Genomic DNA, 112372 nt, shown 5'->3' with positions numbered 1-112372 from the left:
GGCCCGTCGACCGGGCGGCCGCACTCGCGAGCAGCCGGTCCACGAGCGGAGCGATCAATGCGGGAACCCGCCCCGCGTACCGCGAGAAATGCGACAGCCCCCACTAAGCTCGCGGGACGTGAAGGAAGATCCGAATCGGCCGCTGACCGCCGTTCGTCAATTCGCCGCCGGGGCCGGGCTGCTCGGCCGCGGGCTCGGGCTTGTCCTGCGTAGTCCCCGGCTGCTGGGCCTGGGGCTGCTCCCGGCGTTGATCGCCGGGGTGCTCTACACGATCGGGCTGGTCGTCCTGATCCGGTTCCTGCCGGCGCTCTCCGGGAAGGTCACCTGGTTCGCCGACGACTGGTCCGGCTTCTGGCGTGACTTCGTCGAGGTGCTGGCCGGCGCCGGACTGGTCGGTCTGGCGCTCCTGCTCGGCATTCTGACCTTCACCGCGGTGACGCTGCTGATCGGCGACCCGTTCTACGAGCGGATCTCCGAGCTGGTCGAGGACCGGTTCGGCGGCGTGCCGGACGCGGTCGAGGTCGGCTTCTGGCGTTCGCTGCGCCGCAGCCTGGCCGATTCGGTGCGGCTGATCGGCCTGTCCGTGCTGGTCGGGATCCCGCTCTTCCTGCTGGGTTTCCTGCCGGTGGTCGGTCAGACGGTGATCCCGGTGCTGGCTGGCGGGGTCGGCGGCTGGCTGCTGGCGCTGGAGCTGACCGGCGTGCCGTTCCAGCGGCGCGGTCAGCGGCTGCGCCACCGCCGCGTCGCGCTCGCCACGAACGTGCCGCTCACGCTCGGCTTCGGCGTCGCCGTCTTCTGCGCGTTCCTGATCCCGCTCGGCGCGATCTTCCTGATGCCGGCCGCAATCGCCGGCGCGACCCTGCTCTCCCGCCGCGTACTCGGCAAACCGATCGAAATCACCACGGTCGCCTCGCTCTAAATCAAGATCAAAATACCGGGATTCATTGCCTGCGTTCGCTGTGGTCCCGATCGTCGCTCCCGCGGGGACCCTTCCGGGCCGAGCAGGGCGCGGGGCGCCCAGAACGCTCAGCCCGGAAGGGCGACGTCCGTGGGTGGTCCGGCTCAGAGCAACGAACCCGTCCACGTGCCACCCCGGCCGGACGGTCCCGTGCGCCGGAGCCCGCAAGCTGGGCCCGGTGTGGTTGCGGCCCTGGGTGCGTGACGGACAGCGCGAGTCGCGGCTGGGGCCGTGTTCGCGGGGTGGGCACGGTCAGCGCAAAGTCAGGAGCTTGTCGTGGATGTTGAACTGGTCGAGGGGGACATCACGGCCCAGCGGGTGGACGTGATCGTCAACGCGGCGAACTCCTCCCTGCTCGGCGGTGGTGGGGTCGACGGGGCGATCCACCGCAAGGGCGGCCCGGAGATCCTGGCCGAGACCCGGATGCTGCGCGCCTCGAAGTACGGTCGCGGCCTGCCCACCGGCCAGGCCGTGGCGACGACGGCGGGCCGGCTGCCGGCGCGCTGGGTGGTGCACACGGTCGGCCCGGTGCACAGTGCGACCGAGGACCGCTCCCCGTTGCTGCGGGCCTGCTACGAGAACGCGCTGCAGGTCGCCGACGGGCTGGGCGCGCAGACGATCGCGTTCCCGCTGATCTCGGCCGGGATCTACCGCTGGCCGGTGGACGACGCGGTCCGGCAGGCGCTGAGCGTGTTGCGCTCGGCGGAGACGGCCCACCGGCGGACGGCGTATCTGGTGCTGTTCGGCTCGGCGACCGCGGCCACCGCCCGTACCGTCGCAGGCCTTTGAATGATCAGGCGGACTCGCGGACGATGAGCTCGGTGGGGAGGACCACCGACTCCGGGATCTCGGACTCGCCGCTGATCAGCAGCAACATCTGGCGGGCCAGGGTCTGGCCGATCTCGGCTATCGGCTGCCGGACCGTGGTGAGCGGCGGGTCACTGTAGCGGCTGATGTCGAAGTCGTCGAAGCCGATCACCGCGACGTCGGACGGCACCGAACGGCCGGCTTCCCGCAGCGCCAGCAGTGCGCCGTGCGCCATCAGGTCGGAGGCGACGAAGACCGCGTCCAGCTGTGGGTCGAGGTCGAGCAGGGACCGCATCGCGGTGATCCCCGACTCGCGGGTGAAGTCGCCGGTCGCGACCGTCTCGGGCAGGCCGGCCGCGCGCAGCGTGTCCCGGTAGCCGGTGAGGCGCTCGACGCCGGCGACCATGTCCTGCGGGCCGGCGATCGTGGCGATCCGGCGCCGGCCGCCGTCGATCAGGTGGCGGACGGCGGCGGCGACCCCACCGGCGTGGTCGACGTCGACGAACGGGACCGGCGGCTCGGCCGTCATCGGCCGGCCGCTGCAGATCACCGGGATGCCGCGCCGGGCGAGCGCGCCGGGCAGCGGGTCGGCGCCGTGGATCGAGGCGAACATGACGCCGTCGACGTGACCGGCGACCGCGTAACGCTCGACGCGGTGATGACCGGCCTCGGAGCCGGTCATCATCAGCACGAGCTGCTTGTCCGCGGCTTCGAGTTCCATGCCGACGCCACGGATGATCGCCGGGAAGAACAGGTCGTCGGAGAAGACCCGGTTGGCCGTTTCCGGCAGGATCAGCGCGATCGAGTCGGTCCGCTGGGTGACCAGGCTGCGAGCGGCCTGGTTCGGCACATAGCCCAGCTCGTCGACGGCCTGGTTGACCGCCTCCCGGATGGCGACGGCGACCGTGGTGGAGCCGTTGACGACGCGGGAGACGGTCGCGCGGGACACCCCGGCACGCCGGGCCACCGCTTCCAGGGTGGGCCGCTCCCGCGTCGTCACAAATCGCTCCTTACGAAAGCCCGTTGCGCTTGATCACCTCGCGGTACCACTTCGCGCTGTCCTTGAGCACCCGCTGCTGCGTCGTGTAGTCGACGTGCACGATACCGAAGCGCTTACGGTAGCCCTCGGCCCATTCGAAGTTGTCCATCAACGACCACAGGAAGTATCCCCGCAGGTCCACACCGGCGGCCAGCGCGTCGTAGCAGGCGCGCAGGTGGCCGTCGACGTAGTCGATGCGGCGCTGGTCGGGAACGGTGCCGTCGGCGTCCGGGCCCTCCGGGAACGCGGCGCCGTTCTCGGTGATCATCAGCGCGGTGCCCGGGTAGTCCTTGTGGATGCGGGTCAGCAGCCGGGTCAGGGCGCCCGGCTCGATCGGCCAGTTCATGTCGGTGACCGGGCCGACCGGCGGGCGGAACGCGATGCCCTCGCTGCCCGGGTACGACTTGTCGCCGGGCGCACCGGGCTTGGCCGACACGTACGCCGGGTTGTAGAAGTTGATCCCCAGCACGTCGATCGGCTGGTTGATGATCGCCAGGTCTCCGTCCTTGAGCCAGGACAGGTCGGTCAGCCGGGCGATGTGCTGCAGCACGTCGGCCGGGTATTCGCCGCGCAGCAGCGGGTCGAAGAAGATCCGGTTGGCCAGACCGTCGATCAGCCAGGCGGCGTCCCGGTCGGCCGCGTTGTCCGGGTCCACCGGGTAGACCTCGCACGGGTTCAGCGTGATGCTGATCCGCTGGGCGCCGGCCGCCCGCAGCGCCTGCGCGGCCAGGCCGTGGCCGAGGTTCAGGTGGTGGACGGCGGCCAGCGCCTTCGCCGGGTCCTGCACGCCGGGGGCGTGGATGCCGGAGCCGTAACCCAGGTAGGCCGAGCACCACGGCTCGTTCAGCGTGGTCCAGGTGCCGACCCGGTCGCCGAGCTTGCGGTAGATGATCTGCGCGTACTCCCCGAAGGCCTCGGCGGTCTCGCGGTTGGCCCAGCCGCCGCGGTCCTCCAGGGTCTGCGGAAGGTCCCAGTGATAGAGCGTGACGACCGGGTCGATGCCCTTGCCGAGCAGCTCGTCGGTGAGCCGGTCGTAGAAGTCGAGGCCCTTGGGGTTGATCGGGCCGGTGCCGTCCGGCTGGATGCGCGGCCAGGCGACCGAGAACCGGTACGACGCCAGGCCGAGGTCGGCCATCAGCGCCACGTCGTCGACGTACCGGTGGTAGTGATCGCACGCGATGTCGCCGGTGTGACCCCGGTAGACCTTTCCCGGCGTACGGCTGAAGGTGTCCCAGATGGACGGGCCGCGACCGTCCTCCCGCGCCGCGCCCTCGATCTGGTAAGAGGCCGTGGCCGCGCCCCAGACGAAGCCGTCGGGGAAGGTGATCCCCGCACGCGCCGGCTGCGCCGACGTGGACGTGACGGTTGCCGTCATGTCTTCACCGCTTCCTTGTTCCGCATGATCAGTCCGCTCAACTTAACCGGTTCATCTTACGAGATGAAGCCGTCACGGCGGCGTGATCTGCCGGAAGCACGCTCACTCGCCCCCTCCTCACCGGTTCCCAGGCGATTCGCCGCGGAGCGAAGCGGAGCAAACAGGCTCAGTCACCCGGTTCGCAGGGCCTGGAAGAGGCGGGGGTCGCCGCTGATGACCAATTGATCGGGACGCTTACGGCCCATCAGGGCGAGCTGCAGGTCGCTCGTCGTGCCCATCGCCTTGGCCCGGGCGTGGTGATCGTCGGTGTCCAGGATCGTCCCGGTGTCCAGCAGCGCGATCCCCGCCCCGCGCAGCCGGACGAACCATTCCTGCTCGGCGTCCGTCCCGACGAGGTGCACCACGCCGTGCAGGTCGGTCGGACCCTGCCGCCGCCCGGCCGGCAGCCAGGTGTCGAGGATCTCGGCGACCCCGTCGGTGGCGAGTTTCGTCTCGATCGGGGTGGGGCGCCCGGCCGCGGCCTCGGCGTCCCACCGGTGCACGGAGATCTCGTGGGCGATCCGCCGGTCCCAGAAGACGGCGCGTTTCGGCTGCGGTGCCCAGTTCCACGCCGGGTAGTCCGGGTCGAGCGCCTCCAGGGTCTCGATCATCCCGGTCAGCTCGCGGCGCAGCTGGTCGAGCGCCTCCGCCCACTCCGGGCGGGTGGCCGGCTCCGGGTCGGGGCCGGGTCGCTCGGTCACCCCGCGGGCGACCGTGGCGCGGACCCGGCGCAGCGTGTCGAGCAGGTGGAAGGTGAGGTCGGCGGTGGTCCAGCCGGGGACCTGCGGGACCGGCGCGTCCGGCCCGGTCTCGGACACGGCCTCCCACAGGGCCGGGCCGTCGGCACGTAGCGCCGCCAGCCAGAAGTCCTTCGTCGCGTGCAACCTGTTCATCGCAGTCTCCCGCTCGGCCGGACCGCCGGTTTCATCACTTCCGCCTAGTGAGCTTAGGGTGAACGGCGTGCCCGACGCATTCGCCGACCAGCAGACCGACACTTCCCGCACCTTGGCGGCTTACACGACGCTACGCCTCGGTGGGCCGGCCGGCACGGTGACCACCGCTGTCGACACGGGCGAGGCCATTGCCGCGGTGCTCGACGCCACGGCCGAGGGACGTCCGCTGCTCGTCCTGGCCGGCGGCAGCAACGTCGTGATCGGCGACCCCGGCTTCGACGGCGAGGTGCTGGTGCTGCGCAACCGCGGGATCGAGGTCGTCCGCGAGAGCGACCACGACGTCGTGGTCCGGGTCGCGGCCGGTGAGGTCTGGGACGACTTCGTGGCGTACACGGTGGAACGCTCTTTCTCCGGCGTCGAGTGCCTGTCCGGCATTCCGGGCTCGGCCGGCGCCACCCCGATCCAGAACGTGGGGGCCTACGGTTCCGAGGTCGCGCAGACGATCGTGGCCGTGCACGCTTACGACCGGATCGACGACGCGCAGTTGGAGATGACGCCGGAGCAGTGCCGTTTCGCGTACCGGTCCAGCGTGTTCAAGCACAACGACCGTTACCTGGTCACTGCGGTCGACTTCCGGCTCACCAAGGAAAATCTCTCGGTCCCGATCCGGTACGCCGAACTGGCGCGCCACCTCGGTGTCGAGCCGGGCGACCGGGTGACTCTCGAGTCGGCGCGCGAGACCGTGCTCAAACTGCGCGCCGGCAAGGGCATGGTGCTCGACCCGGAGGACCGGGACACCTGGTCGGTGGGCTCGTTCTTCACCAACCCGGTCGTTCCGGCCGAGTTCTTCGCCGAGTTGACCGCGACCCGGGGCGAGATCCCGAACTGGCCGGCCGCCGACGGCACGGTGAAGATCCCGGCGGCATGGCTGATCGAGCAGGCCGGCTTCCCGAAGGGGTTCGCGGGGGAGGGCGTCGCCATCTCGACCAAGCACACGCTGGCGCTGACCAACCGTGGCGGCGGGAGCACCGAGGCGTTGCTGGCGCTGGCGCGGACCATCCGGGACGGGGTGCGTGACCGCTTCGGTGTCGAACTGCACCCCGAGCCCGTACTGGTCAATTGCGCTCTTTGATCGTCTAACGCCAGCCGAAGGTCTGCGTGTAGTACGGAGTGCCGTCGGCGGCGTAGACGATGGCCGCGCCCATCTTGCGCGCGCCGCAGTTCAGGATGTTGGCCCGATGCCCGGGGCTGGCCATCCAGGCTTTCATCACCTCGGCCGCGGTCGGGTAGCCCCAGGCGATGTTCTCGCCGGCCGGTGCGCGGTAACCGGCCCGCTCGGCGCGCATCGCGAAGGTCGAGCCGTCGCGCCAGACGTGACTGAACAGCCGGGTCCGAGCCATGTAGTAGCTCTGTGCGGCGGAGGCCACGATCAGCTCCCGGTCGACGCCGAGCTTCGGGCAGCCGTTCGCCACGCGTTCCCGGTTGGTCAGGCGGATGACCTGGCGCATCAGTTTGCGGGCGCGGGCCTTCTGCGGGTCCGGGGTGGCCGCGCCGGCCGGGGCCGCGGCGACGTCCGGGGTGATCGGCGTCGTGGGGCCGGCTGTCTCCCTCGCGGGAGTGGGTGACGACGCCGGGGTGGGCTGACCCGGCGGGCGGGGTGGAACCACCGGGCCCTGGGCGCTGACCGCGTGCGGCAGTGCGAACAGCGCGACGGGCAGGGCGAGCAGAACGGGCGCGGCCGCGATTACCGTCGCGCGGCGTACCACCTTGTCGAACACGGGTTCCTCCCGGATCCGTCTGGACGCGAATCGTCCACCAGGGATATCCGACCCCGTACTTCGTCCCTTGTCACATCTTTCGCGGAATGGCGGAAATGTCGTACTGGAAATGAAATCCTGAGGGGATGGGCGATCCGGCGACGGTTCGCTGAGCGTGTGCGCTCTTCGAAGACCGGGCCGTGTGCAGGACCTTTGCCCGCTAAACTGTCACTGTCCGTAAATAGGCGGTGACATCACGCTATGGTGTCTTTGCGCCTTTGAATATCCCCGTCCGCAGTCGTGCGGGCGGTGCCAGGCAAGACACCGAATTCCGGCGTTCCAGCGCCCGGGGTTCGGCCGTGCCCGAAAACGGGCGCGAGCGCGGGTTGGGGGCAGGGTGAACACACGATGAGTCGCCTACTCGTGGTCGAGGACGACCCGGACATCGCACTCGCCCTGCGGCTGTTGTTCAGCCGCGCCGGGTACGAGGTGGCCCATGCCGCGGACGGCCGTTCCGGCCTGAAGGAGGCCTACGCCGAGCATCCCGATCTGGTGGTGCTGGACGTCGGCCTTCCCGAGATGGACGGGTGGCAGGTGCTGGAGCGCCTGCGCGACGTCTCCGACGTGCCGGTGCTGGTGCTGACCGCGCACGGCCAGGAGGCGGAGAAGGTGCGTGGCCTGCGCGGCGGCGCCGACGACTACCTGACCAAGCCGTTCGCCAACAACGAACTGCTGGCGCGGGTCGAAGCGTTGCTGCGGCGCTCGTCGAGCGGGCAGAACAGCTGGGCCAGCCAGATCTACGACGACGGCCTGGTGCATCTGGACCCGACCAAGCGCCGGGTCTATGTCAAGGGCGAGGAGAAGCGGCTCACGCCGACCGAATTCCGCCTGCTCAACGCGTTGGTGCGACATGCCGGCGCGGTGCTCTCGCCGAACCAGCTGCTGACCCAGGCGTGGGACGACCCGACCGGCATCGGTCAGGAACGGGTGAAGTTCGCGGTGCTGCGGCTGCGGCGCAAGCTCGGCTGGTCCGACCCGGACGAATCGCCCATCGAGTCGGTTCGCGGGTTCGGTTACCGGTACCGCCGTCCGGGCGGAGAAGCCTGATCTTTTCTCCGGGACACCCGACAGACAAGGCGTATCGGGCGAGTGTTCTCAGTTGGCGCGTGCAGGGGTCGATGAGGGCTGTGAAGCCGAGCAGGAGGAGTTGACGTGGAAGACCTTGGCGAGATCGTCGGCGAATTCCTGATGGAGTCCCACGAGAACCTGGACCAGATCGACCGGGATCTCGTGAGCCTTGAGCAGGAACCGGACTCGCGTGATTTGATCTCCCGCATCTTCCGGGCGATCCACACGATCAAGGGCACGAGCGGGTTCCTGGCGTTCTCCCGGCTGGAGAAGCTGGCGCACGCGGGTGAGTCGCTGTTGTCCCGGCTCCGGGACGGCGTTCAGCCGGTGACCCCGGAGACCATCACCGTGCTGCTGCTCTGCATCGACGGCGTCCGGTCGCTGCTCTCCTCCATCGAGGAGAAGGGCACCGAGGACGAGGTCGACGTCGACAGCATGATCGTCCGGATCAAGGCGCAGATGGACGCGCCCGCCGACGCCGCCGCGGCCCCGGCGGCCCCGGCGGCCGCGCCGGCCGCGGCTGAGGGCGAGACGCCGGTGACGGTCGAGGAGGCGCCCGCCGCCACCCGCCCGGCGCCCGAGCCGATCGCCGAGCAGCGGCAGCCGATCGGCCAGATCCTGGTCGACTCCGGCGCCGCCCAGCCCGCCGACGTCAGCTCGGCGCTGCAGCAGCAGATCGAGGGCGACGAGCGCAAGCTCGGCACGATCCTGCTGGACGAGGGGAAGACCCAGCCGGCCGCGGTCAACGAGGCCCTGCAGTCCCAGGCCCCGAAGCGCAGCATCGCCGACAGCGCGATCCGCGTCGACGTCGACCTGCTGGACACGCTGATGAACATGGTCGGCGAGCTGGTGCTGGCCCGTAACCAGCTGGTCCGCGGCGTGATGGAGATCGGCGACTCCGGGCTGGTACGCAGCGCGCAGCGGCTCGGCATGATCACCAGTGAGCTGCAAGAGGGCATCATGAAGACCCGGATGCAGCCCATCGAGCACATCTGGTCCAAGCTGCCCCGAGTCGTCCGGGACCTGAGCAACTCGCTCGGCAAACAGGTCCAGCTGGTGATGGAGGGCAAGGAGACCGAGCTCGACCGGAGCCTGCTGGAGGCGGTCAAGGACCCGCTGACCCACCTGGTCCGCAATGCGGTCGACCACGGCATCGAGGACCCGGAGCGGCGCACTGCCGCCGGCAAGGGCCCCGAGGGCACGCTGACCTTGCGCGCGTACCACGAGGGCGGGCACGTCGCGGTCGAGGTCGCCGATGACGGCGCCGGCCTGAACGTGGAGCGGATCGCGCAGAAGGCCGTGGAGAACGGGCTGCTCCGACCGGAGCAGGTCCCCAACATGGACAAGCGCGACATCATGGCGATGGTCTTCCAGCCCGGCTTCTCCACCGCGGCCAAGGTCACCAACGTCTCCGGCCGCGGCGTCGGCATGGACGTGGTGAAGACCAACATCGAGAACATCGGCGGCGCGGTCAGCGTCGACTCCACCCCGGGCGAGGGCACGGTCTGGCGGCTCACCATCCCGCTGACGCTGGCCATCATCCAGGCGCTCACCGTCGACTGCGGCGACCAGCGGTACGTGGTCCCCCAGGTCGCGGTGCTGGAACTGGTCTTCGTCGACGGCAAGTCGACCAAGGTGGAGTACGCCTCCGGGGCGCCCGTCTACCGCCTGCGCGGCAAGCTGCTCCCGCTGGTGCGGCTGGACCGGGCGCTCGGCTTCGAGGTCGGTGGCGACCAGGGCGTCTACATCATGGTGCTGCAGGCCGACGGCCGGCGGTTCGGCCTGGTCGTGGACCGGGTGCTGAACACCGAGGAGGTCGTCGTCAAGGCGCTCAACTCACGGCTCAAGGACATCGGCATGTACGCCGGAGCCACCATCCTCGGCGACGGCAAGGTCGGCCTGATCCTGGACGTGTCGTCGCTGGCCCGCCGGTCGCACCTGGCCGTGGACTCCGAGCGGGAGAACGTCGTCGAGAAGCGTACGCAGGGCGGCGGTGGCACCGAGCGTCTGCTGGTCACCGCGGTCGGCGAGCGTCGCGTGGCGATCCCGCTGGACACCGTCACCCGGCTCGAGGAGTTCCCGCGGGACCGGCTCGAACACGCCGGATCGCGCGAGGTGGTCCAGTACCGCGGGCAGATCCTGCCGCTGGTGCGGCTGTCGCACCTGCTCGGGGCGTACGGCGAGGAGCCGGAAGGGGAGACCGTTTCGGTGGTCGTCTACAGCGAGGGCGGTCGCAGCGTGGCACTGGTGGTGGACCGGATCGTGGACATCGCGGAGAACTCGACGACGGCCCGGCGGGACGCCGACGAGGACGGCCTGGTCGGCACCGCGGTGATCCAGCAGCGGGTGACCGAGCTGCTCGACGTACGCCGGGCGATCCTCGCCGCCGACCCGAACTTCTACACCGAGGCCGGCGACGAGATGCTGGTGGAGGTCTGACATGGCGAGTCGCCAGTTCGCCACCTTCGAGGTGGACGGCCAGCTCTTCGGCGTCGAGGTGCACACGGTGCAGGAGGTGCTCTCGTACAACGAGTACACCCCGGTGCCGCTGGCCCCGTCGGCCGTCGGTGGCCTGTTCAACCTGCGCGGTCAGGTGATCGCGGCGGTCGACCTGCGGGTCCAGCTGGGGCTGAACCGCAAGTCCCTGCAGGGCCCGGTGATGAACGTGATCCTGCGGGGCGACGGAGAACCGGTGAGCTTGCTGGTGGACAAGATCGGTGAAGTGGTGGACCTGGACGAGGAGACCTTCGAACCGCCGCCGGACACCCTCAGCGGCCCCACCCGGGAGCTGGTGGTGGGCACGTTCAAGCTGGACGGACGGCTGATGCTCGCCCTCGACGTCAATCAGGCGGTCGACACGTACCGCGCCACGATCTGATGTACAGCCTGGTCAGCGCCCCCGTTCTGGGCTTCGACCTGACCCGCCTCACGGGTGGGTCGGCGGCGGCCGAGGTGCTGCTGCGCGCCCTGCGCCTGCAGCGCGACGACCTGCCCGTGCTCGCCGAGCGGCTCCCGGACGAGGGCATCCGGGGCCCGCTCTGGGTCGAGGTGGAGAGCGCCGCGCGCCGGATGCCCAACCTCAAGGGCATGTCGAAGGACGACCCGGCGGGCAACCTGGCCCTGGTCGAGCGTGCGCCGATCGGCTCGGTCGACTCGCTGCTCACCTGCCTGCGGTACGACGTCATGTCGTGGACCTGGGAGGGCACCGGCCGGGACGCCCGGCAGACCGAGGAAGCGGCCGCCGCGACCGCGCTGCTCTGCGACGCGGCGGTGGCCAGCTACCTGCGGGAGGTGCTCGACGACGACACCCGGCGCCGGCTCGGGGCCGGCTGGGTGGCGGCCGTGAAGAAGCTGCCGACGGGCGCGCCGATCGACCTCGGCCCGCACCACTACACCGTCTCCGCCCTGCTCGATCGGTTGCGCACGCTGCGACCGGAGGATCGGGAACGTGTCGCGACGGCGGCCGACGACGCCCGGCGCAACACCGCCGGATGGTCGCCCGCCGTGCACTCGGCGTCCTGGGCGGCGTACCTCTCGGATCGGGTCCGGACCGCGGCCGCGGCGCAGATGCTGCTGGTGCAAGCGGTGGACACGGCCGGAATCTCGCTGGCCGATCGGGCCGGCGGGGTCTGGAACATGCTCAGCGGCGCCGTTCAGGCGCTGGTCGTCCGCGATCTGCTGGACACCGCAACGGCGCACCGGCTGCTCGCACCGGTCGTCGCGGCGCTCGGTCCGGCCTGGCTCGGTTGAAGGGAGTGGTCGAATGATCTCGGTTCTCGTCGTCGACGATTCCGTGGTGGTCCGTCGTCTGATCGTCGACGCTCTCGGGGAAGCGCCGGGCATCCAGGTGGTCGGCACCGCGGCGAACGGTCTGCTCGCGCAGGCCAAGATCGACCAGCTCAAGCCCGACGTGATCACCATGGACATCGAGATGCCCGAGATGGATGGCATCGAAGCCGTTCGTGAGCTGCGGAAACGTCATACGCAGCTACCGGTGATCATGTTCAGCACGCTGTCCGCGGCCGGTGCCACCGCCACCCTGGAGGCACTCTCCGCGGGGGCGACCGACTACGTCACCAAACCCAGCAACGTGGGCTCGGTGAAGGAGTCCATCGCGGCGGTGCGCGAGCAGCTCGTGCCGAAGATCCAGGCGCTCGGCGGCCGCCGCCGCCCGCCGCCCGCCGCCCCACCTCGTGGTCCCGCTCCGGCGGCCGGCGCCCGTCCCGGCGCCGCGCCCGCCCGCCCCGGCCTGCCCCCGGCCAGTGCCGCCCGCCCGGGTGCCGGTGGTCCGCCGCCCGCGGGTGGCCGCCCGGCTGCTCCCCGTCGCGCGCCGGGCGGCCGGATCGACATCCTGGCGATCGGCTCCTCCACCGGTGGCCCGGACGCACTGACCAAGGTGCTGCTCGGCCTGCCGGCTGACCTGCCGGTGCCGGTGGTGATCACCCAGCACATGCCGCCGGTCTTCACCAAGATGTTCGCCGAGCGGCTGGACCGCGCCACTCCGCTGAAGGTGGTCGAGGCCGGCGACGGCATGGAGCTCACGGCCGGCACCGTCTACATCGCCCCGGGCGACCGGCACCTGGTCTTCAACCGCAAGGGCACGGCGACGCTGACCCAGCTCAGCAACGCCCCGCAAGAGAACTCGTGCCGGCCCGCCGTGGATGTGATGTTCCGGTCGGTGGCGGCGCTGTACGGCGGAACCGCCTTCGCCGCAATTCTTACTGGAATGGGACAAGACGGACGGGGTGGTGCGAAAGTGCTACGCGACGCGGGCTGCGAGATTCTGGCCCAGGACGAGGCGAGTTCGGTGGTCTGGGGCATGCCCGGCGCCGTGGTCGGCGCGGGACTGGCGGACGAGGTGCTGCCCCTGGACCGGATCTCGGCCGCCCTGCTGAACCGGGTCCGGGTGGGCCGCTCCGCGGCGGTGGCGCGATGACCCTTTCCCAGGCCGAGTTCACGTTCGTCGCGAACCTGGTGCGGCGCGAGGCGTCGATCGTGCTGGCCCCCGGCAAGGAGTACCTGGTCGAGGCCCGGCTGATCCCGGTCGCCCGGGCGGTCGGGTCGCCCAACGTCAACGAGTTCATCGGGGACCTGCAGAAGCGCCCGAACCCGCAGCACCAGCGCAAGATCATCGACGCGCTGACCACGAACGAGACGTCCTTCTTCCGCGACCGGGAGCCGTTCGCCGCGCTCACCGACGTGGTGCTGCCCGAGCTGATCAAGTCGCGGGCCAGCGTGCGGAAACTGCGGTTCTGGTCGGCGGCCAGCTCCAGCGGCCAGGAGGCGTACAGCCTGGCCATCACGTTGCAGGAGTCGCTGCCGGCCGGCTGGTCCTTCGAGATCCAGGGCACCGACATCTCCACCGCGATGGTCGAGCGGGCCGAGAAGGCCGAGTACAGCCAGGTCGAGGTCAACCGGGGACTGCCCGCCACCCAGTTGGTCCAGTACTTCGAGCGGGCGGGCGCGCACTGGCGAATCATCCCGGCGCTGCGCCGGAACGTCTCGTTCAAGCACATGAGCCTGACCGCGCCGTTCCCGCCGATGCAGCCGTTCGACGTGATCTTCCTGCGCAACGTGCTGATCTATTTCGACGTCGCGACCAAGCGGCAGGTGCTGCAGAACGCCGCCAAGATCCTGCGCCCCGACGGCTGGCTGTTCCTGGGAGCGGCCGAGACGACGATCGGGATCGACGACAACTACGAGCGGGTGGCCGCCGGCCGCACCTCCGCGTACCGAATCCGTAGCGCGGTGCCCGCGGGCGCCGGGAGAAGGGGATGACGCCGATGCGCGCCATGGTGATCGACGACTCGCGCGCGATGCGCATGATCCTCAAGCGCATCGTCACGAAGCTCAGCTTCGAGGCGGTGGAGGCCGGCGACGGCAAGGAAGCGCTCGACCTGCTCGCTGACATGACCGAGGTGCCGGAACTGGCCCTCATCGACTGGAACATGCCCAACATGAACGGGCTCGAGTTCGTCGTGAAGGTACGAGCCGATCCACGGCTGCGGGAGATGACCCTGGTGATGGTCACCACCGAGAGCGAACAGAGCCAGATCGTCCGGGCGCTCGCCGCGGGCGCCCACGAATATGTGATCAAGCCCTTCACCGAGGGCGCCATGATCGAGAAGCTGGCCCTGCTGGGCCTCGTGCCGACCGGAGCGAACTCATGAGTGTCGAAGTCGAGGTGGACGAGAACGACCTCGCTGAGATGGTGGAACAGGTCTGGGAGTCGTACCTGGACCCGGAGGGCGTGAGCCCCCTGATGCAGACGTACGACGAGAACCAGCCGTCCGAGGTGCACTCCTCCGTCTCCATCACCGGATCCTGGACCGGACATGTCGTGTACGCGTCCTCCCGGGCCGCCGCCCAGCGCGCCGCGGCCGCCTTCCTGGCCATGGAGCTGGACGAGGTGAGTGAGGAGGACATCTCCGACACGCTCGGTGAGCTGGCGAACATCGTCGGCGGCAACGTGAAGGCGATGCTTCCGCCGGGGGCGCAGTTGTCGCTCCCGCAGGTAGTGCTCGCGCCGGAGAGTTCGGCGCGTTATCCGAACACCGAACGCATCAGCGGCGTCTATGGACTCTGGGAAGGCGAGCCGGTGTCCATCTCGATGTGGCAGAGCAACAGCGACACGAAGGAGGAGGGTGCATGAAGATCCTCATCGCCGATGACAGCCGGGTGATGCGGCAGATCGTCGTCCGTACCCTGCGGCAGGCCGGGTTCGGCGACCATGACCTGGTCGAGGCAGCCGATGGTCAGGAGGCGTTCGACAAGACCACGGCGGAACGCCCGGATCTGGTCATCTCCGACTGGAACATGCCCGGGATGACCGGGATCGAGGTGTTGCGGCAGCTCCGGGCCGCCGGCAACAACGTCAAGTTCGGTTTCGTCACCTCCGAGTGCACGCCCGAGATGAAGACGGCCGCCGAAGCCTCAGGTTCGGCCTTCTTCATCGTCAAACCGTTCACCGCTGAGCGATTCGACGAAGTCTTCGCTCCTATTTTGGGATGATTGCGACATGTCAGACGTCTCGGTTCTTCCCGGCTCTCTAGCCGTACGCAACCTGTTCGAGGACCTTCTGGGTCGTGAGGTCACCGTCAGCCCCGGCGACCCGCTCAGCGCGGACGAGATTCGGACCGCCACGGTCGCGATCTTCACCGACGCCGGCCAGAAGATCTACGCGGCCATGGGTCTGCAGTTGAGCCTGGCGGCCAACGCCGGCGCCGCGCTCGGTCTGCTGCCGGCCGGTGCCGCCGAGGACAGCATCGACGAGAAGCAGCTCTTCCCGAACCTGGCGGAGAACGTCTTCGAGTTGTGCAACATCTTCACCAGCCTCCTCAACAAGGAGGGCGCGCCGCACGTCAAGCTCTACCAGGTGATCTACCCGGGGATGGAGCTGCCGGGCGACGCCCGCGCCGTGCTGCTCGCGCTGGGCCGCCGGCTGGACCTGATGTGTGAGGTCAGCCGGTACGGCAAGGGCAAGCTCAGCCTCTCGCTGGCGCCCTGAGGCCGCGCCGGGTGCGCGGAACCTTTGAAAATCTCCTGTAGCGGGCCCACCTTGCCGGTGGGCCCGCACTTTTTTGCCCCTAAGCAAAACCTCAACCGCGCCGAAGATGGTGTTGAGCTTGCCAAGGGACAGGAGAAGTCAATGACCTCGCCGACCTCGGGAATCGGTCCGACCGGTTCCGACGCCGTAAAGGCAGCCGCCGCCGCTGCAGCCGACGCCGCCCAGAAGGCCAAGGACAAGAACCTGGGCGACAAGGACACCTTCATGAAGCTGTTGGTGGCCCAGCTCAAGTACCAGGACCCGTCGAAGCCGGCCGACTCGACCCAGTTCCTCGCCCAGACCGCGCAGTTCACGCAGGTCGAGAAGCTGGAAGACATGATCGGCATGATGAAGGGCCAGCGCATGACGAGCGCGGCCCAGCTGGTCGGCAAGACGGTGTCGTACCAGGACTCGCTCGGTCAGATCCAGACCGGCGTGGTGTCCGCGGCAAAGCTCAACGGGGACAGCGAACCGATGCTCAAGGTCGGTAACACGGATGTAGAGCTGTCCAAGGTCACGGAGATTCAGCAGACCGCCTGATAAGACCGCCCCTTTCGTCAATCCGCTCCTCGATTCCTAAGGACGATCTTTAATGCTGCGCTCTCTTTACTCCGGCATCAGTGGCCTGCACGCGCACCAGCAGATGATCGACGTCACCGGTAACAACATCGCGAACGTCAACACGGTGGGTTACAAGACGCAGTCGGTCGAGTTCCAGGACACCCTGAGCCAGATGGTCGGTGCGGCCGGTTCGCCGCAGGGCGGCATGGGCGGTACGAACCCGTCCCAGGTCGGCCTCGGTGTCCGGGTATCCGGCATCAACTCCAACTTCAGCCAGGGTTCGGCGCAGACCACCGGCAAGTCCGGCGACATGATGGTCCAGGGCGACGGCTTCTTCATCACCCGCCAGGGCAACGAGCAGATGTACACCCGGGCCGGCTCGTTCAGCTTCGACGCGAACGGCACGCTGGTCACCTCGACCGGTCAGCCGGTGCAGGGCTGGACCGCGGTGGACGGCAAGGTCAACGCGGGTGGCCAGCCCGGTGACATCAAGATGCCGCTGGGCGCGACGATCCCGCCGGCGGCGACCACCACCATCACCCTCAAGGGCAACCTGACCAGCGATTACCCGGAGAACAAGCTGGCCACCGAGGACGTCGTGTCGCTCCCCGTCAAGGTGTTCGACAAGGACGGCGCCACGCACACGGTGACCGCCAAGTTCACCCGGACCATCGACCCGAACCGGGCCACCGGCGACACCCCGGACACCACCTGGGACATCGCCCTCTACGACCAGGACGGGAACGCCATCTCCGGCGCCATCGGCGAGATCGACCTGACCAGCGGCAAGGCGATCGTCAGCGCCACCGACACGCCGGCGACCGGCGAGCTGGACAAGGACGGCAACATGAAGATCGGCGACTACCAGGTCAACATGGCCGACCTGACCATGTACTCGGGGCAGTCCGACGCCCGGGTCTTCAACACCGACGGCCAGACGGCCGGCGCGCTGACCTCGCTGGCGTACACCGTCTCGGACACCGGTGAGATCACCGGCGTCTACAGCAACGGCCTGAAGCAGACGCTCGGCCAGGTCGCGATGGCCACCTTCAAGAACCCCGAGGGCCTGGAGAAGGTCGGCAACTCGACGTACCGCAGCACCGTGAACTCCGGTTACGCCCAGGTGGGCCAGCCGGCCAGCGCCGGCATGGGCCAGGTCATCAGCGGCGCGCTGGAGATGTCGAACGTCGACCTCGCCCAGGAGTTCACCAACCTGGTCGTGGCCCAGCGGGGCTTCCAGGCGAACTCCAAGATCATCACCACCTCGGACGAGATCCTCCAGGAGCTCGTCAGCATGAAGCGGTAGGCGTAGCAGCAGTCTCTCGGCCGGCGGCCGGGGCAGGTACACACGTGCCTGTCCCGGCCGCCGTCGCTTTGTCGGTATATGTGCCGGGAGCGCCGAAAAAACTGGCGCAGCTCGCACCCGAACAGCGACCGGCTCGATCTCATCGGCAACCGAGAACGAGCCGAAGTACATGGCGTAGGGCCACGGAGGGCCAGACACCAGCCAGACAAACCAAGGACGGAAACAGTCTTGATCCTCGTAACTCGAATCAACGGTGCTGTGTTCGCGCTGAACCCGGACCTGGTCGAGCGTGTGGACTGCACGCCGGACACGGTCGTCACCCTGGTGGACGGCACCAAGTACGTCATCTCTGAATCAGTGCCCGAATTCATCGACTCGGTACGTCACTACCGCGCCTCGCTGATCGCCCAGGCGAGTCGCATGGAGCCTGCGCCCGCGGCTGCCGCCCTCTCTTCATCAGACGACGACGACCTCGACGCCAAGGTGCTCCCGCTGCACCGGAAGGACCGCTGACATGGACATCTCAACGATCGTTGGAGTTCTCGCCGGACTGGTGATCGTCTTCACCGTCCAGATCCTGGAAGGCGGTTCGCCGTCCTCCATCCTCCTGATCCCGTCGATGTTGCTGGTCTTCGGTGGCGCCTTCGCCGCCGCCATGGCCGGCGGTGTCCTGAAGGACGCGACCGGCTTCGTCGGTGTGCTGAAGAAGGCCTTCACCGCCAAGGTGACGCCGCCGACCCAGCTGCTCGACAACGTCGTGAAGCTGGCCGAGCGCGCCCGCCGCGAGGGTCTGCTGGCCCTCGAGGACGCGGTCAAGACGGTCGAGCACCCGTTCCTCAAGCGCGGTCTGCAGCTGGCGATCGACGGCACCGACCCGGACGAGCTGCACGACATCCTGCACGCCGAGGTCGCCGCGAAGAAGAAGGCCGACAACGCGGCCAAGAAGTTCTTCGAGAACATGGGCGGCTACGCCCCGACGATCGGCATCATCGGCACGGTCATGGGTCTGGTGCACGTGCTGGAGAACCTCGACAAGCCCGAGACCCTGGGCCACTCGATCTCCGCCGCGTTCGTCGCCACCCTGTGGGGCGTGCTCAGCGCGAACATCATCTGGCTCCCGATGGCGGCTCGTCTGACCCGGCTCTCCGCGGTCGAGGCCGAGGAGATGGAACTCGTGATCGACGGTGTCCTGGCGATCCAGGCCGGCTCCAACCCGCGTCTGGTCGCCCAGAAGCTGCGGAGCCTGCTCCCGCCGGACGAGATGAAGAAGGCTGAGGCTGCGGCCTCCTCGAAGAAGGCGGCCTGATCTACATGAGCTCTGGTGGCGGGGGCGCCAAGCGCAAGAAGAAGGGCCATGAGGAGCACGAGGAGCACGTCAATCACGAGCGCTGGCTCGTGTCGTACGCCGACATGCTCACGCTGCTGTTCGTCCTCTTCGTTGTTCTCTTCTCGATGAGTGACATCAACCAGAAGAAGTTCGCACAGCTCGCTCAGGGCCTGTCCGCGAGCTTCGGTTCCAAGAGCGCCGCGTTCACGGGCAACTACGCCCCGCTGGACGGCGCCTCGAACAACGCGCAGATCGTGCAGATCGACCCGGGCGCCAACCCGGGTGACGGGTCCTCGGGCACCGAGGGTCTGAACGCGAAGCAGAAGGCGGCGGTCGACCGGGCCGTTCAGGCCGAAGACCGTAAGAAGGTGTCGGCGAATGCCGACAAGGCAGCGAAGGAGGCGGAGAACATGAAGGCGATCGAGAACAAGGTCTCGGACGCTCTCGCCGCCGCCAAGCTGCTCAACAACGTGAAGTTCACGATCGACCAGCGCGGTCTGGTCATCACCGTGGTGACCAACGACGTGGTCTTCGCCGGCGACCGGGCGGACCTGTTGCCGACCGGCGAGAAGATCCTCGGGGCGATCGCTCCGACGCTGGCTGGGCTGCCGAACAACGTCGAGGTGGACGGCAACACCAACCAGCTCAACGCGAGGACCAAGTACTACCCGAGTGGCTGGGAGCTCTCCGCGGCGCGAGCCTCCGCCTCGGTCCGGTACTTCACCGGTCACGGCATCCCGAAGAAGCGGCTCAGCGCGGTCGGCTTCTCCGACACCAAGCCGCTGATCGACCCGAAGGACCCGCGCTCGATCACGATGAACCGCCGTGTGGACGTGGTCGTGCTGACCATGCTCACCGCCGACCAGGCGGCGCTGCTGCCCGACGCGGCCGGTTCCGACAGCAAGCTGCACTCCGGCCAGACCTCCGCGGCGGCCAAGGCCGCCGCGGAGGCCGCGGCCAAGAAGGTGGAGGCGGACAACGCCTCCGGGGGAACGAGCACCACCAGCACGGACACGACCGACCACAGCACGCTGATCACCGCTGACACCAAGAACTGACTGGGGGGATTCTGATGGCAGACGAGAAGGACACGACCGCGGAAGCGGCGCCGAAGAAGTCGAACAAGATGATGATGATCGTCATCGCTGTGGTCCTGGTGGTTCTGGGTGGCGGCGGTGCCGGGGCGTTCTTCATGCTCAAGGGCGACTCGGCCGAGGCCAAGACGCCGGAGAAGGGGATCGTCACCGCGGCCGAGAACACCATCACGGTGAACCTGGCCGACGGGCACTACCTGAAGCTCGGCTTCGCCCTGCTGCAGACCAAGGACTCCGGTGCCGAGGCGGTCGACCTGAACGAGGCGTACGAGATCCTGATCGACGAGTACACCGGCAAGACGGTCGCTGAGCTCGCCACCGACGAGGGCCGTGCGCAGATCAAGGCGGACGTCGTCGCCAAGCTGGTCAAGGCCTACACGGTCGACAAGACGCAGGAAGTCATGGACGTCTACTACACCTCGTTCGTGACGCAGTAACAGCCGGCACGGTCAGGGCGGGTCTCCTCACGGAGATCCGCCCATCCGTGTATTAAGGGCAGGAAGCGGGCTCAGGACTCAGCGGTTCGCGAAGTCCGCCGATCAGGACGACGTGACCACCACCGCACGCACCCCGGGCAAGATTTCGCGCCGTGGCAGTGGCGGAGGGCCGACGGCCTACGACTTCCGCCGCCCGATCAAGCTCTCCCGTGAGCACATCCGCACCCTGCAGATCGCTTTCGAGACGTACGCCCGCAGCTGCGGGACCCTGCTGACCACCCGCCTGCGCGCGGTCAGCAACGTCTCGCTGATCTCGATCGAGCAGCTCAACTACGACGAGTACGTGGCCTCGCTGGCCAACCCCACGATCATCGGGGTGGTCACGCTCGACCCGCTGCCCGGCACGGTGCTGATCGAGATCGCCCAGTCCGCGGTGATGACCGCGATCGACCACATGCTCGGCGGCCCCGGCGGCTCCCAGCCGGAGCGGCCGCTGACCGAGGTGGAGATGCCGCTGCTGCGCGGCTTGATCGAGCGGATGCTCGGCGAGCTGCGGTACGGCTTCGAGAGCCTGGTCGACATCACGCCGCACCTCAAGGAGATCGAGTACAACGCGCAGTTCCTGCGCGCGCACGCGCCCGGCGACGCGGTCGTGGTGGCCTCCTTCGAGACCAAGATCGGCGCCGAGGAGTGCATCGCCACGATCTGCCTGCCGTTCAACACCATCCTCCCGGTGCTGTCCCGGACCGAGGCGGTCGTGCTCAGCGCGGCCGAGCAGCAGGCCAAGGACCGCGCTCTGCGCAACCTCACGGCCGGACTTTCCGCTGCTCCGATCGACGTGGCTGTGCGATTCCAGCCCATTCGGATGCGTACCGATGACATCGTGGATCTACGTCCGGGTGACGTCGTGCCGCTGGGGCATCTGACCAGCCGGCCGCTTGAGGTGACCGTGAACGAGATCGTCTTCGCGCATGCCGTTCCGGGCAACCAGGGCGCCCGGCTCGCCTGTCTCGTCGTGCCACCGCCCAACGAGAACTCGTCCAAGGAGTCTGGCCGCTCATGACCGCCCCCACCATCACGCCGCCCCAGCTTTCCCTCGCCCGGCAGGCCGCCGACGCGGCGCTGGCGGTGCTGCCGACCAGCCAGGCCCTGATCGCCGGCGACCCGACGGTCCCGGACGCGAGCACCATGATCGACGGCCAGGCGGTCACCGCGCGGTTCAGCGGCGCGGCCACCGGCGAGGTGGTCGTGGTGGTGGGCCAGGATCTCGCCGACGCGCTGAAGGAGAGCCCGCTCGGCGAGCTGGACCTGACCGCGGCGGTCCGGCCGGCCCTGGAGGCCGCGTCCCGGGTCTTCGGTCCGGTGGTCCTCGACCCGGGCCAGGTCATGGAGCCGCAGGTGGCGCTGAGCGCGCTCGCGGCGAAAGAGGGCGCTGTCGCCGTTCCTCTCCGAGACGATGCGGAGGTACGGGCGGTGCTCGCCCTGTCGCTGAGCCCCTGGCCCAGCGACGACCCGGTGCTGGCCGCCGCGACCGGTGGCGGGGTGGCCCAGCGTTCCGAGGCTCCGGCGGTCGGCCGGCGCGGCGGCCTGGACATGCTGCACGACGTGGAGATGGAGGTCTCGGCCGAGCTGGGCCGGACCAGGATGAGTGTGCGGGAGCTGCTCTCGCTGACCCCGGGCGCGATCGTCGAGCTCGACCGGGCCGCCGGCAGTCCCGCGGATCTGCTGGTCAACGGCCGGTTGATCGCCCGCGGCGAGGTGGTCGTGGTCGACGAGAACTTCGGCATCCGGATCACCGAGATCGTCTCGCCCGGCGCCGAGTAGGAGTCACCACCTTGTTCCGGCTCCTTCTCCAGGTCGGCTTCTCCCTGTTCGTCGTGCTGCTCATGATGTGGGGACTGGCCCGGGCGATGCGACGCCCGTTCGGCAAGAGCCATCACGGCCATCTGGCGGTGCTCAACCGTCAGCAGCTGAGCCGGGGCGCGGCGGTGGCCGTGGTCCGGGTGGCCGACCGGGCGATGGTTCTCGGCGTCACCGATCAGCAGATCAACTACCTGGGCGAGGCCGAGCTGGGGATCTTCGCGCCGGAACCGCACGAGCACCGGGACCACCTGGTGATCGAGCCGACCGAGGTGCTCCGGGAGGGCGAGACCGTCCTGCCGGGACGGCACCCGGCGGCACCGGGCCCCGAGGGTCACGGCTCGATCCTCTCGCCGAAGACCTGGACCTCGACTCTCGAGTTCCTGCGCGAGCGGACCACGAGGCGATAGAGCCATGACCGACTGCACCGAGCGGCACCACGTCGCACCGACGAGCGACCTCGCAGGCGAGGGCCGGAAGGGCACGGCAAGGCGGGCTCAGTTGCGACGCGTCGTATCGCTGCTGTTCGTGATGGTGGGGCTGGCCCTGGCCCTGCCCGCCGCGGCTCCGGCTGCGCCACCGGGTGCGGGGGCGGCGGCCATGGCCGTACCCCAGCAAGCGCCGGAGGCGCCGGCGAACCCGGCGGCGAAACAGCTGCCGCGAGCACCGCGACCGGTGCCGAAGGCGCCGGCGACGTCGCCGCCGAGCATCAACCTCAACATCAACGGCACCAACCCGGACGGCAGCCGACCGGCGTCCAGCCTGGTGATCGTTCTCGGTCTGACGCTGCTGTCGGTGGCGCCCGCGCTGCTGCTGCTCTGCACGTGTTTCACCAAGGTCTTCATGGTCCTCGGGATGACCCGCAACGCGCTGGGCCTGACCACGCTGCCGCCCAACCAGGTGGTCGCCGGGCTGGCGCTGTTCGTGAGCCTGTTCATCATGGGCCCGACCGTCTCGCAGATGAACGAGGCCGGGGTGCAGCCCTACCTGAAGGGCGACAAGACGCAGTCGCAGGCGTTCGACGACGGCATCAAGCCGCTGCGCGCGTTCATGTGGAAGACCACCCGTGAGGACGAGCTGGCCCTGCTGATCAAGGTGTCCGGCGAGAAGCAGCCGGCCAACCGGGACGAGGTGCCGCTGACCACGCTGGTGCCCGCGTTCGTGCTGTCCGAGCTGCGGGCCGCGTTCATCATCGGGTTCGTCATCTTCATCCCGTTCCTGATCATCGACCTGGTCGTCTCGGCCTCCCTGATGTCGCTGGGCATGATGATGCTGCCCCCGGTGACCGTCGCGCTGCCGTTCAAGCTGCTGCTGTTCGTCCTGGTCAACGGTTGGGGGCTGATCATCACGGCGCTGGTCGGCTCGTACAAGACATGAATGCCGACATCCCGATCGCCGAGCTGCTGGCCATCCTGCTGGGGGCCTGCCGGGCCGGCGCGTGGATGGCGATCTGCCCGCCGTTCAACTCGCGGCTCATTCCTGCCCCGGTGAAGGCGCTGCTCTCGGTGGCGCTGGCACTGCCGATGGCGCCGTACCTGCGGGACACCCTGCCGTCGCTGGAGACCTCGGCGCTGGTCTTCAGCGTCGCCATGCAGATCTTCGTCGGGGTCGGGCTGGGCTTCATCACCGCGCTGCTGTTCGCCGCGCTGCAGGCCGCCGGTGACCTGCTCGACCTGTTCGGCGGGTTCCAGCTCGCGACCGCCTACGACCCGATGGGTTACAGCCAGAGCTCGATCTTCGGGCGGTTCTACAACCTGGTCGCGATCACCCTGCTCTTCGCCGGCGACGGGCATCAGCTGATCCTGCGTGGCTTCCTGCAGACCTTCCGCACCATGCCGCTGAACAGCACTTTCTCCTTCGAGACGTTCAGCCGTCTGCTGCTCAGCGGGATCGGCGAGATGTTCCTGTCCGCGCTGCAGATCGCCGGGCCGCTGATCTGCGTGCTGTTCCTCGCCGACGTGGCGCTCGGCCTGCTCAACCGGGTGGCGCCGGCGCTGAACGCGTTCCAGCTCGGTTTCCCGATCAAGATCTTCCTCGTGGTCACCCTCGCCGGCCTGGCCATCGCGATGCTCCCGGGCATCGTGCACACGCTGGTCGAGCGGGCGGTCACCGCCGTGGTGCGCCTCGGTGGTGGCTAGGTGTCCGGCGAGAAGACCGAGCAACCGACACAACAAAGGCTCAAGAAAGCTAAACAAGAGGGGCAGATCGGGCGTACGCCCGATCTGGGCGCCTGGTTCGGCATGCTCGCCGCCAGCGTGCTGTTGCCGCGCACCCTCAAGCAGGCGATGGAGCACGCCGAGGAGCTGATCGGCAAGATCCCCGACGTCATCCAGAACCCGGATCCGGCGAAGACCCTGGTCCTGTTCAAGGAGGGACTCCTCGGCGCCGCGTGGGCCGTGGCACCACTGGCGTTCACGCTGATGGCGGTCGGTGTCGCGGCGGCCGGCGCGCAGGGCGGCATCCGGGTCGCCACCAAGCTGTTCGTCCCGAAGTTCAACCGGCTCAACCCGTTCGCCGGCCTGAAGAAGATCGTCGGCCCGCACGCGCTCTGGGAGCTGACCAAGTCGCTCTTCAAGACCACGGTGCTGGGCGCGGTCCTCTACATGACGCTGAAGAGCATCGTGCCGCAGCTGATGCAGGCCGGTCGCCTGCCGCTCACCGCGCTGCTCGGTATCGTCACCGACTCCGTGCTGGCGCTGATCCGGGCCGCCGCGGTGGCCGGCATCGCGATGGCCGGGGCGGACTACCTGGTGGTGCGCCGGCGCACCCAGAAGCAGCTGCGGATGACCAAGGAGGAGGTCAAGCAGGAGAACAAGAACAGCGAGGGCGACCCGCTGATCAAGGCGCAGATCCGGGCCCGGCAGATGGCCATGGCCCGCAACCGGCAGATGGCCGACGTGCCGACCGCGGACGTGGTGGTGGTCAACCCGACCCACGTCGCGGTGGCGCTGCGGTACGAGCCGACGAAGGGCGCGCCGCGGGTGGTCGCCAAGGGCAAGGGGCCGCTGGCGGCCAAGATCCGTGAGCTGGCGACCGACAACCGGGTACCGATGGTGCAGGACGTCGCACTGGCCCGGGCGCTGAACTCGGGCTGCGAGATCGGTCAGGAGATCCCGGCCGAGTTCTTCGGCGCGGTGGCCCGCGTGCTGGCGTTCGTGATGAGCCTGAAGGCTCGAGGTTCGGCGGCCGGCCTGCACCGCAGCCCCAATCCCACGCCGGTCTGAGTCCCACCCGTCACAGCCGTCCCAGTTCCGCTATGACGTAACCGAAAATTCGGGAGATTTACTCACATCGCGGGCGGCGAGCAGGGAAGATCGGGGCGTGGCGGTGCCACAGGGGTCCCAGTGACGGCGACGGAACGCCGAGCGGAGGTGTCGTGAAAAACCGGAACCTCGGCAGACTTGCCGTACCCATCGGGGTCATCGGCATCATCATCATGATGGTCGTCCCCCTGCCGACCTTCCTGCTCGACCTGTTCATCGCGCTCAACATCACCGTCGCCCTGCTGGTGCTGTTGATCAGCATGTTCGTCGAGAAGCCGCTCGACTTCGCGGTCTTCCCGGCGCTGCTGCTGGTGATGACGCTGTTCCGGCTGGCGCTCAACATCAGCGCGACCCGGCTGGTGCTGCGCGACGGCGACGCCGGCAAGGTGATCCACGCGTTCGGCAGCTTCGTCGTCGGTGGCAACCTCGTCATCGGTCTGGTGATCTTCTCGATCCTCGTCATCGTCCAGCTGATCGTGGTCACCAAGGGCGCCGAGCGGGTCGCCGAGGTCGGCGCCCGGTTCACCCTCGACGCCATGCCCGGTAAGCAGATGGCGATCGACGCCGACCTGAACGCGGGCCTGATCGACGAGGCCGGGGCGAAGAAGCGCCGCGCCGAGGTGGCGGCCGAGGCCGAGTTCTACGGCGCGATGGACGGTGGCTCCAAGTTCGTCAAGGGCGATGCCATCGCGGCCATCATCATCACGCTGATCAACCTGATCGGTGGCTTCGCGGTCGGCATCCTGCAGCACGGCATGGCGCCGGCCGACGCGATGAACCAGTACAGCATGCTGAGCATCGGCGACGGCCTGGTCTCCCAGGTGCCGGCGCTGCTGCTCTCGGTCGCCACCGGTCTGATCGTGACCCGCTCGGCCACCTCCGGCGACATGGGTCAGACCGTCACCGCCCAGCTCAGCCAGAACAAGCTGGCGCTGCGCATCGGCGGTGCCGCGGCCCTCGCCCTCTGCGTCATCCCGGGCCTGCCCAAGGTGCCGTTCCTGGTGGTCGGCGCGTCCGTGCTGGCCATCGCCCAGCGGATCAAGGACAAGGTCCCGGAGGAGGCCGCGCCGGTCGCCGAGGCGGTCGAGATGCCGTCGCCGGACTCGCCCGAGTCGCTGCTCGGCGAGATGCGCATCGACCCGCTGGAGCTGGCCCTCGCCCCGGACCTGGTCGACCTCGTCGACGCCAGCAGCGGGGACCTGCTCGACCGGGTCCGCGCGCTGCGCCGCAAGATGGCCATGGAACTGGGCGTCATCATGCCGCCGGTGCGCACCCGCGACGACCTGGACCTGCCGCTGTCGTCGTACGCGATCCGGATCTCCGGCACCGACGCCGGGAGCGGCCAGGCCCCGCCGGGCACCGTCCTGGCGATCGGCGACGGCCTGCAGGCGCTGCCCGGGCGGGCCGGCGTCGAACCGGTCTTCGGCCTGGCCGGCAAGTGGGTCCCGGCCGAGTTGCACTATCAGGCCGAGCTCTCCGGCGCGACGGTCGTCGACCGGGCGTCGGTGATCATCACGCACCTGGCCGAGGTGGTCCGCAACAACGCCAGCCGGCTGCTCGGGCGCGAGGACGTGCGGGCCCTGGCCGACATGGTCAAGCGCACCCACCCGGTGGTCGTCGAGGAACTGACCCCGGGGCTGCTCAGCCTCGGCCAGATCCAGAAGGTGCTGCAGTCGATGCTCGACGAGGGTGTGCCGATCCGTGACCTGGTCCGCATCTTCGAGGCGCTCTCGCTGCGCGCCAAGCTCTCCCAGGATCACGACGGCCTGGTCGAGGCGGCCCGGAGCGCGCTGGGCCCGGCCATCGCCGCCCAGTACGCGACGGCCGGCCGGCTCACCGTGATCACGCTCGACCCGATGCTCGAGCAGAGCCTGCTCGAGTCACTCCGGCCCAGTGAGACCGGCGCCTTCATGGCGATCGACGGCATGCGTGCCGAGGCGATCGTCAGTGAGGCCAGCCGGCTCGCCGAGGCCGCCGAGCAGCAGGGCCTCAACCCGGTCCTGGCCTGCTCGCCACAACTGCGGTTGCCGCTGATGCGACTTCTGCGCGCCGGTTCACGCCGGGTGCAGGTGCTGTCGTACAGCGAGATCTCTGGTTCCACCGCACAGATCGAGACGATAGGGGTGGTGAACGGTGCCTACGCGGGTGCTGCTTGAGGGACCGGCCATCGAGCCGTTACTGGCTCAGGTACGTGACGAGTACGGCTCGCGCGTCCGGATAGTTTCCGCCGACAAGGTACGAAGCGGTGGCATCGGAGGCTTCTTCGCGAAGCAGCACTACGAGCTCTCCGTCGAGGTACCGGACGCACAGGAAGACAGTGAGGACATGGCTCGACAGACGGTCGCCGAGAACGGCGCCAACACCCTGGAACGGCTGCTCGAACAGGCCGAGTCCCGGGACCGGTTCAACGCCGACCAGCCGGCCGCCCGGCCGTCGGCGCCGAAGTCGGGCCCCGCGCCCGGGCCAAGCCGGCAGGAGATCCGGAACGCCGCCATCGGTGACACCGGCGCGGCGTTCGCCGAGCTGATGGCCGGCCTGGACGTGGCCAGCCACCTCGGCGAGGCGACCCGGCCCGGGCATCGGGTCCGGCCGCCCGCCGACCCGGCGGTCCGCCCGTTCACCCCGGCGACCGCGACGGACTCGCCGGTCAACGGCGGCGGACGGCCCAGCCTGCCGGCTGCTTTGCCCGGGCGGCCGGGCCGGGGATCGCCGCCGTCCGGCGCGCCGATCTCACCGGCCACGGCGCGGGCGACATCGGCCGCACCGACGCCGCTCTCGTCGGCCCCGGTCGCACCGAGCCCGGTCTCGCCCGCGCCGATCTCCGCGGTCCCGGTCTCACCGGCCCCGATCTCGCTGGTGCCGGAGGAGACCGCCCCGCACGCCCGGAGGGCTGTCCCGCACAACCCGCCGGCCGCGCCGATCCGGCCGGCCGAGCCCAGCGCGGCGCCGCCCCGGGCCGCGTTCCAGACCGCGCCGTCCGGCCCGATCCGGTCCGCCGCCGAGGTCTACGGACTTCCCGACGACGAGCCGGCTCCGGCCCCGGTGGCCGCCACGCCACCGCCGCCCGCACCCAAGCCGGCGCCGGTCCGGGCCAGGGCCGGTGAACTCGACCCGGTGCAGACCAACCTGATGACGGTCGGGATGCCCGAGGAGATGGCACGGCAGATCACCGGCGGGGACACGTACGCCGGCGTGCTCAGCGTCCTCGCCTCCCGCCCGGCCGCACCCGGCATCCCGGACGGCCCGGGCGAGATCCTGGTGATCGCCGGCGAGGTGCACACCGCGGTGCCGATCGCCAAGCAGCTGCTCGAACAGGTCCACGTGGACCAGACCCACCTGCTGCTGGCGGCACCGTCCACGGCCGGGACCGGACTGCACTCGTCCCGGCTGATCTCCACCCCGGCGGCGGCCGAGTCCCGGGCCGACAAGCTGCAGTCCTCGGACCATCCGTGGATCGTGGTGATCGACGCGCCGGTCGGCGGCACCGACGAGTTCTGGGTCAACGAGATGTGCGACGCGCTCGGCGCGACCGCGCTGTGGGCCGTCGTCGACGCCACTCGCAAGACCGCGGACACCGCCCGCCACCTGCGCAATCTCGGCGAGGTGGAGGCGCTCGTGGTGCACAGCGTGGAGCTCACCTCGGACCCGGCCTCGGTGCTCGGGCTGGACGTGCCGATCTTCTCGCTGGACGGTAAACCGGCCACCCCGCACGCCTGGGCCGCGATGCTCTGCGCCCGGATCGCCGCCGAGGTGATGCCGGCCGCCGCCGCACCGCGCCGGGCCACGCGTACCAGCCGGCGATGATCCGACCGTCGGTCCTGGTGTTCGCGCTGCTGATCAGCCTGCCGGCGTGGTACCGCCTGCTCTTCGACCAGCTCGCGCTCACCCAGGTGCTGATCCGGTTCCTGATCGCGGTGCCGATCGCGGCGATCCTGCTGGCCGCGTTGCGGTTCGTGACCTCCGGGTACGGGGTCACCGAGGAGACACCGGCGACGCCGGTGGATCCGAAGCCGATGGGGAAGTAACACCCGCACTGATGCCTTGGGGAAGAGCTGTCAGTGCTTCGGCGCCGGTCCTGTTCAGGGCCGGCGCCGCCATCGTCGCCGGATCAGGCGGTGGTGTCGAACCGCCCGGGGCTGACCCGCCGCGTCGTCACCGGCGCCGGCTCGACCGGGAGGTCGGCCTCGCGGCCCGTACCGTCACCGCCGCGACGCCCGGCGCCACCGGCCGCCCCGAACTGCTGGCGGGCCTGATCCTGCTGTGCCGAACCCTGCCGCAGATCCAGCGAGCAGTTCCCGAACCCGGACTCCTGCAACTCCCGCCGCAGGTCGTCCAGACCCTGGCGGAGCGCGTCGGTGCCGGCCTCCGTACCGCCGGTCAGCTGCACGGTGATGTCCCCGTTGCGGATCTCCGCGACCACCTGGACCGGGCCGAGATCGACCGGGTGGAGGTTGACGGTCAGCCGGTGCACGCCGTCGGCGTCGAGCCGCAACGGGGCGATCCGCATCGCGATCTGCTCGGCCGGCGGGCCGGTCGGGACCGGGACGCTGTTCGCCCCCACCTCCGCGGCCGGTGCGGCGGGTGCGGCCGGGGCGGCGGCCTGCGGGCCGGTCACGCCGGGCACCGTCACGCCGGGCGGAAGTCCGCCGTCAGCGGCCGGTTGTGGTGCCGGAGCCACCGTGGGAACGGTGGGTGCCGCGGCTGCCGCGTCCGGGACAATTTCCGGCGTACGCGATGTCTCCGCTCCTGCCTGTTGCCCGGAACCGTCCCCGGGCTGGTCCGCGCCGCGCGCCGGCACCCCGGCCCCCGGCGCCGGTGCCGTCGTGCTCTCCGCGGGCGCAGCGGCGTTCGTCTCGGTCTTGGCCGTCTCCGAGGTCGCGCGGGCCGCGGAGGCCCAGGCCGGGCGGGCCGGGGTGCCGGCGACCGCGCTGGCACCGCCCCGCGCGGCACCGGTCGGTGTCGTACCGGTCGGTGTCGTGCCGGGAGCAACTGTGCCGGCCTGTCCAGCGGCCCCGGGCGTGCCGGGCACCCCGGCTGCCGGGTTCACGCCGGTGCCCGGTCCGGGCTGGGCCGGACCGTCGGCCTGGGCAAAATCGGTCGTGACGCCGGCCGTGGCAGTACCTACCGGCGCGCCCGGACCTCGCGGGGCCGGGGCCGCCGCGGCGTCGGGGCCGGTGGTGACGGTCGCGGCCGCGCCGACGGCCTTGGCGCCCCCGGCGGTCTCGGCGACCGTCGCGGCCGCCTCCGTCGTGGCGACCGGGACAGCCTGGCCGATCAGCGGCTGGGCGGTCGCGGCGGTGGCCACCGGTTGAGCGGTGCCCGGCTGGTCGGTGTTCTTCCGCTCGCCGCTCTTCGGCGTGCCCGCGGCCTCGCCGGTGCCCTCGGTCGCGGACTCGTCCGCGGACTCGGTCCGGGCGCCGGCCGTCTTGGCCCGGGCGCGGTGCGTGGCCGTACGGTCCTGGCCGTGCACCTGGTTCGACGCGCCGGTGTCGGGCTCGTCGTCGGCGCTGTCCTCGTCGTCCCGTTCCTCGGCGGCGCGCGCGGCCCGGTCGTCAGCGGCTCGACCGGCGGCGTCCGCGCGATCGGCGGCGACCCGGTCGGCGGCCGCCCGTTCCGCTGCGGCCCGGCCTGCGGTGGCGCGGTCGGCGGCGGCCCGGTTTGCGGCCGTGCGGTCAGCGACGGTCCTCTGGGCGGCGGCGCGATCCGAGGCGGCCCGTTCTGCCGCACTCCGGCTCGACGCCCGCTGGTTCGTCACCCGGTCGTCGGCCTCCCGGTCGACGGCGGCGCGGTCGGACTCCTCCTCGCGGCCGGCGTTCTTCCGGTCCAGGTTCGCCCGGTCCAGGTTCGCCCGGCCGAGCACGGCCCGGTTCGTCCCGGCCCGGTTCGCCAAGGCTCGTTCCGCCGCGGCGCGATCGGTCGCCCGCAGGTCGGCGGCCCGGTCGGCCGCGCGCAGACCGGTCGCCTGCTCGGCCGCCTCGTCCTGGTCGTCGCGGTCCAACTCGGCGGAGAGCGCCGAACCGAAGTCCGCCCCGTCCTCACGCCGCGCGGCCGGCCGGCGGCCGATCTCGGTCGCGGGCCGGTGCTCCGGACCTGTCACGGAACTCGGCATGATGATGCGACTCCTCGCTGCTCGAAGTGGGTGTCTCAGCCGCCGAGGGCGGCCAGCGCCTTCTGCACCTTCGGCACGTAGGCCTGCGTCTCGCTGAACGGCGGGATGCCGCCGTACTTGTGGACCGCCCCGCCGCCCGCGTTGTACGCGGCGATCGCCAGCGGCATCGACTTGAACTCCTTCAACAGGCCCTTCAGCATCTTCGCGGCGCCGTCGACGGCCTGCTCCGGGTCGAACGGGTCGTCCACCCCGAGCCCCCTGGCAGTACCCGGCATGAGCTGCATCATCCCCCGCGCGCCGGCCGGACTGACCGCCTTCGGGTTGTATCCGGACTCGACCTTCGCCACCGCGGCCAGCAGCTTCGGGTCCACGCCGTGCTTCGCCCCGGCCTTCAGGAACAGATCCGCGTACGGCACCCCGGTCAGCCCGCCACCCGCAACCGCCCCGCGCAGCCCGGCCGGACGCAGCGCCGACATGTCCTGCACCGCGGCTGCCGGCACGTTGTCGATGATCCGCCGGATGGTGCTCGGCTTCTCGTAGACCGACTCGATCTTCACGTGATCACCCGGTTTCGGGGCGGCGATCATCTTGTTGTCGCCGATGTAGATCGCCACGTGGTGCACCGGGGAACCGAACGCCAGCACGTCACCCGGCTTCGCGTCACCGATGCTCGCCACCGGGCGACCCGCCGTCGCCTGCTGCCAGGAGTTGCGCGGCAGCTTCACGCCCAGGTCCTCGTACACCTGCTGGACCAGGCCGGAACAGTCCAGGCCCTTCTTCGGGTCGGTGCTGCCGAAGACGTACGGCGTACCCAGGTATTTTCGGGCCGTGGTGACCACGTCGCCGCCGCTCGGCCCGGCCGCCGTCCCCGGGGCCGGCCCCGAGCCGGTCGCCTTGGCGAGCGCCGACGCGAACTTGTCACCCGACGCGTCCGTACCGGCCGTGGCCGGTGGCGGGGTCAGGCCCAGCTGCTCCTGCAGCTCGGAGATGCGCGACATGACACCGCCGACACCAAGACTCATGCCGCCACCTCCGCTGTGCTCCGGCGCCGCCAGGAGTTCTGGAATGAGCTCAATGATTCGCTCGCAAGCTCGCTCATGCGTCGCTCCCGTTCTCGTCAGAACTCGGCGGCGTCTCCACGCCACGTGCGGCATTCCGTGCCTTCGAGGTGACCGCCAACTCGTCGAGGTTGGCCTGGTCAGTGCGCAGATCGTGGGCCTTCACCATGTCGGCGTGCCGCTCGGAGAGCATCTCCACGGCACGCCGGCGCTTCGCGGCGTCGGTGAGCGCGGCCATCTTCTCCCGCTCGACCTCCTCCGCGTCGGTCACCATCCGCTGCGCGCCGAACACCCCGGCCGCCAGCGACTGGCGCGCCACCAGCGCGGCCACCATCGCCCGGGCCGAACCCTCACTCGGCGCGTCCTGCCCGACCAGATCCAGCTGCCGGCGCTTCACCAGAGCCTGCGCTTCCCGGATCTCCTGCCGCGACTGGATCAGCTCCCCACGAGCGGCGTCCTCCTGCGCCTTGCGCGCACGCAGCACCGGAGTGAGACGGAAGATGCGGTTCACGTTGGCCTCCTAGCGGGGCGACGGGCCCTCACATTCCCGCTTCGGCCTCCGGCCAGATCGACTGAGCCCCTGCACCCAACCCGCAACAACCGGGCACCCCGCGACGCCCGCCGTGCTCCCTCTTCAGCCCGCGACACCCCCTTCCCCCGTTTCCTCCCCAGTACGCCGCGAAGCCCGGCCCCCACCACCCCGTCCCGCGCGCTCACCGCCTGCACGGGGTCCGGCCCGCTGTTGTCAGCCGGCGCCCAGGGGTGCTTCCGGCATGCGGAGGCACCTCCGATCGCCGGCTCTCCCGTGCCGGCCGGCGCCGAGAGGTGTTTACGCCCCGATACCCGGGCGCCCGCCGATCGCGCGTGCATGGTTCACGGTCCTGGCCGGCCCGCAGGGCTGTATTCGTCAGCCGGAGACAGCCGTCGGTGCCGGCTCGCCGTGGTCGGCTGCTGCCGGCGTGGTGCGAGGTCTGCCGTTGTAGCGGGCGTGCCGCGGATGTCCCGGACGCGGGCCTCGCGTGAGCGTCGTCATCACGGGGCGTTGCCGGCCACGGGCGGCTCACGGGCGTACGCGCAAATCCGGTTCTTATGTGGTGGCGAGGAGCGCCCGCAGCGCCGCCCAGGCGTCGTCGGCGGTGACGCGTTCGTCGAGGTCCTGTCGGAGGAAGGCGCTGATCTGCGGCCAGGCGGCGTTGGCCCGGTCGGCTTCGGGGTTGGTGCCGGGCACGTAGGCGCCGATCTCGACCAGTTCGCGGACTTCGCGGTGGGCGGCCATGAGACGGCGCAGTTCGGTGGCGTCGGAGCGCTGCTCCCGCGTCGTGATCTTGTTGGCGACCCGGGAGATCGAGTCGAGGGCCTGGATGCTGGGGAAGTGCCCGGCGGTGGCGAGTTTGCGGTCGAGGACGATGTGGCCGTCGAGGATCGAGCGGGCGGCGTCGGCGATCGGCTCGTTGTGGTCGTCGCCTTCGACCAGCACCGTGTAGAGGCCGGTGATGCTGCCGCGGGCGCCGGGCCCGGCCCGTTCGAGCAGGCTGGCCAGCATGGCGAAGACGGACGGGGGGTAGCCGCGGGTGGCCGGTGGTTCGCCGACGGAGAGGCCGACTTCGCGCTGGGCCATCGCGGCGCGGGTGACGCTGTCCATCATGAGCAGGACGTCGGCGCCTTCGTCGCGGTAGTACTCGGCGATGCGGGTGGCGACCGATCCGGCCCGGAGCCGGACCAGCGGCGGCGTGTCGGAGGTGGCGATCACCACGACCGAGCGGGCCAGGCCTTCCGGGCCGAGGTCGTGTTCGATGAATTCGCGGACTTCCCGGCCGCGTTCGCCGACCAGTGCGACCACGTTCAGTTCGGCCGAGGTGCCACGGGTGATCATGCTCATCAGGGTGGACTTGCCGACGCCGGAGCCGGCGAAGATGCCGATGCGCTGGCCGCGGCCGCACGGGACGAGCGTGTCGAGGACGCGTACGCCCAGCGACATCGGCTTGTCGACGAGTTGCCGTTCCATCGCCGAGGGCGGTGCCTGTTCGATCCCGACGAGTTCGCCGCGCAGGGGTGGTCCGCCGTCCATCGGGCGGCCGAGGCCGTCGAGGATGCGTCCGCGCAGGTCGGGGCCGACCGAGATGCGTAGTGGCCCGCCGGTGCTCATGGCCGGGGTGCCGGCGCCGATGCCGGCGATCGGGCCGAGCGGCAGGCAGTTGAGTTGCTGACCGTCGAGTGCCGCCACCTCGGCGAGCACCGCGTCGGGTCCGCTGCCGATCCGCAGCAGTTCGCCGACGCGCGCTTCCAGTCCGCTGACGGTGACGCGCAGGCCGACGGCGCCGGTGACCCGGCCGGAGACCGTGGGCCGGGCGGCGGCGACGGCGGCCCGCATGCGGTGCTGGAAGACGTCGGTCATATCCGGAGTGCCTCCCGGGCCCGGGCGATCGCCCCTTCGATGGTCGCGTCGACGGTCGCGGTGCCGGTCTCGGCGGTCGCGTCGCCGGGGCGCAGCGTCGGGTCGGCGATCAGGTTGATCTGGCGGCCCCGGTAGTCGAAGACGCCGTCGCCGTCGCCGACCAGGTTCGTGTAGTCCTCGGGGTGCAGCCGGACGACGACGTTGCCGTGCTCGGGTGCGGCGGTCATCGCCCGGCGCAGCGCGTCCTGGCCGCGTTCCGGGTCGTCGCGCAGGTTGCGCCCGACGATTGATTCGGCCAGTTCGAACGCGCTGGCCAGGACGAGTTCCTGCAGTTCGGTGAAGGTCGGCATGAGCTGGTTCTCCAGCTCGGTGACGGCCCGGCCGAGCGCGTTGACGGCGTGGGCCAGGGCCGTCGACCGGCGCTGCTCGTGGTGTTCCTCGGCGGCGAGCGCGCGGGCGGCGGCTTCTTCGGCGGCGGTGACGGCGTCGCGTTTGCCCTGGGCCCAGCCTTCGGCGTAGCCGGTGGTCCGGGCGGCCATCCGTTCGTTCTCGAGGAGCTTCGGGTCGTTCGGTTCGGGCAGGCGCAGGTCGGTGGCGAACTGGGCGGCGGCCACGTTCTGGGCGGTCACGCCGCGCAGGACGGGGCTGTCAGGCGATGAGCTCATCGGCCTCGCCACCACGCTGGATCTCGATCTGGCCGGAGTCCTCCAGGGTGCGGATGACACTGACGATCTTGGCCTGGGACTCCTCGACCATCTTGACCTTGACCGGGCCGAGCAGGTCCATCTCCTCGAGCAGGTTCTCCCGGCCGCGCTCGGACAGGTTCTTGGTGACCTTGTCGCGCACGTTCTCCGGGACGCCCTTGAGGGCGGTGGCCAGGTCGGCCGGCTCCACCTGGCGCAGGATGAGCTGAACCGCCCGGTCCTCCAGGTTGATGATGTCCTCGAACATGAACATCCGCCGGCGGATCTCCTCGGCCAGCTCGGGACTGCGCGCGTCCAGGGCTTCCAGGATGAGCCGCTCGGTGGTGCGGTCGGCCCGGTTGATGATCTCGACCAGCGGTGCGAGGCCGCCGACCGTGGAGAGCTCGTCCGGCTGCAGCACGCTGGACAGCTTGCGCTGCAGCGCGCTCTCCACCTGGCGGATGATGTCCGGCGAGGTGCGGTCCATGATCGCGATGCGGTGCGCGACCTCGGTCTGCACCTCCAGCGGCAGGCCGGCCAGGATCGAGGACGCCAGGCCGGCCGGGATGTGGGCGAGCACCAGCGCAATCGTCTGCGGGTGCTCGTACTGCACGTAGGAGAGCAGTTGCCGCGGGTCCGCGTTGCTGAGGAAGTTGAACGGGATGTCGTTCATCGACGCTTCGAGCCGGTCGAGGATCAGCGCCGCCCGTTCCTTGCCGAGCGACGCCTCCAGCAGCTCCCGGGCGTAGTCCATGCCACCGGACCCGGCGAACCGGGTGGTGGCCATGGCGTAGAACTCGTCCATCACGTCGTCGACCTGGACGGGGTCGAGCTTGCCCAGCCGCGCGACTTCCGCGGAGAGCGCCTCGACCTCCTTCTCCGACATGCTCGCCAGCACCTGCGCGGATTGTTCACGGCCGAACTGGATCAGCATGATCGCGGCTTTACGAACGCCCGACATGTTGAGCGTGGTGAGCGCGGGTGTGGTCAACGCGTACTCCTAGAACCGTCTTTCTTGCCGGGTGGGGGTGTCAGTGGTGCGTCGCGTCGGCGGACATCCAGCCGCGCAGCAGGGTGGCCATCTCGTCCGGCTTCTCCTTGACCATCTCCTCGATCTCGCGGTGCCGTTCCTCGCGAGCCTCGTCGTGCTCCTCCACGGTGACCCCGCCCTCGATCATCGCCGCGGCGTGCATGGCCTGGGTGGCTTCCAGTTCCGCCTGGCGCTGCGCGTCCAGTGCGGCCTGCATCTCCTCCAGGTGCGCCTTCTCCTCGGCGCTGAGCTGCTGGCGCCGCTTGGCTCGCCGGCTCGCCCGCCAGGCAAGGAAGATCAGCGCCAGGACGACGAACGCCAGCGCACCGGTCTTGACCAGCGTGAGCTGCTTGTTCTGCTTCTCCGCCGCGGCTGCCGCGGCCAGTTCCTGCTTGGCCGCCTGCTGGGCCGAGGTGTCGAACGGCATGGCGCTGACCGCGATCGTGTCGCCGCGGGTGGAGTCGATGCCGGCCGCCGAGCTGACCAGCTGCTGCACCTGGGTCGGGTCGATCGAGGCGGCGACGGTGCTGTCCAGCAGGACCGCCACGTTCAGCCGCCGGATGCTGCCGGGGGCCTTACGGCGTACCTCCTGAGTTTCGTTGAGGGCGTTCTGCCGGGCGTCGTTCTTGTTGGCGTACTGCCCGTTCGAGCCGGCGCCGCTGGGCACCTGGATGTTGTCCGGGCCGAGCACGCCGCCGTTGCCGTTGCCGCTGCCGCTGTACGTCTCGGAGCTGGACGTCTCGGAGAGCGAAGGCAGGGACGGGTCCGAGCTGTACGTCTTGCTGCGCGTCTCGGTCGAGTCGAAGTCGAGGTCGGCCGTCGTGGTGACGACGGAGTGCCCGGGGCCGACGAGCCGGTCCAGCATGGCCTGCAGTGCGGCGTTCATCCGGTTCTGGAACTCGACGGTCTGCGCCTCGGAGCCACTGTCCCCGCCGGTCGCGACCGATTCGCCGCCACCGGTGGAGAGGATCTTCCCGTCCGCGCCGGCCACCGTGACCTGGGTCGGGTCGAGGCCCTCGACGCTGGACGCGACCAGATGCACGATCGCCTGCACCTGGTCGCCGTCGAGCGGCCGGGACGACTTCGACGCCACCAGGACCGACGCGGTCGGCTTGGCGGCGCTGTCGGCGAACACGTCCTTCTGCGGCAGCACCAGGTGCACGGTGGCCGCCTCGACGCCGTCGATGGACTTGATGGTCTTCGCCAGTTCCCCTTCGAGGGCCCGCTGGTAGTTGGCGTGCTGCATGAAGTCGCTGGTGGTGATGCCCTGCTGGTCCAGCAACGAGTAGCCGGTGCCCTCGTCGTTGGGCAGGCCCTCGCCGGAGAGCTGGAGTCGCAGGGCGTTCACCTGGTCGCGCGGCACCATGATGGTCTGGCCGTCGTTCGCCAGCTCATAAGAGGTGTTCGACTTCTGCAGCGACTCGACGATGGCACTGGCGTCCTTCGTCGACAGGTTGTTGAAAAGGATCGCGTACGACGGCTTCGCCGCCCACGTCGCGAAGAAGTACCCCCCGACGACGATGGCGACGATGGCGAAAATCGTGACAGCCTTCTGTCCCGGCGTGAAGGACTTGAAGGTGTCCGTTATGCGGCGTACCGGTGCGGGAAGGCGGTCAGTCATGTCAGGCCTGCATCCTCATGATCTCTTGGAAGGCTTCGACGGCCTTGTTCCGAACGGCAAGAGTCATCTGAAGTCCGAGGGACGCCTCGTTCGCGGCCATCGTGTACTGGGCGGGGTCCTGCAGCGTCCCGTTCGCGACCTGGACGGCCAGGTCGTTCGCCTTGTCCTGGGACGCCTGGACGCTCTCCAGTCCCTTGGAGAGCATCCGGGCGAAGTCGGTGTTGGGGCTCGCGGTCTTGGCGGCCTCGTCGAAGTCCAGTGAGTCGGAGATCTTGGACAGCCCGGATGTGCCCGAGATGCCGTTGATCCCGCTGAAACCGGAGATGCCCCCGATAGGGCTGATCGGACTCATGATTACTTCCCGAGGTTGATGGCGGCGGCATAGGCATCCCGCGCCCGGTCCACAACCGAAAGATTTGCCTGGTACGAGCGTTGGGCCATGATCATCTGGGCCATCTGACTACCCATGTCGATGTCCGGCCGGCGGACGTACCCCTGTGCGTCGGCGAGCGGGTTGTCCGGCTCGTACGCGAGGATGCCCTGCGCGCTGCCGAGCTGAACGCCGGCGACCTCGGCGCCGTTGCCGTCCTGCGCGGCCCGGGCCTGCACGTAACGCGCCTGGAATGCGTTCTCGGACGTACGGCTGGTGTCGTTCATGTTCGCGATGTTGTCGGAGACCGCGTCGAGCCACTTGCGGTAGACCGTGACTCCGGTACCCGCGACACCGATGGCGTTGAAGATGCTCATCCTCAGGCTCCCTTGATGGCGTCGCGCAGCAGGCCGTACTTGCTGTCGATGGCCCGGAGGGTGAGCTGGTAGCGCATCGTGGTGTCGATGTGCGACAGCGTCTCCTCGTCGAGGTTGACGTTGTTGCCGTTGAGCCGGGTGGGCTCCAGCGACTCGCTCGTGGACGGGCTGACGCCCAGCGGCGACTGGCCGCGGGTGATCGCGCCCGAAAGAGCCTCCTCGAACTTGACCTTACGGGCACGGAAGCCCGGGGTCTCGACGTTCGCGATGTTGTTGGCAATGGCGTTCTGCCGGGCCGACAGGCCGGTGACAGCGACGCGCAGCGCAGACGTGGAAAGGTCGTCGAACACTTCGCAGCTCCCCTGATCGCTGGGTCTGGTCGCCGTTCCATGGCACTTCGGTGAGCAATCCGTTGCTCGTACCATGCAGTTCGGCGTGACCGGTGATTCGCTGAGCGTCAGACGGTTGCTGCGAGGTTGCACACGAAAACGTCCCGCACCCTCGGGCGAGGATCCGGGACGTTCGTGGTCTTACATGGCGCAATCCAGGTAAACCGGGCGTTTGACCGCTTCGCCGGTTTCTATTCGGGCTGTCATCGCTGTCTGCTGCCGGTTCGCGGTCAGCCGCCGGGCGATCTCCTCGGCCGCGGCCAGCTGGCGGGTGAGGATCTCGTCGGCCCGCGGCTTGAGCTCCAGCGGCAGCGCGCCGAGCTCGGTCGGTGGCTTCCAGATGTCGGCCGGCGGGGTCTCGGCATGACGATGCTCGTCGGCGAGCATCGCCTCGATCGTCGCGACGTCCATCTCCAGCTCGTCCAGAGCCGCTGTCCAGGCACCCCGCCAGTCGGTGGTCATGGCCCGGCTCAGCCCTGTGCGGCGGCGACGGCTGCCTCGCGCCACGCGTCGCGCAGCGGCTCCAGCAGCTTGCGGCAGCCGGCCACCCGCTCCGGGCTGCGGGCGATGTTCGCCCCGATCAGCTCGGTCAGGATGAAGCCGTAGAGGTTGGCCAGGCCCGGAGCGCCGTCCCAGGCCTCGAGGTTGAGCGTGACCCGCAGTTCCAGGACGATCTCCTGAGCGTGGCTGATCTTCTCGTGCGCCAGTTCGCGGTCGTCGCTCCGAAGCGCCTCCTCGCTCTGCTGCAGGTCGAGGATCAGCCGGTCGTACAGCATGATCAGCAGCTTGGCGGGCGAGGCGGTGTTGATCGAGTCCTGCAGGTACCGGTCGCGAAGGTTCGGCGTGGTCATAAGTCTCCTCGGAAGATTCGGGCGGCGATCAACGGGCGAGCGACGTCATGGTCAGCCGAGCTGGCCGGAAAGCCAGCTGGACTGGTTCTTCAGTTTTCCGAGGGCGGTCTCCAGGTCCGTGTACTGCTTCTGCAGTGCCAGCTTCCGGGCTTCGAGGCGGGTGTCCCAGTTGCTGATCTGGTCGTTGAGGCTGTCGATCTCGTTGCTGCGGCCGGTGACGACCGAGGTGACCGTGTCCGACTGCTTCCTGGCCATCGCCTCGAAGTTGTCGCCGAGGCCGATGCCGGCCTTCTTGATCGCGGCCGGGTCCTCGTTGTAGGCCGCGGTGAACTTGGCCGCGTCGAACGTCAGCTTGCCCGTGCTGTCGAGCTGGATCCCCATCTTCGACATGCTGCCGAAGGCGATCTTCAACGGATTGTCCGCCGTCTCGACCGGGTCGTTCGGGTTGGTGGGCTTGACATAGTCCGGGTTGTCGTACGACAGGCCACCACTGACCGACCCCAGGATGGTCTGCGAGATGTTGCGGACCATGAAGTCGCCGGTGAGCGGCGAGCCCTTCTTGGTGCTCGCGTCGTACGCGGTCTGCGATTTCACCTCGCCCAGCACACTGTTGGCGGCGTCGACGAGTGCCTGCATCTTGTCCGCGATCCCGGCCACGTCGGACTGGGCGTTGATGGTCACGGCCTTCTCCGGCTTGGTGACCGTGATGCTGACCCCGCTGAGCAGGTTGGTGAAGGTGTTGCTGCTGTTGGTGACCTCGTAGCTGCCGGGGGTCAGGCCGCTGCTCTCGTCGTTCGGGTCCACCAGCGAGCCGACCCGGATCTTCGCGTCCGCAGCCGCGGTGACCACATTGCTGGTGCCGCCGAGGCCGTTGATCGTGAAGTTGTTGGCGACGCCCGGCTTGCTGCTGGTGATCTGCAGGATGCTGTCGCCCGAGGCGGTCGTCACCACACCGGCACGGACTCCGACGCCACTGGTGCTGTTGATGGCGGCGGCGATGCCCGCGGGCGTCTTGTCGGTCACGTTCACCGGCACCGGGTTGCCGGAGCCGATCGTGACGGTGAGGGTGCCACTGCCGTCCGTGATGTCGGTGCTGCCGGCGGCGTACTCGGTCGTCGTGACCTGCGCTGCCGCGGTGGAGACCACGTCGAACGTGGTGGAGCCGGCCGCGCTGGTGAGGCTGTTGGTCGCGGTCGCCGAGACCGAGGTGGAGCTGGAGGTCGCCTTGATCGAGCGCCAGGTGGCGAGGTCGCCGAGCGTGCCGCCGGCGGTCTTGAGCGCGGCGAGCTTGCTGTTCACCGACTGGTACGAGGAGACCGTGGTCTGAGCGGTCTTGACCTTGGTCTTGAGCCGGTCCTGCGGTGCCGCCTCCACCTGCATGAGCTGCTTGATGATGGTGGACGTACTCATACCGCTGACGAGGCCGTCGACGGAGCTGCTCACGTGGGCACCCTTTCGGTGGAGGGGGAAAAGAACGGGGTAGCCGACTGGTTTCTGCCGGCTACCCCTACCTCTTCGGCCGTTCAGGCGGCCGATTCAGTTCCTGTCGGTATCAGTTCGGTTAGCGGAGGAGCGACAGAACGCCCTGCGCCGACTGGTTCGCCTGGGACAGCATCGAGGTGCCGGCCTGGGTGAGGATCTGGTTCCGGGTGAAGGAGACCATCTCCTGGGCCATGTCGGTGTCACGGATCCGGGACTCGGACGCGGAGAGGTTCTCCACCGCGACGTTCAGGTTGTTGATGGTGTGCTCGAAACGGTTCTGGACGGCACCGAGGTTCGCCCGGGTGTCCGAGACCGACTTGATGGCCTTGTCGATCGCGGTGATCGCGTTGCCCGGACCGCTGGTGGTGGTCAGGTCCAGGGCCGCCGTGCCAAGCGTCTTGGAGTCGATGGCGCCGATGGAGACGCCGATCCGCTCGTTGGCGTTGGCGTTGGCGCCGACCTGGAACCGGCCGGTGTTGCCGCCGGGAACCGCGTTGGCGGCGGTGGTGGCGGTGATGGTGCCGCTGTTACCCATGAGGGACGCGAGCGCGGTACCGGTACCACCGGTGTCGGTGGCGCTGAACTCTCCGACGCCGGACATGCTCATGGTCGTCGCACCGGACGAGTCCGTGCTGGCCGTCATCCGGACCTCGTTGCCCTGGTAGCCGTTGGCCTTGAGGGCCTTCGAGAGCGAGTCGTTGACGACCTTGGCGATGTCCTGGGCGGTCGCGCCGGCCGGAATGTCGGCGGCCTTGATGTCGACGCTGATCTCGCTGCCGGCGGCGAGAGTGGTGCCGTCGACCTGAGTCAGCTTGAACGTGGCGTCGGTGGTGAGCGGGCCGCTGGCCGCCGTCAGAGCGGTCACGTTCGCCGAGGTGAGCGAGTTGGTCGCCTTCACGGTGGAGCCGAACGAACCGTCGAGCAGCTTGGCCTTGCCGAACGAGGTGGTGCTGCCGATCCGGTCCAGCTCCTGGTTCAGCTGGTCCATCTCCTTGTTGGCCGCGCCCTTGGCGTCCGAGTCCATCGACCCGGCGTTCGACGTCTGCACCGCAAGGTCACGCATGCGCTGCAGAATCGAGGTGACCTCGTTGAGCGAGCCCTCAGCGGTCTGGGCGACGCTGACGCCGTCCTGCGTGTTCCGCACCGCGACCTTGAGGCCGCCGGTCTGCGACCGCAGTCCCTCGGAGATCGAGAGGCCGGCCGCGTCGTCCGCCGCCCGGTTGATCCGGAAACCACTGGACAGCTTCTCCAGCGACTTCTGCATCTGGCCGTCGGTGACCGAGAGGTTCCGGTAGGCGTTCTGCGCGGCGATGTTCTGGTTGATGCGAAGACCCATTGGGTGATTCCTCCTTGACTGGGGTCTTGAGCGGCCCGTCCATGAGCCGGTGTTGCGTCTTTCCCTTCGGCGGCCCGCCGGAAGGCCCTGAGGATTCTCCGAGAATTCTTCGGGCTTTTTGGGCTTACCGGAAAAATGCCGATTGGGGGAAACCACTCAGCGGCACCGCGAACATGCCGACCTGTCCGAATGAGCGGGTTGCCAACGGGGTGCAGCCCGACCAGCGAAACGACGGAGGACCGGGTGAGCCTGACCGACCTGGCCAGCGTCCTGTGGCGCTCTCGCGAGCTGCTGGAGATGCTGCTGTTCAAGCTTGAGGAGGAGCAGTTGCTTCTCGCGGCCAACCGATCGCGCTGGCTCAGCCACGCCACCCGGGAGGTGGAAGTGGTGCTCGATCAGATTCGCCAGACCGAGGTCATCCGTGCCGCGTACGCCCAGGACGTCGCCACCGAGCTCGGCATCGACCCGGAAGCCTCGCTGGGGGAGCTCGCCGACGCGGCTCCCGATCCCTGGTCGGACCTCCTGCACCAGCACCGTAAGGCGTTCCTGCTCTTGACGTCGGAGATCCGGGCCCTGGCCGACGTCAATCGTGACCTGCTCACCGCGGGTCAGCGCGCGGCTCGCGAAACCATGCTCGTCTTCGCGGAGAGTGTGGAAACGTACGGGCCTCAGGGCCAGACCGTCACCGGCGGCGTGCGCCGCCCCACCCTCGTTGATGAGGCGATCTGATGGGCAGCACTTTCAGTGGACTCAACACGGCACTGACCTCCCTGTACGCGCAGCGGCGCGGCTTGGACATCAGCGGCCAGAACATCGCGAACGCGAACACCGAGGGTTACACCCGGCAGCGCGTGACGATGCAATCGCAGAACGCCAACCTGGTGCCCGGCGTGTACGCCACCACCAGCGCGGTCGGCAACGGCGTGGTCGTCTCCTCCGTGGACCGACTGCGCAACGCCGCCATGGATCAGCGCAGTTACACCGAGCATGCGAGTTCGGCGTACCACAATGCGCGGGCCGGGGCGTACAACCTGATCGAGGACGTGTTCGCCGAGCCGAGTGACACCGCTCTGCAGGGCCGGCTCGCGGACATGTGGGACGGGTGGAACGCGATCACCACCAACCCCGACCAGCTGGCCGGCAAGTCGGCGGTGCTGGAGCAGGCCACCACGGTCGCCTCGACGCTCAACGACGCGGCGTCGGCGTTGAACAACCAGTACAAGGCGGCGCGGACCGGCCTGGACACCTACGTCGACGACGTCAACAAGGCGGCCGACGCGGTGGCCAAGCTGAACAACCAGATCGTCGTCGCGTCCCAGGCGGGTCTGCAGCCCAACGAGCTGCAGGACCAGCGCGCGCAGCAGATCCTCAAGCTGTCCGAGCTGGTCGGGGCGAGCGCGACCGAGGCGGAGAACGGCGCGATCAACGTCTTCGTCGGCAGTGCTCCGCTGGTCAGCGGCTTCAACACCCGGAAGATCGAGATCGAGGCGGGCGGCGCCACCCGGCTGGAGGACCTGGCCAGCAGCGAGGTCAATCTGCGCTGGTCGGACACGAAGGCCGCGGTCGGCGCCGGTGGCACGATGGGCGCCTCGATGGAGCTGCTGGCCAAGGGCGGCACGCTGGACAGCATCACCACCCGGCTGAACACGGTCGCGCAGAAGCTGGCCGACTCGGTGAACGCGGCCTACAGCGGCGGTTACGCGACCGACGGCACCACCGGCAAGCCGTTCTTCATCCGCAACGACAACAGCTCCACGGCGAACGTCACCGCGGCCCAGATCCGGGTCGCCGTCACCGATCCGGCGAAGCTGCAGATCTCCAGCGGCGATCCGACCGGCACCCCGAAGATCCTGAACGGCAACGTCGCCGACAAGATCTCCGATCTGGCCGATTCGAAGACCGACGCGGACGCCGAGTACCAGTCGATGATCGGCGAGCTCGGTGTGTCGGCGCAGTCCGCGATCCGCCGGCGCGACGTGCAGAACGCGGTGACCGACCAGGTGGACGCGTCGCGTGACGCCGAGTCCGGGGTGAATCTCGACGAGGAGATGACGAACCTGCTGACGTACCAGCGCGGGTACGAGGCGGCGTCCCGGGTGCTCACCACCATCGACTCGATGCTCGACCAGCTGATCAACCGGACCGGCATGGTCGGCCGGTAACCGAGGGGTTCCGACATGTCCAGCAGTCCCAGAGTCACTCAGAGCAGCGTGCGCACCCGCACGATGGCCAGCCTGCAGCGCAATCTCAACGCGTCGCAGAAAGCACAGGACCAGATCTCCAGCGGGAAGCAGCTCACCCGCCCGTCGGACTCACCGACCGGGACGGTCACCGCCCTGCAACTGCGCGGCGAGGTGCGGGCCAACAAGAAGTACTCGACCAACGCGGACGACGCGGCCGGCCGCCTCGGCGTCGTCCAGGACAACCTGCAGCACACGCAGGAGCTGACGACCGTGGCCCGCAACCTCCTGCTGGAGGCGGCCAGCAGTGGCGGCGGGGGCACCAAGGAGGCCAATGAGGCCCGGGCCGCCCAGCTCGAGCAGCTCAAGGCCAACATGGTGCAGTTCGCCAACTCGAAATACTTGGACCGGCCGGTCTTCGGTGGGTCCACACCGGACTCGTCGGCCTATGACGCCACCGGTCAGTACATCGGCGAGAGCGCCGGCGAGACGTTGCGCGCGATCGGCCCGAACGCCAAGGTCAGGGTCGATGTCCGGGGTTCGGAGGCGTACGGCCCCGACTATCTCGTCGACGCCGGCGGCGGCTTCGTGGACGCGACCGGCGCCCCGGTCGACGACGCGCACAAAGTGCGCAATCCCGCCCAGCTCTTCCACGTGATGGACGACGCCATCGCCGCCCTGAGGTCCGGCGATAACGACGCTTTGACCGCCAGCATGAAGAATCTCGACAAAGCGTCTGATCTCGTGAAATCCACGCTTTCGGACGTAGGTGCCCGATACAATCGGGTTACGCAGATGAAGCAGTCCGCTGAGGATCGCTTGATGTCCGTGTCGTCGCAGCTGTCCGATATCGAGGATGTCGACCTGCCCAAGGCGATCATGGAATTGCAGCTCCAGCAGACCTCGTATCAGGCCGCCCTGGCCGCCACGGCCAAGGTGATCCAGCCCTCGCTCATCGATTTCCTGAGGTGACCATGACTACTCGCACCATGTCCCGACCGATCGAGGCCACCATGACCGACCCGTCGCTGGGCCTGCCGACCATCTCGATGGCGACGCCCATGCCCGGGTTCCCGGCGCACAAGGAATTCGTCCTGGTGCGACTGAACGAGGACGGTCTGCTCTACGCGCTGACCTCGATCGACAACCCGGAGCTGCGCTTCCTGGTGGCGCCGCCGGAGCCGTTCTTCCCGGAGTACGCACCGGAGATCGACGAGGCGGTGTTCGCCGCGCTGAACACGAAGGACCCGGATCGTGTGCTGCTGCTGGCCGTCATCACCGCGAGCGAGGAGGAGACCACCGCGAACCTCCTCGCCCCGATCGTGGTCGACCGGGACTCCATGCGGGCCGTGCAGACGGTCCTGACCGGGTCCGGCTACCCGGTCCGGGCGATCATGAACCGGTCGTTCTGAACCTCCAGGCGAGGGTCCTTCACGGCGGTGTCGTGAATGACCCTCAAGGGCGCGGTCGCGTTTCGCAGCGGCCGCGCCTTTGTCATGCTGTCCGTTCCATGGCTGGAGGAGGGCGTCGATGCTTGTGCTGACCAGACGGGCCGGAGAGAGCGTGATGATCGGCGACGACGTCGTGATCACCGTGCTGGAGACCCGGGGCGACGTGATCCGGCTGGGCATCCAGGCCCCGCGTGACGTCCAGGTGCACCGCGAGGAGGTGTACCGGGAACTGCAGGAGGCCAACCGGGCCGCCGCCTCGCCGACGGACGCGGCGGTCGACGCGATCACCCGGCTGGTGGAGGAGAGGTCCTCGGAGTGAGGACGCACCTCACCTGCACCGGCGGCTGACCCCGGAGACAACGCGGGACCGGGATTGTTCTCCACGACGGTGAACTTCAGTCGGGGAGTGGTCGTGGGCTCAAAGCAGGAATCGGTCATCGGCGCCGGGTGCGCGCTGGATCTGACGGTGGATGCCCACGTGCACACCGGGTTTTCGGCGGGGCGGGACGCCGTCGGTGTGGTGGTCTCGGCCGCTGACCGGGCCGGCCTGACCGCGCTCACCTTCGCGGACCAGGCCGGGCCGGAAACGACCTGGCTGACCGCGTACGCCGACGCGGTGCGCCGCGCCCGGCACCGCACCGAGATGGCGTTGCGCGTCGCCGCCGAGGTCGAGGTGGTCCGCCCGGACGGCTGGCTGGCCCTGCCGGCCGACCTGACCCAGCTCGACGCGCTGTCGGTGGCGATCTCCGCCCTGCCGCTCGGCGACGAACTGCTGGACGCCCGGGCGGTCCGTGCACTGCTCGCGGACGGTGTGATCACCGCCGAGCTGGTCGCCGAGCAGTTGATCGCGGCGACCGTGCGTGGCCTCGAGCGGGCCTCCCGTTACGTGCCGACGCAGCTGGCCCGCCCGCTGGCGCTGCTGGCGCAGGCCGGGGTCGACGACGCCGCGGTGTCGCCGGCGTTGATCGCCGACCTGGCCGCGGCCTGCCGCAGCACCGGGACCGTGGTGGAGATCAGCGAGGCGTGGCGCAGCCCGTCCCCGCGTCTGGTCGCCCTGCTGCGCGACGCCGGCGTGACGCTGGTGGCCGCGAGTGACGCCCGGTACGCCGCCGAGGTCGGTGGCTGGCAGTACCTGCGGCGAGTCTGAACTCCGGACTCCGCAAAAGTGAACACGGGTCGTGCTCGTCTCCGTACTCTCTGTCATGCCAGCACTTCAGCATGGGAGAGATGCGATGAGTATGGTTCAGCAGGCCATCGAGGTGAGTGCACCGCTGCACACGGTGTACGAGCAGCTCGCCGCGTTCGAGAACTACCCACGGTTCATGACGGGCGTCCGCCAGGTCACTACGACCGGAAGCGATCAGACGCACTGGATCATGGACGTGGACGGCAGACGCCGTGAGTTCGACGCGCAGATCATCGAGCGGACACCGGACGAACGGGTCTCCTGGTCGACCATGGAGGGCCCACTCCTCGCCGAGACCCTGACGCTGCGCCCGATGGGTGAGACCAAGACCCAGATCGTCGCCCAGCTCGAGGCCGACATCGCGTTTCTCATGCCCAGCGACCGGCACGGCCAGGAGTCGCTGAACCGCCGCCTCAAAGCGGACCTGACCACCTTCAAGGGCCTGGTCGAGAGCGGCGTCCTGGGCGGCCGCCCGATGCCGACCGGCACCAAGCGCCTCCCCGGCCCCTCGCACACCCTGTTCAGCCCGGACTTCGCCTCGCCGGCCTCGGTCGCCACCCGCGTCCACAAGCATCCGCCCGCGACGCAGCCGGCTCCCGGACCGGGCGCGGGCTGGGACACCGGCGCCGCCGACCTCGGCAACGCCGACCCGACCGGCCTCGGTCTCACCGACAACCCGCTGCACCACGCGGCCGGCGCCGGGAATCTCCCCAGCGCCGCCACCGGCACCGCCGCCCTGGCGAACACCGCCCGCCCGAAGGCCCCGGCGAGCGCGTCGCCGTCCTCCGGTGGCAACGTCACCGGCCGCGGCGCCGGCCCGATCAGCGGCGCCTCCGCCGGCTCGGCCCGGATGGGCGGACGCACTCCGGCCAGCGACATCTGGGGCAGCGGCATGATCAACGAAGAGGACCGCGGCATCGGCTGAAGATCAACTTCAAGATCTTCATGTCCCCTCTCCGCTGTGGTCCCGATCGTCGCTCCCGCGGGGACCCTTCCGGGCTGAGCAGGGCGCGGGGCGCCCAGAACGCTCAGCCCGGAAGGGCGACGTCCGTGGGTGGTCCGGCCCAGAGCAACGAACCCGTCCACGTGCCACCCCGGCCGGACAGTCCCGTGCGCCGGAGCCCGCAAGCTGGGCCCGGTGTGGTTGCGGCCCTGGGTGCGTGACGGACAGCGCGAGTCGCGGCTGGGGCCGTGTTCGCGGGGTGAGCACGGTCGGAACCAGCCGGGTCAGCGGGGCGCAGCCTCCAGGGTGACCAGCAAGCGGGCGCCGCGCGGTGTCGCGTGTTCGTACCGGACCGACCCGCCGTTCGCCTCCACCAGGTGCCGCACGATGAACAGCCCCAGCCCGGCCCCTTTGATGAACCGACCGAACAGGCTGGGCAGCACGTCCTCCGGGATGCCGGGCCCACTGTCCTGCACGGTCAGCAGCACCGTCCCGTCCGGCTGCCGACCCGCGCCGACCCGGATCGGCGCCGCGCCGTGGGTCCGCGCATTCTTCAGCAGGTTCTCCACGACGACCGCGAGATGCCCCCGGTCGGCCAGCGCCGAGATCTCCTCGTCGATGTCGATCTCCGCTTCCGAGCCGGCGCCGGAGTCGGACGACCCGGCGGCGGCCCGGACCACTTCGAGCAGCGGCACCGGGGTCCGCCGGGCGGTGACCGTCCCGGTGTCCAGCCGGAACAGCAGCTGCAGGTCGTTCATCATCTTGACCAGCCGCCGCGTGTTCTTGTCGATCTTCTGGGCCAGCTCCTGCCGTACGTCGTCGGGCAGGTCCGCCCAGTCCGCGCAGAGCAGTTCGGCGAGGCTGGCGATGGAGCTGATCGGCTGGGCCACGTCGTGGGTCAGCATCGAGGTGAGGTCGTTCTTGAAGGCGAGCGCCGCGGCCAGCCGTTCGTTGCCGCGTTCGAGTTCGGCGGCGTGCGAGGTGAGCGCCTCCTCGGCGGCTTTGCGGGAGCCGATGTCGACGCAGGTCGCGACGTATCCCCGGGGTGTGCCGGCGGCGTCCGGGATGGCGGCCATGGTGGCGAGCACGGGCACCTGGGTCCCGTCGGCGCGGGGGAGCAGCCAGTCTCCGCCGCCGCCCGGGGGCGGGAGTGGTGGCGGCTCGCGCAGTTCGTCCCGTTCGCCGGTGAGTTCGCGCCAGCGCCGGTTGACGTCGATCACTCGGTAGTTGGCGTCGAGCACCATCACCGCCTCGTTCATCGACTGCAGCAGCGTGTCGGCGAAGTCCTGCCGGTCTCGCAGTTCGGCGACGAGGTGACGCTGGCGGCGGTCGGCGAGGTCCAACGTCCGTACGAGAAAGGCCAGCAACCCGAGGAGACCGAGAGCGGCGAGGATCGCTCCGGTGCTGACCGCCGCGGCCGGCCGGCTCAGCCCGGTGCGCACCGCGAACGCGCTGACGAGCGCGGCGATCAGCGGCGCGGCGACGAGTGCGGGCGCGAGCCGGCGCACCGCGGTTCGCGGGCCGGACCGGTCGAGTGTCCGCAGCGGCCCGGTCTCGGGCCGGGCCAGGATCGCGCCGGCGGTCAGCGTGAGCAGCCCTCCGGCCAGGTGCAGGGGCATCACCCCGGCCGGTTCCTGCCCGTTGGGGAAGGTCGCGGCGAAGAGCCGGGGGACGAGGGCGACCAGCGCGATCGTGGCGGCGCCGAGCAGCGGAGGGTCGGCGACCCGCAACGGGATCTCGCCGACCCGGCGGGGCAGCCGCAGGTCGAGCCCGGCCAGGGCGAGCCCGGAGAGCAGCGTGGCCACCGCGGCGGCCGGGTGGTCGTCGAGGGTCGCGCCGCCGAGGATCGCCGTGGTCAGCGCGAACGCCGCGGCGGCGCCGGCGCGCAGCCGGCCGGTGAGTCCGGCGGCGGGTGGCAGCACTTGCAGTAGCAGGGCGAGCCCGGCCGGAACCAACGCGACCGCCGGAGTGGGCGTGAGCCCCTCCGGCGGCGCGGTGAGATCGGACGTGCGCGTGTTCAGGAGGCCGAGAACGGTGACCGTAATCCCGGCGCCTCCGGCGATCAGCCGGGACAACCTGCTCACGCCGCGTGCCGCGATACGCACATATCCCCCCATGACGTGAGGAAATGATCATATCGCGGCAGGCGCGGTTACTTACCCGCCCAGGCGAACCCTTCCTCCAGGCGGATCTTGCTGGCCACGCGAGCGATCCCGGCGTGCATCCGGTTCGCGTGGTGACCGCAGAAAGCCAGGTCGCCGCCGCTGCTCAGGGTCACCTCCAGCTTGGCGGCCGCGCCACAGCGATCGCAGCGATCGGTGAGCTCGCCGACGGTGTCGATCTCGGGCGACAGCAGGGTGGTCATATCGCTCTCCTTGCTCAGTGGCCGAATGAAGCGCAGCTCAACGGCGGTGTGCAGCGGTCCTGACAGCGGAATAGATCGGCCCTGGGCCATTGGGTCTTAGTGCTTCGACCCGTGGATCGGCTGAGAATCGGCGCAACGCCGTCGCACCCGAGAGGGACCTGGACCTGCACTTTTTCCACTTCAAGATTTCCCTCAAGTCGCCGCGGCATGCACGTCCGGGCCGCGGCACCCAACGTGAGGGAGATATTTGATGCTCGGTTCCGACGCCCGTCGCCTGGCCGTCCGATTCATGGCCGTCGCGAGCGCCGCCACCGCTTCTCTTTACGGTTTCACCGCGCCGGCTTCGGCCGCCGCGGTCCCGGCCGCTCCGGCGACCGGGAGGATCCTGGAGGCCGGCGCCGCCACGGCCATCCCGGGCAGCTACATCGTGGTGCTCAAGGCCGGCGCTGCGGCCGCCTCGCAGGACCTGGTCGCCACGTACGGCGGTGAGGTCGTGAACAACTACAAGGCCACCGTACGCGGATTCCACGCCCGCATGTCCGAGACGCAGGCGGCCCGTCTGGCCGCTGACCCGTCCGTCGAGTACGTCGAGCAGGACGCCGTGATCGCGGCCGCCGCCACCCAGCCCGGTGTCACGTGGGGCCTGGACCGGATCGACCAGCGCACCCGCACGCTGGACAAGAAGTACACCTACGCCTCGGCCAAGGACGTCACCGCGTACGTCATCGACACCGGTATCCGCACCTCGCACAAGGACTTCGGGGGTCGCGCGACCAGCGGCTACGACTTCGTCGACAACGACCGGGTGGCCGACGACTGCAACGGGCACGGCACCCACGTGGCCGGCACCATCGGCGGCGCGACCTACGGCGTGGCCAAGGACGTCAAGCTGGTCGGCGTCAAGGTGCTGGACTGCGACGGTTCCGGCTCGTACTCCGACTTCATCGCCGGCATCGACTGGGTGACCGCCCACGCCCACCTGCCCGCGGTCGCCAACATGAGCATCGGCGGCCCGAAGGACAAGGCGCTCGACGACGCCGTGAACCGCTCGATCGCCAAGGGCATCACGTACGCCATCGCCGCCGGCAACGACAACAAGAACGCCTGCCGCTTCTCGCCGTCCGACACCACCGACGCGATCACCGTCGGTGCCGTGGACAGCAACGACAAGCGGGCGTCGTTCTCCAACTACGGCACCTGCCTGGACATCTTCGCGCCGGGCGTGAACATCAAGTCGGCGTCGGCGGACTCGAACACCGGTTCCGCGATCATGAGCGGCACCTCGATGGCCAGCCCGCACGTGGCCGGCGCGGTCGCCCTGGTGCTCGGCGCCCACCCGGCCTGGACCCCGCGGCAGGTGCGTGACGACCTGGTCGCGCACGCCGGCTCGGGCCTGGTCCGCAGCCCGGGCGCCGGCTCGCCGAACAAGGTCCTGTTCACCGGTTACCTGAACGAGACCGCCGCCGTGGCGAAGGCCGCGGCGACCCGCCGCTGAACCTGATCCGGGCACACGCCGCGCGACGCATGATGCGTCGCGCGGCGTCGTGTCTCCCTCGGACTTCGGTCGTCCGGCCGGGGGTGCGGGAAAGTGCCCAACTCCGGCGCCCGGGGCGGCTAGCGTGAGATCGACCCCAGCCCCGAGGAGGACCCATGTCCGAGGCGCCGGTCGCCGATAAGTCGACCATCCTGGTCGTCGACGACGAGGAAGACCTTCGCGACATCATGCGCCGCATGCTGGAGCGCAAAGGCTACGCGGCCCTGACGGCCGGTGACCCGGACGAGGCGATCGCGGTCTGCCGTGACCATCCGGGCGTGATCGACGTCCTGGTCACCGACCTGACCCTGCCCGGCGAGAAGTCCGGTGGCGAGCTGGCCGGCCGGATCCGGGAGATACGCCCGGGGATCCACGTGATCTTCATTTCCGGGCTGCCCAAGGACATCGCGGTGGCCAAGGGCTTGGTCACCGAGGACGACACCCTGGTGAAGAAGCCGTTCACTGCCGATGTCCTGCTCGATGCGATCAAGAAAGTCCTGGAGTAGGCCACGGAACAGTCAGTTCGCCCAGGCGCCAGCGGGCCGGGCCGTCCAGCACGGGGCGGCCCTCGTCGCGCATCCGCCGGACCGTCGCCAGCCAGCGCTGCCGCGGCCCGAACGGGGTCGCCTCGGTCTCCCACGCCCGCCCCAGCGCCCGCAACAGCTCGTGCACCGGGTGACCGGGCACGTTGTGGTGGATCAACGCCTTCGGCAGCCGCTCGGCGAAGATCGCCGGATGTTCCAGGTCGGCCAGCCGCGCCGACAGCGTGAGCGTCGACGGCACGCCCGCCTCGACCACCGCCCACGTCGCGACCCGGCCCAGCTCGTCGCAGGTGCCCTCGACCAGCGTCGCGCCGGTGCCGGTCATCTGCCGCCAGGCCGCGGCCACCTCGTTCTCGGCGTACTGCCGGAGCACGTTGAACGCCCGCACCACCACCGGTGCGAGACCGGCCAGTTCGAAGCCGCCCCGGTGGAACTCCAGGTGGGGCGGGTCGGCGAACGGGCGGGCGGCTTCGACACGTACCGGATCGATCTCCAGACCGACGACCGTGACGTCCGGACGAACCGTGGCCGCCAGCCGTCCCCGCAGCTCCACGGCCGTGACCGGGGTCGCGCCGTAGCCGAGATCGATCACCAGAGGCGACGCGGCGTCACGGAGAAGATCCGCGCACCGGTACGCGATGAAGTTGTCCACCCGCCGCAGACGGTTGGGGTTCGTCGTGCCTCTGGTGATCGCTCCGACCGGCTTGATGATCAAGGCTCCCGGTGCACCTTGTGCTGGGCGGCCTGGGCGATCGGCCGGATCACCAGCCGGTCGATGTTGACGTGCTGCGGCCGGGTCGCCGCGAACGCGATGACATCCGCGATGTCGTCGGCGACCAGCGGCTCCTTCACGCCCGCGTAGATCGCGTCGGCCCGCGCCCGGTCACCGCCGAACCGGTTGAGCGAGAACTCGTCGGTGCGGACCATGCCGGGGTCGATCTCGATCACCCGGACCGGCTTGCCCGACAACTCCAGCCGGAGTGTCCCGACCAGCGCGGTCTGGCCGTGCTTGGCGGCGACATAACCCCCACCACCCTCGTACGGCGTGAAAGCCGCCGTCGACCCGACCGTCACGATCGTCCCCGCGCCGCTCGCCTCCAGCGCCGGCAGCAGCGCCTGCGTGACGCGCAGCGTGCCGAGCACGTTCACGTCCCACATCGCCTGCCAGTCGGCGACCGACCCGTCCGCGATCTGGTCCAGCCCGACCGCCCCGCCGGCGTTGTTGACCAGCAGCGCGACGGGCGCGCCGAGCTCGGTGACGGCGGCGGCCAGCGCGGCGACCGATTCGTCGGAGGTGACGTCGCACACCACCGCGGTCACGTTCGCGCCGATCTCCTTGACCAGCGCCTCCAACCGGTCGGCCCGGCGGGCCGCGGCGACCACGTGGAATCCCTCCCCGGCCAGGCGCCGGGCGGTGGCCGCCCCGATGCCGCTGGATGCTCCGGTGACCACTGCGATTTTTTGCATGCCCCGATTCAACCGCATGACATGAGTCACCCCGGCCTGGCTGCGTAGTGGTTCATCCCACGCCGATGGGGAAGATGACAAGTGTGCAACAAGCTTGTCCCGGTTGAACGCGAGGGAGGCACGGAACGTGGTCGAGGTCAGCCGGCCCACCCCGCGGCGCATCGCCACCCTCTCGGTGCACACGTCCCCGCTGGAGCAGCCGGGCACCGGTGACGCCGGTGGGATGAACGTCTACATCGTCGAGGTGTCCAAACGTCTCGCCGCGGCCGGCGTCGAGGTGGAGATCTTCACCCGGGCCACCTCGAGTGAGCTGCCGCCGATGGTCGAGATGGCACCCGGTGTGCACGTCCGGCACGTCACCGCGGGGCCGTACGAGGGGCTGAACAAGGAGGAGCTCTCCTCCCAGCTCTGCGCGTTCACCACCGGCGTGCTGCGGGCCGAGGCGTGCCACCCGCCGGGCCACTACGACCTGATCCACTCGCACTACTGGCTCTCCGGCCAGGTCGGCTGGCTGGCCCGGGAACGGTGGGGCGTGCCGCACGTGCACACCGCGCACACCCTGGCCAAGGTGAAGAACCGGCTGATCGCGACCGGTGACCGCCCCGAGCCGAAAGCGCGGGTGATCGGCGAGGAGCAGGTCGTCGCCGAGTCCGACCACCTGGTGGCGAACACCCGGTTCGAGGCGCAGGATCTGATCACGTACTACCAGGCCGACCCGGCTCGGGTCAGCGTCGTCGAGCCCGGCGTCGACCTGGACCGGTTCCGTCCCGGCACCTCCGACCGCGCCCGCTTCGGCCTCTCCGAGCGGGACCGGGTCGTCGCGTTCGTCGGCCGGATCCAGCCGCTCAAGGCCCCCGACGTGCTCATCTCCGCCCTCGCCGAGCTGCGCGCCCGCGGGACGGAGAATGTGACGCTGGTGATCTGCGGCGGTCCCAGCGGCAGCGGGCTGGACAAACCCACCGCACTGATCGACCTGGCCGCCTCGCTCGGCGTGACCGATTCGGTGGTGTTCCTGCCGCCGCAGACCGGCTCCGGCCTCGCCGCGCTCTACCGGGCCGCGGATCTGGTGGCTGTCCCGTCGTACAACGAATCGTTCGGTCTTGTTGCTCTGGAGGCGCAGGCCTGTGGCACGCCGGTGGTCGCGGCCGCGGTCGGCGGCCTGGTCACCGCGGTGCGGGACGGTGAGAGCGGCGTCCTGGTCGACGGCCACGACCCGGCCGACTGGGCCCGTGTGCTGGACCGGCTGCTCGCCGCGCCCGGTTTCCGGCACCGTCTGTCGGCCGGCGCGGTCGCCCACGCCTCGCAGTTCTCCTGGGACCGGACCGTCGAGCGCCTGCTCGACGTCTACCGGGACGCGGTGAGCGAGCACCGCGCGTTGATCACCGCACGGCTGGAGGGGGCGGCATGGGCATGGTGACCGAGCTGATCGAGCAGGTCCTCACCGATCGTGAGCTGGAGTGGGAGGCCACCGGCGAGTCGTCCTACGTGGTCACGCTGCCCGGTTCGCACAAGCTGAAGACCGCCTGCAACCTGATCGTCGGCGAGCACGCGCTGCGCATCGAGGCGTTCGTGATGCGCCAGCCCGACGAGCGCCGCGAGGAACTCTGGGCCTGGCTGCTGCAGCGCAACGCCCGGATGTACGGGGTGTCGTTCTCGATCGACTCCGTCGGCGACGTCTACCTGACCGGGCGGGTGTCGCTGAAGGGCCTCGACGAGGACGAATTGGACAGACTGCTCGGCTCGGTCCTGACGTATGCCGACGAGTCCTTCGACACGATGCTGGAGATCGGCTTCGGCACGTCGATCCGCCGGGAGTGGGAGTGGCGCGTCAAGCGGGGTGAGTCGCTCGCCAACCTCCAGGCATTCAAGCACTTCGCCGCCCCGCCGAGTTGACGCTGCCGCGCCGTTGTGCTCCCCGGCCCGCTCGGGGACACCCGTCCCGGCGCTCGCCCGGAGCCCCTCGACAAGATCGCGCTGGCCTGCACGAACGCGATCTTCCCAGCCGCAATTCACCTGCCGGACACCTGCCGTCAAGGTCATCCGGGGATCCGGGTCGATTCGATGTCCATCATTTCCCCGGCCGGCCGGAGTCATTATTTCTCCCGGTATCACGGAGTACGGACGAGTGAATCGCGGATCGTCCGATCGGCTGGTTGTTGGCGATTGTGACGCCTGAGACAGATGTCGACACGAATACGGCTTGTGAGGCTTGACTGCCCCAACTAGCGTGGTCGATGGACGCCGAGCCGTCAGTTCGGGGAACGGGACGATCAGCAATGATCTCCACGGATCGGCGTTTGGGGACGGGTGGCATAAGCCGTTGGGGGACGGCGCGACCCGAGACCGGCGGTTAGTGCGGGCGACGCCTATGGGGATGGGGGTCGCCCGCCGCCGCCGGCGCTTTTGTTTCCGGGTCCGCACGCGAAGATCTCACGTTCATCACATTCTCCGGACCCCATTCGCGGCACGTCACTTCGTTTATCGCACCCACCGTGCACATCCGTCCGATGTGTTCAGTGCTCCGCGCCGCTTCACCCGAAGATCAAATTCTTCATGTCCTGTCTCCGCTGTGGTCGCCCTCCGCCGCTCCCGCGGGGACCCTTCCGGGCCGAGCAGGGCGCGGGGCGCCCAGAACGCTCAGCCCTCCACGGCGGCCTCCGTGGCGGGTCAGGCTCGGAGCAACAAACCCGTCCACGCAGGTGGTCCCGCCGCCTCCGCCCGTCGAGGGCGCAAGCCGGCCGCAGAGAGTCCCGCGCGTCGAAGTCCGCGAGGTGGGCGTTCGGTCGCCCAGGCCGGGTGCTCCCGCTCGCGGCGGGTTCTGACCGTGATCGATGAGGCACGAACAACCACGGTCAGAACCAGCCGGACAGCGCGAGCCGTGTTGCGGCCCGGTGTTGCGCGGGGCGTCGCGCCGGCTCGACGTGATCGAGCTTGGGGACGTGGGTGAGGGGCGGAGCCGTGCGCCGGGCGGTGGCTGTTCCCATTTCTCAGTTCCGGGACGGCGTCGGCAGGACGCCGGCGTGGACGGAGTTCGCGGTCACCCGGCGTTCCCGGGCTGGGCCGGCGACCAGGTGCAGCCCGGCGCCGATCAGCCCGACCGCGGCCACGATGATCCAGTGTGTCCCGCCGAAGTACTCCAGTCCGGCCCCGCCCAACGCCGGCGCCACGAACGCCGCCGCCGGGAAGCTCAGGTAGAAGACGGCCTGATAACGCCCCCGAAGCAGCGGCGGTGCCAGCTCCGAGTTGATCGCGGCGTTGGGTGGCGCGGCCAGCATCCCGCCGACCGTCCAGACCACTGCGGCCGCCAGGTAGACCGGCAGGCTGTCGGCGACCGCCAGTACAGCGAACCCGCCCGCCATCACCACCATCGACAACGCCAGCACCCGATCCTTGCGCCGCCCGTCGATGAAACCCGGCACGAACAGTTGCCCGATCATGATCAGCGCCCCGCCGAGCGCCGTCACCAGCCCGTAGTCCCCGGGCCCGAGCCCGTCGTCGTGCATGGCGAGCGGCACGATCGTGGTGGTCTGGGTGTTCAGCAGCGCCTGCAGGATGGTCAGCCCGACGAAGATCAGGAAGATCCGGTCGGCCAGCACGGTACGCATCCCGCCGCCCCGCGGTGCCGCGGACCGCGAGTCACGGCTCAGCGTCTCCGGCACCTTCCACGCGATGATCAGCGCCGTGATCAGTGTGCTGGCGGCGTCCAGCAGGAACAGTCCCGGGTAGCTCCACCGGGCCAGCACCCCGGCCAGCAAGGACGCTCCCGCGGTCCCCAGATTGAACGCCCAGAACTGCAGGTTGAACGCCCGGAGTCGATGCCCGGCGGGGACGACGTCGGTGATGGCGGCCACGAACGCCGGCCCCGGCATCGCCTGCGTCAGCCCGAGCAGCAGGCACAACCCGGCGATCACCGTCAGCGGCGTGCTGAGGGCGAGCGCGACGAGTACCGCCGAGCAGGCCAGGTGTGACCAGAGCAGCGTCGCTCGCCGTCCCCAGCGGTCGGTCAGTACCCCGCCGGCGAGCGTGCCGACGATCCCACCGATCCCGTAGCTGCCCACGACCAGGCCGGCGAGTGCTGCCCCGGCTCCTCGTTCAGCGGTCAGGTAGAGCGACAGGTAGAGCACCGCGAAGCCGCCGGCCCGGTTGACCAGCAGCCCGGCCCAGAGGAACCAGTACACCCCGGGCAGCCCCCCGACCGCACTCCGCAGCCACCCGCGCACCGCTCACCGCTCCCTCACAAACAGAAAACTTTCCTAACCGTAAAGGATGGGCCGCCGCCACTCCAGGCAGCCGGCCGGATCCGGCAAGTCAGCCGGGTCCGGCCGAGCCGCGACGGGACCGGATGCCGCAGTGGACCGCAGGCATCTCCAGGAAGGCGCGATATTCCGGCTGTGGCGGATGGGCTGCTGACTCCGGCGGCGCCGGCAAGCGGTGCCCAGGCTGCGATCAGCCAGGAGAATCGCTGGGAGCCAGGTCAGTGACGGTGGGCGCCGCCGAAGGTGGCGCGGCTGCGGGCGAGGTGGCTGCCGACCGGCCGGCCGTGGACGGGGGACGGGTCGGGTCGAGGAGCGCTTCTTCCTGCGTACGCCGGAAAATGGCTTTTCTTTCCCGGGCCGGCCCACTGATCAGATGACCGATGGCCGCCAGCGCGCAAAGTCCGAAACAGCCCACCCACAGTGCCACCGGCCCGAGTCCTTGCAGCGCGAGCCCGCCCAGCACCGGTGCGAGCGCCGTGCCGATCGACCAGGACAGTGAGTTCAGTCCCTGGTACCGCCCGCGCAGCGCCGCCGGGGAGAGCGCCGCGAGGGTGGCCGCGTTGCTGGGGGACTGGAGCATCTCCCCGAGGGTCCAGATCACCACGGTCAGCGCGTAGACCCAGGCCGAGTGCGCGAACGCGACCAGCCCGAACCCGACTCCGACGATGATCGAGGCGACGGCCAGCACCCGGTACGGCCGACGACCTTCGATGAGGCGTGGGACGAACAGCTGGCCGGAGACGATCAGGATGCCGTTGACCGCGATCACCCAGCCGTAGGTGGCGGCGGAGAAGCCGTCGGCCAGCATCGCGATCGGCAGGGTCGACGCGTGCTGGAGGATGACCAGCACGGACAGCAGGTTGATCACGAGGAAGACGACGAACGCCCGGTCACTGAGGGCGGCCCGCATCCCACCGGTCGGCGCCTTGGCCGTGCGGGAGCCGGCCGGGCGCGTCTCGGCCAGGAAGATCAGCGTGATCGTCGCCGTGACCAGCGTGGTGGCCGCGTCGACGACGAAGAGCAGCAGGTAGTCGAACTGGGCGGCGAACCCGGCAGCGATCGCGGCGAGCGCGAACCCGAGGTTGATCGCCCAGTAGTTCAGCGAGAACGCCCGGACCCGGTCCCGTTCCGGCACGACGTCGACCATCATCGCGGAGAAGGCCGGCCGCACCCCTTCGGCGAACGCGCCGAGGAGCCCGGTGACGATCAGGATCTGCGCGTACGTCTGAGCGAAGCCCAGGGTCAGCATCAGTGCCGCCGCGCCGAACTGGGCGACGAGCATGGTCGGCCGGCGTCCCCATCGGTCGGCGAGGACGCCGCCGGTCATCGTGCCGATCGCCCCGCCCACGCCGTAGAGGCCGATGACCAGACCGGCCTGGCTCTGCGTGAAGTGGCGCGCGCTGGTCAGGTAGATGCTGAGGAAAAGCACCACGAACGAGCCGACCCGGTTGATCAGCGTGCCGGTCCAGAGGAACCAGAACTGCCGGGGCAATCCGCCCGCGGCGTGCCGTAACCACCCTCGCACCAGATCCCCCGTAAGCACTGACTCCGCCTTGTCTCCCTTACAACTTAGGTGATCGATCAACCGATTTTCCACCCGCCCGGACCTGCGGCGGAGGGTGCGGGGAAGATGTGGTCATGACTGGAACCCTGGTGCTGTTGCGACACGGCAACAGCGAGTGGAACGCCAAGAACCTCTTCACCGGCTGGGTCGACGTGGACCTGGACGCCAAGGGCGAGGACGAGGCCCGCCGCGGTGGAGAGCTGCTCAAGGAACAGAACGTGCTGCCCGACGTCGTGCACACCAGCCTGCTGCGCCGCGCGATCCGGACGAGTGAGATCGCCCTGCACATCACCGACCGGCACTGGATCCCGGTCAAGCGCTCGTGGCGGCTCAACGAGCGGCACTACGGCGCTCTGCAGGGCAAGGACAAGAAGCAGACCCTCGAGACGTACGGCGAGGAGCAGTTCATGCTCTGGCGCCGGTCCTACGACGTCCCGCCGCCGCCGATCGAGGACGACTCGGAGTTCTCGCAGGCGAGTGACGCTCGTTACGCCGACCTGCCGCCGGAGATCAAGCCGAAGGCGGAGTGCCTGAAGGACGTGCTGGAGCGCGCCCTGCCGTACTGGTACGACGCGATCGTCCCCGATCTGCGGGCCGGCAAGACCGTGCTCGTCGCGGCGCACGGCAACTCGCTGCGCGCGATCGTCAAGCACCTCGACCAGATCTCGGACGACGCGATCGCCAAGCTGAACATCCCGACCGGCATCCCGCTGCGCTACGACCTCGACGAGAACCTGCGTCCGGTCACCGCCGGTGGTCTCTACCTGGACCCGGAGGCGGCCAAGGAGGCGGCGGCCGCGGTCGCCAACCAGGGACGCTGACGAAAAAAGGCCGGGACACCCCCGTGGTGTCCCGGCCTTTCGCCGTTCTAGCCGGTGACCGACTCGCCGGTGACCAGGTAGATCGTGTGCTCGCTGATGTTCACCGCGTGGTCGGCGTACCGCTCGTAGAACCGGCCCAGCAGCGCGCCGTCGATCGCGGTCTCCGCCCCGTACGGCCAGTCGTCGGCCAGCATGATCTTGAAGAGTTGACGCTCGAGGTCGTCGATCCCGTCGTCGTCCTTCTCCAGCTCGGCGGCGAGGCCGGCGTCGGTGTGGGTCAGCACGGTGGTGATCTTCTCGGCCATCTGGTCGGCGATCTCCGCCATGCCCTTGAAAACCGGGCGCAGCTCGGCCGGGACGGCCGGGGACGGGTGCCGGCGGGCGGCGGTCTTCGCCACGTGCTCGGCCAGGTCGCCCATCCGCTCCAGGTCGGCGGAGATGTGCAGGGCGGTGATCGCCCGGCGCAGGTCGACCGCGACCGGTGCCTGCCGGACGATGATGTCCGCCACCTTCGCCTCGACCTGGGCGAAGATCGCGTCGACGTCGGCGTCACGCTGGATGACGATCTGAGCCGCCTCCAGGTCCGCCGTGAGCAGCGCGGACGTCGCCTTGCGGAGCGCGGCGCGCACCGACTCTGCCATGGTCACCAGCAGCCGAGTCACTTCGGTGAGTTCGGCCTGGAACTCCTCGCGCATGTTTTAAAGTCCCGATTGTCGGGGCCGCCCCGCTGGCGGGTTACGGCCGATGTGTGCAGCTCACGCTAAGTCGGTTGAGCTTCCCTGACATGAACACCGGTGAACGACGCCAGGCCCGGCGGTGAACATTGCTCGACGCGGGCCCGTTTTGCCCCTTTGGCCTTGTGGTCCAGGTAAACAATGACCCTACGATCGCAGCGTGGAGTGGGGATACGCCGTCGGCTTGATCTCAGTCGCGCTGGCCGTCGGTGTCGGTGCTGGGCTGACTCTCGCCCGTTTCCGCCGACCGGCGGAGGACACGGGCGGGGCCGGCTCACCGGAGGGGAGAGCCGCCATCGAACCGGACGATGATCGCCCGGCGGGCAAGAACGGTCCGAAGGGGCTCGGCCGCAAGAGCCTCGACTCGCTGCGGGTGGGCGTCGTGGTCCTCGACGCGGAGGACTATCCGGTCCTGGTCAACCCGGCCGCGCGGGCGATGGGTCTGCTGCGTTCCGGCGGTGCGCCCGGCACCATCGCGGCCCACCCCATCCTGCGCACGCTGGCCGGCCAGGTGCGGCGTACCGGCGTACGGCGGGAAGTGGAACTTGATCTTCCGCGGGGTCGTGCCGGTGGCGCGCAGGCGCCACTCGGCCTGCACCTGCGGGCCGTCGCGCTGAACGCGACGCACGTCGCCGTCGAGGCGGCCGACGTGACCGAGTCGCACCGGCTGGCCCGGGTCCGGCGGGACTTCGTGGCGAACGTCAGCCACGAGCTGAAGACCCCGATCGGCGCCCTGCAACTGCTGGCCGAGGCCCTGCTCGACGCCACCCAGCTGCCCGAGTCGGCGCCCGAGGCGCAGTCCGAGGACCTGCAGGCCGCGCGCCGGTTCGCCGAGCGGATCCACCACGAGTCGGCCCGGATGGGTCGCCTGGTCAGTGAGCTGCTGGAGCTCAGCCGGCTGCAGGGCGCCGAGCCGCTGCCCAGCCCCGAGCCGGTCGCGCTGGACTGGGTGATCGCCGAGGTGCTCGATCGCACGAGGACGACATCCTCCGCGAAGAGCATCGAGATCACCTATTCCGGGCCTAAGGGCCTGATGGCGTACGGTAGCGACAGTCAGTTCGCCACCGCGGTGACGAACCTGGTCGAGAACGCCATCGCGTATTCGGGTCCCGACACCAAGGTCGAACTGACCATGCGTCAGGAGGACGACTGGATCGAGATCGATGTCGCGGACCAGGGCATCGGCATCTCTCCGCAGGACGTCGATCGGATCTTCGAGCGGTTCTACCGAGCCGACCAAGCCCGATCGCGGGCGACCGGCGGGACCGGCCTCGGCCTCGCCATCGTCAAGCACATCGCCACCAATCACGGTGGTCGTGTGGACGTGACCAGCGCTCTCGGCGCGGGTTCGACGTTCACTCTGCGCCTACCGGCGCGCCCCTCGGAATCCCCCTCGCCGTCACCGACGGCAATTGAGATCGAGTCCGGTGTGACCCGGCAATGACCTGGTCACCGACGACGGAAGGAACTTCATTGGCCCGCGTGCTCGTGGTCGAGGATGAGGAGTCGTTCTCCGACGCCCTGTCGTACATGCTGCGCAAGGAGGGTTTCGAGGTGTCGGTCGCCGCGACCGGGACCTCCGCTCTCACGCAGTTCGACCGGACCGGTGCCGACATCGTGCTGCTCGACCTCATGCTGCCCGAGATGTCCGGCACCGAGGTGTGCCGTCAGCTCCGGCAGCGGTCAGCCGTCCCGATCATCATGGTCACCGCCCGGGACAGTGAGATCGACAAGGTGGTCGGGCTGGAGATCGGCGCCGACGACTACGTCACCAAGCCGTACTCGCCGCGCGAACTGGTCGCCCGGATCCGCGCCGTGCTGCGTCGCCAGGGCGGCGAGGCCGCCGAGGTGAGCACGCCGACGCTCGCCGCCGGCCCGGTCCGGATGGACGTCGAGCGGCACGTGGTGACCGTCGACGGCGCCGGCGTGCAGCTGCCGCTGAAGGAGTTCGAGCTGCTCGAACTGCTCCTGCGCAACGCCGGCCGGGTGCTCACCCGCGGCCAGCTGATCGACCGCGTCTGGGGCGCCGACTACGTCGGTGACACGAAAACCCTGGACGTCCACGTCAAGCGGCTGCGCTCCAAGGTCGAGCCGGAGCCGAGCGCTCCGCGCTACATCGTCACCGTCCGAGGTCTGGGCTACAAGTTCGAGCCGTAACCTGGCCTCGCTTCAGCCGGCGGGCTGTGTTCGATGGCCTCGCTTTGCTCGGCGGGCATTTCGCCCCTTTAGGTCGATGCCGAGAGTGCCGAAAAACAACTGCGCTTCGCTTGTTGTTTTTTGGCACTCTCGGCATCGACGGGCGAAATGCGCTTGGGGAGGTCAGAGGTCAGAGGTCAGGGGTGAGGGGTCAGAGGTCTGCGGCTGCTCTTGGCGAAGCGGGTTCGCGGCCGCCTCGCCGTTTCGGCGCGACCGGCCGGGTCTGGGCGGCGGTGGTGGCCGGGTGGACGGCGATCAGGCCGGACTTGATCCGGGCGGCGCAGAGCTCGGCCAGCTTCCGGTAGGCCGGCTCGCCGATCAGCTCGGTCAGCTCGGGCGCGTAGGACAGGTACATCGCCTCGGTCCCGACGTGCGCCTCCGGTGACGACGTGCACCACCAGGCCAGGTCGTGGCCGCCGGGGCCCCAGCCGCGCCGGTCGAACTCGGTCAGCGTGGACTGCAGCAGTTTCGTGCCGTCGGCCCGCTTGATCCAGTCCTGCTCGCGGCGGACCGGCAGCTGCCAGCACACATCCGGCTTGTACTTCAGCGGGTGCACCCCGTCCCGCAGCGCCTGGGCGTGCAGCGCGCACCCGCCGCCCCCGGCGAAGTCGGCGTCGTTGAGGAACACGCACGGCCCGTCAGCCGATCGGGTGGCGGTGCGCCGGGCCGGCTTGGTGCCGTCCACGGTGTCCATCTCGGTCCAGTTCTTGAACCCGCGCTTGTGCCGCTGCCAGGTTTCCGGCGTGAGCTTGGCGACGGCCCCCTTCACCCGGTTCTCGTCGTCGGCGTCGGTGAAGAACGCGCCGTGCGAACAGCACCCGTCCTCGGCGCGACCGGGCAGAATGCCGTGGCAGGCGGAGCCGAACACGCAGGTCCAGCGGGAGAGCAGCCAGGTCAGGTCGGCTCGCACCAGGTGCTGCTCGTCGGCGGGGTCGAGGAACTCGATCCATTCCCGAGGGAAGTCGAGTGGAACTTCCACGGGGCGTCGTGCGCGGCTCATCCGCCCCAGACTACGCGCTCCTGTGGATCATGACCGTTTACGGCGGATATATCCGACGCTGACGCACGTGGTTAGGCTGGGGGGCGTGAGTTCTCGAGTTCCCGTGCTCCTCTCCAGCTCCTCGGTCTTCCCCGAGCCGACGGCGGCCGCGTTCGAGATGGCGGCCACGGTGGGCTACGACGGGCTCGAGGTCATGGTGTGGACCGATGCCGTCAGTCAGGACGCCGGTGCCCTCAAAGGCCTGGCCGATCACTACAGCGTGCCCGTCCTCTCGGTGCACGCCCCCTGCCTGCTGGTCACCCAGCGGGTGTGGAGCTCCGACCCGTGGGAGCGGCTCAACCGCGCCGCCCAGCTCGCCGAGTCCCTGGGCGCGCCCACCGTCGTCGTGCACCCCCCGTTCACCTGGCAGCGTGACTATGCGAAGAATTTCGCCCCCGGCCTCGCCAAGGTCCAGGCCCGGCACCCGGATCTGACCTTCGCGATCGAGAACATGTTCCCGGTCAAGATGGCCGGCCGCTGGTTCGTGCCGTACACGCCGGGCTGGGACCCGACCGAGACCGGCTTCGACGCGTACACGCTGGACCTCTCGCACTGCGCTGCCGCCCGCACCGACTCGCTGGCGATGGCCGAGAAGATGGGCGCCGGTCTCAGACACGTGCACTTGGGCGACGGCACCGGCGAGGCGCGCGACGAGCACCTGGTCCCCGGCCGCGGCACGCAGCCCTGCGCCGAGCTGCTGCGCTCGCTCGCCGGCCGCGGTTTCACCGGCTCGGTCGCGCTGGAGATCAACACCCGGAAGGCCGCCAGCCGCGCGGTCCGCGAGGCCGACCTGCGCGAGTCGCTCGAGTTCGCCCGCCGCCACCTGGCCCCCGCCGATTCCGTCACCAAAGCCTGAAGATCAACTTCAAGAGCCTTTTGTCCCCTCTCCGCTGTGGTCCTTCACCGTCGCTCCCGCGGGGACCCTTCCGGGCCGAGCAGGGCGCAGAGCGCCCAGAACGCTCAGCCCTCCAGGGCGGCCTCCGTGGTGGGTCAAGCTCAGAGCAACAAACCTGCCCACGCAGTCAAGCAGGCCGAGCAGTCCCGCCGCCCGGACTCCGGGGCGCGGCTGGTGGGTGATCGGCGCGGGGCTTGCGGGCGGCGAGCGGCAGGGCGTTGTGCTTCCGGGGGCGGACTCCCCACGTACCCGAGGAGGGGTTTCAGGCGGGGGTGAGAGTTTGGGCGGCTCGTTTGCGGGCGCGGTGGGCGGCGACGTGAGAGCGGGTGGCGCAGCGCTCCGAGCAGAAGCGGCGGCAGTTGTTGGACGAGGTGTCCAGGTAGACGTTGCCGCAGCGCTCGTCGGCGCAGATGCCGAAGCGGGCGCTCCCGTACTCGCAGAGCCAGACGGACAGACCCCAGACCGCGCCGGCCAGGTATTCCGCACTGACGGACGAGCCGCGGCTGGTCACGTGCATGTGCCAGTCGCCGGCGTCGTGGCCGGAGATGCGTGGCTGCACCGGATATGCCTCGAGCAGCGTGTTCAGCTCGCGCACCGCGTCGGCGTCGCGCCCGGCGGTGCCGAGCTCGAAGGCCTGACGCAGGCGGCGCTGGGCGCGGCGGAAGACGGCCAGGTCCTTCTCGGCGACCTGGTCCCGCATGTACTCCAGATCGCCGCCGAACAGGGCCCGCAGACCCGCAAGATCGTCCAGGCCGGCGTTGACCAGGTCCACCGCCGTCCGCGCGTACGCATCGAAGTTCACCCGACCACGGTAGCCGCACCGGGCCACGAGGTGCGATTCCTCGACCGCACTGCCGCGCCGCCGGCAGGCTCGGCGGTTAACGTAGGGCCCATGCTCCGTTCCCTGTTTCTCGCCGTGGCCGGCTCCGCCCGGCTGGAGCGGCTGGTCGAGTCCACTCCCGCCGGCTCGGGGGTGGTGAAGCGCTTCGTCGCCGGCAGCGGCGCGGAGGAGGCGCTGGCCACGACCCGGGAGCTGGCCGACGACGGTCTCGCGGTCAGCCTGGTCCACCTCGGTGACACCACCGAGTCGCTCGAGCAGGCGCAGGCGGTCCGGGAGGAATATGTCGCTCTGCTCGGCCGCCTGCACACCGCCGGGCTGGCCCCGGCCGCCGAGGTCAGCGTCAAGCTGTCGGCGCTCGGGCAGCGGCTCGACGAGAAAGCCGCGTTCCAGCACGCCCGCGCGATCTGCGCCGCCGCGGCCGAGGCCGGCACCACGGTGACACTCGACGCCGAGGATCACGCCACCACGGACGCGACGCTGGAGACGCTGCTGGAGTTGCGGCGCGACTTCCCGTCGACCGGGGCGGTCCTCCAGGCGTATCTGCGGCGCACCGAGGGGGACTGTCGCGAGCTGGCGGTCTCCGGGTCGCGCGTGCGGCTGTGCAAGGGGGCCTACCCGGAGCCGGAGTCGGTGGCGTTCCAGTCGCCGCTCGACGTCGACAAGTCGTACGTGCGGTGCCTGAACGTGCTGATGTCGGGCGAGGGCTATCCGATGGTGGCGACGCACGACCCGCGGCTGATCGCGATCGCGGAGGACCGGGCCCGCTGGTTCGACCGCTCCACCGGAGAGTACGAGTTCCAGCTGCTGCACGGCGTGCGCCCGGAGGAGCAGGCCCGGCTCGCGGCGGGCGGTCATGCGGTGCGCGTCTACCTGCCGTACGGGAAGCAATGGTTCGGGTATTTGATGCGGCGCTTCGCCGAGCGCCCGGGCAACGTGGCGCACTTCGCGCGGGCTATTTCGCCTCGGACGTGACTCTTTAGGTCTAAACGGACACGGATCAGGCGTGTCGCACTTGACTTTTTGTGGGCAAATTACGGAACGCAACTCCCTGGTCACAGCGGCATCGATACGGTTCTGATGACACGCACGTTCGTCTCGCGGAGCGTGCCTGCGAAAGGATCGGTGCGACGAGATGACGGGTCCAGCCCAGACCGAGGAACGCCTCTCGGAGGTACGGTTCCTGACCGTGGCCGAGGTGGCCACGTTGATGCGCGTCTCCAAGATGACGGTCTACCGGCTCGTGCACGGCGGGGATCTCACCGCTGTCCGGGTCGGCCGCTCGTTCAGGGTGCCGGAGCACGCGGTTCACGAGTATCTGCGGGGCGCGTTCTCCCAGACCGCCTGAGGCGCAGCCGGGGTCGTGTTGGCCCCGACGGAGTGGGCCGGTACGCTGGACCGGTTGGCTCCCGGGTCCGTGCGTGCCGCGTAACAGCAGCGGCGCTTCCCGGGCGCCGTCCAAGATCGGTACCGGCCGGGCCGGTTCCACTCAAACATGGTTCGAGAGGCTGTCGTATGGGCTCCGTGGTCAAGAAGCGCCGCAAGCGTATGGCGAAGAAGAAGCACCGCAAGCTGCTGCGCAAGACCCGCGTCCAGCGTCGCCGTTTGGGCAAGTGACGGTCGGCCGGGTGCATCGCCCGGCCTTCGCCGTCGCTTGCCGACCCAGACCCGTGACCGGGTCTAGTTCCGAGGCTCAGCATCGAAAGGTGCGCTCGTGGTGACCTCACCGCCCAGCGTTGTCGTGGTCACCGGAGTCAGCCGTTTTCTCGGCGCATCCGTGGCCGCCCGCCTCGCCGCAGATCCCCGGATCGACCGTGTCGTCGGTCTGGATCCGCACGACCCGCCCGCACGCCTGCTCGGCCTGCTGGACGGGGTGGAGCGGATCCGGGCCGACGCGCGCGCGGCGACCGAGGCCATCGCGGGTCTCGGGGCCGAGGCCGTCGTCCATCTGGCGGTGACCGGCGTCCCCGACCCGGAACACGGCGGCCGCGCGGGGATGAAGGAACACAACGTCATCGGCACCATGCAGGTGCTGGCCGCCGCTCAGGGCGCGCCGAACCTGCGCAAGCTGGTGGTGCGTTCCTCGACGGCCGCCTACGGCGCGTCGTTCCGCGACCCCGCGGTCTTCACCGAGGACACCGAGCCGCGCGCGGTGCCGCGTGGCCCGTTCGCACGGGACATCCTCGACATCGAGGGATACGTCCGGGGTTTCCGCCGTCGCCGGCCCGAGGTCGCCGCGACCGTGCTGCGTTTCGCCCCGATGATCAGCTCGTCCGCCGAGACGTCGCTGACCAGATACTTTGCCCAGCCGGTGGTGCCCACCGTGCTCGGCCGCGACGCCCGCCTGCAGTTCGTGCACGTGGAGGACGCGCTCGAGGTGCTGTACCGCTCGGTGGTCGAGGACCATCCGGGCACCTTCAACGTCGCCGGCGCCGGTGTCCTGATGCTGTCCCAGGCGGTTCGCCGGGCCGGCCGGATCGCCGTGCCGCTGCCCGAGCCCGGGCTGTCCACCGCCGCCGCGCTCGTCCGCCGCCTGGGCGTCGAGCAGATCGGGCTGGACCAGATCGACCTCTTCGTGCACGGCCGGGTGGTCGACACCACCCGGCTGATCCGTGAGTTCGGCTTCACCCCGCGCACCACCGCCACCGCGTTCGAGGAGTTCATCCAGTCGCACGCGGCGGGTTCGTCGCTCACCGCCGACCGGCTGGAGGCCGCCGAGCGGGCGATCCTGGACGGAATCCGGCAGGTGCGTGCCGCAGCCGGGAGTGATCACTGATGAGCCAGGACGAGTTCCGCGACATGCTGCCCGGGCACGCCGAGTTCCGGCTGCCCGAACCGCCCGCGCCGAAAAAGCTGAACGGTCGCCGCCCGATCCCGGAGAAACCGGACGAGCAGGTGGCGAAGCTGGAGTCGACCGCCGAGCACGAGCCGGTCACCCTCGACGTGTGGGACCGCCGGGTCGCCGACGGTCTGGCCTTCCTGCGCCGGCGGCTCGCCGGGGCGTACGAGGTGGACGAGTTCGGCTTCGACCCGGAGCTGACCGAGGCGGTGTTCCACCCGATGCTGCGGGTGCTCTACCGCGACTGGTTCCGCACCGAGGTCTTCGGCATCGAGAACGTGCCGTCCGAGGGCCCGGGCCTGGTCGTCGGCAACCACTCGGGCACGCTCGCGCTGGACGCGCTGATGCTGACCGTCGCCCTGCGGGACAGTCACCCGCGCCGGCGGCACCTGCGGCTGCTCGGCGCCGACCTGGTCTTCCGCGTGCCCGGGATGAGCGAGCTGGCGCGCGCGGCCGGCGCCACGGTCGCCTGCAACCCGGACGCCGAGCGGCTGATGACCAACGGTCAGCTGGTCGGCGTGTTCCCGGAAGGTTTCAAGGGCATCGGCAAGAAGTTCTCCGAGCGGTACAAGCTGCAGCGGTTCGGCCGCGGTGGGTTCGTCTCGGCGGCGCTGCGGACCGGGACGCCGATCGTCCCGGTCGCGATTGTCGGCGCCGAGGAGATCTATCCGATCCTGGCCGATCTGAAGCCGCTCGCCCGGTTGCTGGGCGTGCCGTACTTCCCGGTGACGCCGACGTTCCCGTGGCTCGGCCCGCTGGGCCTGATCCCGCTGCCGAGCAAGTGGATGATCCAGTTCTGCCCGCCGATCCCCACCGCGCACCTCACCGAGTACGCGGATGATCCGCTCGTCGTCTACAACCTGGCCGACCAGGTGCGGGAGACGATTCAGGCGACGCTGCACGAACTGCTGCAGAAAAGGCCGGATCCGTTCGGGCGGTGACGAGCCGCGCGAACCGTCCTATAGTGACGATTGAGGGGCGGCCCCGGATTTCTCCGGCACCGCCCCTCGCCATCCCTCATGGCGTCGCCTGCGGCGGCGCGGCGTTGCGCCCTTGGCGGCCGGCGCCGAGAGCCCCGAAAACAACCACGGCTGTGTCTGATGGCGTCGCCTGCGGCGCCGCGGCGTTGCGCCCTTGGCGGCCGGCGCCGAGAGTCCCGAAAACGACCACGGCTGTGTCTGATGGCGTCGCCTGCGGCGCCGCGGCGTTGCGCCCTTGGCGGCCGGCGCCGAGAGCCCCGAAAACAACCACGGCTTCGCCTGGTCGTTTTCGGGGCTCTCGGCGTCGGCGGGCGCAATGCACGAGTCTCGTGTTTGCGGCTGGTCGCCGACGTTGAACGGGGTGGTGCCGGTCAGAACGTGGGTGTGGTCAGAAGATGTTGCCGAGCAGTCCGCCGAGGACACCGTCGTCGCCGGACTCGACTCCGTCGCCGGGCGGCTGGGTCGCCGCGGGTGCGGAGCTGGTCGTCGGCGCGGTGGAGACCTGGGCCGACTTCGTCTTCTGGCTCTTGCCGGTCACGCCCGCAGTGGTGCCCGGCTTGGCCGTGGACCCGGTCGGGGTCGGCTTGGCCGACGTGGTGTTCTGACCGCTGGGCTTGGCCGTCTTGGCGCCGTCGCTGCCGTTGTGCGTGCCGGTCGGCGGCGTCTTGTCGGTGGGCTCGTCGCCGCAGCCGCGCAGTTTCGGGCCGAGCTGGTCGGTGCCGGCCGGGACCAGCTTCTCGCAGTCCAGCCCGGTGCGCAGCATCTCGGTCCGCTGAGTCACGTCCTGCAGCAGGCCGAGCGAGGTCAGCGCCCGCTCCCGGTTGACCGTGGAGAGGTTCGCCAGCGCCGGTTCGAAGGTCGTGCGCTGTTCCTTGACGAAACTGTCCAGTGTGTTCAGCTGGGTGGGGTCCTTGCGGGACACCGCCGCCGTGGTGATCAGCTTGACGCCCTTGCGGGTGTCCGCGTCCATGTCGTCGAGCACGTCCCGGAAGCCGTCGGCGTTCCCACCCATCGTGGTCGCCTCCTGCAGCCGGTTGCGCGCGAAGTCCAGCGACAGCTGCCCGCGGCTGGCGTCCGAGCCGGCGATGGCCAGCTGGGCGCGTTCAGTGGAGCGCTTCACGCCGTAGAGCGCGTCGCCGGGCGACGCACTCTCGCTCGCCGCGGAGATCCCGGAGACGGCCATCGCGCCGGCGGCGACGCCGAGCACGATCGCGCCGCGGGTCCGGAACCGGCGGGCGAAGACCGATCGCCGTTCCGGGAGTTCGACGGGCGGCTCGGCCTCGGCCTCGACCGCGGTCCGGCCGATGCCGTCCCGTTCGGCCGTGGCGACCAGCATGGCTCGCAGCCCGACGCGGAACTCGGGATCGACCTGGCCGGCCGGCCGGGTGGCGGACAGGCGGTGGCTGAGCGCCACCAGTTCGGTCAGCTCGTCATCGGCGTGGCCGCGGGTGTGGTACCGACCGGTGCCACTGGGATCGTCGATCTGCTCCGCGAAGCGCTCGGCGCTCCGGGAGCTCGGAAAAGGGAACTTCACCGTGGGCACCTCCCCTCGCTCGTGAGTGTCCCGCCGGCCCGTGTGCCGGCGTCAGCGACCGGGCTCGGCAGGGCCGCCACGGGTCGCATCCGGACAAACGCGCGACACGCGGGTCCGGTTACGGGTGCGGAAGGGGAGCATCGGGTATCGGAGATCGACATCGGAGAGCGCCCGATCAAGACTGGAATCCTTCCGGCAGGAGCCGGTTCAGCGCTCTGACCGCGCGATATTGCAGGGCTTTGATGGCGCCCTCGTTCTTGCCCATGGTCTGCGCGGTCTCGGCCACCGAGAAGCCCTGGAGGAACCGCAGCACGATGCACTCCTGCTGCTCCGGGTTGAGCTGCTTGACCGCGGTGAGCAGGGCCACGTTCGTGATGTGGTCGACCACTGCGGATTCCGGACTGCCCTCGGGGCCACGGTCCTCGCGGTCGGCGTCGAGCACGTCGCCGGTGGTGACCTCGAGCCGGTACCGGCCGGACTTGAAGTGGTCGGCGACCAGGTTGCGGGCGATCGTGACGAGCCAGGCGCCCAGGTCACGGCCCTGCCAGGTGAAACTGCCGATGCGTTTGAGGGCACGCAGGAAGGTGTCCGACGTGAGGTCCTCGGCGAGTTGGCGGTTGCCGACCCGGAAGTAGACGAAGCGGAACACCGTGTCGACGTACCGGTCGTAGATCAGGCCGAACGCCTCGGACTCGCCGGCCTGGGCGCGCTCGACCAGCGCCCACACCTCGGCGGCCGGGTCGCCGCGATCGGGACGGGCCTTGGGCGGCTGCGTCTCGGTCGGCGGGCCGGTCTTGCTCTGCTGCGGCAGCACGACCGTGTGGTCGGTGCCGGGCGTCTCGGCCTCCGGCAGGTTCGACCGCTGGCCGGCGGTCGGCTGGGACGGCGGCCGGGGCGTACCGAGCCGGTTGCCGCCGAACTTGCCGTTGGTGCCGGGCGCCGGTACGGACGGCGAATTGTTGAGCGGGCGACGATTCCCGGTGCGTCGTGGACCGTCGCCGCGGATCGCGTTGGTGATCATGCCGTCGACCGATTCGCGGATGGCGTTCAACCCGTCACTGATTGCGTGCCTCCCGGCAAGGACGTCGCGGTGGTACGGGTCCTCGGCGTACACATGAGTCACTGCGCCTCCTCAACCCGGCGGGCCTGCGGCGACCGCGAATCCGTCCCGCCAGACAGGGATTCACGGCGTTTCCGTCCTTTGTGTGGCACAGCGGCCTCCTCGGGATGAGGGTGGTCACTCGCATACAAAAGGGGTGGGGCAACCCGCGGAAATCGCCGGTGACCTCACCCGTTCGTGTGGAGTCGGTTACGCAGACCGGAAGTATCGCCGAGTTCGGACACGGGGAGTCGCACACCATGTGCGCTGCGCGCAAAGCCGCGAATCCGTCCGAAATCGGCATCCGGTATCAAGGTCACCCTGGTCCATCCGCGGCCCGGGACAACGGACGGACTGTCCGCTGTCCCGGACGGGTGACGTTTGTGTCAGACTCGGGCGTCGTGGAGGAACCCGCCCCTGACCCGGTCGCCGCGGCCGCTGCCCGCCGACCGCAAGCCCCGGCTCTCATCGCCGGCGACACCGTCCTGACCTGGGCGGATCTGGATGCCAAGGTCACCCGGGCAGCCCACTTCCTGGCCGGCCGGACGGCGCCCGGTGATCGCGTCGCATCCCTGCTCGGCAATACCGTGGACTTCGTGGTCACCTGGTTCGCCACCTTGCGCGCCGGTCGCGTCGCGGTTCCGCTCAACCCGGGCTACACCGCCGACGAGGTGGCGCACGCGATCACCGACGCCGGGTGCGCACTGATCGTGATCGGACAGACGGACGAGTTACGACTCGGTCTGGGCGAGTCGGGCGTCCGTCCGGATTTCGACAACGCCGAAGAAGTCGATCTCCCACGGGTCGCCGCGCAGGATCTTGCGGTGCTGCTCTACACGTCCGGGACGAGTGGACGGCCGAAGGCGGCGATGCTGACCCACGGCGCGCTCGCGGCCAACCACGAGCAACTGGACCGGATCGAGCCGTCCGTGGTCGGGCCGGACGACGTGGTGCTGCTCGCGGTGCCGTTCTTCCACGCGTACGGGCTGAACACCGGCCTGGGCAGCGTCGCGCACCACGCGGCGACCGGCGTGCTGGTCGACCGCTTCGACGCGGCGGAGACGGCCGAGCTGGTCGCGAACCACGGCGTGACCGTCGTGGTCGGCGTCCCGGGGATGTATCAGGCCTGGTCACAGCTGCCCGGCGGGATCGAGGCGCTGCGCGGCCTGCGGACCGCGGTGTGTGGCGCCGCGCCACTGGACCGGACGACCGCGGCACGCTTCCGGGCCGCCACGGGCAAGACAATTCTTGTCGGGTACGGCTTGACGGAGTGCTCCCCGGTGCTCACCACCACCGCCGTGAGCGACCGGGGCAAGACCGGCTCGATCGGGCGTCCCCTGCCGGGGGTGGAGCTCTCCCTGCGTACGCGCAATGGGGTTGAACTGTGGCGGGACGGCACGGTGTCGCCGGAGGAAGATCTCGCCGAGCTGGACCTCGCGCCGCCCGGGTCGGCGGGCACGGACCCGGGCGAGATCGTGGTCCGCGGCCCGAACCTGTTCGGCGGTTACTGGCCGGACGGCGCCGGCGGGCCGGACGCGCAGGGGTGGTGGCCGACCGGGGACATCGCGTACGCGGATGCCGACGGCGACCTGATCCTGGTCGACCGGATCGGTGAGTTGATCCTGGTCAACGGCTTCAACGTCTATCCTGCGGAGATCGAGCGGGTGCTGGACGCCCATCCGCGGGTGGCCGAGTCGGCGGTGGTCGGGCGGCCGGACAAGCGGACCGGGCAGCATCCGCACGCGTACGTCGTGGTCAGCGGTGACCCGGCGCCCTCGGTGACCGAGCTGCAGGTGCACTGCGCCGCGCGGCTGGCCCGGTTCAAGCTGCCGACGATCGAGCTGGTCGCGTCGCTGCCGCGCTCGGCCAGCGGCAAGGTACGGAAGAGAGAGCTCGCATGAGCGAGCCGGCGAGCGAATCATCAGGCGCAGTCATGACGTCGTGGCGGCGCCGGAGCACAGCGGAGGTGGCGGCATGACCCGGATCACGTTGATCAGCCGGGACGGGTGTCACCTGTGTGAGGTGGCCGAGCAGACGCTGGATCGGATCGCGCCCGGCCAGTGGAGCCGGGTGGACGTGGACTCGTCGGTCGAGTTGCAGCGCGACTACGACGATCGGGTGCCGGTGATCCTGCTGGACGGCCAAGAACACGGGTACTGGCGGGTCGAGGAGGCTCGGCTGATCCGGGATTTGGCCCGACAGCCCGGCGAGCCCCGCCTCTAGTGCGCGGTCGGGGCCGGCCGGGGCTGCGGTGTGGCCAGGAGCGCACTCGATGCCAGCCGCTCTCCTGCCCGCACCTCGTACTCGGTCGGCCCCCGACCGCGCTAGATTCCCTCCGGTGACAGCAAAGCACCTGGTCTGGGACTGGAACGGAACCCTTCTCGACGATCTTCACCTGGTCGTGTCGTCGACCAACGAGGCCTTCGCCACGGTCGGTGGGCGCTCGGTCGAGGCGGACGAGCACCGGCGGGCGTTCCGGCGCCCGGTCGCCGAGTTCTACGCCGAGATGCTCGGCCGGGCGGTGGACGACGAGGAGTTCGGCCGGCTGGACCGGATCTTCCACGACGCGTACCGCCTCGGGTTGACCGACATCACCCTGGCCGCCGACGCGATGACCGCGATCCGGACCTGGCCGGGGACGCAGTCGCTGCTCTCCATGTGGTTCCACAGCGAGTTGGTGCCGGCCGTGGAGACGTACGGGCTGACCGGGATCTTCACCCGCATCGACGGGCTGCGCACCGAGGTGGGTGGCGACCTGAAGGCCGGGCACCTGGCACGGCACCTGGAGGGGCTGGGCCTCGACGGCCGCGACGTGGTGCTGATCGGCGACTCGCTCGACGACGCGGCCGCGGCGGACTCGGTCGGCGCCGGTTCGGTCCTTTACACCGGCGGCTTCACCGATCCCGTGAGATTGCGCGAATCGGGCCGTACGGTGGCGGACTCGCTCGTCGAAGCGGTGAAGCTAGCCATGTCACTCTGAGTCGATTGGCCCTGGTGGGGTAGGACAAGTAATACTCGACAGGTCGGCTCGGCTAACACAGTCGAGTCGATCTTGTCCAATTGTCCCGACAAGATCGCGATTTGTGCACGCCTTCACAAGCGCCTACTCTGTGGCTTCGACGAGCCCCGCTACCACAGTCACCCCACGAGGGTCTCACCGGTATCGCACAGAACGGGCTCACCGCAGGTTCGCCTCGTCGGCACGGAGTCAGATGAGTCAGCAGCGTCACGGAAGCACGCCCGGCGAAGCCGGTGACGTCCCGGCCTTCCCGGATCTCCCGGAGGCGACGATCGCTCGGCTGCCCGAATACCTGCGTGCCCTCCATCATCTGGCCGAGGCCGGTGCGGAAACGGTATCCAGCGAGGGTCTGGCCGCTGCGGCCGGGGTCAACTCCGCGAAACTCCGCAAGGATCTCTCACATCTGGGGTCGTACGGGACCCGGGGCGTCGGCTACGACGTCGCCCTGCTGGTCGACCAGATCGAGTACATCCTGGGCCTGGACAAGAACCGCGCCGTCTGTGTCGTCGGCGTCGGCAACCTCGGGCACGCCCTGGCCGGGTACGCCGGGTTCGCCAGCCGCGGCTTCCGGGTCGTCGCGCTCTTCGACGCCGACCACAGCAAGGTCGGCGAGGTGATAAACGGCATGGCCGTCCGGCACATCTCCGACCTCGAGGCGGTCGCCGCCGCGGAGTCGATCGCGATCGGCGTCATCGCCACCCCGCCCACCGCGGCGCAGGCCGTGGCGGACCTGCTGGTCGCCGTCGGTGTGACAAGCATCCTGAACTTTGCGCCATGCGTGCTGTCGGTTCCGCCGAACGTCGATGTGCGCAAGGTGGATCTCGCCATCGAGTTGCAGATCCTCTCGTTCCATGAACACCGCAAGGCGTCGCTGACCGCCCTACCCGGCGGGGCCGGCGACAGCGCGGGTAACCAGGAGGCAGTCGGGTCGTGAATCTCCTCAGCATCGGTGCGTCCTACCGCACCGCCGACGTCGCCGTACTGGAACGGCTCACCATTCCGGACGCCGAGATACCGCAGTTCCTGCAGAAACTTCTCGCTCAGCCGTACGTGAGCGAGGCCGTGCTCGTCTCGACGTGCAACCGCGTCGAGGTGTACGCCGCGGTCAGCGGGTTCCACGGCGGTCTCGGCGACATCTGCAACGTGCTCTCGCAGCACTCCGGCATCCCCGCCACCGAGCTGGCCGGGCACCTCTACGTGCACTACGGCGAGGCCGCGGTCCGGCACTCGTTCCGGGTCTCGTCCGGCCTCGAATCGATGGTGGTCGGGGAGGCGCAGATCCTGGGGCAGCTCCGGGACGCGTACCACGTGGCCACCGAGTCCGACTCGGCCGGCCGGCTGCTCCACGAACTGATGCAGCAGGCGCTGCGGGTCGGCAAGCGAGCGCACGCCGAGACCGGCATCGACAAGGCCGGCCAGAGCGTCGTCACCGCCGCCCTGGAGGTGGCCGCCGACCACCTCGGCGGCGACCTGGCCGGGCGTCCCGCGCTGGTCATCGGCGCCGGCGCGATGGGCTCGCTCTCCGTCGCCACGCTCACCCGGACCGGAGTCGGCCCGCTGCAGATCACCAACCGCAGCGCCGACCGGGCCGAGCGGCTGGCCGAGGCGTACGGAGCCACCGCGGTCCCGATCGCCGACCTCGCGTCCGTCCTGCGGGAAGTGGACATCGTCGTCAGCGCGACCGCCTCCACCGTGCCGGTGCTGACCCGTGAGCTGCTGAGCGAGGCGCTCACCGCCCGCTCGGAGAAACTGGTCGTGCTGGACCTCGCGGTGCCCCGCGACGTCGCCCCCGACGCCGCCGGGCTGCCCGGTCTGGCCGTCGTCGACATCGACAGCCTGGCCGCCAGCCGCCGGGCCGCCCCGGCCGTGGCCGAGACCGCCGCGGTCGAGCAGATCGTCACCGGTGAGGTGGACAACTTCCTCGGGTGGATGCGCGGGGCGGAGATCGCGCCGACCGTGGCCGCCCTGCGTACCCGCGCGGAGGACGTCGTCACCGCGGAGATGCGCAAGCTGCTGAGCCGGCGGCCGGAATTCACCGAGGAGCAGCGGGCCGACGTTTCCCGTACCCTGCACCGGGTCGTCCAGCAGATCCTGCACTCGCCGACCGTGCGCGTGCGGCAGCTGGCCGCCGAGCCGGGGGGCGATCAGTACGCCGCGCTGCTCCGCGAGTTGTTCGACCTTGACGTGCCCCTGGCCGCCAACGCTGACGCGGTACCGGAGATCGGAGGTAAGGCATGACCGACCGCACCGAGCGGCAGCCGTTCCGGCCTTGCCGCGGCCTCGCGGGTCACGGCATGCGAGAGGTGGGCTCAGAGTGAAACCGCTTCGCCTCGGGACCCGGGGGAGCAAGCTCGCTCTCACCCAGTCGCAGATGGTCGCCGACGAGGTGACCGCGGTCACCGGCCGTGCCGTCGAGCTGGTCCGCATCCTCACGCCGGGGGACACCTCCTCCGCGCCGGTCGCCCAGCTCGGCGTCGGGGTGTTCGTGTCCGCTCTGCGGGACGCGCTGCTCGCCGGTGAGATCGACTTCGCCGTGCACTCGTACAAGGACCTGCCGACGGCCGAGCACCCGCTGCTGGCGATCCCCGCCGTGCCCCGCCGGGAGGACCCGCGGGACGCGGTCGTGGCGCGGGACGGGCGTACGCTCGCCGACCTCGCGCCCGGTTCGGTGATCGGCACCGGCGCGGTGCGGCGCATCGCACAGCTCCGCGCCCACGGCTTGGAGTTGCAGGTCACGCCGATCCGGGGCAACATCGACACCCGGATCGCCCGGGTCCTCGGCCCCGCGGCCGACCTGGACGCGGTCATCCTGGCCCGGGCCGGCATCGCCCGGATCAACCGGACCGATGTGATCACCCAGACGCTGGACCCGATGCTCATGCTGCCCGCCCCGGCCCAGGGTGCGCTGGCGGTCGAGTGCCGGTCCGGTGACACCGACCTGGTCGAGCTGCTGGCCGCGCTCGACCACGCACCGACCCGGGCCGCCGTTCTGGCGGAACGGGCGCTGCTGGCCACGCTGGAGGCCGGGTGTGCCGCCCCGGTCGCCGCATATGCCCGCCTCGTCCGGGGCAGGCATGCCGGCTCGGCCCACGGGGACGGGCGCGGCGAGGAGATGATTCACCTGCGCAGTGCGGTGATCAGCCCGGATGGGGTTCGAGCCATCCGGCTGTCGCGCACCGGAACGCCCGCCGGCGCGGCGGAGATCGGCAAGGCACTCGCCGCCGATCTCCTCGACGCCGGCGCCGATACCCTGATGGGGAGCACAGAATGACCACCCGCACCGCCCGTAAGCCAGCCGGACGCATCGCGTTCATCGGCGCCGGACCCGGCGACCCGGAGCTGCTGACCCGCCGCGCCTATGCCGCGCTGACCGATGCCGACCAGGTGGTCTACGACCGGGGCGTGCCCGAGTCGCTGCTGTCCGCGATCCGCGCCGACGCCAAGGACGACGCCCAGTTCAGCCCGGCCGAGGGCGCCCCCGGTGACGTGGCCAAGGTGCTGCTCTCCGCGGCCAAGTCCGGCCTGTCCGCCGTGCACCTGGTCGCCGGTGACCCGTTCGGCCACGAGTCGGTGGTCAAGGAGGTACAGGCCGTCGCCCGTACCGCCGTGCACTTCGAGGTGATCCCGGGCATCGGGCAGGCCGAGGGCGTCGCCGCGTACGCCGGTGTGCCGCTGCCCGGCGTCCGCATCGCCGCCGACGTCGACGACGTGACCGCGCTGGACTTCGACGCGCTGGCCGGCGCGGCCCAGAAGGGCTCGTTCGCCGTCGCGGTCGACGCCGGTGATCTGGCCGCGGTCCGGGACGGGCTGCTCGCGTCCGGCGTCGAGCCCGGTGTCCCGGTCGCGGTGACCGGCGACGGCACCGGCGAGACGCAGTACACCACCGCCTCGACCGTGGACAGCTTCGTCGCCGCCGCGCTCGGCTTCACCGGCCGGGTCGTGCTGACCGTCGGCGCCGAGGTCGGCGAGCGCGACGCCCTCAGCTGGTGGGAGAACCGCCCGCTGTACGGCTGGAAGGTCCTCGTCCCGCGGACCAAGGAGCAGGCCGGGGCGATGAGCGCGCGCCTGCGGGCGTACGGCGCCATCCCGTGTGAGGTGCCGACCATCGCGGTCGAGCCGCCGCGCACCCCGGCGCAGATGGAGCGGGCGGTCAAGGGCCTGGTCGACGGCCGGTACGCCTGGGTCGTCTTCACCTCGGTCAACGCGGTCCGCGCGGTCTGGGAGAAGTTCGCCGAGCACGGTCTGGACGCCCGCCACTTCGGTGGCGTCAAGATCGCCTGCATCGGTGAGGCCACCGCCGAGGCCGTCCGGGCGTTCGGCATCCAGCCCGAGCTGATCCCGGCCGGCGAGCAGTCCAGCGAAGGCCTGCTGGCCGAGTTCTCGCCGCACGACGAGATTCTCGACCCGGTCGGCCGGGTGCTGCTGCCGCGCGCCGACATCGCCACCGAGACCCTCGCGGCCGGCCTGATCGAGCGGGGCTGGGAGGTGGACGACGTGACCGCGTACCGGACGGTGCGGGCCGCGCCGCCGCCGGCCGAGATCCGCGACGCGATCAAGTCGGGCGGGTTCGACGCGGTGCTCTTCACCTCGTCCTCCACCGTGCGGAACCTGGTCGGCATCGCGGGCAAGCCGCACGCGCGGACGGTCGTCGCGGTGATCGGCCCGAAGACCGCCGAGACGGCGATCGAATTCGGTCTGCGGGTGGACACCCAGCCGCAGAACGCTTCCGTGCCGGATCTGGTCGAGGCGCTTGCCGAGTACGCACTGGAACTGCGCGAGAAGCTGGCGGCGATGCCGGCCAAGCAGCGCCGCGGCTCCAAGGTGCAGGGCCCGACGGCGCTCCGTTTCCGCTGATGTCGCTGTGAACGCTGGGAACGCGCCGGGGAGTTGCTCCTCGGCGCGTTCGCCTTTTCCACCGTCGTACCGCAAATCGTTTTTCGGTCTTTGGCCGTTTTAGGGAGACATTGATGTCCTTCCCCGACATCCGCCCGCGCCGGCTCCGGCGCACCCCCGCGATCCGTCGCCTCGTCGAGGAGACCCGCCTCGCCCCGGCCGAGCTGATCCTGCCGCTCTTCCTCAAGGAAGGGGCGACCGAACCCCGCCCGATCAGCTCCCTGCCCGGTGTCGTCCAGCACTCCCGGGAGTCGCTGCGCAAGGTCGCGCACGAGGCGGTCACCGCCGGCATCGGCGGCCTGATGCTCTTCGGCGTGCCCGAGAACACCAGCAAGGACGAGACCGGATCGGCCGGCCTCGACCCGGACGGCATCCTCAACGTCGGCCTCCGCGACCTGGTCAGCGAGGTCGGCGACGCCACCGTGATCATGAGCGACCTCTGCCTGGACGAGTTCACCTCGCACGGGCACTGCGGGGTGCTCGCGGCCGACGGCTCCGTCGACAACGACGCCACCCTGGAGATCTACGCCGAGATGGCGGTCGCCCAGGCCGCGGCCGGCGCGCACGTGGTCGGGCCGTCCGGGATGATGGACGGTCAGGTCGGCGTGATCCGCAAAGCGCTCGACCGGGCCGGGTACCAGGACGTCTCGGTGCTCGCCTACGCGGCGAAGTACGCGGGGGCGTTCTACGGCCCGTTCCGCGAGGCGGTCGAGTCGACGCTGCAGGGCGACCGGCGGCAGTACCAGCAGGACCCGCCGAACCTGCGGGAGGCGCTGCGCGAGGTCGACCTCGACGTGGCCGAGGGTGCGGACATGGTGATGGTCAAGCCGGCGCTGCCGTACCTCGACGTGATCGCCGCCGTCCGCGAGCGGGTGACCATCCCGGTCGCCGCCTACCAGGTCTCCGGCGAGTACTCGATGGTCGAGGCGGCCGCGGCCAACGGCTGGATCGACCGGGAGCGGACCATCCTGGAGACGCTGACCTCGATCAAGCGAGCCGGCGCCCAGATCACCCTCACCTACTGGGCCCTCGAAGCCGCCCAGCTCCTGCGCACTCGCTACTGATTCTCACCAAGCGCCGCCGCCGAGCGCGAGGTTCGCTCTCCACCAAGCGCCGCCGCCGAGCGCGAGGTTCGCTTTCCACCAAGCGCCGCCGCCGAGCGCGAGGTTCGCTTTCCACCAAGCGCCGCCGCCGAGCGCAAGGTTCGCTTTCCACCAAGCGCCGCCGCCGGGCGCGAGGTTCGCTTTTCACAAAGCGCCGCCGCTGGGGAGGCAGCTGATTTTCCGCCACCGCGGGGTTTGCGGTGGCGGAAAATCAACTGCCTCCCCAGCGGGTCCAAGGCGCTTTGTGCGCGGAGCGAAGCGAAGCCAAGCCAGCTCAGTCTGCGTCTGTCAACTCGCTTCCGACCGCTTCTCGACTCGGTTCCGACCGCTTCTCGACTCGGTTCCAGCTCGCTTCTCAACTCGGTTCCAACCGCTGGACGAGCTGGCCCACATCCGCGATGTACTCGAACCAGTCGCGGTCCGACTGGTAGCCCAGCTCGGCGTTGACCTTCAGCATCGACTCGTTGTGCTGCGCGTTCCAGGTCTGCACCTGGCGCAGGCCGGTCTCGGCGGCGCGCAGCTCGAACAGCATCCGCGCCTTGATCGCGCGGTCGATGCCGTAGCCGCGGTGCTCCCGGACGACGATCGTGTCGTACTGATCGGCCCGCTCCGGGTGCTGCGCCGGGACGACCACCTCGGTCAACCCGGCGACCGAACCGGTCGACTCGTGGATCGCCAGCACGATGTACGGCTTCAGCCCGCGCCGGTGCAGCGTGTCCAGCGACTCCTGCAGCCGCTCCGGGTCCGACGAGCGCGGCGTCAGGTCCAGGTCGTCGTCGTCGGTCTGCGCCTCCGCCTTCGCCCGCGCATACGGCTCCAGAAGGCCGGCGGGCGGGCCGCCAGGGTGATACTCCACCCGGTAGCCGCTGCTGATACCGCTGGCCATCGCGCCCAGAGCCGCCCAGTCGACGGTGTCCAGACTCAGGACACTGCGGGTCTCCACATACTCCCGCTCGAAACCGAGCGACTCGTAGAAGCCGATCGCCGGGGTGCCGCCGATCGCCTCGACCCCGATCGAAGAAAAGCCTTCGAGGTACGCCCGTCGAGCGGCCACCGCGAGCAGCTCGCTCCCCAGCCCACGCCGTCGTAGCTGGGGCTTGACCAGGATCTCCAGCACCCCGATGTCACCGAGCAGCAGGATGCTGACCATGGCGTAGATCTCGCTCTCCCCCTCGGGGAGCCGATCGTCCTCAGCGACCCAGCAGATCCGGCGCTCGCCCGGCATGGTCTCGGCGAGATAGTCCCTGACCTGCACGTCGCGCCAGGGTGGATCGTCGGGGAGGTCGGTCGCCAGCACCGCGTTGACCGTCTCCACCAGGGAGTGGATCTCGGCCGCGGACGCGGAGCGGGGATCCCATTCACGCACCCTCACCCGTACATCGTGCCGTTTACCGGACCTTCAGGGAAGTGCTGGCCACGCAAAAGTACGCGGCCACTCACCGAGCGTCGTCGCCCCGGGCTCAGGAACGGCTGCGCCGGCCGTAGTCGTTCGCGGCTTCGAAGACCTTCTGCGCCGACGCTTTGAGCGTGCCGCCGTCGTAGTTCAGGATCGCGTCCCACCACGAGTCGGCCCGGGACAGGTCCCGGATGCCGCCCTTCGAGTCCTTGCAGAGCTGCGTGGCGGCGACCAGCGCGGCATCGTCGATGTCGTTGATGTTCGCGGTGCCGTCCCGGTCAGCGTCCACCTGGTACGACTGCCAGACCGACGGCACCAGCTTCATCGGGCCGACCTCGCGGTCATATGTCGGGTCCTGGTCCAGCACGGCGTGGTCGGTGTCCTTGACGAGGATGCGGCCACCCTGCCCGTCCAGCGGCAGGCCGAAGATCGTCGGCTCGGCCACCCCGTTCGCCCGCAGGACCGCAGGGTTCGTACTGCCGTGCCCGGACGCCACCTTGCCGACCGCGGCGAGCGTCGTCCAGGTCAGGTGACAAGTCGACATGGTCTGCTGGGTCACCAGCTCGGCATACCCGTACGCCTGGAGGGCGACCACCGGGATCCCCACCTTGGTGCCGGCCGTCTCCGCCCAGCCGGCCAGCGCATCCGCCGGGCGGCTGACAGCGGCGGTCCCCGGCACGACCCCCGTGCCGCCGGTCGGCGGGACCGTGAAGCCCGGAATCGGGTTGGTGGCTCCGGCCGTGGGGAAGCCGCCGACCCCGAACGGGTCGGTCGGGAAACCGCCGACCGAGAACGAGCTGCCGACCGAGGGCGCCGGAGCGGCCCCGGCCGCCCCGGAAGCGCCGAAGCTCGGGGTGGCGCTCGGGGTCGGTGCGGCCTCCAGCGCTCGCGGGACGAGGTAGACGCCCGCCGTCCCGGCGAGCCCGATCAGTGCGACGACCACGACGCTGGGGAGGATGACGCGCCCGCTGGGACGCCGGGCCCAGGCGGCGACGCCGCGGCCACCGCGGCCCACCAGGCTCAGGGAGCGTCGTGCCAGGCTGCGCTTGGGCGGCGCCTCAGCTTTGTCCGCTGCGTCCTCGCGCGCCTTGCCGTCCTTGGCCTCACCGGCTTTACCGGTCGCGTCCACCTTGCCGGCTTTACCGGTCGCGTCCGCTTTGCCGGCTGGGCCCGTCTCGGCTTTGTCCGCTGCGTCCTTGCTTGCTTTGTCGGCGCCGGTCTCGCCCGAGCCCTTGCCGACGTCAGCGGCCTTGCCGGCCTCGGCCTTCTTGTTGACGTCAGCGGCCTTGCCCGCCTCGGCCTTCTCGCTGGGTCCGGCGGCCTTGCCGGGCTTCTCAGCACCAGAACCGGGCTTCTCAGCACCAGAACCGGATTTGTCAGCACCAGAACCGGGCTTCTCCGTGCCGGCATCCGGCTTTTTCGTGCCGGCATCCGCCGGGCCGGACGTGTCCGACTTGCCGGGCCTCGGCGGCGGCGTGCGCTTGCCCGCGACGGAAGCACCAGTCGCCCCCGAACTGCCCAGCGGCCCGCCCTGGGAGGGCGCCGCCGCCCGCAACTCCGGACGCTCTGCTGGGGTCTTCGGTACCTCCGCCACGCGTTGACCCTACCGGGCCGCGACCAGCGTTGGGAAAGTCGCCGGAGACCTGTGGACGACGCTTGGGCAAAGGCGCTCTACGCTGGTCCGATGCCGCGTTATGACTACCGCTGCCGCGCCTGCGGCGACACCTTCGAGCTCAGCCGCCCGATGCGCGAGTCCGCCGAGCCGGCCGCTTGTCCGCAGGGCCACGACGACACCGTCAAACTGCTGTCCACAGTCGCGGTCACCGGCCGCGGCGCCGCCGGCCCGGCCCCCAGCGCCGGTGGTGGCTGCTGCGGTGGCGCTTGCGGCTGCTGACCCGACCGCCGACGTCCGGCAATCCGCCGGGCACCGCACCTACGCCGGCCGGTGCCGTGCTCGCCTGGCCGGCACCGCACCTACGCCGGCCGGTGCCGCGCTCGCCTGGCCGGCACCAGCACCCTCTCGGCCGGTGCCGTGCTCGCCTGGCCGGGACCGCTCCCGCCGGGCGAGCGCCGCACGGCCCGGCTGGCGCTGCGGGTTGTCTCAGAGCCCTGAATGACAACGCCGAGCGCCGGCCGCGCCCCGGCGGCGTGTTGCCGCCTCGACCCCGCCCACGTCGCGGCCCTGTGAACGGGTGCGCTCGGACGCGGAGAACACCCAACGGGGTCGGGTTTTCGGTTTGACCGCGCCGACCCACGGACGTCGCCCTTGTGGGTTTCGCGTTCCGGGCCGGCCACGGCCCTGCGAAGCCCGCAAGGGTCCCCGCGGGAGCGGCGGACCTCGACCACAGCGGACGTGGGACATGAAAGATCTTGAATTGGGTCTTTTCATCACCCGAAGGAGTGATCTGATGCACTCCTTACTGCAAACCGCTCGATACCGGTCGTCCGTCGACATTGGTGGCCAACCGGCCGTCCATTCTCACCCTCCGTATTCGTCGATGAGCCCTCTGCCGACAAATTGCCCAGCTCAGCCCCGATTTCCCAGAAACTGGGATGACACGTACGGGTACATCCGATCGGCCCGGCGGTTTTGCCCGACCGCGTCGTTTCCGCGTTCGATCTCTTTCGTTACGACACCCGTAGTCCCGTATGCCGATGTCGATCCCACTCTTCGGTGAAGTCCTCCGTAAGGGGTCGGCCGTGGCGGGAACTTGGTTACCGTCCGTTTCTACGATGGGCGGTGACTCTGAGATACGGCAGCATGAGTCGCGACTTCCAAAGGGGGCGGAGGTTCCACCGTGTCGGGACGGCTCGAGCTACCCAGCGGCCTCGTGACCTTCATGTTCACGGACATAGAAGGTTCAACACGACTGGCCCGGATGCTCGGTGACACCTATCGCGCTGTGCTGAACGCACATCGCTCTGTGTTACGTGCTGCGTTGAGTGACTTCGGCGGTGTCGAACTCCTTACGGAGGGTGACTCGTTCTTCGTGGCGTTCGACAACGCCGACGCCGCCGTGGCGGCCTGTGTGGAGGCTCAACGCCGGCTGGCCGCGTTCGACTGGCCGCGCTCGGACGCCGTGCCGAAGGTCCGGATGGGACTGCACACCGGGCACGCCACGCCGATCGGGGTGGAGTACGCGAGCCCCGAGGTGCACCGCGCGGCCCGGGTCGCCGCCGCCGCGCACGGTGGGCAGGTGCTCTGCTCGGAGGCGACCGCCCTGGCCGTGACGGCGTTCACCGGCACGGATGCCGCCGCGGACACGCTGGCCGGGGTGGATCTGCTCGACCTGGGCGCGTTCCGGCTGCGCGGCTTCGACGACGACGAGCGGATCTTTCAGGTGCTCGCACCCGGACTGGAGCGCGAGTTCCCGCGCCCGCGGACTGCGGAGGCGCCCCGCCACAACCTGCCGGCCGAGCACAGTTCGTTCGTCGGGCGGCAGTCCGAGCTGACCGAGCTGGCCGAGCTGATCAGCCATCATCGGCTGGTCAGCGTCGTCGGCCCGGGTGGCGCCGGCAAGACGCGGCTGAGCCTGAGCGTGGCCGAGCAGGTGCTGGACGCCTATCCGGGTGGGGTGTGGACGATCGACGCGGCGAGTGCGGCCGGTGGTCTGCCCGCCGCTCTCGCCTCGGCGCTGGGTCTGCGCCCGGAGCCGGGCCGCCCGATGATCGACACGCTGGTCGAGCAATGCGCCGAGCGGCGGATGCTGGTGATTCTGCAGACCTGTGACGCGGCGCCGGGGCTGACCGCGACGCTGGCGCACCGGCTGCTGTCCCGCTGCCGCCGGCTGGACGTGCTGGCCACCGGCCGGGCACCGCTGGGCCTGCCGGGGGAGACCGTGTGGCGGATCCCGCCGATGGCCCCGGCCGACGCGTTCGCGCTGCTCAAGGAGCGGGCGACGGCGGCCCGCGGCGGGCGGCGCGGGGACGACGACGAGCATCTGGCCGAGCTGGCGTCCCGGCTGGAGGGTTCGCCGCTGGCGATCGAGCTGGCCGCGGCCCGGCTCCGGTTGCTGCCGGCCGAGCTGCTGGCCCGGCGGCTGGACGATCCGATCGGCGCGCTGGACAGCGACGCGTGCGGCGACGGGCGGCACGACAGCCTGCGGAACAGCCTGGACTGGTCGTACCGGAGGCTCGGCAGCCGTGCCACCGAACTGCTGCACCGGCTCGCGGTCTTCGCCGGCCCGGTGGACCTGGCGACCGTCGACTGGTGCGGCGAGGGCGCGCTCAGTGCGCTCTCCGAGCTGGCCGAGAAGTCGCTGATCGAGGTGGTGCCGGGGCCGCGCTACCGGATGTCGGACCACGTCCGGTCGTACGCGCTGCGCCGTCTCGCCGGCACCGGTGACGAGACCGTCGCCCGGGACCGGCATCTCGCCTGGTCGCTGGAGACGCTGGCGGACATCGCGGTGGACACCGACGGGCAGCGGCGCACGGTGTCGCTGACCGATCTCGGCCCGTACGTCGCGGAGTGGCAGGCGGCGCTGCGCTGGGCGTCCGCGGGTGGTGACGTCCGGGCCGGGCTGCGTCTGGCCGGCGCGCTGAACCCGTGGTGGCGTGAGCACGGCGGCGCCCGTGAGGGCCGTGCCCTGCTCATCCGGCTGTACGAACGCGCCGACGAGGAAGTCGCCCCGGCCGAGCTGGCCGAGGCATACCTGATCCACGCCGACCTGGCCGACGATCCGTCCGAGCGGGACGCGTTCCTGGTCCGGGCCGAGGCGGCCGCCCGCCGGGCCGGTGAACCGGCGCTGCTGGTGCGGGCGCTGGGCAGTCGCCGGATCCGGCTGGACGAGCACGGCGAACAGGCGACCGAGACCTCGTGCCGGTCGGTGATCGCCGAGGCGGAACGGGCCGGGGTGGCAACCGAGTCACTGCCGGCGGTGCTGGCGCTGGCCGAGCTGTTCTGGCGGCGCGGCGCGCTGACCGAGGCCGCCGAGCTGCTCGGCGCGGCTCGCCAGCTGGAGGCCGGTCGTCCGGAGGACCGCGGGCGGCGGGCGGTGGACTGGCTGCTCGGCATGGTCGCGTTGCGGCGCGGCGACCTGGTGGCGGCCCACGATCACCTGGTGGTGGCGTTGCGGTCGCGGCTGCGGCACGGCTTCCGGGGTGCGGCCGCGGACGCGGTGGCGGCTATCGCGGCCCGGTGTGCGCTGGGCGGGGACGCGGTGAACGCGACCGTGCTGTTCGGCGGGGCGGAGGCGGCGCGCGGGGCACGGCGTACCGAATCGTTCGGTGCCTTCTGGTCGGAGCAGCAGGTCGCGTTACGGCTGGCGCTCGGCGACGCCGCGTTCGACGCCGCCTACGCGGACGGCGCCACCCTGGGCTTCGACCGGGTCGTGGCGATGGCGCTGGCCGTCGAGCACCCGGACCTGGAGGACGGCGCTGCCAGATTTGCCCAGATAGTGCGCTGAACGGTTCATTTCGAAGATCGGATGATGCGGATCACCCTGACTACTGATCTGATTAGGGCGTGTCCGTACAGGCGCTGCCATGATTCATCTACCGCTGGTCCGACAGGGACCGCTCCGAGCTCTGACCGTCCGGCTGGTGATGGCAGTGCTTCTCGTGCTGAGCGCCGTCGCGGTCGTCTACGCGGACCGGGACGGCTACCGCGACGTGAACGGGGACGGGCTGAGCCTGCTCGACTGCTTCTACTATGCGGTCGTCTCGCTCTCCACCACCGGATACGGCGACATCACCCCGGCGACTCAGGGCGCCCGGCTGGTCAACGTCCTGTTCATCACGCCGGCCCGCGTGCTTTTCCTGATCATCCTGGTCGGCACCACCCTGGAAGTGCTGACCGACCAGTACCGCAGGGGCCTGCGGATCAGCCGGTGGAGGCGGAAGTTGAAGGACCACGTGATCATCTGCGGTTACGGCACGAAGGGCCGGGCCGCGGTTGCCGCGCTGCTGGAGACCGGTTACGACAAGTCCCGCATCGTGATCGTGGAGAACCGTGAGGCCGCCGTCCGGCAGGCGACCGCCAACGGCTTCGTCGTGATCGAGGGCAGCGCCACCCGCTCGTCGGTGCTGCTCGAGGCGGACGTCAAGAACGCCAAGTCGGTGATCATCGCGACCGATCAGGACGAGGCGTCGGTGCTGATCACGCTGACCGTGCGCCAGCTGACCGCCGGTCAGGTCCGGATCATCGCCGCCGTCCGCGAGCAGGAGAACGCCGCACTGCTCAAGCAGTCCGGCGCGCACCACGTGATCGTCTCCTCGTCGACCGCGGGCCGCCTGCTCGGCCTCACCACCACCGCGCCGCCGCTGATCGACGTCGTCGAGGACCTGCTCACCCCCGGCCAGGGCATGGCACTGGCGATGCGTTCAGCCGAGCGCGCCGAGGTCGGCCGCAACCCGCGGGAGCTGCCGACGCTGGTCGTCGCCCTGATCCGTCGCGGCAAGGTCCTTCCGCTCGGCGGCGAGCAGGTCGTCAACATCGAGACCGGCGACCTGCTCGTCTACATCCGCGCCGACGAAGCCGCCTCGACCGGCGTCGCCTTCTGACCGGCCACCTTCACGATCAACTTCAAGAGCCTCTTGTCCCACGTCCGCTGTGGTCGCCGATCGTCGCTCCCGCGGGGACCCTTCCGGGCCTCGCAGGGCCGTGGCCGGCCCTGAACGCGAGGCCCGCAAGGGCGACGTCCGTGGGTGGTCGCGCTCAGAGCGCAACCCCGTCGTGACGAGCCGTCCCGTCGATCCGACGCGCCGGAGCAGCAGGTTCGTCCGCGCCGCGGCCCGGGACGCACCTCGCGGACCGGATGCCACAGACGCGGGCTCACGACGTACCGGGAGATCGAGACGGCCCGGCACCGAGCGGCGCCGGGCCGGACAGCCGACCTAGAGGATGGTCCAGGTGTCGCCGGAGTTGAGCAGTTCGTTGAGCATCTCCTCCGGCGTCCCGGTCGCCTGCGAGCGCGCGTCGACGAGCTGCTTGCGCACGATCTCGTCGTAGGACGGCCGCTGCACATTGCGGAACACCCCGATCGGTGTCGTGTTCAGATCAGAGCCGGAGAGCCGGGACAGCGCGAACGCATACGCCGGGTCCTCCACCGTCGCGTCGTGGACCAGCGGCGTCCCGCCCGGCTGCACCCGAAGGCCGAAGCTGCCCTCCGGGTGCACGACGGACCACTGGTTGTCGCGGCCGAAGGTGATCGGCTGCCCCTGTTCCAGGCGGATCAGGTGCTCGTCGCGGGACTCGGCGTCCTTGATCAGGTCGAATGCGCCGTCGTTGAAGATGTTGCAGTTCTGGTAGATCTCGACGAACGCGGAGCCCTCGTGCTCGGCGGCGGCCCGCAGCACCGACTGCAGGTGCTTGCGGTCGGAGTCGATCGTGCGGGCCACGAACGTCGCCTCGGCACCCAGCGCCAGCGAGAGCGGGTTGAACGGCGAGTCCGCCGACCCGGCCGGCGTCGACTTGGTGATCTTGCCGAGCTCGGAGGTCGGAGAGTACTGCCCCTTCGTCAGGCCGTAGATCCGGTTGTTGAACAGCAGGATCTTCAGGTTGACGTTGCGCCGCAGAGCGTGGATCAGGTGGTTGCCGCCGATCGAGAGCGCGTCGCCGTCCCCGGTGACGACCCAGACGCTCAGGTCGGGGCGTGACGCGGACAGCCCGGTGGCGATCGCCGGCGCGCGGCCGTGGATCGAGTGCATCCCGTACGTGTTCATGTAGTACGGAAAACGCGACGAGCACCCGATCCCGGAGACGAACACGATGTTCTCCCGCGGGATGCCCAGCTCGGGCATGAAGCTCTGGACGGCGGCCAGGATCGCGTAGTCCCCGCAGCCGGGGCACCAGCGCACCTCCTGATCGGACTTGAAGTCCTTCATGGTGAGCTTCAGCGGGATGGCCTCACTAACCATTTTTGACCACGTCCTCGAGCATGCTCTCCAGCGTCGCCGCGGTGAACGGCAGGCCGCTGACCTGGTTGAACGGAACCGCGTCGACGAGGTAGCGGGCCCGGATCACGTGGGCCAGCTGTCCGAGATTCATCTCGGGAACGACTACCTTCTCGTAGGATTTCAGCACTTCACCGAGGTTGCCGGGCAGAGGTGACATGTGGCGCAGATGCGCCTGCGCGATGGTCAGGCCCCGCTGTCGCAGGGCCCGGCACGCCGCCCCGATCGGCCCATAGGTCGACCCCCAGCCCAGCACCAGCACCCGCGCGGCCTCCGACGGGTCCTCCACGTCCAGGTCCGGGACTCCGATCGCCTCGATCCGCGCGGCCCGGGTCCGGACCATGAACTCGTGATTGGCGGGGTCGTAGGAGATGTCGCCCGTCTTGTCGGCCTTCTCCAGACCGCCGATCCGATGCTCCAGCCCCGGCGTGCCGGGAACCGCCCACGGGCGCGCCATCGTCGCCGGGTCCCGCAGGTAGGGCAGGAACTTCCCGTCCTCGGCGTTGGGCGCGGTCGCGAACTCGACCGAGATGTCCGGCAGCTCGTCGACCGACGGCAGCAACCACGGCTCGGAACCGTTGGCCACGTAGTTGTCGGAGAGCAGGATGACCGGTGTCCGGTAGGTCAGAGCGATCCGCGCCGCCTCCAACGCGGCGTGGAAACAATCCGACGGGGACTTCGGCGCGATCACGGCCAGCGGCGCCTCGCCGTGCCGGCCGTAGAGCGCCATGTTCAGATCGGCCTGCTCGGTCTTGGTCGGCATCCCGGTCGACGGCCCGGCCCGCTGCACGTCGACGATCACCAGCGGCAGCTCCAGTGCGATGGCCAGGGAGATCGTCTCCCCCTTGAGCGCCACGCCCGGCCCGGAGGTCGTGGTGACCCCCAAGGCGCCCCCGTACGCCGCGCCCAGCGCCGCCCCGACCGCCGCGATCTCGTCCTCGGCCTGCATCGTGGTGATGCCGAACCGCTTGTGCTTGGAGAGCTCGTGCAGGATGTCGGAGGCCGGCGTGATCGGATAGGCGCCCAGGAACAGCGGCAGCTTGGAGCGCACCGCGGCGGCGACCAGCCCGAGCGCGAGCGCCTGGTTGCCGGTGATGTTGCGGTAGGTCCCCGGCTGCATCCGGGCCGGCTTGACCTCGTAACGCACCGAGAAGGCCTCGGTCGTCTCGCCGTAGTTCCACCCGGCCCGGAACGCGGTCTTGTTCGCCTCGACCAGCTCCGGTCGCTTGGCGAACTTACGTTCCAGGAACCGCAGGGTGGACTCGAACGGCCGCGAGTACATCCAACTGAGCAGGCCGAGCGCGAACATGTTCTTCGCGCGCTCGGCGTCCTTCTTCGAGATGCCCAGGTCGGCCAGCGCCCCGACGGTCATCGAGGTCAGCGCGACCGGATGCACCGAGAACTCAGCGAGGGAACCGTCCTCCAGGGGACTGGCGGCATAACCGACCTTGGCCAGGTTGCGCTTGGTGAACTCGTCGGTGTTGACGATCAGATCGGCGCCGGCCGGCAACTCCGACAGGTTGGCCTTCAGCGCCGCCGGGTTCATCGCGACCAGCACATTCGGCGAGTCACCCGGGGTCAGGATGTCGTAGTCGGCGAAATGGACCTGAAAGCTCGAGACGCCCGGCAGAGTTCCTGCCGGTGCTCGGATCTCGGCGGGAAAGTTGGGCAGGGTCGAGATGTCGTTGCCCAGTTGCGCGGTCTCCGAGGTGAACCGGTCTCCGGTGAGCTGCATACCGTCTCCGGAGTCCCCGGCGAATCGGATCACCACCCGGTCCAGCTGCTCGACTCGCTTCGCGGGAGCGGCCACGTTCAACCTCCAAAGAGCGCGGGCCTTTTAAACGCGTCGATGAAGCAGGCCCGCGCATCGTCACTTCCACACTACGTCGCCGCTCCTTACGGAGGCGGCCGCGAGCCGTTGCCCACAGTAGCCATGCGGCGCTCCCAGGAGCTAGTGGTCTTGGGTAGGCTGCCCGTTCGTGGAGGGATATCTCGGCTCGTACGCCACCCTCGGCCTCGTCCTGGCCGCCGGGGTTCTGCTGTTCGTGGCCGCGTTCGGGGCGAACCGGCTGCTGCGCCCGGCGCGTCCCGCCGAGCCGGCCGGCAAGCGGATCCCGTACGAGAGCGGCATCGACCCGGTCGGTGGGGACTGGGCGCAGGCCCAGATCAGGTACTACGTGTATGCGTACCTTTATGTGCTTTTCGCGGTAGAGGCCGTTTTCCTCTTCCCATGGGCGGTGATCTTCGATCTTCCGGGCTTCGGTGGCGCCGCGATCGCCGAGATGGGCGTCTTCGTGGCCGTGCTCGCGCTGGGCATCCTCTATGCGTGGCGTAAGAAGATCCTGACCTGGACATGACAGATGGGTGGCGGACTCGCCTAGGGAAAGCCGACATGTCAACATCGTGCGCATGAGTCAGCTTCTGCTCTTCATTGTCGTAGCTCTGGTCGTCGGGACGATCGTCTTCGGCGTGACCGTTCTCCTGAGCGGGGGCGACTCCGGGCTGACCCCGGTCGAGCCCGACGGCCAGTCGGTGCCACTGCCGGGCGACCGCCCCCTGGGCGAGGACGACATCGCCCGGACCAGGTTCGACACCGCCTGGCGGGGGTACCGGATGGCTCAGGTCGATCAGGCGCTGCAGCGCGCGGCGTACGACATCGGCTACAAGGGCGAGCTGATCGGGGTGCTGGAGGCGGAGGTGACGGCGTTGCGCGAGGGCCGGACCGAGGACGCCGACACACTGCGCGCCGCGCGGGAGGCCGCGATCGCACCGACGCAGGCCACGCCGGCCGAGAAGGAGCAGGACAAGGCGAAGGACGACGAGCCGGACGGCCCGGTCGCCGAGGTGGCCGAGGTCCCGCCGGCCGCCGACGAGGAGCCGGCGGAGAGCCGATGAGCGAGCTTGCGAGCGAATCCGTAGGCTCGGTCGTCAACTCGTCGTGCCGCCGCGGCGCAGCGGAGGCGGCGCGATGAGTCCAGCCCCGGGCGCCGATGACGCCGCCCGTCCTGGCTCCGGGGAGTTCACCGCCACGGTCATCGTGAACGCCCCGGCCGCGAAGGTGTTCGCCGCGTTCATGGACTGGGAGCGCCAGTCCGACTGGATCCCGTTCACCCGCGTCCGGGTGGCCGAGGGCGACGGCGGTGAGGGCAGCCTGGTCGAGGCGGTCACCACGATCGGCCCGGCGGTGCTGCGCGACGAGATCCGGGTGGTCAAGGTCAACGCGCCGTACGAGGTCCGCGTCGTGCACTGCGGCAAGGTGCTCCGCGGCCCGGGCGCCATGCGCTGCACCGCGATGTCCGGCGACCGCACCCAGGTCGTCCTGCACGAATGGTTCCACCTGCCGCCCGGCCCGGTCGGCAAGATCGCCTGGCCGGTGGTGTGGCCCGGTTCGAAGCTCGGCTTCACCGGCGCCCTGAAGAAGTTCGGCCGTCTGATCGAGCAGGGCCGGCTGCCGTGACCGGGGATCTGGTGCTCGGCGACGACGGCAAGGCCCGTTGCTCCTGGGGCGGCAGCTCCCCGGATTATGCGAACTACCACGACACCGAGTGGGGCAAGCCGATCCGCGGTGACGACGCGCTCTTCGAGCGGCTCACCCTGGAGGCGTTCCAGTCCGGCCTGTCCTGGATCACGATCCTGCGCAAGCGTCCCGCTTTCCGGGCGGCGTTCGACGACTTCTCGATCGCCAAGGTCGCCGCCTACGACGAGAGCGACGCGACCCGGCTGATGGCCGACGCCGGCATCGTGCGGAACCGGATGAAGGTCGACGCGGCGATGCACAACGCGCGCGTGGCCGCCGATCTCGCGCCCGGTGAGCTGACCGAGCTGCTCTGGTCGTTCGCCCCGGCGAAACGGCCTCGACCCGCGGAGATGAAGGACGTCCCGGCCGTCACCCCGGAGTCCACGGCGATGGCCAAGGCGTTGAAGAAGCGCGGTTTCAAGTTCGTCGGACCCACCACGGCGTACGCGTTGATGCAGGCCACCGGCATGGTTGACGACCACCTGATCGGCTGCTGGGTCCCCGTGATGGGATAGGAGCCATGGCGCAATGGTCGGTGGTCATCCCAACGGAGCAGTGGGCGACGGAACGTTTGTTCCAGCAGGACGTCGTGGTGGTGCGGGGCGGCCCGGCCGGCCTTGCCCCGGGCGATGAGGTGCTGCTGGTCGCCGACGAGCACGTGGTGGCGCTGGCCCGGGTCGAGAAGGCCGGGGAGTACGCGGCTCTGGCATATCTGCGGCGGGCCTTCGACGAGCCGGTTCCCGCCGCGGAGCTGACCGGCGGCCCGGTCGCCGAGGCCGACTTCCGGCGTGTCGCCGAGCGGCTCGGTCAGGCCCCCGCGAAGCGGAACTGGCTGGTCAGCGTGGCGATGCCGATCGAGGCGCCGACCCCGGCCGAAGCTGTCCGGCAGTTCTGGTCGCACGTGAACGAGCTCGGCCCGCGCGAACTCCCGACCTACGTCTGGCCGTCCGGCGACGAGCTGGCGATGCAGGCCTTCGTCCTCGGGGTCGAGGCGAACCAGGACCCCGAGGAGGAGGACGAGGACTAGCGGCCCTCGTAAACCGGCTTCTGCTTGTTCACGAACGCGGTCACGGCGTTGCGGTGGTCGGCCGTGGCGCCGCAGATCGACTGTGCCTGCGCCTCGGCGGCCAGCGCGTCGGAGAGCGTCCCGGCGTCCCCGATCGACAGCTCCCGCTTGATCGCGCCGTAAGCCACGGTCGGCCCCGCCGCGAGCCGCGCGGCCAGCTCCTGCGCGGCCGGCAGCACCTGCTCGTCGTCCTCGAGAAGGCGGGAGAGCATGCCGATCTCGTACGCCCTCTGCGCCTTCACCGGCTCGGCCAGCAGCAGCAGTTCGACCGCCCGGGCGTGCCCGACGATCCGCGGCAGCGACCAGGAGATGCCGCTGTCCCCGGCCAGGCCGACGTTCGCGAACGCCATCAGGAACTTGGTGGCCGGGCCACCGATCCGGAAGTCGGCGAGCAGCGCCAGGGACGCGCCCGCGCCGGCCGCCATCCCGCGCACCGCGGCGACCACCGGTTTCGGCATGCTGGCCAGCCGCTGGGCGATCGGGTTGTAGTGCACCCGGACGGTGTCCAGGTCGGTGCTCGTCTCCAGCAGGGTCGCATGCTCGCGCAGGTCCTGCCCGCCGCAGAACGCGTTCCCGGCGCCGGCCAGGACGATCGCCCGGCAGGACCGGTCGGTCTCCAGCTGGGCCAGGGTGTCCCGGAGGGCCTCCTTCAGGTCCACGGTGAAGGAGTTCATCGCGTCGGGGCGGTTCAGGGTCAGTGTGACGACCGCGTCAGTGCGGTCGACGAGCAGACAGTCGGTCTTCAGCCCGCTTTCGGGTGACGGGTGGGGTGGTCGGATGGCGGTCATTGGCCGAATCTACCTTTGTCGTGCAGGCACCGTTCGACGTAGCGATCGGACGCCGGGCGCAACCGGGCGGCGTGCTTGTCGAAGAAGGCGGCCGCGCGCAGCCCCGGCCAGCCGGGCGGCAACAGGGCCGCGGGCAGCTGCGGGTCCTGGAAGAGGAACGAGCGCCACGCGTGCACCAGGCGGAACCTTGCCGCGTACGCCTCCTCGTCCGAGCTGCGCGCGGTGACCGCCTTGACCACGGGCCGCAGCGAGTCCTCGAACTCCTGGTAGGAACGCCCGATCCGGTCGAGGTCCCAGGCCCGTCCGACGATCCCGCTCGCTCCCGCCGAGCCGGCCGTGTGCGCGGCGCTGAACCGGTCGTACTTGGCACCGGCCTCCTCGAGCACCGCCTCCAGCTCGTCCGACGCGCGCGGGGCGACCCACACCTGGTCGCTGAGTGGCCCGTACCCGAGAAACGCCAGCCGTTCCGCCTCCCGCCGGGCCAGCGGCGGCTGGTGCAACGTGATCAGGTCGAAGCGGCCGTCCCAGCCGCCGCGACCGGTTCGGTACACCCGCGCGGCGGCCTCGTCCAGCCGGCGCGCCGCCCGGGGAGTGAGCAGATAGCCCGGTCCGGAGGCCAGGCGCAGCGGATGCAGCCAGCCTTGTCGCACCATTCGCGACACCGCTGTACGGACTGCCGGAGCGGCGATGTCCAGCGGAGCGAGCAGTCGTACGAGGGCGGCGACCGGTGCTCGGGAGCCCCGGGTGCGCAGGTAGTCGCCGTACAGGTCGAAGAGTGCGGACCGCGCCTGCATGACCGCACATTGTGACAGCCCAAAAGACGATATGCTAGATGCTGTCACATCCGCCCGGGCTGGGTTTGGGTTCGCCGGTGTTCATCAGGGAAAATGTTTGATCGGCACGGTGGGCCGCAACGCGTGGAAGCGTGAAACGGCCTGTACGGCCGCCGGTCGGAAACGAGCACCGCGTCATGTGGGGCTGAGCACGTGACGTGGCTGCTGGCATTCCAGGAGCAAGTGGCTGTGGGGCAACCCACCGACCCTGACGTAGGTCTGAGGGGAGACAAAATGGCGGCGATGAAGCCGCGGACGGGCGATGGTCCGCTGGAGGTCACCAAGGAGGGGCGTGGCATCGTCATGCGCGTCCCGCTGGAAGGTGGTGGCCGTCTCGTCGTGGAGATGACCCCGGACGAGGCCAGCGCGCTGGGTGACGCGTTGAAGTCGATCGCCGGCTGACGTTTCACGCGAGCCCGCCGGTACGGTACCGCCCGTACCGGCGGGCTTTCCACGTCTTACGGAAAGGTCATCCTCCCGTGTTCCCAATCGGGTTGACTGAAGCGCTCGACGAGCAGCGCACCTGGATCGTCCCGGCCGGAGCGGTCCTGCCGGGCGACATCGGCGCCGAGATCACGGCGCTGTCCGCACCGGACAAACCCGGCGAGATCACCGTTCTGCCGCGCCCGCTGCGCCGCCCGTCCCGGGTGATCGTGGCCGGGACCGGTGACGGTGATGAGGCCGCCTGGCGTGTCGCCGGAGCGGCGATCGTGCGCGCGCTCGACGACGACGAGCACGCCCGGATCGCCATCCCGGACGGCACCTCCGAGGACGCCGTGCGCGGCCTCGCCGAGGGCCTGTGGCTGGCCGGCTACCGCTATCGGGACGCGCCCGAGCCGCCCCGGTCCGGGCGGATCGATCTGGTCGGAGCCGATCATCCGGCGTACGCCCGGGCCCTCGCCCAGGCGCACGCGACCGCGACCGCCACCTGGCTGGCGCGCGACCTCACCAACACTCCGTCGTCGGTCAAGAACCCGGCGTGGTTCGCGGACCAGGTCGTCGCCGAGGCCGCGACCCGCCCTGGCATGACCGTGACCGTGCTCGCCGGCGACCAGCTGGAACGGTTCGGCGGCCTGCGGGCGGTCGGGGCCGGCTCGGTCTCGCCGCCGCGCTTCGTCGAGCTGTCCTGGACGCCGTCCGGGGTGACCTCGCCGCGGCACGTGGTCCTGGTCGGCAAGGGCATCACGTTCGACACCGGCGGCATCTCGATCAAGCCGCGCGACGGCATGAAGCTGATGAAGAAGGACATGGGCGGGGCGGCCGCCGTCATCGCCGCCACCCTCGCCGCAGCCGATCTTCAATTGCCGGTACGGGTCACCGCGCTGGCCCCGCTCGCCGAGAACGCGATCGGCGGGTCGGCGTTCCGTCCCGGTGACGTGATCACCCACTACGACGGGTCGACCAGCGAAAACACCAACTCCGACGCCGAGGGCCGGATCGTGCTGGCCGACGCGCTCGCCTACGCGGCCGATCGCCTCCAGCCCGACCTGGTGCTCAACCTGGCCACGCTGACCGGGGCGAACGCGGTCGCGCTGGGCAAACGCACCGCCGCCCTCTACAGCCCGGACGACGAACTCGCCGCGGCGCTCGCCGCGGCCGGTGACGCGGCCGGCGAGAAGATGTGGCGGCTTCCGCTGCCCGGCGACTACGTGGAGTACCTGCGCAGCGACATCGCCGACCGGGTCAGCGCCCCGCAGGGCCCCGGTTCGGTGATGGCGGCGCTGTTCCTGCGCGACTTCTTCGGCGACGCCACCTGGGCCCACCTGGACATGTCAGCGCCGTCCTGGGCCGAGGCCCCCGACGCCGAACTCACCAAGGGCGCCACCGGCTGGGGCGCCCGCACCCTGATCCGCTACCTGTCGACGCTTCCGGGCCAGTCGTAGCACCGGGGCCGGAAGCCCGTCCACGTTTCCGGGGACACGGAGTCACGTGCGTTGCGCGCTGCGCCCGTCGTTGTCGAGGGCTCCGACAACGGCAAGGCGAAGCCGTAGTCGTTGTCGGAGCCCTCGACAACGACTTCAAGGGGCGCAGCGCCCGCCGAGCGAAGCGAGGCCATCAAACACAGCGTCAGCTCCGCTTCACGGCAGTCAGCAGGCCGGCGCCGGAGGAGATGACCGCGGGGATCCACTCCTCGGACTCGCGGATCGCCTTCACCGTCTCCCGCACGGTCAGCGTGTCCACGTCACGGGCGGCCGGGTCGTTGATCCGGCCGCCGGCGTGCACCCCGTTCACGATCAGCACGCCGCCGGGCCGCAGCAGCCGCAGCGCCGCCTCGGTGCACGCGGCGAACTCGGTGGTGTCGGCGTCCACGAAGATCAGGTCGTAGGCCCCGTCGGCGAGCCGGGGCAGCACGTCCAGCGACCGGCCGCTGATGATCCGGGTGCGCGACGGCGCGAAGCCGGCCTCGGCGAACACCCGTCGGGCGATCCGCTGGTGCTCGTGCTCGACGTCGATGGTGGTCAGCACCCCGTCCGCGCGCATGCCGCGGAGCAGCCAGACGCCGCTCACGCCGGTGCCGGTGCCGATCTCGACGACGGCTTTGGCGTTGCCGGCCGCGGCGAGCAGGCGCAGGACCGAACCGGCGCCGGGGGAGACGCACGGCAGGCCGAGCTCGTGCGCCAGGGAGCGGGCGGTCTGCAGGATCGGGTCCTCGGCCGCGTACGTCTCGGCGAACGGCATGGAGTGGCCCGGTTGCTGGCCGAAGGAGCGGGCGGCGGGACCGATGATGACGAACCTCCGTGCTGCGCGAGGGGGATGTGCCGGGCACATCGGATAAGAGAGTAGAGCGACGGTCACCCGTGATGCACGGTGCTGTCGATGGATAAACCGGCCACTCGTCGCGCCGGGGCTTCGGCTGGACGGCGCGGCACTCCGAATCCGTGTCATCCTGGATGCGGCGAGCGGGCGAACGACGACTGGAGGCCCTGACGTGACCGACGGCGGGAACTGGCGCCGGCCACCCACGGCGCCGTCTGTGCCCGGCGGGCATCAGCAGTCGCCCGGGTCACCCTGGTGGACCGACGCGCTCAACGATCCGTGGCGCGACCCGCAGGCCCCGTCCGCGGTGGTGCTGCCACCGCCGGTGCCGACCGGGGGTCCCGCTCTCGATCCCGTTCCGGATCCGGACGCGCCGCGTCGGTCGTACACCCCAATTCTTTTGATCTGCCTGCTCACTGCCCTGTTGGCCGGTGGCATCGGCGGGACACTGGGCTTCGTCTTCGCGGTCCGCGGGGGCTATGTCGGGGGCTCCGGCACCCAGCTCGGCGCCTCCGGGCAGCAGGCGCCGGCCGCCGTCGACCGCGATCCCGAGTCGTTCGCCGGGGTGACGAAAAAGGTGCAGCCCAGCGTCGTCACCGTCCACGTGACCGGCGCGATCGGGTCCGGTTTCGTGGTCTCCGCGGACGGTTACGTGATCACCAACGACCACGTGGTGGACGGCGCCGGCGACACCATGAGCGTCTCGTTCAGCGACGGTTCGACCGCCCCGGCCAAGCTCGTCGGCCGGGCCCAGGAGTCGGACATCGCGGTGATCAAAGTCGCAAAATCCAACCTGCCCGCAATCGAGTTCGGCGATTCCGACGCGATTGCTGTCGGTGACCCGGTGCTCGCGTTCGGTTCCCCGCTCGCGCTGGAGAACACTGTGACCGCCGGCATCGTCAGCGCGCTGGACCGCACGATCGAGGCCGGCGAGTCCGGCGGCACCACGCGGTACTACGCGGCCATCCAGACCGACGCCGCGGTCAACCAGGGCAACTCCGGCGGCCCGCTGGTGAACGCGGCCGGCCAGGTCATCGGGGTGAACTCGGTGATCCGGTCGGTCGGCGGGGCCGACACCGAGGCCGGCAACATCGGTCTCGCCTTCGCCATCCCGATCAACCAGGCCAAACGCATCGCGCAGGACATCATCGACACCGGCAAGGCCCGGCGCACGGTGATCGGCGCCGAGGTGACCACCGGCGGCAGCAGCGCTTCCGGCGCTCGGCTGCGCTCGGTCGAGCCGGCCGGTCCGGCCGCGGCCGCCGGGCTGAAAGGCGGTGACGTGCTCACCAAGATCAACGGGCATCCGCTGCAGGACGGCACCGACCTGATCGCCCTCGTCCGGAAGTATGCGCCCGGCGCGACCGTCGCGGTGGAGTACAAGCGCGGCACCAAGACCGCCTCCGCCTCCGTGACACTCGCCGCAGACACCAACTAACAGCTCTGTGGGGTGTTGGTCGGCAGGGCGCGTGCGTACGCTTGCTCCCGGACGCTTGGGAGGCCGTCAGTGTTCGAGAATCTGAACTGGTGGGAGATCGGCGCGCTGCTGCTGCTGGCGCTGCTGATCTTCGGGGAACGTCTGCCGAAAGTCATCGGCGACGGTCTGAAGATGGTGCGCGGCCTGCGCGCCATGGCACAGAACGCGACCTCTGACCTGAGCCGTGAGCTGGGCACCGACATCCAGCTCGAGGATCTGCATCCGAAGGCGTTCATCCGCAAGCACATCCTCAGCGAGGACGAGGAGCATGCGCTGCGCAAGCCGCTGCAGAGCCTCTTCGACGACGTGAAGCAGGATCTGAACGGGGTGAAGGGCGACCTCGACGGCGTCAAGTCACACCTGAACGAGACAGCGGCCGACCTGAAGAGCGCGACCAGCCGGTCATCGGCGGCGGCGCCGGTCGAGCCGGCCGCGGCCCCGCCGGCGATCCACCCGGCCCAGCGCTTCGATCTCGACGCCACCTGACAAGGCCGCGGCCGGCGCTCAGCACTCGCCGCATACGTCGCGGCCGGCGCTGAGCGCTCGCCGCATACGTCGCGGCCTTGGCTGGCTCTCAGGGGTGCCTCGCACCCGTCGAGACGCCGCTGAGAACCAGCCCGAACTGAAAAGGCGCGCCGCTTCGCGAGAAGCGGCGCGCCTTCCTGCTTACGCGATCAGCCTCGCTTGGCGTTCACCATCAGGCCGAGCGGCTTGCCGACCAGGGACTCGCGGCGGACAGCCAGCTTGTCGGCCACCCCGTCCAGCGCCTTCGCGGCCGGCGCCTCCGGGTCGGCCAGCACGATCGGGGTCCCGGCGTCGCCGGCCTCACGCACCCGCGTGTCCAGCGGGATCTGCCCGAGCAGCGGCACCCGCGCCCCGACGGTCTGGGTCAGCGACTCGGCCACGGTCTGGCCACCGCCGGCGCCGAAGACCTCCATGCGGGACCCGTCCGGCAACTCCAGCCAGGACATGTTCTCCACGACGCCGACCAGGCGCTGATGGGTCTGCAGGGCGATCGCGCCGGCCCGCTCGGCCACCTCGGCGGCCGCCATCTGCGGGGTGGTGACGACCAGGATCTCCGCGTTCGGCAGGAGCTGGGCGAGGGAGATCGCCACGTCGCCGGTGCCCGGGGGCAGGTCGAGCAGCAGCACGTCCAGGTCGCCCCAGTAGACGTCGGCGAGGAACTGCTGCAGCGCGCGGTGCAGCATCGGCCCGCGCCAGACGACCGCGGCGTTGCCGGCCGTGAACATGCCGATCGAGATCACTTTCACGCCGTGCGACTGCGGCGGCATGATCATGTCCTCGACGCGGGTGGGCTTGCCGTCCACCCCGAGCATCCGGGGCACCGAGTGGCCGTAGATGTCCGCGTCGACCACGCCGACCGACAGGCCGCGCTTGGCCAGGGCGGCGGCCAGGTTCACCGTCACGCTGGACTTGCCGACGCCGCCCTTGCCGCTGGCCACCGCGTACACCCGGGTGCGGGAGCCGGGCTGGGCGAACGGGATGACCGGCTCGGCCGCACCCCCGCCACGCAGCGTGGTCTGCAGCGTCTTGCGCTGCTCCTCGTTCATCACCCCGAAGTTGATCTCGACGCCGGTGATCCCGGGGATCTTCGTGACCGCGGCGGTGATGTCGGAGTTCAGCTTGTCCCGCAGGGGGCAGCCGGCGACGGTGAGCAGCAGGTCGACCTTGACCAGGCCGTCCTGCACGGTGAAGCCCGAGACCATGCCGAGGTCGGTGATCGGGCGGCGGATCTCGGGGTCGTCGACGGTCGCCAGAGCAGCCTGGATGGCGTCCTCGAGGGTGGAAGCGGGTGCGGACATGCTGCCCATGCTACGTCGGGGTCAGGAGTGGTCCTCGTCCCACTCCATACGGGCCCGCTTCTCGCGGCGGTGCGCGGCCTCGTCGAGTTCGTCAGCCAGGCGAGCCAGCTCAGAACGTATGAAATCCCTGGTGGCGACCTCGCCCAGAGCGATGCGCAACGAGGCGATCTCCCGGGTGAGGTATTCGGTGTCGGCCTTCTGCAGGGCCGCCCGGCGTCGATCCTCGTCCATGGCCAGCCGGTCCCGGTCGGTCTGCCGGTTCTGCGCCAGCAGGATCAGCGGCGCGGCATACGACGCCTGCAGCGACAGGATCAACGTGAGGAACGTGAACGTGTACGGGTCGAACCGCAACCGGTCCGGTGCGAGCGTGTTCCACGCGAACCAGGCGCCGATGACGATCGTCATGTAGACGATGAACTTCGCCGTCCCCATGTACCGCGCGATGCTTTCCGACCAGCGGCCGAACGCCTCCGGATCGAACTTGGGCAGCTGCATCCGCCCCGACTCGCGAGGCTGGTCCAGCCGATCCCGGCGTGGCTCGCTCACGGGGTCTCCTCGTCGTCGTGGGCGTCCCGGTCACGCCAGTCCCGCGGCAGCGAGTGGTCCAGCACGTCGTCGACGGTGACCGCGCCCAGCAGCCGGTGCGTGCTGTCGACCACCGGCATGGCGACCAGGTCGTACGTCGCCATCCGCCGGGTGATCTCGGGAAGCCCGATGTCCGGTCGCAGCGGCTCGATCCCGCTGTCGACCAGCCCGCCGACGATCGAGGACGGTGGCTCCCGCAGCAGGCGCTGGAAGTGGACCATCCCCAGATACTTCCCGGTGGGGGTGGCGCTCGGGGCGCGGGCGACGAAGACCTGCGCGGCCACCACCGGCGACAGTTCCGGCTCGCGGATCCGGGCCAGGGCCTCGGCGACCGTCGCGTCCGGCGTGAGGATCACCGGCTCCGAGGTCATCACGCTGCCCGCGGTGCCCGGCCGGTAGCTCATCAGCTGCCGGACCGGTGCGGCCTCCTCCGGCTCCATCAGGTCCAGCAGCACCGCCTGCTCGGTCTTCGGCAGCTCGGCGAGCAGGTCGGCGGCGTCGTCCGGGTCCATCCGCTCCAGCACGTCGGCGGCGCGTTCCCGGTCCAGCCGGACCAGGATCTCCACCTGGTCGTGCTCGGGCAGCTCCTCCAGCACGTCGGCGAGCCGGCGGTCGTCGAGCGCGACGGCCACCTCGTTGCGCCGCGCGTCCGGCAGATCCTGCAACGCGTTCGCCATGTCGGCCGGGCGCATCTGCTCCAGCAGGGCGATCAGGTTCGACGTGCCCTGCGTGTCAGTCGGGCCGATCAGGCTGCGCACCCGGTCGAACTCCACCTGGTAGACGTGACCGCGACGGGTCAGCCGCCCGGTGTGCTCGCGGACCGCGACCCGGGTGACCGCCCACTCGGTGTTCCGGTTCAACTCCATGCCGATGTCCAGGACGATGCCGTGATGCTCCTGGCCGCCGGGCTGCTCCGGCTCGACGACGACCCGGCGATCCAGCAGATCCTCCAGGACGAGCAACTCGTTCGGCCGCTTTTCGAACCGGCGCAGATTCAACGACCCGGTGCCGAGCACCACCGACTCCGCGTCCATCCCGGTGATCCGGCCGATCGGCAGGAAGATCCGGCGGCGCAGCGCCATCTCCGCCACCAGGCCGACGACCTGCGGCGGCCGGTTCGTGGTGCGCAGCCGGACGACCGCGTCCCGCACCCGCCCGACCCGGTCGCCGTTGGGGTCGAACACCGGCAGACCGGCCAGGCGGGCCAGATAAACCCTCGTCCCCATGGTCACAGCCCAACATTAGGTTAGGGTCCGGGCATGTCCACCGTGGCCTACGAGATCGTCGACGTGTTCACGGATCGGCCCTTCGCCGGCAATCCACTCGCCGTGGTCCTCGGCGCCGAGCATCTCGACACCGCACAGATGCAGACGCTGGCCCGCGAGTTCAACCTGGCCGAGACCACGTTCGTGCTGCCGGCGACGGATCCCGCCGCGACGTACCGGATAAGGATCTTCACCGCCTCCACGGAACTGCCGTTCGCCGGTCACCCCAGCGTCGGCACCGCCGTGACTCTGATGCGGCAGGGCCTTTTCGGACCGGGACGCGTGGTGCAGGAGTGCGGCGCGGGGCTGCTGCCACTCGACGTGACCGCCGCGGGCTCGGCGACGCTCACCGGAGCCACGCCGCGGCTCGGCGACCCGGTCCGGCTGGACGCACTGTTGGAGATCACCGGCCTGACGGCCGGCGCCGCCGCTGGTGGAGACCGTGCTGCGCCCCGCACGGCCGGCTGTGGTCTCGATTGGGACTTCTTCCCGGTACGTCGTTCCGCCCTCGCCGCCGTCCAGCTCGACCATCAGGCCGCCGCGCGGCACGGAGTGACCGGCCTCAGCATCTTCTCCTGGGACCACGGGGTCGCGCACGCCCGCGTCTTCGTGCCCGGCGACGCGGTGTGGGAGGACCCGGCAACCGGCTCGGCCGCGCTCGGCCTCGGCGTGTGGCTGGTCGGCGCCGGCTGGCTGCCCGGCGACGGCACGTCGTCGTTCCGCGTCCACCAGGGCGCCGAGATGAAACGGCCGTCGGTGCTGGACTGCACGGTCACCGCCGAGGCAGGAGCCGCCACGTCGGCCACGGTGACCGGCCACGTCTACCCGGTGGCGACCGGCAAGATCGCCGTCCCCCCGTTCATCGGCTGAATACTCCCCACCCACCACCGGGGGGCGTGCCCAGTGCCATTGTCGCGCGGCGCGCCCGGGTCGCGCTGAAGCCCTGTGGACAACCCGGAACTGTGGATAGCTCCCAGCCGCCTTTCCGCTGGTCAGCGCCGAGCGGCCCGACTAGGTGCTGGACGGGCCGCGGGTAAGCGGACGGAGCGGTTCGCCGACTGCCGCTGATCGGGGCGGGCGGCGCTGTCGTTCAGCGGGCGTGGCGCAGGCGGAGCGGCCGCCGCCGGTCAGCGGAGCGGCTCACGGCCGTGGATCAGCGCCGAGCGACCCGATGCAACCGGAATGGCTTGCGCGTCTCGACCCGGGCCGGCGTCTCCCGCGGCGTCGCCGATCCCGCCTCATCACCCAGGGCCGCCCCGGAGACCAGCGTCTCCTCGCTCGGTGTGATCCGCAGCAGCGCGCAGTCCGCGGCCACCCAGCGGGCCACCAGTTCGTCCGCGCTGCCCGGCGCGTTCAGCCGTTTCCCGGCGAGTTGCGGGGCGAGTTCGGCCCATTCCTCGCTGTTCGGGTCGAGGCGGGTGACGACGGCCCCGGTCGTCACGATCAGGCCGCCGTGGTCGCCGCGCAGCCGGACGGTGGCCTCCCGGGCCTCGGCCAGGCCGGGCGCGAACTGCTCGCCGGGCCCGGTGATGACGGCCAGCGAGGTGTCGACCGGCATGCACCACAGCGCGTACGCCGGCCCGTCGCCCACCGAGATCCAGGCGACGGCCGCTTTCTTGATCGCCTCGTCCAGCACACCGGTCACGGAAGTGATGCTAGTCAGACCAGGACCGGAGTGTGGTCCAGGAGTGCGAGCACTTCGGTGAGCGACCGCACCGTACGCCCGGCGAAGTTCGTGTCGGCGTCGAAGACCAGATGGTTCGCGAGGTCGCGGGCGGCGAGCCGGACCGGGGTCATGCCGACCGCGGCGGCGCCGGTCAGCTCGTGGCTGCCTCCGTCGCCGACGTAGAGGCAGTCCTGCGGGGCGACGTCCAGCGCGTCGCAGGCGGCCAGGTAGATCTTCGGGTCCGGCTTGCAGACGCCGAGCTCGACCGAGAAGATCTGGGCGTCCAGCAACGGCGCCACCGGGAGCCCGGGCAGGAAGGCGGGAAGCTCGTGGGTGCAGTCGCTGATCAGCGCCGTGCGCAGGCCGCGGCGGCGGATCGCTCGGAGCGCGTCGACCGCGTCCGGCCGCAGCTGGGTGTCGGCGCGCAGCGCGTCGACCCGGGCCGGTGTCGCGGCGCGGATGGCGCCCGGTCGCGGGCGGCCACCGGCCTGTTCGATCACCCAGCGCAGGGTCGCCTCGGCGGAGCCGTAACGTCCGCAGGCCCGGGCCCGGAACGTCCGGTCCAGCACGCCCCGCACCGCTTCCGGGTCGGCGCCGAGCGAGCGGGCGATGTCGGCGTGCTGTGGACCACGCTGAACCGAGCGGGTGAGAGTGCCGAAGAAGTCGAACACCACCGCACGGTATGCGGGCATGGAAATCGGCCTCCAAGGCATCGAGGGGTAGAAATCGGCGTAGAGCCGTCGGTGACTGTAGCGACTCCGTCACTGTCCGCCAACCGACAGTGGCAAACCTCCCTGCGCGAACGTGCAAGAAATGACGGCCGGTGATGAATATGCGCTCATCAGGGCAACCGATCGCCCCGCTGACGGTGTTGGCGCTGGTGGTGGCGGTGCTCGCGGTCTCCTCGTCGGGGCCGCTGATCGCGTTCGCGTCAGCTCCGGCGCTGGCGGTCGCGTTCTGGCGCAACGGGCTCGCGTCGGTGGCGCTGACACCGGTCGCGCTCGGCCCGCGCCGCGCCGAGGTGCGCGACGCGATCCGCGGCTCCAAGCGCCGGGCCGGGGTGTTCTGCCTGCTGGCCGGGCTGGCGCTGGCCGCGCACTTCGCCACGTGGATGCCGAGCGTCCAGCTGGGCACGGTCGCCACCTCGACCGCGCTGGTCGCGACGCAGCCGGTGTGGCAGGGGCTGATCGCGGCCTGGCAGGGGCGACGGCCGTCGGCGACGGGGTGGGCCGGCATCGTGCTCGCGGTCGCCGGTGCCGCCTGGGCGACCGGGGCTGATGTCGGCGTCTCCGGGCAGGCCGTCCTCGCCGACGTGCTGGCGGTGCTCGGCGCGATCTTCGCCGCGGTCTACACGGCGCTGGGCGAGCAGGCGCGCTCGGCGCTGAGCACGACGACGTACACCTGGATCTGTTATGGGGTTTGTGCGGTGCTCCTGGTGATCGTCTGTCTCGTGGGTGGCATTCGATTGAGTGGGTACGACGGCAGAACCTGGGCAGCAATCCTGGCGCTGGTCGCGGGTGCGCAGCTGCTGGGGCATTCGATGTTCAACTACGCGCTGCAGCACACCACGGCGACCACGGTCAGCGTCCTGATCCTGCTCGAGGTCCCGGGTGCGGCGCTGCTGGCCCGGCTGTGGCTGGGCCAGTCCCCACGACCCGGCGCGTTGCCCGGGCTCGCCCTGCTCATGGCCGGTGTGGCCGTCGTCGTGCTCGGTGCCGCCCGGGCGAACCGGCGTGCGGTCGCGCCCTCGCTCGCCGACTGAGCGGGGCTCGTGCCGTACCCCCGAAGGGTTTTGATCGGCCGAATCGGCCCGGGCGGGCCCGCGGACCGGGAGCGTCATCCTTGCCGTCTGTTTTGCGGCTTTCGGCGAGGTTTCGGCCGTGACCGGTAGACCCGACCCGGTCGTTGCACCTTCGGCCGGCCTGTACGTCGGCGGGGTGGCGGGGCCGCGACGGGCGCGGTAAGGAGGAGGGATGCGATGCATCGGGTACGGCTCGGCCGGCTGCTCCTCGCCGGAGTGCTCATGATCAGTGGCTGTGGCGAGTTCGAAAGCGCTGACCAGCCGGACCCACCCGGCGCGGCGGGCGGCTGGCGGACGGCCGGATGCCAGTTCAGCCGCGCGGCGGAGTTCGTCGAGCGCGGCGGCTTCCGGATGCCGGTCACGCCGGCGTCGCTGGCCGCCGCGATGGAACGGATCGAACAGGGCGGCCGCCTGCGTTTTCCGGACAGTTTCGCCGGGATCGAGGTGGACCAGCAGCGCGTACGGGCGATCGTGTACCGCGTGCCGACGGCCTCCACCGAGTTCGACGACTTCATCCGCGAGACCGCCGAGAGCAACTGTGTCGTCGTGCGCGACGCCGCGCACGCCGTCGCGGAACTCGGCGACTGGCACGACCGGGTCGTCGCCGATCTCGCCTTCTGGACGGTCCGAGGTGTGCGCATCGTCACGGTCGGCAGCCGCCACGACGGCGCCGGCCTGGAGATCGGCACCCGCGACCTGGCGAAAGCCCGCGCGGAGATGCCGGCCCACTACGGCGGTGACGCGCCACTGATCTTCGTCGAGCAGGGCCCGGCCACGCCGCTCACCGACGCCTGGGTGGTAATGCCCGAACACGACGACTGAATTTCCGGCGTGTCGGAAAAACCTGTCCGGGATACTCAGGGTGCAGGTCGGGCCTTCCGCGCGACCGGGGCGCCGGGTGCGCCACGGTGACGCGGATGTTTGCCCCGGTTGACGGGAGCAGGCAGGATCGCCGCATGGTCTTCGACGCCCGCTCCACCGGCGGCAGCCCTTCGCGGCGTGACGCCACCCGTCCGGCCGACGGCCGGCCACCCCGGTCCGGTGTGCCCGGCAGTGAACCCGACCGCCCGGTCGAGATCACACCCGAGGTGGTCGAGGCGGAATTCGAGGAAGCGAGTGCGGAGGCCGCGGTGACACTGCGTCTGGACGGAAAGGTCGCGCTGGTCACCGGCGCGGGCAGCCCCGACGGGATCGGGTACGCGACCGCCCGCCGGCTGCGTGACCTCGGCGCGCGGGTGGCGATCGTCTCCACCACCCGGCGCATCCACGAACGGGCGTCCGAGCTCGGCATCACCGGGTTCGTGGCCGACCTGACCGACGAGTCCGAGGTGGGCGCGCTCGCCGACGCCATCACCGACCAGCTCGGCGACGTCGAGGTCCTGGTCAACAACGCCGGCCTGGCCAGCCGGGCCAGCCCCGAGGTGCTCCGCCCGGTCGCCCAGCTCACCCTCGACGAGTGGAAAGCGGAAATCGACCGGAACCTGAGCACCGCGTTCCTGTGCAGCCGGGCGTTCGTCGGCGGCATGTCCGAACGCGGCTGGGGCCGGATCGTCAACCTCGCCGCCACCGCCGGGCCGGTCAACGCGTTGCCGACGGAAGCCGCCTACGCCGCGGCCAAGGCCGGTGTCGTGGGGCTGACCAGGGCGCTCGCCATGGAGCTGGTCGCCGACGGGGTGAACGTGAACTGTGTCGCCCCGGGCACGATCTACACCGCGGCGTCCACGGTCACAGAGATCAAACAAGGCTTGGGTACGCCGATAGGGCGCCCCGGCACACCCGACGAGGTGGCGGCGGCGGTGGCGTTCCTGTGTTCGCCGGCCGCGTCGTACATCACCGGCCAGATGCTGGTCGTCGACGGCGGCAACAGCGTCCGAGAGGCCCAGTTCCGCTGACCCTTCGACCCCGCCCGTCCCGGCCCCGCATCAGCCCGGTTGTCGGTGAGCCGGCCCCTCGTCAAGCCATGTCGCGTGGCCGGCTGGCGCTCAGTGCTGTTTCGGCTCGCCGTTCTCAGCTCTGACTGCCAGCCGGTGGCGGCCGGCCGGCACCCCGGCGTGGCTCCGGCCTGCTGATTCCAGCGCTCAGTGCCGGCTGACCGCCGGCGGCCGGCAGTCAGAGCTGCTCCGGCCTGCTGATTCCAGCCCTCAGTGCGGCTGACCGCCACCAGTTGGCGGCCGGGACTGTCACCACGCCGGGGCGATGATTGTCAGGCGCGTTTGGTCAGGCTGTTGACGGCTCGTTCGACGGCGAGGCAGCGATCCTCGACGTAGTCGATGCCGGCCTCCACAGCGATCTGCCGCGCCTCGGCCGAGACGATCCCGCTCTGCAGCCAGACGGCCGGTGCACCGATTGCCACGGCTTGGCGGACCACGTCGGCGGCGTCCCGGGCCGGGCGGAAGATGTTCACCAGGTCGACGGGCTCCGGCAGGTCGGCCAGCGTGGGCACGGTCTTCACCCCGAACACCTCGTCGACGAACGGGTTCACCGGGATGATCCGCCACCCGTGCCGAAGGATCTGCAAGGGCACGGTGTGCGCCGCCTTGGACGGGTCCCGGGAGGCGCCGACCACCGCGATCACGTTTGCTTCCGCCAGGATCTGCCGAGCGCTACGCATGCTTCCGACTCTATCCACGCACTTCTCAACACCACCCCCTAGCCGATCTCTTCCACCGGCCGCTGCAATCGGTGGACAGAAAAACCAAGCGCGGCGGTCGCACCGGGCAGCGGCGCCGGACAGCGCGAGTGGCGGCCAGGCACGGCGCTGCTTTCCGCTGGGCAGCGGCGCCGGACACCGCGAGTGCGGCCAGGCGCGGCGCTGCCTTTCCGCTGGGCGGCGCCGGACACCGCGAGTGCGGCCAGGCGCGGCGTTGCTTTCCGCTGGGCGGCGGCGCCGGACACCGCGAGTGCGGCCAGGCGCGGCGTTGCTTTCCGCTGGGCGG

General features: G+C 70.1%; 115 protein-coding genes. 72 read left to right on the top strand and 43 right to left on the bottom strand.

Translation table 11 applies throughout. The features are described 5' to 3' along the window. Window positions 1-118 precede the first annotated feature (118 nt). On the top strand, window positions 119-919 hold the full coding sequence (locus ACH442_RS18915) for an EI24 domain-containing protein (RefSeq protein WP_396339306.1): 801 nt from the start codon (window positions 119-121) through the stop codon (window positions 917-919). Window positions 920-1234: 315 nt separating this feature from the next. Next, window positions 1235-1747: an O-acetyl-ADP-ribose deacetylase gene (locus tag ACH442_RS18910; protein ID WP_396339305.1), complete on the top strand. Its 513-nt coding sequence runs from the start codon at window positions 1235-1237 to the stop codon at window positions 1745-1747. 4 nt (window positions 1748-1751) lie between these two features. On the opposite strand, the gene ACH442_RS18905 is transcribed toward ACH442_RS18910, so the two are convergent. The 3 genes from ACH442_RS18905 to ACH442_RS18895 all read right to left on the bottom strand — a co-directional run bounded on the left by ACH442_RS18905 (window position 1752) and on the right by ACH442_RS18895 (window position 5111). Then, window positions 1752-2765 carry a LacI family DNA-binding transcriptional regulator gene (locus ACH442_RS18905; protein ID WP_396339304.1) on the bottom strand — a complete coding sequence of 338 codons (1014 nt, stop codon included), beginning with the start codon at window positions 2763-2765 and terminating at the stop codon, window positions 1752-1754. 10 nt (window positions 2766-2775) lie between these two features. Then, window positions 2776-4179, bottom strand: coding sequence for a GH1 family beta-glucosidase (locus ACH442_RS18900; protein WP_396339303.1), 1404 nt, complete (start codon window positions 4177-4179; stop codon window positions 2776-2778). 170 nt (window positions 4180-4349) lie between these two features. Then, the gene (locus ACH442_RS18895) at window positions 4350-5111 is read right to left on the bottom strand and encodes a maleylpyruvate isomerase family mycothiol-dependent enzyme (RefSeq protein WP_396339302.1); all 762 of its coding nucleotides are present in this window, start codon (window positions 5109-5111) and stop codon (window positions 4350-4352) included. Window positions 5112-5169: 58 nt separating this feature from the next. Here ACH442_RS18895 and ACH442_RS18890 point away from each other — a divergent pair, with 58 nt between their 5' ends. After that, window positions 5170-6243: a UDP-N-acetylmuramate dehydrogenase gene (locus tag ACH442_RS18890; RefSeq protein ID WP_396339301.1), complete on the top strand. Its 1074-nt coding sequence runs from the start codon at window positions 5170-5172 to the stop codon at window positions 6241-6243. Window positions 6244-6247: 4 nt separating this feature from the next. Here ACH442_RS18890 and ACH442_RS18885 read toward each other — a convergent pair whose 3' ends face one another. Continuing rightward, window positions 6248-6889 carry a CAP domain-containing protein gene (locus tag ACH442_RS18885; RefSeq protein ID WP_396339300.1) on the bottom strand — a complete coding sequence of 214 codons (642 nt, stop codon included), beginning with the start codon at window positions 6887-6889 and terminating at the stop codon, window positions 6248-6250. Window positions 6890-7276: 387 nt separating this feature from the next. Here ACH442_RS18885 and ACH442_RS18880 point away from each other — a divergent pair, with 387 nt between their 5' ends. From ACH442_RS18880 to ACH442_RS18760, 25 genes are all read left to right on the top strand, one after another. Next, window positions 7277-7975, top strand: coding sequence for a response regulator transcription factor (locus ACH442_RS18880; protein ID WP_185038054.1), 699 nt, complete (start codon window positions 7277-7279; stop codon window positions 7973-7975). Window positions 7976-8080: 105 nt separating this feature from the next. After that, the gene (locus tag ACH442_RS18875) at window positions 8081-10435 is read left to right on the top strand and encodes a chemotaxis protein CheW (protein ID WP_396339299.1); all 2355 of its coding nucleotides are present in this window, start codon (window positions 8081-8083) and stop codon (window positions 10433-10435) included. 1 nt (window position 10436) lies between these two features. Further along, window positions 10437-10874, top strand: a complete 438-nt coding sequence (locus ACH442_RS18870) for a chemotaxis protein CheW (protein ID WP_396339298.1) — start codon at window positions 10437-10439, stop codon at window positions 10872-10874. Continuing rightward, complete coding sequence (locus tag ACH442_RS18865; RefSeq protein ID WP_396339297.1) at window positions 10874-11746, top strand: hypothetical protein; 873 nt, start codon at window positions 10874-10876, stop codon at window positions 11744-11746. Before ACH442_RS18870 ends, ACH442_RS18865 begins: the two co-directional genes overlap by 1 nt. A gap of 13 nt (window positions 11747-11759) precedes the next feature. Continuing rightward, window positions 11760-12932: a chemotaxis response regulator protein-glutamate methylesterase gene (locus tag ACH442_RS18860; RefSeq protein ID WP_396339296.1), complete on the top strand. Its 1173-nt coding sequence runs from the start codon at window positions 11760-11762 to the stop codon at window positions 12930-12932. Continuing rightward, window positions 12929-13774 carry a CheR family methyltransferase gene (locus tag ACH442_RS18855; RefSeq protein WP_396339295.1) on the top strand — a complete coding sequence of 282 codons (846 nt, stop codon included), beginning with the start codon at window positions 12929-12931 and terminating at the stop codon, window positions 13772-13774. The genes ACH442_RS18860 and ACH442_RS18855 overlap by 4 nt, the downstream gene beginning before the upstream one ends. Window positions 13775-13779: 5 nt before the next feature. Further along, window positions 13780-14166 carry a response regulator gene (locus tag ACH442_RS18850; protein ID WP_067702648.1) on the top strand — a complete coding sequence of 129 codons (387 nt, stop codon included), beginning with the start codon at window positions 13780-13782 and terminating at the stop codon, window positions 14164-14166. After that, on the top strand, window positions 14163-14648 hold the full coding sequence (locus ACH442_RS18845) for a chemotaxis protein CheX (RefSeq protein WP_396339294.1): 486 nt from the start codon (window positions 14163-14165) through the stop codon (window positions 14646-14648). Before ACH442_RS18850 ends, ACH442_RS18845 begins: the two co-directional genes overlap by 4 nt. After that, entirely contained in the window at window positions 14645-15007 is a 363-nt protein-coding gene (locus tag ACH442_RS18840; RefSeq protein WP_396339293.1) for a response regulator, read from the top strand. Before ACH442_RS18845 ends, ACH442_RS18840 begins: the two co-directional genes overlap by 4 nt. A gap of 7 nt (window positions 15008-15014) precedes the next feature. Then, window positions 15015-15503 carry a hypothetical protein gene (locus ACH442_RS18835; RefSeq protein ID WP_396339292.1) on the top strand — a complete coding sequence of 163 codons (489 nt, stop codon included), beginning with the start codon at window positions 15015-15017 and terminating at the stop codon, window positions 15501-15503. A 57-nt stretch (window positions 15504-15560) separates the two neighbouring features. Further along, entirely contained in the window at window positions 15561-16082 is a 522-nt protein-coding gene (locus tag ACH442_RS18830) for a flagellar hook assembly protein FlgD (protein WP_396339382.1), read from the top strand. Between the two features lie 52 nt (window positions 16083-16134). Next, window positions 16135-17409 carry a flagellar hook protein FlgE gene (locus ACH442_RS18825; protein WP_396339291.1) on the top strand — a complete coding sequence of 425 codons (1275 nt, stop codon included), beginning with the start codon at window positions 16135-16137 and terminating at the stop codon, window positions 17407-17409. A 228-nt stretch (window positions 17410-17637) separates the two neighbouring features. Continuing rightward, a complete protein-coding gene (locus ACH442_RS18820; RefSeq protein WP_203743346.1) occupies window positions 17638-17922 on the top strand; it encodes a flagellar FlbD family protein in 285 nt (94 codons plus the stop codon). A 1-nt stretch (window position 17923) separates the two neighbouring features. Continuing rightward, window positions 17924-18715, top strand: coding sequence for a flagellar motor protein (locus ACH442_RS18815; RefSeq protein ID WP_396339290.1), 792 nt, complete (start codon window positions 17924-17926; stop codon window positions 18713-18715). Window positions 18716-18720: 5 nt separating this feature from the next. After that, the gene (locus ACH442_RS18810; RefSeq protein ID WP_396339289.1) at window positions 18721-19794 is read left to right on the top strand and encodes a flagellar motor protein MotB; all 1074 of its coding nucleotides are present in this window, start codon (window positions 18721-18723) and stop codon (window positions 19792-19794) included. Between the two features lie 14 nt (window positions 19795-19808). Then, window positions 19809-20267, top strand: a complete 459-nt coding sequence (gene fliL, locus ACH442_RS18805) for a flagellar basal body-associated protein FliL (RefSeq protein WP_396339288.1) — start codon at window positions 19809-19811, stop codon at window positions 20265-20267. A gap of 112 nt (window positions 20268-20379) precedes the next feature. After that, window positions 20380-21330 carry a flagellar motor switch protein FliM gene (locus ACH442_RS18800; RefSeq protein ID WP_396339287.1) on the top strand — a complete coding sequence of 317 codons (951 nt, stop codon included), beginning with the start codon at window positions 20380-20382 and terminating at the stop codon, window positions 21328-21330. Continuing rightward, window positions 21327-22091: a flagellar motor switch protein FliN gene (fliN, locus tag ACH442_RS18795; protein ID WP_396339286.1), complete on the top strand. Its 765-nt coding sequence runs from the start codon at window positions 21327-21329 to the stop codon at window positions 22089-22091. Before ACH442_RS18800 ends, fliN begins: the two co-directional genes overlap by 4 nt. 11 nt (window positions 22092-22102) lie before the next feature. Next, window positions 22103-22537, top strand: a complete 435-nt coding sequence (locus ACH442_RS18790) for a flagellar biosynthetic protein FliO (protein ID WP_396339285.1) — start codon at window positions 22103-22105, stop codon at window positions 22535-22537. Window positions 22538-22628: 91 nt separating this feature from the next. Continuing rightward, on the top strand, window positions 22629-23504 hold the full coding sequence (fliP, locus tag ACH442_RS18785) for a flagellar type III secretion system pore protein FliP (RefSeq protein WP_396339284.1): 876 nt from the start codon (window positions 22629-22631) through the stop codon (window positions 23502-23504). Next, entirely contained in the window at window positions 23501-24265 is a 765-nt protein-coding gene (locus tag ACH442_RS18780; RefSeq protein WP_396339283.1) for a flagellar biosynthetic protein FliR, read from the top strand. The genes fliP and ACH442_RS18780 overlap by 4 nt, the downstream gene beginning before the upstream one ends. Beyond that, window positions 24266-25351, top strand: coding sequence for a flagellar biosynthesis protein FlhB (locus tag ACH442_RS18775; protein WP_396339282.1), 1086 nt, complete (start codon window positions 24266-24268; stop codon window positions 25349-25351). Between the two features lie 152 nt (window positions 25352-25503). Then, entirely contained in the window at window positions 25504-27546 is a 2043-nt protein-coding gene (gene flhA, locus ACH442_RS18770) for a flagellar biosynthesis protein FlhA (protein WP_396339281.1), read from the top strand. Next, on the top strand, window positions 27536-29194 hold the full coding sequence (locus ACH442_RS18765) for a hypothetical protein (protein WP_396339280.1): 1659 nt from the start codon (window positions 27536-27538) through the stop codon (window positions 29192-29194). Before flhA ends, ACH442_RS18765 begins: the two co-directional genes overlap by 11 nt. Next, window positions 29191-29415, top strand: coding sequence for a hypothetical protein (locus tag ACH442_RS18760; protein ID WP_396339279.1), 225 nt, complete (start codon window positions 29191-29193; stop codon window positions 29413-29415). Before ACH442_RS18765 ends, ACH442_RS18760 begins: the two co-directional genes overlap by 4 nt. 83 nt (window positions 29416-29498) lie before the next feature. Here ACH442_RS18760 and ACH442_RS18755 read toward each other — a convergent pair whose 3' ends face one another. The 14 genes from ACH442_RS18755 to ACH442_RS18690 all read right to left on the bottom strand — a co-directional run bounded on the left by ACH442_RS18755 (window position 29499) and on the right by ACH442_RS18690 (window position 43091). Next, the gene (locus ACH442_RS18755) at window positions 29499-31499 is read right to left on the bottom strand and encodes a flagellar hook-length control protein FliK (RefSeq protein ID WP_396339278.1); all 2001 of its coding nucleotides are present in this window, start codon (window positions 31497-31499) and stop codon (window positions 29499-29501) included. Between the two features lie 35 nt (window positions 31500-31534). Next, on the bottom strand, window positions 31535-32521 hold the full coding sequence (locus tag ACH442_RS18750; RefSeq protein ID WP_396339277.1) for a transglycosylase SLT domain-containing protein: 987 nt from the start codon (window positions 32519-32521) through the stop codon (window positions 31535-31537). A 73-nt stretch (window positions 32522-32594) separates the two neighbouring features. Continuing rightward, window positions 32595-33068 (bottom strand): flagellar export protein FliJ, encoded by a 474-nt coding sequence (locus ACH442_RS18745; RefSeq protein WP_396339276.1) that lies wholly within the window; start codon window positions 33066-33068, stop codon window positions 32595-32597. Between the two features lie 576 nt (window positions 33069-33644). Next, window positions 33645-34952 (bottom strand): FliI/YscN family ATPase, encoded by a 1308-nt coding sequence (locus tag ACH442_RS18740; protein WP_396339275.1) that lies wholly within the window; start codon window positions 34950-34952, stop codon window positions 33645-33647. Next, a complete protein-coding gene (locus tag ACH442_RS18735) occupies window positions 34949-35617 on the bottom strand; it encodes a FliH/SctL family protein (protein WP_396339274.1) in 669 nt (222 codons plus the stop codon). Before ACH442_RS18735 ends, ACH442_RS18740 begins: the two co-directional genes overlap by 4 nt. Next, window positions 35601-36626 carry a flagellar motor switch protein FliG gene (gene fliG / locus ACH442_RS18730; RefSeq protein WP_396339273.1) on the bottom strand — a complete coding sequence of 342 codons (1026 nt, stop codon included), beginning with the start codon at window positions 36624-36626 and terminating at the stop codon, window positions 35601-35603. Before fliG ends, ACH442_RS18735 begins: the two co-directional genes overlap by 17 nt. Window positions 36627-36666: 40 nt before the next feature. Further along, window positions 36667-38286 (bottom strand): flagellar basal-body MS-ring/collar protein FliF, encoded by a 1620-nt coding sequence (fliF, locus tag ACH442_RS18725; RefSeq protein ID WP_396339272.1) that lies wholly within the window; start codon window positions 38284-38286, stop codon window positions 36667-36669. 1 nt (window position 38287) lies between these two features. Then, complete coding sequence (gene fliE, locus ACH442_RS18720) at window positions 38288-38638, bottom strand: flagellar hook-basal body complex protein FliE (RefSeq protein ID WP_396339271.1); 351 nt, start codon at window positions 38636-38638, stop codon at window positions 38288-38290. 2 nt (window positions 38639-38640) lie between these two features. Further along, on the bottom strand, window positions 38641-39033 hold the full coding sequence (locus ACH442_RS18715) for a flagellar basal body rod protein FlgC (RefSeq protein WP_396339270.1): 393 nt from the start codon (window positions 39031-39033) through the stop codon (window positions 38641-38643). Window positions 39034-39035: 2 nt separating this feature from the next. Further along, window positions 39036-39383: a flagellar basal body rod protein FlgB gene (locus ACH442_RS18710; RefSeq protein WP_396339269.1), complete on the bottom strand. Its 348-nt coding sequence runs from the start codon at window positions 39381-39383 to the stop codon at window positions 39036-39038. Between the two features lie 180 nt (window positions 39384-39563). Further along, the gene (locus ACH442_RS18705) at window positions 39564-39884 is read right to left on the bottom strand and encodes a hypothetical protein (RefSeq protein ID WP_396339268.1); all 321 of its coding nucleotides are present in this window, start codon (window positions 39882-39884) and stop codon (window positions 39564-39566) included. Between the two features lie 8 nt (window positions 39885-39892). Further along, window positions 39893-40273, bottom strand: coding sequence for a flagellar export chaperone FliS (fliS, locus tag ACH442_RS18700; protein ID WP_396339267.1), 381 nt, complete (start codon window positions 40271-40273; stop codon window positions 39893-39895). A 51-nt stretch (window positions 40274-40324) separates the two neighbouring features. After that, complete coding sequence (gene fliD, locus ACH442_RS18695; RefSeq protein WP_396339266.1) at window positions 40325-41716, bottom strand: flagellar filament capping protein FliD; 1392 nt, start codon at window positions 41714-41716, stop codon at window positions 40325-40327. 118 nt (window positions 41717-41834) lie between these two features. Next, window positions 41835-43091 carry a flagellin gene (locus ACH442_RS18690; protein WP_396339265.1) on the bottom strand — a complete coding sequence of 419 codons (1257 nt, stop codon included), beginning with the start codon at window positions 43089-43091 and terminating at the stop codon, window positions 41835-41837. Between the two features lie 243 nt (window positions 43092-43334). On the opposite strand from ACH442_RS18690, the gene ACH442_RS18685 reads away from it, so the two are divergent. From ACH442_RS18685 to ACH442_RS18655, 7 genes are all read left to right on the top strand, one after another. Next, window positions 43335-43820, top strand: coding sequence for a flagellar protein FlgN (locus ACH442_RS18685; protein ID WP_396339264.1), 486 nt, complete (start codon window positions 43335-43337; stop codon window positions 43818-43820). After that, entirely contained in the window at window positions 43820-45253 is a 1434-nt protein-coding gene (flgK, locus tag ACH442_RS18680) for a flagellar hook-associated protein FlgK (protein WP_396339263.1), read from the top strand. The genes ACH442_RS18685 and flgK overlap by 1 nt, the downstream gene beginning before the upstream one ends. Window positions 45254-45301: 48 nt before the next feature. Then, window positions 45302-46243 carry a flagellin gene (locus ACH442_RS18675; RefSeq protein ID WP_396339262.1) on the top strand — a complete coding sequence of 314 codons (942 nt, stop codon included), beginning with the start codon at window positions 45302-45304 and terminating at the stop codon, window positions 46241-46243. Window positions 46244-46245: 2 nt separating this feature from the next. Continuing rightward, complete coding sequence (gene fliW / locus ACH442_RS18670) at window positions 46246-46683, top strand: flagellar assembly protein FliW (RefSeq protein WP_396339261.1); 438 nt, start codon at window positions 46246-46248, stop codon at window positions 46681-46683. Window positions 46684-46801: 118 nt separating this feature from the next. Next, the gene (csrA, locus tag ACH442_RS18665) at window positions 46802-47041 is read left to right on the top strand and encodes a carbon storage regulator CsrA (RefSeq protein ID WP_396339260.1); all 240 of its coding nucleotides are present in this window, start codon (window positions 46802-46804) and stop codon (window positions 47039-47041) included. A 93-nt stretch (window positions 47042-47134) separates the two neighbouring features. After that, window positions 47135-47869, top strand: coding sequence for a hydrolase (locus ACH442_RS18660; RefSeq protein ID WP_396339259.1), 735 nt, complete (start codon window positions 47135-47137; stop codon window positions 47867-47869). An 85-nt stretch (window positions 47870-47954) separates the two neighbouring features. After that, complete coding sequence (locus ACH442_RS18655) at window positions 47955-48833, top strand: SRPBCC family protein (protein ID WP_396339258.1); 879 nt, start codon at window positions 47955-47957, stop codon at window positions 48831-48833. Between the two features lie 302 nt (window positions 48834-49135). Here ACH442_RS18655 and ACH442_RS18650 read toward each other — a convergent pair whose 3' ends face one another. Together ACH442_RS18650 and ACH442_RS18645 are read right to left on the bottom strand one after the other, a co-directional pair. Then, complete coding sequence (locus ACH442_RS18650) at window positions 49136-50968, bottom strand: ATP-binding protein (protein WP_396339257.1); 1833 nt, start codon at window positions 50966-50968, stop codon at window positions 49136-49138. Between the two features lie 35 nt (window positions 50969-51003). Continuing rightward, a complete protein-coding gene (locus ACH442_RS18645; protein ID WP_396339256.1) occupies window positions 51004-51216 on the bottom strand; it encodes a hypothetical protein in 213 nt (70 codons plus the stop codon). A gap of 250 nt (window positions 51217-51466) precedes the next feature. Between ACH442_RS18645 and ACH442_RS18640 the strand changes: the two genes are divergently transcribed. Both ACH442_RS18640 and ACH442_RS18635 read left to right on the top strand, forming a co-directional pair. Continuing rightward, window positions 51467-52711 (top strand): S8 family peptidase, encoded by a 1245-nt coding sequence (locus ACH442_RS18640; RefSeq protein ID WP_396339255.1) that lies wholly within the window; start codon window positions 51467-51469, stop codon window positions 52709-52711. Window positions 52712-52866: 155 nt separating this feature from the next. Continuing rightward, window positions 52867-53256 carry a response regulator gene (locus ACH442_RS18635; protein ID WP_396339254.1) on the top strand — a complete coding sequence of 130 codons (390 nt, stop codon included), beginning with the start codon at window positions 52867-52869 and terminating at the stop codon, window positions 53254-53256. Here ACH442_RS18635 and ACH442_RS18630 read toward each other — a convergent pair. Both ACH442_RS18630 and ACH442_RS18625 read right to left on the bottom strand, forming a co-directional pair. After that, window positions 53237-54004: a class I SAM-dependent methyltransferase gene (locus tag ACH442_RS18630; protein WP_396339381.1), complete on the bottom strand. Its 768-nt coding sequence runs from the start codon at window positions 54002-54004 to the stop codon at window positions 53237-53239. The genes ACH442_RS18635 and ACH442_RS18630 overlap by 20 nt on opposite strands. Then, window positions 54004-54759 carry an SDR family oxidoreductase gene (locus tag ACH442_RS18625; RefSeq protein WP_396339253.1) on the bottom strand — a complete coding sequence of 252 codons (756 nt, stop codon included), beginning with the start codon at window positions 54757-54759 and terminating at the stop codon, window positions 54004-54006. Before ACH442_RS18625 ends, ACH442_RS18630 begins: the two co-directional genes overlap by 1 nt. Before the next feature lie 103 nt (window positions 54760-54862). Between ACH442_RS18625 and mshA the strand changes: the two genes are divergently transcribed. Then, window positions 54863-56176 carry a D-inositol-3-phosphate glycosyltransferase gene (gene mshA / locus ACH442_RS18620; RefSeq protein WP_396339252.1) on the top strand — a complete coding sequence of 438 codons (1314 nt, stop codon included), beginning with the start codon at window positions 54863-54865 and terminating at the stop codon, window positions 56174-56176. Further along, entirely contained in the window at window positions 56170-56652 is a 483-nt protein-coding gene (locus ACH442_RS18615) for a YbjN domain-containing protein (RefSeq protein WP_396339380.1), read from the top strand. The genes mshA and ACH442_RS18615 overlap by 7 nt, the downstream gene beginning before the upstream one ends. A 1094-nt stretch (window positions 56653-57746) precedes the next feature. Here the strand turns inward: ACH442_RS18615 and ACH442_RS18610 are convergent. Further along, window positions 57747-58979 carry an MFS transporter gene (locus tag ACH442_RS18610; protein ID WP_396339251.1) on the bottom strand — a complete coding sequence of 411 codons (1233 nt, stop codon included), beginning with the start codon at window positions 58977-58979 and terminating at the stop codon, window positions 57747-57749. A gap of 226 nt (window positions 58980-59205) precedes the next feature. Further along, window positions 59206-60540 carry an MDR family MFS transporter gene (locus ACH442_RS18605; protein ID WP_396339379.1) on the bottom strand — a complete coding sequence of 445 codons (1335 nt, stop codon included), beginning with the start codon at window positions 60538-60540 and terminating at the stop codon, window positions 59206-59208. A 113-nt stretch (window positions 60541-60653) separates the two neighbouring features. Here ACH442_RS18605 and ACH442_RS18600 point away from each other — a divergent pair, with 113 nt between their 5' ends. Next, window positions 60654-61400 (top strand): phosphoglyceromutase, encoded by a 747-nt coding sequence (locus ACH442_RS18600; RefSeq protein ID WP_396339250.1) that lies wholly within the window; start codon window positions 60654-60656, stop codon window positions 61398-61400. Between the two features lie 47 nt (window positions 61401-61447). Here the strand turns inward: ACH442_RS18600 and phoU are convergent, their stop codons facing one another. Further along, entirely contained in the window at window positions 61448-62095 is a 648-nt protein-coding gene (phoU, locus tag ACH442_RS18595; protein ID WP_396339249.1) for a phosphate signaling complex protein PhoU, read from the bottom strand. Between the two features lie 199 nt (window positions 62096-62294). On the opposite strand from phoU, the gene ACH442_RS18590 reads away from it, so the two are divergent. Together ACH442_RS18590 and ACH442_RS18585 are read left to right on the top strand one after the other, a co-directional pair. Next, window positions 62295-63578: a sensor histidine kinase gene (locus tag ACH442_RS18590; RefSeq protein WP_396339248.1), complete on the top strand. Its 1284-nt coding sequence runs from the start codon at window positions 62295-62297 to the stop codon at window positions 63576-63578. A 29-nt stretch (window positions 63579-63607) separates the two neighbouring features. Further along, the gene (locus ACH442_RS18585; protein WP_067697652.1) at window positions 63608-64291 is read left to right on the top strand and encodes a response regulator transcription factor; all 684 of its coding nucleotides are present in this window, start codon (window positions 63608-63610) and stop codon (window positions 64289-64291) included. A 190-nt stretch (window positions 64292-64481) separates the two neighbouring features. On the opposite strand, the gene ACH442_RS18580 is transcribed toward ACH442_RS18585, so the two are convergent. Continuing rightward, the gene (locus tag ACH442_RS18580; protein WP_396339247.1) at window positions 64482-65330 is read right to left on the bottom strand and encodes a hypothetical protein; all 849 of its coding nucleotides are present in this window, start codon (window positions 65328-65330) and stop codon (window positions 64482-64484) included. An 85-nt stretch (window positions 65331-65415) separates the two neighbouring features. Here ACH442_RS18580 and ACH442_RS18575 point away from each other — a divergent pair, with 85 nt between their 5' ends. Next, the gene (locus ACH442_RS18575; protein ID WP_396339246.1) at window positions 65416-66225 is read left to right on the top strand and encodes a sugar phosphate isomerase/epimerase family protein; all 810 of its coding nucleotides are present in this window, start codon (window positions 65416-65418) and stop codon (window positions 66223-66225) included. A gap of 301 nt (window positions 66226-66526) precedes the next feature. Here ACH442_RS18575 and ACH442_RS18570 read toward each other — a convergent pair whose 3' ends face one another. Next, window positions 66527-67066 carry a CGNR zinc finger domain-containing protein gene (locus tag ACH442_RS18570; protein WP_396339245.1) on the bottom strand — a complete coding sequence of 180 codons (540 nt, stop codon included), beginning with the start codon at window positions 67064-67066 and terminating at the stop codon, window positions 66527-66529. 90 nt (window positions 67067-67156) lie between these two features. On the opposite strand from ACH442_RS18570, the gene ACH442_RS18565 reads away from it, so the two are divergent. From ACH442_RS18565 to ACH442_RS18545, 5 genes are all read left to right on the top strand, one after another. Continuing rightward, window positions 67157-68077, top strand: a complete 921-nt coding sequence (locus tag ACH442_RS18565) for a proline dehydrogenase family protein (protein ID WP_396339244.1) — start codon at window positions 67157-67159, stop codon at window positions 68075-68077. A 160-nt stretch (window positions 68078-68237) separates the two neighbouring features. Further along, on the top strand, window positions 68238-68450 hold the full coding sequence (locus tag ACH442_RS18560; RefSeq protein ID WP_014694808.1) for a helix-turn-helix domain-containing protein: 213 nt from the start codon (window positions 68238-68240) through the stop codon (window positions 68448-68450). Between the two features lie 167 nt (window positions 68451-68617). Then, window positions 68618-68719 (top strand): 30S ribosomal protein bS22, encoded by a 102-nt coding sequence (locus ACH442_RS18555; RefSeq protein ID WP_007465623.1) that lies wholly within the window; start codon window positions 68618-68620, stop codon window positions 68717-68719. 97 nt (window positions 68720-68816) lie between these two features. Next, window positions 68817-69878, top strand: a complete 1062-nt coding sequence (locus tag ACH442_RS18550; RefSeq protein WP_396339243.1) for an NAD-dependent epimerase/dehydratase family protein — start codon at window positions 68817-68819, stop codon at window positions 69876-69878. Next, window positions 69878-70882 carry a lysophospholipid acyltransferase family protein gene (locus tag ACH442_RS18545; protein WP_396339242.1) on the top strand — a complete coding sequence of 335 codons (1005 nt, stop codon included), beginning with the start codon at window positions 69878-69880 and terminating at the stop codon, window positions 70880-70882. The genes ACH442_RS18550 and ACH442_RS18545 overlap by 1 nt, the downstream gene beginning before the upstream one ends. A 427-nt stretch (window positions 70883-71309) precedes the next feature. Here the strand turns inward: ACH442_RS18545 and ACH442_RS18540 are convergent, their stop codons facing one another. Together ACH442_RS18540 and ACH442_RS18535 are read right to left on the bottom strand one after the other, a co-directional pair. Then, window positions 71310-72455, bottom strand: coding sequence for a DUF5667 domain-containing protein (locus ACH442_RS18540; protein WP_396339241.1), 1146 nt, complete (start codon window positions 72453-72455; stop codon window positions 71310-71312). A gap of 175 nt (window positions 72456-72630) precedes the next feature. Beyond that, window positions 72631-73476: an ECF subfamily RNA polymerase sigma factor, BldN family gene (locus ACH442_RS18535; protein WP_396339377.1), complete on the bottom strand. Its 846-nt coding sequence runs from the start codon at window positions 73474-73476 to the stop codon at window positions 72631-72633. A gap of 338 nt (window positions 73477-73814) precedes the next feature. On the opposite strand from ACH442_RS18535, the gene ACH442_RS18530 reads away from it, so the two are divergent. From ACH442_RS18530 to hemB, 8 genes are all read left to right on the top strand, one after another. Beyond that, complete coding sequence (locus ACH442_RS18530) at window positions 73815-75455, top strand: AMP-binding protein (protein WP_396339240.1); 1641 nt, start codon at window positions 73815-73817, stop codon at window positions 75453-75455. Between the two features lie 73 nt (window positions 75456-75528). Continuing rightward, window positions 75529-75777, top strand: coding sequence for a glutaredoxin family protein (locus ACH442_RS18525; RefSeq protein WP_396339239.1), 249 nt, complete (start codon window positions 75529-75531; stop codon window positions 75775-75777). Between the two features lie 115 nt (window positions 75778-75892). Then, a complete protein-coding gene (locus ACH442_RS18520; protein ID WP_396339238.1) occupies window positions 75893-76534 on the top strand; it encodes an HAD family hydrolase in 642 nt (213 codons plus the stop codon). Between the two features lie 232 nt (window positions 76535-76766). Further along, window positions 76767-77507 carry a redox-sensing transcriptional repressor Rex gene (locus tag ACH442_RS18515; protein ID WP_396339237.1) on the top strand — a complete coding sequence of 247 codons (741 nt, stop codon included), beginning with the start codon at window positions 76767-76769 and terminating at the stop codon, window positions 77505-77507. Next, window positions 77504-78811, top strand: a complete 1308-nt coding sequence (locus tag ACH442_RS18510) for a glutamyl-tRNA reductase (protein ID WP_396339236.1) — start codon at window positions 77504-77506, stop codon at window positions 78809-78811. Before ACH442_RS18515 ends, ACH442_RS18510 begins: the two co-directional genes overlap by 4 nt. A gap of 76 nt (window positions 78812-78887) precedes the next feature. Continuing rightward, window positions 78888-79844, top strand: a complete 957-nt coding sequence (gene hemC, locus ACH442_RS18505; protein WP_396339235.1) for a hydroxymethylbilane synthase — start codon at window positions 78888-78890, stop codon at window positions 79842-79844. Then, window positions 79841-81427, top strand: a complete 1587-nt coding sequence (locus tag ACH442_RS18500) for a uroporphyrinogen-III synthase (RefSeq protein WP_396339234.1) — start codon at window positions 79841-79843, stop codon at window positions 81425-81427. Before hemC ends, ACH442_RS18500 begins: the two co-directional genes overlap by 4 nt. Before the next feature lie 113 nt (window positions 81428-81540). Then, window positions 81541-82530, top strand: coding sequence for a porphobilinogen synthase (gene hemB / locus ACH442_RS18495; RefSeq protein ID WP_396339233.1), 990 nt, complete (start codon window positions 81541-81543; stop codon window positions 82528-82530). Window positions 82531-82924: 394 nt separating this feature from the next. On the opposite strand, the gene ACH442_RS18490 is transcribed toward hemB, so the two are convergent. After that, window positions 82925-83941 carry a GNAT family N-acetyltransferase gene (locus tag ACH442_RS18490; RefSeq protein ID WP_396339232.1) on the bottom strand — a complete coding sequence of 339 codons (1017 nt, stop codon included), beginning with the start codon at window positions 83939-83941 and terminating at the stop codon, window positions 82925-82927. 88 nt (window positions 83942-84029) lie between these two features. Then, complete coding sequence (locus ACH442_RS18485) at window positions 84030-85559, bottom strand: hypothetical protein (protein WP_396339231.1); 1530 nt, start codon at window positions 85557-85559, stop codon at window positions 84030-84032. A 90-nt stretch (window positions 85560-85649) separates the two neighbouring features. On the opposite strand from ACH442_RS18485, the gene ACH442_RS18480 reads away from it, so the two are divergent. The 3 genes from ACH442_RS18480 (at window position 85650) to ACH442_RS18470 (ending at window position 90466) form a co-directional block, all read left to right on the top strand. Next, window positions 85650-85859 carry a zinc ribbon domain-containing protein gene (locus ACH442_RS18480; RefSeq protein ID WP_396339230.1) on the top strand — a complete coding sequence of 70 codons (210 nt, stop codon included), beginning with the start codon at window positions 85650-85652 and terminating at the stop codon, window positions 85857-85859. Between the two features lie 946 nt (window positions 85860-86805). Beyond that, window positions 86806-89370 (top strand): adenylate/guanylate cyclase domain-containing protein, encoded by a 2565-nt coding sequence (locus ACH442_RS18475; RefSeq protein ID WP_396339376.1) that lies wholly within the window; start codon window positions 86806-86808, stop codon window positions 89368-89370. Window positions 89371-89449: 79 nt separating this feature from the next. Continuing rightward, window positions 89450-90466: a potassium channel family protein gene (locus ACH442_RS18470; protein WP_396339229.1), complete on the top strand. Its 1017-nt coding sequence runs from the start codon at window positions 89450-89452 to the stop codon at window positions 90464-90466. Between the two features lie 333 nt (window positions 90467-90799). Here ACH442_RS18470 and ACH442_RS18465 read toward each other — a convergent pair whose 3' ends face one another. Further along, on the bottom strand, window positions 90800-91822 hold the full coding sequence (locus ACH442_RS18465; protein ID WP_396339228.1) for a 2-oxoacid:ferredoxin oxidoreductase subunit beta: 1023 nt from the start codon (window positions 91820-91822) through the stop codon (window positions 90800-90802). Continuing rightward, on the bottom strand, window positions 91815-93668 hold the full coding sequence (locus ACH442_RS18460) for a 2-oxoacid:acceptor oxidoreductase subunit alpha (protein WP_396339227.1): 1854 nt from the start codon (window positions 93666-93668) through the stop codon (window positions 91815-91817). The genes ACH442_RS18465 and ACH442_RS18460 overlap by 8 nt, the downstream gene beginning before the upstream one ends. Before the next feature lie 169 nt (window positions 93669-93837). On the opposite strand from ACH442_RS18460, the gene ndhC reads away from it, so the two are divergent. The 5 genes from ndhC (at window position 93838) to ACH442_RS18435 (ending at window position 96402) form a co-directional block, all read left to right on the top strand. Continuing rightward, on the top strand, window positions 93838-94215 hold the full coding sequence (gene ndhC / locus ACH442_RS18455; protein WP_203743216.1) for an NADH-quinone oxidoreductase subunit A: 378 nt from the start codon (window positions 93838-93840) through the stop codon (window positions 94213-94215). Between the two features lie 52 nt (window positions 94216-94267). Beyond that, window positions 94268-94753 carry a DivIVA domain-containing protein gene (locus ACH442_RS18450; protein ID WP_396339226.1) on the top strand — a complete coding sequence of 162 codons (486 nt, stop codon included), beginning with the start codon at window positions 94268-94270 and terminating at the stop codon, window positions 94751-94753. 73 nt (window positions 94754-94826) lie between these two features. Next, window positions 94827-95315, top strand: a complete 489-nt coding sequence (locus ACH442_RS18445; RefSeq protein WP_396339225.1) for an SRPBCC family protein — start codon at window positions 94827-94829, stop codon at window positions 95313-95315. Further along, window positions 95312-95890, top strand: coding sequence for a DNA-3-methyladenine glycosylase I (locus tag ACH442_RS18440; protein ID WP_396339224.1), 579 nt, complete (start codon window positions 95312-95314; stop codon window positions 95888-95890). The genes ACH442_RS18445 and ACH442_RS18440 overlap by 4 nt, the downstream gene beginning before the upstream one ends. 5 nt (window positions 95891-95895) lie before the next feature. Beyond that, window positions 95896-96402 carry a hypothetical protein gene (locus ACH442_RS18435; RefSeq protein ID WP_396339223.1) on the top strand — a complete coding sequence of 169 codons (507 nt, stop codon included), beginning with the start codon at window positions 95896-95898 and terminating at the stop codon, window positions 96400-96402. On the opposite strand, the gene ACH442_RS18430 is transcribed toward ACH442_RS18435, so the two are convergent. Both ACH442_RS18430 and ACH442_RS18425 read right to left on the bottom strand, forming a co-directional pair. After that, a complete protein-coding gene (locus ACH442_RS18430; protein ID WP_396339222.1) occupies window positions 96399-97229 on the bottom strand; it encodes an enoyl-CoA hydratase-related protein in 831 nt (276 codons plus the stop codon). The genes ACH442_RS18435 and ACH442_RS18430 overlap by 4 nt on opposite strands. Continuing rightward, window positions 97226-98023, bottom strand: coding sequence for a PaaX family transcriptional regulator C-terminal domain-containing protein (locus tag ACH442_RS18425; protein WP_396339221.1), 798 nt, complete (start codon window positions 98021-98023; stop codon window positions 97226-97228). Before ACH442_RS18425 ends, ACH442_RS18430 begins: the two co-directional genes overlap by 4 nt. 273 nt (window positions 98024-98296) lie before the next feature. Between ACH442_RS18425 and ACH442_RS18420 the strand changes: the two genes are divergently transcribed. Further along, window positions 98297-98464 carry a DUF3117 domain-containing protein gene (locus ACH442_RS18420; protein ID WP_014694782.1) on the top strand — a complete coding sequence of 56 codons (168 nt, stop codon included), beginning with the start codon at window positions 98297-98299 and terminating at the stop codon, window positions 98462-98464. 77 nt (window positions 98465-98541) lie between these two features. Further along, window positions 98542-99945, top strand: coding sequence for a leucyl aminopeptidase family protein (locus ACH442_RS18415; protein WP_396339220.1), 1404 nt, complete (start codon window positions 98542-98544; stop codon window positions 99943-99945). Window positions 99946-100129: 184 nt separating this feature from the next. On the opposite strand, the gene ACH442_RS18410 is transcribed toward ACH442_RS18415, so the two are convergent. Further along, window positions 100130-100741, bottom strand: coding sequence for an O-methyltransferase (locus ACH442_RS18410; RefSeq protein WP_396339219.1), 612 nt, complete (start codon window positions 100739-100741; stop codon window positions 100130-100132). 250 nt (window positions 100742-100991) lie between these two features. Here ACH442_RS18410 and ACH442_RS18405 point away from each other — a divergent pair, with 250 nt between their 5' ends. Both ACH442_RS18405 and ACH442_RS18400 read left to right on the top strand, forming a co-directional pair. Beyond that, window positions 100992-102257: a S1C family serine protease gene (locus tag ACH442_RS18405; protein WP_396339218.1), complete on the top strand. Its 1266-nt coding sequence runs from the start codon at window positions 100992-100994 to the stop codon at window positions 102255-102257. Window positions 102258-102326: 69 nt separating this feature from the next. Beyond that, on the top strand, window positions 102327-102782 hold the full coding sequence (locus ACH442_RS18400; RefSeq protein ID WP_396339217.1) for a preprotein translocase subunit TatB: 456 nt from the start codon (window positions 102327-102329) through the stop codon (window positions 102780-102782). A 188-nt stretch (window positions 102783-102970) separates the two neighbouring features. On the opposite strand, the gene ACH442_RS18395 is transcribed toward ACH442_RS18400, so the two are convergent. Genes ACH442_RS18395 through ACH442_RS18385 form a run of 3 tightly spaced genes read right to left on the bottom strand, consistent with a single transcriptional unit; the run spans window position 102971 to window position 105936 of the window. After that, window positions 102971-104119 (bottom strand): Mrp/NBP35 family ATP-binding protein, encoded by a 1149-nt coding sequence (locus ACH442_RS18395; RefSeq protein ID WP_396339216.1) that lies wholly within the window; start codon window positions 104117-104119, stop codon window positions 102971-102973. 21 nt (window positions 104120-104140) lie between these two features. Next, a complete protein-coding gene (locus ACH442_RS18390; protein ID WP_396339375.1) occupies window positions 104141-104614 on the bottom strand; it encodes a DUF1003 domain-containing protein in 474 nt (157 codons plus the stop codon). Between the two features lie 47 nt (window positions 104615-104661). Continuing rightward, the gene (locus tag ACH442_RS18385; RefSeq protein WP_396339215.1) at window positions 104662-105936 is read right to left on the bottom strand and encodes a magnesium transporter MgtE N-terminal domain-containing protein; all 1275 of its coding nucleotides are present in this window, start codon (window positions 105934-105936) and stop codon (window positions 104662-104664) included. A 27-nt stretch (window positions 105937-105963) separates the two neighbouring features. On the opposite strand from ACH442_RS18385, the gene ACH442_RS18380 reads away from it, so the two are divergent. Continuing rightward, window positions 105964-106839, top strand: a complete 876-nt coding sequence (locus tag ACH442_RS18380) for a PhzF family phenazine biosynthesis protein (RefSeq protein ID WP_396339214.1) — start codon at window positions 105964-105966, stop codon at window positions 106837-106839. Window positions 106840-107122: 283 nt separating this feature from the next. Here the strand turns inward: ACH442_RS18380 and ACH442_RS18375 are convergent, their stop codons facing one another. Continuing rightward, window positions 107123-107623, bottom strand: coding sequence for a hypothetical protein (locus ACH442_RS18375; RefSeq protein WP_396339374.1), 501 nt, complete (start codon window positions 107621-107623; stop codon window positions 107123-107125). Window positions 107624-107628: 5 nt separating this feature from the next. Next, complete coding sequence (locus tag ACH442_RS18370; RefSeq protein WP_396339213.1) at window positions 107629-108327, bottom strand: HAD family hydrolase; 699 nt, start codon at window positions 108325-108327, stop codon at window positions 107629-107631. Between the two features lie 134 nt (window positions 108328-108461). Here ACH442_RS18370 and ACH442_RS18365 point away from each other — a divergent pair, with 134 nt between their 5' ends. From ACH442_RS18365 to ACH442_RS18355, 3 genes are all read left to right on the top strand, one after another. Beyond that, a complete protein-coding gene (locus ACH442_RS18365) occupies window positions 108462-109397 on the top strand; it encodes a DMT family transporter (RefSeq protein WP_396339212.1) in 936 nt (311 codons plus the stop codon). Window positions 109398-109613: 216 nt separating this feature from the next. Next, window positions 109614-110258, top strand: a complete 645-nt coding sequence (locus ACH442_RS18360; protein ID WP_396339211.1) for a hypothetical protein — start codon at window positions 109614-109616, stop codon at window positions 110256-110258. Between the two features lie 134 nt (window positions 110259-110392). Continuing rightward, a complete protein-coding gene (locus tag ACH442_RS18355) occupies window positions 110393-111328 on the top strand; it encodes an SDR family NAD(P)-dependent oxidoreductase (protein ID WP_396339210.1) in 936 nt (311 codons plus the stop codon). A 311-nt stretch (window positions 111329-111639) separates the two neighbouring features. Here the strand turns inward: ACH442_RS18355 and ACH442_RS18350 are convergent, their stop codons facing one another. Next, complete coding sequence (locus tag ACH442_RS18350; RefSeq protein ID WP_396339209.1) at window positions 111640-112047, bottom strand: CoA-binding protein; 408 nt, start codon at window positions 112045-112047, stop codon at window positions 111640-111642. 38 nt (window positions 112048-112085) lie between these two features. Beyond that, window positions 112086-112372: hypothetical protein (locus ACH442_RS18345; protein ID WP_396339208.1), on the bottom strand; the 287-nt coding region annotated here is incomplete at its 5' end.

It is taken from the genome of Actinoplanes sp. NPDC020271, assembly GCF_044388125.1.
Classification (GTDB): domain Bacteria; phylum Actinomycetota; class Actinomycetes; order Mycobacteriales; family Micromonosporaceae; genus Actinoplanes.
The sequence above is the reverse complement of the archived record's forward strand: the minus strand, read 5'-3'. Positions and strand labels throughout refer to the sequence as shown.

Excerpts from the sequence above, each read along its gene's own strand:
- fliE (WP_396339271.1), bottom strand. The coding sequence starts at position 38,638 with ATGAGTCCGATCAGCCCTATCGGGGGCATCTCCGGTTTCAGCGGGATC.
- ACH442_RS18635 (WP_396339254.1), top strand. The coding sequence starts at position 52,867 with ATGTCCGAGGCGCCGGTCGCCGATAAGTCGACCATCCTGGTCGTCGAC.
- ACH442_RS18655 (WP_396339258.1), top strand. The coding sequence starts at position 47,955 with ATGAGTATGGTTCAGCAGGCCATCGAGGTGAGTGCACCGCTGCACACG.
- ACH442_RS18475 (WP_396339376.1), top strand. The coding sequence starts at position 86,806 with ATGTTCACGGACATAGAAGGTTCAACACGACTGGCCCGGATGCTCGGT.
- ACH442_RS18690 (WP_396339265.1), bottom strand. The coding sequence starts at position 43,091 with ATGGGTCTTCGCATCAACCAGAACATCGCCGCGCAGAACGCCTACCGG.
- ACH442_RS18615 (WP_396339380.1), top strand. The coding sequence starts at position 56,170 with ATGGTGACCGAGCTGATCGAGCAGGTCCTCACCGATCGTGAGCTGGAG.
- ACH442_RS18865 (WP_396339297.1), top strand. The coding sequence starts at position 10,874 with ATGTACAGCCTGGTCAGCGCCCCCGTTCTGGGCTTCGACCTGACCCGC.
- ACH442_RS18715 (WP_396339270.1), bottom strand. The coding sequence starts at position 39,033 with ATGAGCATCTTCAACGCCATCGGTGTCGCGGGTACCGGAGTCACGGTC.
- ACH442_RS18430 (WP_396339222.1), bottom strand. The coding sequence starts at position 97,229 with ATGACCGCCATCCGACCACCCCACCCGTCACCCGAAAGCGGGCTGAAG.
- ACH442_RS18450 (WP_396339226.1), top strand. The coding sequence starts at position 94,268 with ATGAGTCAGCTTCTGCTCTTCATTGTCGTAGCTCTGGTCGTCGGGACG.
- ACH442_RS18600 (WP_396339250.1), top strand. The coding sequence starts at position 60,654 with ATGACTGGAACCCTGGTGCTGTTGCGACACGGCAACAGCGAGTGGAAC.
- csrA (WP_396339260.1), top strand. The coding sequence starts at position 46,802 with ATGCTTGTGCTGACCAGACGGGCCGGAGAGAGCGTGATGATCGGCGAC.
- ACH442_RS18870 (WP_396339298.1), top strand. The coding sequence starts at position 10,437 with ATGGCGAGTCGCCAGTTCGCCACCTTCGAGGTGGACGGCCAGCTCTTC.
- ACH442_RS18360 (WP_396339211.1), top strand. The coding sequence starts at position 109,614 with ATGCATCGGGTACGGCTCGGCCGGCTGCTCCTCGCCGGAGTGCTCATG.
- fliN (WP_396339286.1), top strand. The coding sequence starts at position 21,327 with ATGACCGCCCCCACCATCACGCCGCCCCAGCTTTCCCTCGCCCGGCAG.
- ACH442_RS18895 (WP_396339302.1), bottom strand. The coding sequence starts at position 5,111 with ATGAACAGGTTGCACGCGACGAAGGACTTCTGGCTGGCGGCGCTACGT.
- ACH442_RS18850 (WP_067702648.1), top strand. The coding sequence starts at position 13,780 with ATGCGCGCCATGGTGATCGACGACTCGCGCGCGATGCGCATGATCCTC.
- ACH442_RS18470 (WP_396339229.1), top strand. The coding sequence starts at position 89,450 with ATGATTCATCTACCGCTGGTCCGACAGGGACCGCTCCGAGCTCTGACC.
- ACH442_RS18845 (WP_396339294.1), top strand. The coding sequence starts at position 14,163 with ATGAGTGTCGAAGTCGAGGTGGACGAGAACGACCTCGCTGAGATGGTG.
- ACH442_RS18735 (WP_396339274.1), bottom strand. The coding sequence starts at position 35,617 with ATGAGCTCATCGCCTGACAGCCCCGTCCTGCGCGGCGTGACCGCCCAG.
- ACH442_RS18855 (WP_396339295.1), top strand. The coding sequence starts at position 12,929 with ATGACCCTTTCCCAGGCCGAGTTCACGTTCGTCGCGAACCTGGTGCGG.
- ACH442_RS18555 (WP_007465623.1), top strand. The coding sequence starts at position 68,618 with ATGGGCTCCGTGGTCAAGAAGCGCCGCAAGCGTATGGCGAAGAAGAAG.
- ACH442_RS18560 (WP_014694808.1), top strand. The coding sequence starts at position 68,238 with ATGACGGGTCCAGCCCAGACCGAGGAACGCCTCTCGGAGGTACGGTTC.
- ACH442_RS18810 (WP_396339289.1), top strand. The coding sequence starts at position 18,721 with ATGAGCTCTGGTGGCGGGGGCGCCAAGCGCAAGAAGAAGGGCCATGAG.
- ACH442_RS18425 (WP_396339221.1), bottom strand. The coding sequence starts at position 98,023 with ATGCAGGCGCGGTCCGCACTCTTCGACCTGTACGGCGACTACCTGCGC.
- ACH442_RS18815 (WP_396339290.1), top strand. The coding sequence starts at position 17,924 with ATGGACATCTCAACGATCGTTGGAGTTCTCGCCGGACTGGTGATCGTC.
- ACH442_RS18355 (WP_396339210.1), top strand. The coding sequence starts at position 110,393 with ATGGTCTTCGACGCCCGCTCCACCGGCGGCAGCCCTTCGCGGCGTGAC.
- ACH442_RS18645 (WP_396339256.1), bottom strand. The coding sequence starts at position 51,216 with ATGACCACCCTGCTGTCGCCCGAGATCGACACCGTCGGCGAGCTCACC.
- ACH442_RS18755 (WP_396339278.1), bottom strand. The coding sequence starts at position 31,499 with ATGCCGAGTTCCGTGACAGGTCCGGAGCACCGGCCCGCGACCGAGATC.
- ACH442_RS18530 (WP_396339240.1), top strand. The coding sequence starts at position 73,815 with ATGTGCGCTGCGCGCAAAGCCGCGAATCCGTCCGAAATCGGCATCCGG.
- ACH442_RS18625 (WP_396339253.1), bottom strand. The coding sequence starts at position 54,759 with ATGCAAAAAATCGCAGTGGTCACCGGAGCATCCAGCGGCATCGGGGCG.
- fliL (WP_396339288.1), top strand. The coding sequence starts at position 19,809 with ATGGCAGACGAGAAGGACACGACCGCGGAAGCGGCGCCGAAGAAGTCG.
- fliW (WP_396339261.1), top strand. The coding sequence starts at position 46,246 with ATGACTACTCGCACCATGTCCCGACCGATCGAGGCCACCATGACCGAC.
- ACH442_RS18545 (WP_396339242.1), top strand. The coding sequence starts at position 69,878 with ATGAGCCAGGACGAGTTCCGCGACATGCTGCCCGGGCACGCCGAGTTC.
- ACH442_RS18465 (WP_396339228.1), bottom strand. The coding sequence starts at position 91,822 with ATGGTTAGTGAGGCCATCCCGCTGAAGCTCACCATGAAGGACTTCAAG.
- ACH442_RS18515 (WP_396339237.1), top strand. The coding sequence starts at position 76,767 with ATGAGTCAGCAGCGTCACGGAAGCACGCCCGGCGAAGCCGGTGACGTC.
- ACH442_RS18500 (WP_396339234.1), top strand. The coding sequence starts at position 79,841 with ATGACCACCCGCACCGCCCGTAAGCCAGCCGGACGCATCGCGTTCATC.
- ACH442_RS18825 (WP_396339291.1), top strand. The coding sequence starts at position 16,135 with ATGCTGCGCTCTCTTTACTCCGGCATCAGTGGCCTGCACGCGCACCAG.
- ACH442_RS18480 (WP_396339230.1), top strand. The coding sequence starts at position 85,650 with ATGCCGCGTTATGACTACCGCTGCCGCGCCTGCGGCGACACCTTCGAG.
- fliF (WP_396339272.1), bottom strand. The coding sequence starts at position 38,286 with ATGACTGACCGCCTTCCCGCACCGGTACGCCGCATAACGGACACCTTC.
- ACH442_RS18525 (WP_396339239.1), top strand. The coding sequence starts at position 75,529 with ATGACCCGGATCACGTTGATCAGCCGGGACGGGTGTCACCTGTGTGAG.
- ACH442_RS18390 (WP_396339375.1), bottom strand. The coding sequence starts at position 104,614 with ATGCAGCTGCCCAAGTTCGATCCGGAGGCGTTCGGCCGCTGGTCGGAA.
- fliS (WP_396339267.1), bottom strand. The coding sequence starts at position 40,273 with ATGACCACGCCGAACCTTCGCGACCGGTACCTGCAGGACTCGATCAAC.
- ACH442_RS18350 (WP_396339209.1), bottom strand. The coding sequence starts at position 112,047 with ATGCGTAGCGCTCGGCAGATCCTGGCGGAAGCAAACGTGATCGCGGTG.
- ACH442_RS18420 (WP_014694782.1), top strand. The coding sequence starts at position 98,297 with ATGGCGGCGATGAAGCCGCGGACGGGCGATGGTCCGCTGGAGGTCACC.
- ACH442_RS18840 (WP_396339293.1), top strand. The coding sequence starts at position 14,645 with ATGAAGATCCTCATCGCCGATGACAGCCGGGTGATGCGGCAGATCGTC.
- ACH442_RS18435 (WP_396339223.1), top strand. The coding sequence starts at position 95,896 with ATGGCGCAATGGTCGGTGGTCATCCCAACGGAGCAGTGGGCGACGGAA.
- ACH442_RS18640 (WP_396339255.1), top strand. The coding sequence starts at position 51,467 with ATGCTCGGTTCCGACGCCCGTCGCCTGGCCGTCCGATTCATGGCCGTC.
- ACH442_RS18650 (WP_396339257.1), bottom strand. The coding sequence starts at position 50,968 with ATGGGGGGATATGTGCGTATCGCGGCACGCGGCGTGAGCAGGTTGTCC.
- ACH442_RS18705 (WP_396339268.1), bottom strand. The coding sequence starts at position 39,884 with ATGACCACCGACTGGCGGGGTGCCTGGACAGCGGCTCTGGACGAGCTG.
- ACH442_RS18535 (WP_396339377.1), bottom strand. The coding sequence starts at position 73,476 with ATGATCACCAACGCGATCCGCGGCGACGGTCCACGACGCACCGGGAAT.
- ACH442_RS18880 (WP_185038054.1), top strand. The coding sequence starts at position 7,277 with ATGAGTCGCCTACTCGTGGTCGAGGACGACCCGGACATCGCACTCGCC.
- ACH442_RS18750 (WP_396339277.1), bottom strand. The coding sequence starts at position 32,521 with ATGAGTCTTGGTGTCGGCGGTGTCATGTCGCGCATCTCCGAGCTGCAG.
- ACH442_RS18365 (WP_396339212.1), top strand. The coding sequence starts at position 108,462 with ATGAATATGCGCTCATCAGGGCAACCGATCGCCCCGCTGACGGTGTTG.
- ACH442_RS18740 (WP_396339275.1), bottom strand. The coding sequence starts at position 34,952 with ATGACCGACGTCTTCCAGCACCGCATGCGGGCCGCCGTCGCCGCCGCC.
- ACH442_RS18370 (WP_396339213.1), bottom strand. The coding sequence starts at position 108,327 with ATGCCCGCATACCGTGCGGTGGTGTTCGACTTCTTCGGCACTCTCACC.
- ACH442_RS18380 (WP_396339214.1), top strand. The coding sequence starts at position 105,964 with ATGTCCACCGTGGCCTACGAGATCGTCGACGTGTTCACGGATCGGCCC.
- ACH442_RS18410 (WP_396339219.1), bottom strand. The coding sequence starts at position 100,741 with ATGCCGTTCGCCGAGACGTACGCGGCCGAGGACCCGATCCTGCAGACC.
- ACH442_RS18900 (WP_396339303.1), bottom strand. The coding sequence starts at position 4,179 with ATGACGGCAACCGTCACGTCCACGTCGGCGCAGCCGGCGCGTGCGGGG.
- ACH442_RS18445 (WP_396339225.1), top strand. The coding sequence starts at position 94,827 with ATGAGTCCAGCCCCGGGCGCCGATGACGCCGCCCGTCCTGGCTCCGGG.
- flgK (WP_396339263.1), top strand. The coding sequence starts at position 43,820 with ATGGGCAGCACTTTCAGTGGACTCAACACGGCACTGACCTCCCTGTAC.
- hemB (WP_396339233.1), top strand. The coding sequence starts at position 81,541 with ATGTCCTTCCCCGACATCCGCCCGCGCCGGCTCCGGCGCACCCCCGCG.
- ACH442_RS18395 (WP_396339216.1), bottom strand. The coding sequence starts at position 104,119 with ATGTCCGCACCCGCTTCCACCCTCGAGGACGCCATCCAGGCTGCTCTG.
- ACH442_RS18835 (WP_396339292.1), top strand. The coding sequence starts at position 15,015 with ATGTCAGACGTCTCGGTTCTTCCCGGCTCTCTAGCCGTACGCAACCTG.
- ACH442_RS18860 (WP_396339296.1), top strand. The coding sequence starts at position 11,760 with ATGATCTCGGTTCTCGTCGTCGACGATTCCGTGGTGGTCCGTCGTCTG.
- ACH442_RS18565 (WP_396339244.1), top strand. The coding sequence starts at position 67,157 with ATGCTCCGTTCCCTGTTTCTCGCCGTGGCCGGCTCCGCCCGGCTGGAG.
- ACH442_RS18760 (WP_396339279.1), top strand. The coding sequence starts at position 29,191 with ATGATCCGACCGTCGGTCCTGGTGTTCGCGCTGCTGATCAGCCTGCCG.
- ACH442_RS18780 (WP_396339283.1), top strand. The coding sequence starts at position 23,501 with ATGAATGCCGACATCCCGATCGCCGAGCTGCTGGCCATCCTGCTGGGG.
- phoU (WP_396339249.1), bottom strand. The coding sequence starts at position 62,095 with ATGCGCGAGGAGTTCCAGGCCGAACTCACCGAAGTGACTCGGCTGCTG.
- ACH442_RS18580 (WP_396339247.1), bottom strand. The coding sequence starts at position 65,330 with ATGAGCCGCGCACGACGCCCCGTGGAAGTTCCACTCGACTTCCCTCGG.